The organism is Streptomyces sp. NPDC033136 (assembly GCF_055578235.1).
Genome location: NZ_JBVIPD010000011.1, coordinates 75085 through 189845, shown reverse-complemented (window position 1 = coordinate 189845; position 114761 = coordinate 75085). Strand labels below are relative to the sequence as shown.

Sequence of the window (114761 nt, the reverse complement as noted above, 5' to 3'; positions counted from 1 at the left end):
TCGTCGGTGAGGCGGGGCCGGGTGGCCGGACTGTAGAGCGTGGCGCCCAGAGCCGCCGAGAGCAGCCGGCCCGGTGAGTCCGGGCCGAACGTGCACGGCTCGCGATGGAAGAGACGCTTCCGCACCTCAGGGGCGATATGCCCGAAATGACGCATGGAACTCCCCCGTGGTGGTGGTGCGGCCTGCGAATCGACGAAAGCTGGCCGGTAATAGTACGTAAAAGTCCATGTCGCAGGTTCCCGTCAGGCATGAATATCAGGTAACGCGGGCAAGCACAGCCGGGCCCGGCCATGACGACGGTAGTCCGCGACGGCCGTCGGCGCCGCTCGTGGCGCCGCGGCCCCCCGCGTTGTCGTGAGCAGGACCGAGAAGGCAGGATGACCGCATGACGCACGCGATGCTGAAGGGGTCGAACGTCCCGCTGGAAGCCACCACGGTACGCGCCGTGCTGCGCTGGACACCCGGGCAGGGGGTTCCGGATGTCGACGCCTCCGCGCTGCTCCTCGGCCCCGACGGTCGTGTGCGCTCCGACGAGGACTTCGTCTTCTACAATCAGCCCCGGCACCCTTCCGGGACGGTGTGGCGGCTCGGCAAGAAGCGGGTCGCCGAGGGCCTGACCGACACGGTCCAGACAGACCTCACCGGAGTCGAGCCGGAAGTCGGCCGGATTCTGGTGGTGGCATCGGCGGACGGCGTCACGTTCGACCGCGTACAGTCGCTGCGCATTCTGCTGTACGACGCGGTGGACCCGGGCGCGGAGGCGCTGGCGTACTTCGACGTGAAGCCGGAGACGGGCGAGGAGACCGCACTGATCTGCGGCGAGCTGTACCGGCGCGGGGAGGGCTGGAAGTTCCGGGCCCTGGGCGAGGGCTACTCGAACGGGCTGAAGGGCCTGGCCACCGACTTCGGCATCTCGGTGGACGAGTCGGAGGCGGCGGCGGAGGAAGCGGCGAAGGAGGAGCCGACCACGTCGGTCCCCACCCCGCCCACCACGACCGCACCCGCGCAGCCCACGACCGCCGGTCCCGCCCGGCAGGCCTCCCCCGAGGCATCCCCTCCGCTGCCCCCGGAGCAGCCGGCCGGGGTGCCGTCGCAGCCCGGCTACGGGTATCCGGTCCAGCAGCCCCCGCCGACGCAGCCGGCGTACGGCTACCCGCACCCCACGAGCCGGCCCGCGTACGGCTACCCCCAGGCCCCGGCCGCGGCGGGCGCCCCGGCCGCGCAGTCCGGCTACGCCTACCCGCCGCCGGCCGGCCCGGCCCTCGACCCGGACTTCCGTCTGCCGCCGCAGGGGCCGCAGTTCATCGGCCGCTGAGACGCCGCGGCCGCGACGGTCTCAGCGGTCGACCTTCGTCTTGTAGCCCCTCCCCCACTGCAGCCCCCAGCCGTACAGGCGGTCCAGTTCGGCCTGGAAGCCGTAGACGAACTTCACCTCGCGGCGGACCACGATCTCGTTCTTGACCTTCTCGATCATGACGACGGCGCAGGAGCGGGCCTGCGGCTGGCGTTCGTCGAGGTGGATCTCGATGCGCGGTCCGCTGCTCGGGTAGAGGGTGACGATCGCCTGGGTGCGGTCGAAGGCGGGCGTCTGGTCGTAGATGTAGACGAAGATCAGCAGCCGCTTGATGTCGTCACGGTGGTCGAGGTTGATGTACATCGTCTCGCCGGACCCGGAGCCGAAGCGGTCATCGCCGCTGAGCTTGACGTAGGGCGGGGCGTTGACGTCGCCGAAGTAGCCGCCGAGGGGCTGGACGACGCCCTTGGTGCCGTCCTGGAGTTCGTAGAGACAGCCCAGGTCGAGGTCGACGTTGACCATGCTCTGGCTGTGGCCCATGACCTCGGGCGGTTTGAGGGCCCGGAAGGGGTGCCGCAGCAGGCTCTCGCGCTGGGAGCCGCCGATGTCGGACGTGCGCATCCGCCAGCTCAGGTTGACGCGTAGATGGCCGTTGGCCGCGTCCTGTTTGGTGAGTGATATCTGCGCGCGCCGCTTGGTCAGTTCGATCGCGTTGGTAGTCCCGTTGCCCGAGTCGAACTGCGCTTCGCCCCGCCGGAGTCCGTCGAACAGGCCCATTCCGCCCCCACGTTCACTTGGAGACCGCGGGTCATCGCCGTACCCGCGGCCCTTGACGACCGACGGGGCGGCCGCCGAGGAGTCGCCTCGGTGGCCGCCCCGCACAGAGCGTTCCTCACCCGGAGGGGTGTCACACCCCGGACGAGACCTGAGTCTTCTCGTCCGAGCCGCTCTCTCCCCCGACCGTCGCGATGGCCTTGTTGCGGCGCACGGAGGACCAGAAGGAGGCGGCGATCAGGACGACGCCGATGAGGCCGGTGATGATCTCGTTGATCTCGTACTGGATGGTGACGAGCAGGATCATGGCGAGGGCACCGATCGCGTAGTGCGCGCCGTGCTCCAGGTAGACGTAGTCGTCGAGGGTGCCCTGGCGGACCAGGTAGACCGTCAGCGACCGGACGTACATGGCGCCGACGCCGAGGCCGAGGGCCATCAGGACGATGTCGTTGGTGATGGCGAAGGCACCGATCACGCCGTCGAAGGAGAAGGACGCGTCCAGGACCTCCAGGTAGAGGAACATGAAGAACGCGGCCTTGCCGGCCAGCGCGATCGCCGACTTGGGCCTGCCCTCGCGCTCGGCCTTCTCCTCGGCCTCGTGTTCGCGCTCCTCCCCCTCTTCGAGCTTGCCCTCGAAGTAGCCGGAGAGTCCGCCGACGAGCATGTAGGTGATCAGGCCGGCGATACCGGACAGCAGGACGGTCTCCGCCTTGTCGGCATGGGTGCCGCCGTGCTGGTGGGCGTGGGCTCCGAAGGTGATGGCGGAGACCAGCAGGATGATCAGGGCGATGCAGACCGACAGCATGTCGACCTTGCCGAGCTTGGCCAGCGGGCGCTCCAGCCAGCCGAGCCACTTGATGTCCCGGTCCTCGAAGATGAAGTCGAGGAAGATCATCAGCAGGAACATGCCACCGAAGGCGGCGATCGACGGGTGGGCGTCGGTCACCAGCTCCTGGTAGCGGTCCCTGTCCGTGAGCGCGAGGTCGACGGCCTCGATCGGGCCCAGCTGGGCGCTGACCGCGACGATCACGACGGGGAAGACCAGCCGCATACCGAAGACGGCGATCAGGATGCCGATGGTGAGGAAGATCTTCTGCCAGAAGGCATTCATCTTCTTCAGGATTCCGGCGTTGACCACCGCGTTGTCGAAGGACAGCGAGATCTCGAGGATGGACAGGATCGCAACGATGCCGAACGCGGTCCACCCTCCGTAGAAGATCGCTGCGACCAGGCCGAGCGCGGTGACCGCGAACGACCACCCGAAGGTTTTCAGAACCACTGGCTACCCAATCGTGTGTGTACGGGGCTCCCCCGCGCCGTACCCGGCTTTACGAAACTTTTGAAGCCGCAGTCTAGTCGGGGCCCCTCCTCACCCCACGGGGCCCAGGATTTTGCTCATATCGCGTTATGAAACGTTGACTCCGAAGTCCATGGCGATGCCATGCAGCCCCGACGCGTACCCCTGCCCGACGGCCCTGAACTTCCACTCGCCCTGGTGGCGATAGACCTCGCCGAAGATCATCGCGGTCTCCGTGGAGGCGTCCTCACTGAGGTCGTAGCGGGCGAGTTCCTGGCCGTCGGCCTGGTTCACGACGCGGATGAACGCGTTGCTGACCTGGCCGAAGGCCTGGCCGCGCTCGTCGGCCAGGTGGATGGAGACGGGGAACACGATCTTGTCGCACTGCGGCGGCACCTTGGAGAGGTCGATCAGGAGCGACTCGTCGTCGCCGTCACCCTCGCCGGTGAGGTTGTCACCTGTGTGCTCGACCGAACCGTCCGGGCTCTTGAGCTGGTTGTAGAAGACGAACCACTCGTCCCCGAGCACGCGCCCGCCGGCGCACATCAGGGCGCTGGCGTCGAGGTCGAAGGGCGCTCCGGTGGTGGAGCGCGCGTCCCAGCCGAGCCCGATCATCACCTGCGTGAGGTTCGGTGCGGCCTTGGACAGGGAGACATTGCCCCCTTTGGCAAGCGTGACGCCCATCTGATGTCCCTCCCCGGGTCGTTGTACTGAGGTGCTCTTGCACGTCCGGCGCCGCACGTAAACCGTGCGGCGCCGGACGGGAAGACCTGGGGGCCCTGTCGTCGGGGCCCGTCAGGTGGCTCAGACGTTCACGCCGAAGTCCTGCGCGATGCCGCGCAGGCCCGAGGCGTAGCCCTGGCCGATGGCGCGGAACTTCCACTCCGCGCCGTGCCGGTAGAGCTCACCGAAGACCATGGCGGTCTCGGTGGAGGCGTCCTCGCTGAGGTCGTACCGGGCGATCTCCGCGCCGCCGGCCTGGTTCACCACGCGGATGAACGCGTTGCGCACCTGGCCGAAGGACTGCTGGCGGGTCTCGGCGTCGTAGATCGAGACCGGGAAGACGATCTTTTCCACGTCGGCCGGGACGGTGGTGAGATTGACCTTGATCTGCTCGTCGTCACCCTCGCCCTCACCGGTGAGGTTGTCACCGGTGTGCTCGACGGAGCCGTCCGGGGTCTTGAGGTTGTTGAAGAAGATGAAGTGCTGGTCGTTGCCGACCTTGCCGGAGTTGTTCAGCAGCAGCGCGCTGGCGTCCAGGTCGAAGTCGGTGCCGGTCGTGGTGCGGATGTCCCACCCCAGACCGATGATGACCGCGGTCAGACCGGGCGCCTCCTTGCTCAGCGATACGTTGCCGCCCTTGCTGAGGCTGACTCCCACGAGTCCTCCATTGGTGTCCAGGGGCGGATGCCCCGTTGTGCTCGGATGTCGGATCAACGAGTCGATCCTAGTGACGGGTTCCCGCCCCTCGCAGGCCCTGAAGCCGACATTTCAGCGGGTGTCGAGCGCATGACGCCCGACCGGCGTCACAGGGAGTCGAGCGCCTTCACGTAGTCGTTCAGGTCGCGCGCGTCCGGCAGGCCGTTGACGACGGTCCACCGCACGACGCCCTCCTTGTCGATGACGAAGGTGCCGCGCACGGCGCAGCCCTTGTCCTCGTCGAAGACGCCGTAGGCCCGCGAGACGTTGCCGTGCGGCCAGAAGTCGGACAGCAGCGGGTACTCCAGGCCCTCCTGCTCGGCGAAGACGCGCAGGGTGTGGATGGAGTCGTTGGAGACGGCGAGCAGCTGGGTGTCGCGGTCGGAGAACTGCGGGAGGTGGTCGCGCAGCTCGCACAGCTCGCCGGTGCACACGCCGGTGAAGGCGAAGGGGTAGAAGAGCAGGACGACGTTCTTGGAACCACGGAAGTCGGACAGCTGCACCGTCGCGCCGTGGTTGTCCTTGAGCTCGAAGTCGGGGGCCTTCTCGCCGACCTGGATGGCCATCGCTGTGGGTGTCCCTTCCTGGGGTTTCTCGGACAGGACCACCCTACGCAGGCACCGGCGAAGGCCGGTGGGCGGGCCGACGGCGTCGGCCCGCCCCGCCTGCGGCTAACGCTTGGACTTGGCGGCCTTGGGCGTAGCCAGGCGGCTGCCGCTCCAGTCCTTGCCGACGCTGACGCTCTTGGACGCCGTCAGACCCGCCGTCGTGGCGGCTTCCGAGATCTCGCTCGGCTCCACATAGCCCGAACGGCCGGTCTTCGGCGTGAGGAGCAGGATCGCACCGCCCTCTTCGATGTACGTGGTGGCATCGACCAGCGCATCCGTCAGGTCGCCGTCGTCGTCACGGAACCACAGCACAACGGCGTCGGCCACGTCGTCGTAGTCCTCGTCCACCAGGTCGCCCTCGATGACTTCCTCGATGGTCTTGCGGAGCTCCTGGTCCACGTCGTCGTCGTAGCCGATCTCCTGGACCACCTGCCCGGGCTGGAACCCCAGCCTGGCGGCAGGGTTCGTCCGCTCCTCCGCGTGGTCCGCGGTCGCGCTCACGGGTTGCCTCCTGATCATGTTTTGGGAATAACTCAGCCACGCGCGTGCGCGAAGCATTGGCCGTAGTCCACACGGGCGGGACGGATCGCGCAAGTACCCGGCCGTTCAGACCGCCGAAACGGTGACGATCCTGGCGGTGTCACCGCAACTCCAGGCACACCATCATGACCCCAGGTGACGCACACCACACCTTTCTGCCCCGTTTGGGCGTTTGGGAATCGTCTGTGGGTACGAGACTCGAAGGTATTCGCCCCCTACGTCACGGAGCCGATCCCACGCACGGGTTACCGCTCGGTAGAGATGACGTTTCACGGCACCTGGGTGGACCATGGGGATCGGCGCAGCCCCCAGCGACGACGCCCAGCGACGACAGCGAAACAGCGGCCCTCGCACGGCCCTCTGACAGGTAAGGAACAGCGTGGCTTCCGCATCCGATCGCAACCCGATCATCATTGGCGGCCTTCCGAGTCAGGTTCCTGACTTCGATCCCGAAGAGACCCAGGAGTGGCTCGACTCCCTCGACGCCGCCGTCGACGAGCGCGGCCGGGAGCGCGCCCGCTACCTGATGCTGCGGCTGATCGAGCGGGCCCGCGAGAAGCGCGTGGCCGTGCCGGAGATGCGCAGCACGGACTACGTCAACACCATCCCCACCAAGAGCGAGCCGTTCTTCCCCGGGAACGAGGACATCGAGCGCAAGATCCTCAACGCCACCCGCTGGAACGCGGCGGTCATGGTCTCCCGGGCCCAGCGCCCCGGCATCGGCGTCGGCGGCCACATCGCCACGTTCGCGTCCTCCGCCTCCCTCTACGACGTCGGCTTCAACCACTTCTTCCGCGGCAAGGACGAGGGCGACGGCGGCGACCAGGTCTTCTTCCAGGGGCACGCCTCGCCGGGCATCTACGCCCGCGCGTTCCTGCTGGACCGGCTGAGCGAGCAGCACCTGGACGGGTTCCGCCAGGAGAAGTCGAAGGCGCCGTACGGGCTGTCGTCGTACCCGCACCCGCGCCTGATGCCGGACTTCTGGGAGTTCCCGACGGTGTCGATGGGCCTCGGCCCGATCGGCGCCATCTACCAGGCGCGCATGAACCGCTACATGCACGCGCGCGGGATCGCGGACACCTCGAAGTCGCAGGTGTGGGCGTTCCTCGGCGACGGCGAGATGGACGAGCCGGAGTCGCTGGGCCAGTTGTCCATCGCCGCCCGCGAGGGCCTGGACAACCTCACGTTCGTCGTCAACTGCAACCTGCAGCGCCTCGACGGCCCGGTGCGCGGCAACGGAAAGATCATCCAGGAGCTGGAGTCGATCTTCCGCGGCGCCGGCTGGAACGTGATCAAGCTGGTCTGGGACCGCACCTGGGACCCGCTGCTCGCCCAGGACCGCGACGGTGTGCTGGTCAACAAGATGAACACCACGCCGGACGGACAGTTCCAGACGTACGCGACGGAGACCGGCGCGTACATCCGCGACCACTTCTTCGGCGACGACCACCGGCTGCGCGCGATGGTCGAGGGCATGACCGACGACCAGATCCTGCACTTGGGGCGCGGCGGTCACGACCACCGGAAGATCTTCGCGGCGTACAAGGCGGCCGCGGAGCACAAGGGCCAGCCGACGGTGATCCTCGCCAAGACGATCAAGGGCTGGACGCTGGGCCCGAACTTCGAGGGCCGCAACGCCACGCACCAGATGAAGAAGCTCACGGTCGACGACCTCAAGCGCTTCCGCGACCGTCTGCACCTGCCTATCCCGGACAAGGAGCTGGAGTCCGGCGCCCCGCCGTACTACCACCCGGGCCGGGACTCGGAGGAGATCCAGTACATGCACGACCGCCGCAAGGGTCTCGGCGGTTACGTCCCCACACGCGTGGTCCGCTCCAAGCCGCTGGCGCTGCCCGAGGAGAAGACGTACGCGACCGTGAAGAAGGGGTCGGGCCAGCAGTCCATCGCGACGACGATGGCCTTCGTGCGGCTCCTGAAGGACCTCATGCGGGACAAGGAGATCGGCAAGCGGTTCGTACTGATCGCGCCGGACGAGTACCGCACGTTCGGGATGGACTCCTTCTTCCCGAGCGCGAAGATCTACAACCCGCTCGGGCAGCAGTACGAGTCGGTCGACCGCGACCTGCTGCTCGCCTACAAGGAGTCGCCGAACGGCCAGATGCTCCACGACGGCATCTCGGAGGCCGGCTGTACGGCGTCCCTGATCGCGGCCGGGTCGGCGTACGCGACGCACGGCGAGCCGCTCATCCCGGTCTACGTCTTCTACTCGATGTTCGGTTTCCAGCGCACCGGCGACCAGTTCTGGCAGATGGCGGACCAGCTGGCCCGCGGCTTCGTCCTGGGCGCGACCGCCGGGCGTACGACCCTGACCGGTGAGGGTCTCCAGCACGCGGACGGCCACTCGCAGCTGCTGGCCTCCACGAACCCGGGCTGCGTGGCGTACGACCCGGCGTTCGGCTTCGAGATCGCGCACATCGTGAAGGACGGCCTGCGCCGGATGTACGGAGGCTCCGAGGAGCACCCGCACGGCGAGGACGTCTTCTACTACCTGACCGTCTACAACGAGCCCATCCAGCACCCGGCCGAGCCCGAGAACGTGGACGTCGACGGCATCCTCAAGGGCCTCTACCGCTTCAGCGAGGGCACGGCCGGCACGATCCCGGCGCAGATCATGGCGTCGGGTGTCGCGGTGCCGTGGGCGGTCGAGGCGCAGAAGATCCTCGCGGAGGACTGGAACGTCAAGGCCGACGTCTGGTCGGCGACCTCCTGGAACGAGCTGCGGCGCGAGGCTGTGGACTGCGAGGAGCACAACCTGCTGCGCCCCGAGGAGGAGCAGCGGGTGCCGTACGTGACGCGGAAGCTGGCCGACGCGCAGGGACCGGTCGTGGCCGTGTCCGACTGGATGCGGTCGGTTCCGGACCAGATCGCGCGCTGGGTGCCGCAGACGTACCAGTCGCTCGGCGCCGACGGCTTCGGCTTCGCCGACACCCGGGGCGCCGCCCGCCGCTTCTTCCACATCGACGCGCAGTCGATCGTGGTGGGAGTGCTGACCGAACTGGCCCGTGCGGGCAAGGTCGACCGCTCCGTGCTCAAGCAGGCCATCGACCGGTACCAGCTGCTCGACGTGTCGGCGGCGGACCCGGGAGCCGCGGGGGGCGACGCGTAAGACGCCGGGATCGCACACCATTCCTTGGGGCGGCACCCTCACCGGTGCCGCCCCCGCGTTTCCTACCATGCTCCCCATGACGCTCCCGATGACAGAACCGTCCGCCCTGTCCCGTTGGGAGCGGCGTACCCAAGGCCCCCTGCTGGCTCTGGCCGTGCTCTTCGCGGTCGCCTACGCCTTCCCGATCGTGGCTCCCGACGCCCGGGAGGGGCTGCTCACCGCGTGCCACGTCACCAACTGGGCGGTGTGGGCCGCCTTCGCCGTCGACTACCTGGTCCGGCTGCTGCTGGCCGAGGACCGGATGCGGTTCGTGCGCGGAAACCCGCTGGCGCTGCTGGCCGTGGTGCTGCCGCTGGCGCAGCCGCTGCGGCTGCTGAAACTGGTGTCGATGCTGTTCCTCGCCGGGCAGCGGACGCGGACGGCGTCGCAGGTACGGGTCACCACGTATGTGGCGGGGTCGTGTCTGGGACTGCTCGTCTTCGGCGCGCTGGCCGTCCTGGAAGTGGAACGGGACAGTCCCGGGGCCTCCATCCGGACGCTCGGGGACGCGGTCTGGTGGGCGTTCACCACGATGACCACCGTGGGGTACGGGGACATGGCACCGACCACGGGGCTCGGGCGGATCCTCGCTGTCGGGCTGATGCTGTCCGGGATCGCGCTGCTGGGTGTGGTGACGGCGAACATCGCGGCCTGGTTCATCGCGCGGTTCGAGAAGGAGGACGTGGAGGGGCGCCGGCAGACGGAGGCGATACAGGAGCTGACGGAGGAGGTCCGGGCGCTGCGGGGGGAGCTGGCGACGCTGAAGGGAACGCCCGTCGAGTAACGCGGCGCACAGAGGCGGACCCCCGGCGCAGCCGCCGGAGGCCCTTCCCTCACTGCGTCCGGGTCAGAACACGCCCATGCCCGGTGTGGCCGCTCCGGACAGCCAGATGATGGCCAGGAGCGTGTCGATGGCGCCCAGCACGAGGGCGACCACGGCCGTGGTGGGGCGGGAGCCCGACCACGTGCGCCCCATGGCGAGCCAGCCGCAGACGATCGCGGCGGGGCCGAGGATGATCCCCAGCACGAAGAAGCCGGCGACCGCGCAGATGACTCCGATGATTCCGAGCGTCGCGCGATCCGTCCCGGTCCGTGACCACGTCCGGCCACGTGAGCGGGGGTGCCTGCGCGTACCGTGTCCGAAGCTCGCCATCATCAACTCCCGTAAACCCTCGGTCGGTTGGGTTCGGTTCGGGTACGACATGGCGAGTACCCCGGATACGGTCTTCCATCCCGCTGCCTGCGCGCTGCCCCCCTCCAGCAGCGCGCCGCAGCGTCCGCCCTCCATGCCCTGCGGAGGACGTGACCCACTGTGACCTGCGATGCGTGCCGGAGGGGAGAGTTCGACGGCTGTGTTCACCCTGATAGGCGAACGCCCCCGGGGACTACCCTCCGGGGGCGTTGCCGAAAAGCCGTCAGATGTGGGCGGCGCCCGCTCCCCCGCCCGCGTTCTGCCCGCGCTTCGTCAGGAACGCCACCAGCACCGCCACCACGGCGACGCCCGCGGCGACGAGCGAGGCCGCGCTCATGCCCGAGATGAACGTGTCGTGCGCGACGCCCGTGATCTTCGCGGCGATCGCGTCCGGCGTGCCCGGGGCCAGCGGCGGGACGCCGACCTGCACCGCCTCGGACGCCTGGTGCTCCTGCTCCGGCGTGAGCGGCGGGAGCCCGGCCTTCTCCCAGTTGCCCGCGAGGTCGCTGTCCACCTTGGAGGCCATCACGGCGCCCAGCACGGCCGTGCCGAGGCTGCCGCCGATCTGCATGGCGGCCTGCTGGAGACCACCGGCGACTCCGGACAGCTCCATCGGCGCGTTGCCGACGATGACCTCCGTGGCGCCGACCATGACCGGCGCCAGACCGAGGCCCAGCAGGGCGAACCAGAGCGACATCAGACCGCTGCCCGTGTCGGTCTGCAGCGTGGACATGCCGTACATGGCGGTCGCGGTGAGCGTCATGCCGCCCGCGAGCGGGATCCGCGGGCCGACCTTGGTGATCATCGCGCCGGCGAGCGGCGAGCCGACGATCATCATGCCGGTGAGCGGGAGCAGGTGCAGACCGGCGTCGATCGGGCTCATGCCGTGCACGTTCTGCAGGTAGAACGTCACGAAGAACAGCCCGCCCATGAAGGCGATGGCCATCAGGATCATCAGCACGACACCCGCGGACAGCGGGACGGAACGGAACAGCCCCAGCGGGATCAGCGGCTCCCTGACCTTCGTCTCCCAGAAGGCGAACAGCGCGAAGCCCACGACCGACGCGACTATGAAGGCCCACGTCCTGCCGTCGCCCCAGCCCCACTCCGGAGCCTTGATCAGGGCCCAGACCAGGCAGAACATCGCGGCGGAGAGCAGGGCGATGCCCAGCAGGTCGAAGGAGCGCGGGGCGTTCTCGGCACGGTGGTCGAGGAGGATCAGCACGCCGAGGACGACCGCGAGGACACCGACCGGCACGTTGATGAAGAACACCGACTGCCAGTTGACGTGCTCGACGAGCACGCCGCCGAGGATCGGGCCGCCGGCGGTGGACGCGCCGATGACCATGCCCCAGATGCCGATCGCCATGTTCAGCTTCTCGGCCGGGAAGGTGGCCCGTAGCAGGCCGAGCGCGGCCGGCATCAGCAGCGCGCCGAACAGGCCCTGCAGCACGCGGAAGGTGACGACCAGCGGGATGCTGTCGGACAGGCCGATGGCGCCCGAGGCGGCGGCGAAGCCGACGACGCCGATGAGGAAGGTCTGGCGGTGGCCGAAGCGGTCGCCGAGCTTGCCGGCGGTGATCAGGGAGACCGCGAGGGCGAGGAAGTACCCGTTGGTGATCCACTGCACCTCGGCGAAGGTGGCGCCGAGGTCCTTCTGGATCGCCGGGTTGGCTATGGCCACGATGGTGCCGTCGAGGGCCACCATCATGACCCCCACAGCGACGGTGATGAGGGTGAGCCAGGGGTGCCCTCGCAGCCCCTTGCCCGGCGGCGCGTCCGACGGCGTCGCCGGTGCCTTGCCCCCCGACCCCGTCGTGTCGATGGTGGTCTGACTAGTCATGCGCCGAGGCTAATGACAGCGGCTGACAATTGACAAACCAATTCACTAGCCGGTATCTGACACGACACTTCCCCTATAGCCTGAACTGGGCAGACCCTCCACAGAAAGGCACCTCTTGAACCTGCGCGAACGCAAGAAGCGGCGCACCCGGGACGCGCTGCTGCGCGCCGCCATGGAACTGTTCGCCACGCGCGGGTACGAGGAGACGACCGTCGACGACATCGCCGCGGCCGTGGACGTCTCGCAGCGCACCTTCTTCCGCTACTTCGCCGGCAAGGAGGAGACGGCGTTCTTCGTGCCGCGCCTCGCCGAGACGCTGGTCGTCGAGGCCCTGCGGGCGCGCCCGCCCGGCGAGGCCCCGCTGGAGGCGCTGCGCCGGGCCGTACTGGAGAGCTGGGACGCGATCTACGAGGCCGTCGAGGAGATCGTGCCGGTCGAGCTCCACATGCGCGTCTACCGGGTGATCGAGTCCACGCCCGCGCTCCTCGCCGCCCATCTGCGGCGGGCGGCGGAACTGGAGGAGCAGCTCGCCGGCATCATCGCCGAGCGCGAGGGGCTCGACGTGGACGCGGATCCGCGGCCGAGGATCGTCGTCGCCCTCTTCGGCGGGGTGATTCGTGTCACCGAGCGGCTGTGGTCCGCGGGGGACGACCTCACCCCGGAGGGGATGCGCGAACTCACCGCCGCCTACCTCGATCAGGTGGGCCCCGCGCTGGCCGGGAACTGGCGTGCGTAGCCTTCTCCTTAAGGCACACACCGAAACGTGATACCGGTCACTTGGTTAACGCGAGACCCTCTCGTTCTCCTAGTGTGTCCTTTCAGTGACTTCCTTCGACACCCCCCCGCAACCGAACGTCCGGCGCGTACTGCTCGCTCTGGCCGTCGTGTTCGTCATGCTGGCGACCACCGGCTGGACGGCCCTGCGGAATCAGAGGGGCGACACGCCGCTCCGGGCGTCTCTCTCCGCCTGGGAGGACGGCCGGATCGGCGGTCACCGGCTGCCGGACCCGCAGTCCGAGCCGACGAAGCTGACCCGCTTCTTCGCCTCGCTCACCGAGCGGGAACGTGCGGGCCTGGCCCGCACGTACTCACTCGCGGTCGGCAACATGAACGGCGCCCCCGTCGAACTGCGCTACCGCGCCAACCGGGTCGCGCTCGCCGAGGCGCGCGAGGTCGAGCGGGAACGCATGCACGACCAGCGCCTCACCCCGGCCGGCCAGCACGAGGCCGCCCGCAGGATGCACCGGTTCGACGACCTCCTGGAGAAGGGCCGCCACATCCTCGCCTTCGACCCGGAGGGCTCGGGCCGGGTGGCGGAGGTCTTCGGCGACCTGCGCACGGCGGAGCGGGTCTCGGTCGTCGTGCCCGGCGTGGACACCGACCTGCTCACCTTCCAGCGCACCCACCGCAAGTACTCGGCACCCGTGGGCATGGCCAAGTCCCTGTACGCGGCCGAGAAGCAGGTGAGCCCCTCGACCCGGACGGCCGTGATCGCCTGGGCCGACTACACGGCCCCCAGCGGACTCGGCATCGACTCGGCCACGGCGATGCGCGCCGAGGAGGGCGCCGTACGACTGAACGCGCTGGTGCAGGCGCTGCCGGGCGGCTCGCCCGTCTCGCTGTTCTGCCACAGCTACGGCTCCGTGGTGTGCGGGGTCGCCGCGCACACGCTGCCGGGCCGGGTGTCCGACATCGCGGTGGCCGGCAGCCCCGGCATGCGCGTCGAGAAGGCCGCCCAGCTGCGCACCAGCGCCCGGGTGTGGGCGATGCGGGACGCCGACGACTGGATCCAGGACGTGCCGTACCTGGAGCTCGGTGGGCTGGGCCACGGGGCCGATCCGGTGTCCGCCGGGTTCGGGGCGCGGGTGCTGTCGGCGGCGGGGGCGAAGGGTCACGCCGGCTACTTCGAGCCGGGAACGGCAAGTCTGTTCAATTTCGCAGAGATCGGCGTTGGCGCATACCGCTCGGTGCACTGCGCGCACGAAGAGGGCGTCTGCCGTACCGGTTTGTCCGGCACGGCGGCGGCCTGACGCGCGTAGAGGCGAAGGAATTGCGGTCTGCTCAGGAGGGGGACGGAGGAGCGCGTGCCGCATACGATGAGCCGCATGGGTGACGTACTGGCCGGATTTCATGCCGCCTGGGAGTTCGAGTCCGACTCCGTGCTCATCCGTTACGAACGGGGGATTCGAACACCCAAGCTCTTCCAGGCGCTCGGGGAACGCCGAGTGCCCCTGGATGCGATCGCCGGGGTGACGCTGACGCGCGGGAAACGCGGCACGGTCGTCCTGCGGGTCGAGCCGCGGCCCGGGGCTGACCCTTTGATGGAGGCGGCCGCGGGGCAGTTGAAGGAGAACGGCGATCCGTACCGGCTGGTGCTGCCGGCCGAGCGGGAGGTGCTCGCGGAGTACTACGCCGACGAGTTGCGGGGGCTGCTGACCGAGTCCGGCCCGGCGGAGCGGTTCCTGGTGGAGCCGCCCAAGGGGCCGTCGTCCTTCAAGGCGTACGACGGCAAGGCGACCTTCGACGGGCGGACCGTGAACTTCCGGTGGTTCTGGACGGGGGCGTCGTCGGCGAAGTGGAAGGCCGGGGACCAGAGCTTCTCCGTCGGCGAGCTGAACGGGGTGGAGTGGCGGTCGCCGGAGGTGTTCGAAGGGCATCTGCGGTTGCTGCGGCGGGACGCCGGGGAGCCTGCCGCCCAGGCGGATCAGGATCCGGCCGCGGTGGTGTTCGGACTGGGGTACGGGCCGGTGCACGAGTCACTGCCGTTCGCCGCGGCGGTGCTGGCCGCGGTGCGGACGTCCGCACCGGTGGCGGCCGTGTCCGGCGCCGGACCGCGCCGGGACCCCGCGGACATCGCCGAACGGATCCGGCATCTCGGGGAGTTGCATCAGGCCGGGTTGGTGACCGATGAGGAGTTCTCGGTCAAGAAGGCCGAGTTGCTGGCGGAGCTCTAGGCACCCCCTGGCGTCTCCCGGGATCTCGCCGTGAGCTGGCGCGGGTTGTGCGTGATTGTTCGCGCACACGGCACAGCCCCGCGCCCCTTGAGGCGCTCCCCTCTACTCCCTGCCTGCCGAGGTGAACGCCATGTCCGCGTAGCGGTTGCCCGCCACCTGGGCCGCGATGCCGTCCAGCAGGTCCAGTTGCTCGTCCGTCAGGACGATCCTGGTCGCCGCGGTGTTCTCCTCCACCCTCGCCGGCTTGCGGGTGCCCGGGATCGGGATGACCGGGAGGCCGTGAACCGTCGCCTGCTGCTGGGCCCAGGCCAGGGCGATCTGGCCCAGGGAGGCGTCGTGGGCCTTGGCCACCGAGCGGATCGGTTCCAGCAGGGCCGCGTTCACCGTCGCGTTCTCGCCCGTGAAGCGGGGCTGATGGCGGCGGAAGTCGTCGGGGGTCAGGTCCTGTTCGGCGTTGGTGAAGGAGCCGGTCAGGAAGCCGCGGCCGAGCGGGGAGTACGGAACGAGGGCCACTCCCAGGTCACGGGCCGCGGGGACGACCTTCGGCTCGATGTCCCGACTGAACAGCGACCATTCGGACTGCACGGCCGCGATCGGGTGCACCGCGTGCGCGGCGCGCAGTTCGTCCGCCGTCACCTCGCTCAGGCCGAGGTGCTTGACCTTGCCCTCGCGGACCAGGTCGGCCATCGTGCCGACGCTCTCCTCGATCGGCACGTTCACATCGCGCCGGTGCATGTAGTAGAGGTCGATCACGTCGACGTCCAGGCGCCGCAGACTGGCCTCGACGGCCTGGCGGATGTAGGGCGGGTCGTTGCGGATGACGCGGCGCGTCGGATCGTCCGGGGGGATCGACAGGGCGAACTTGGTCGCGATGACGACGTCGTCGCGGTGTGCCTTGAAGAACGGCGACAGGAACCGCTCGTTCTCGCCGGCGCCGTACGCGTCGGCCGTGTCGTAGAAGGTGACGCCCAGTTCGAGGGCCCTGTCCAGGGTGGCCCGGGACGCGTCCGCGTCCGCGGGGCCGTAGGCGAAGCTCATGCCCATGCAGCCGAGGCCCTGCACGCCCACCTCCGGGCCGTGGTCGCCGAGCCTCGCCGTCGTGATCCTGCTGTCCGTCATCGGGACCCCTCCGACGCCAGGGCTTGCCCGGCGTCCGCGTAGAAACTGATCTTCCGGTCGAGCACGGCGAGCGTGCCCCGGAGTTCGTCGATCCGGGCCAGCACGTCCTCACGGGTCGTCTTCAGCAGCTCGAAGCGCTCGCCGTAGGTGTGGTCGCCCTCGCGCACCAGTTCCGCGTACCGGACCATGTCGGCGACCGGCATGCCCGTCAGGCGGAGCTTGCCGACCAGGTCGAGCCAGTCGAGGTCACGGTTGGTGTAGCGGCGCTGGCCGGTGTGGGACCGGTCGATGTGCGGCATCAGGCCGATGCGCTCGTACCAGCGCAGGGTGTGGGCCGTCAGGCCGGTGAAGGCGACGACCTCGCTGATCGTGTAGCGGTCCTCGCCGTCCGGGCGCCGGTTCTGCCGCGGCGGCGCGGCGCAGGTGTCGGCCCTGGTACCCGTGGTCTCCATCACCGTCATGCCCCCAACGCTAGAACCCTGGAGTGCGCTCCAAGCAAGCGCCGACGGTAAGAAATCGGCAGGACATCTCTCGAACCGGCTGGTTAGCGTACGGAGTCATGAGTGCCGTACGCCGTGCCCGGCCCGAGGACGCCGGGGAAGTCCTGCGCCTGCGCCAGATCATGATCGACTCGCTGTTCGGTGACCCCGCCACCGCCTGGCACGGGGAGTCCCTCCCCACCCTGAGGGCCAGACTGGGCGAGCCGGACGGGGACTTCGCGGCGTTCGTCGTGGACCACCCGGAGCGGCCGGGGGCGCTGGCGTCCCTGGTGGCCGGGACGATCGACTACCGCATCGGCAAGCCGGACGACCCGCGGGGCAGGGTGGGCTTCGTCTTCAGCGTCGCCACCGACCCGGACGCCCGGCGCCGGGGATACGCGCGCGCGTGCATGACCACGCTGCTGGGCTGGTTCCGCGAGCGCGGCGCCCGGCGCGTGCAGCTCACCGCCTCTCCGGAGGCGGAGCCGCTGTACGTCTCCCTCGGTTTCCGGCCCAAGCCCGACCCCTTGCTGGAGCTGACGCTCTGAGCGCATAGGCTCCAACGCATGTCGCTGAAGAGCCTCGCGCTGATCGAGAACTGGCCGGTTCCCACCGCTGCGGCGGGTGTCGTACGGGCGGACGGCACGATCCTCGGCACCCACGGCCCGGCCGGGCAGCGGTTCCCGCTCGCGTCGGTGACCAAGCCGCTGGCCGCCTACGCGGTGCTCGTCGCGTACGAGGAGGGGGCGATCGAGTTCGACGAGCCCGCCGGTCCCGACGGGTCGACGGTCCGGCACCTGCTCGCGCACACCTCAGGCCTCGCCTTCGACGAGCACAAGGTCACGGCCCCGCCCGGGGAGCGGCGGCTGTACTCCAACGCCGGCTTCGAGCAGTTGGGCGACCACGTCGCGAGGGCGACCGACATCCCGTTCGGGGAGTACTTGCGCCAGGCCGTGCTGGAGCCGCTGGGGATGGCCTCCACGACCCTCGACGGCTCTCCGGCCAAGGACGGCGTGTCCACGGCCGAGGACCTGCTGCGGTTCGCCGCCGAGGTGCAGGCCCCGCGGCTGCTGGACCCCCGTACGGTCGCCGGGGCGATGACCGTGCACTACCCGGGCACGAAGGGCGTCCTGCCGGGGTACGGCCACCAGAACCCCAACGACTGGGGACTCGGCTTCGAGATCCGCGACTCCAAGTCGCCGCACTGGACGGGCTCTTCGTCCTCGCCCCGCACGTTCGGGCATTTCGGCCAGTCGGGTACGTTCCTGTGGATCGACCCCGACGCGGGCGCCGCGTGTGTGGCGCTGACGGACCGCGCGTTCGGGCCGTGGGCGATCGAGGCGTGGCCGGCGTTCACGGACGCGGTGCTCGGGGAGCTTTAGAAGGACCCGGGCCCGGCCTTCAGCCCATCTCCCAGATCAGCAGCTCCGCCCCGGTCACGCCCTCGGCCTCCAGGTCCTTGGCGTCGGTGACGCGGGCCGCGTCGCCGGGGCCCAGGTCCTCGCCGTCCAGGCGCACCTCGCCGCGGACGACGTGCACGTACGCGTACGCCCCGTCAGGTACCGCCGTCCGCTCCCCCGCCTCCAAGCGCCGTACGTGCAGCAGCGCGCCGGCTTCCGGGAGGGCGTAGGGCGTGGCGTCGGCGATGCCGTGGACGACCTCGTAGGAGGGGTCGCCGCCCGGCCGGAGCGGGGCCAGCCACATCTGCAGGAAGACCAGGGGCCCCGGGCCGTCGTTGCGCTCCACGTGCCGCACCCCGCCCGCCGAGCTGAGCCGCTGCACGTCCCCCTGGCGTACGACCGACTCGTGCCCGGTGGAGTCCCGGTGCGTCAGCTCGCCCTCCACGACCCACGTCACGATCTCGGTGTGGCTGTGGGGGTGCTCGTCGAAGCCGGCGCCGGGCGCCAGACGCTCCTCGTTGCACGCGAGCAACGCGCCGAAGCGGAGGTTGTCCGGGTCGTAGTGGGGCCCGAAGGAGAACGCGTGCCAGGTCTCGATTCCGGCCGCCGGGTCGCCGCCCCGATAGCGCTGCTCAGCGCGCCGCATGTCCATCACGGGGTCCACCGTAGACCCGGCGGCGCACCCTCCCGTCCGGATAAGGCAGTCTTGTCCCCGTGCCCGAACCCGAAACCAGCAAGAACGAAGCCGCAGCCCACGACGTCCACCCGCACGCCGCCACGCTGAAGCGACTGGAGAAGTCGTCCGGATCGCTCGCCGCGCAGGCCATCACGCGGATGGACGAGACGCTGCCCTGGTACCGGGCCATGCCCCCCGAGAACCGTTCCTGGATCGGGCTGGTCGCGCAGGCGGGCATCGCCGCGTTCACCGAGTGGTTCCGGCGTCCGGACGCCCCGCAGGCCATCTCCACCGACGTGTTCGGCACGGCACCGCGCGAACTGACCCGGGCGATCACGCTGCGCCAGACCGTGGAGATGGTGCGCACCACGATCGAGGTCATGGAGTCCGCGATCGACGAGGTCGCGGCCCCGGGCGACGAGAGCGTGCTGCGCGAGGCGCTGCTCGTGTACGCCCGGGAGATCGCGTTCGCCACCGCCCAGGTGTACGCGCAGGCCGCCGAGGCACGCGGCGCCTGGGACGCCCGGCTGGAGTCCCTGGTCGTGAACGCCGTGCTCAGCGGCGAGGCCGACGAGGGGGCCGTCTCGCGGGCCGCCGCCCTCGGCTGGAACTCGCCCGAGCACGTCTGCGTGGTGCTGGGGACCGCCCCCGACGGGGACAGCGAGCTGACCGTCGAGGCCATACGGCGCGCGGCCCGGCACGCCAAGCTCCAGGTGCTCACGGGGGTGCTCGGCGACCGGCTGGTCGTCATCGCGGGCGGCAGCGACAACCCGCTGGCCGTCGCCAAGTCGCTCATCGGCCCGTTCGCCGCCGGGCCGGTCGTGGCGGGCCCGGTGGTGCCCGACCTGCTGGCCGCGACCCGGTCCGCGCAGGCCGCCGCAGCGGGCCTCAAGGCGTGTTCCGCCTGGCAGGACGCCCCGCGCCCGGTCCTGGCCGACGACCTGCTCCCCGAGCGGGCGATGGCCGGTGACCCCTCGGCCCGCGAGCAACTGGTGGAGGAGATCTACAGGCCGCTGGAGGAGGCCGGCGCGGCCCTCCTGGAGACCCTCAGCGTCTATCTGGAGCAGGCGAGCAGTCTCGAAGGCGCCGCCCGGATGCTGTTCGTGCATCCCAACACTGTTCGCTACCGGCTGCGACGTGTGACTGACGTCACCGGTTGGTCACCCTCCGATGTACGCTCTGCCTTCACGCTACGGATAGCGCTGATCCTGGGGCGTCTGGTCGATGGAGATCTCCAGCCCTAAGGTTTTGTCGAAGCTCGACAAAACCCCCTCGTGTTCTTCGTCCCTGTCCCCACGGGCGGCCGTGCCCGTACCCAAGAGAGAGTGTGAGAGTGCTCGTACTCGTCGCTCCCGGCCAGGGCGCCCAGACGCCCGGCTTCCTGACTGCATGGCTCGATTTCCCCGGTGTTCGCGGTGCCCTCGAGGCCTGGTCCGACGCCGCGGGACTCGACCTGATCCGTTACGGCACCGAGGCCGGCGCGGAGGAGATCCGCGACACCGCGGTGGCGCAGCCGCTGCTGGTCGCGGCCGGAATGGCGTCCGCGTCCATGCTGTTCGACGACCCGGCCGACCTCCCTCGCAAGGTCGGGGCCATCGCGGGGCACAGCGTCGGTGAGATCACCGCGGCCTCGCTCGCCGGAGTGCTCCCCCACGAGGAGGCGCTCCGCCTGGTCCGCACCCGCGGGCTCGCCATGGCCGAGGCCGCCGCCGTCACCGAGACGGGCATGTCCGCGCTGCTGGGCGGGGACCCCGCCGTGACGGTTCCGCACCTGGAGAAGCTGGGCCTGACGCCGGCGAACGTCAACGGTGCCGGCCAGATCGTCGCGGCCGGCACCAAGGAGCAGCTCGCCGCGCTGGAGGCGGACAAGCCCGAGGGCGTGCGCAAGGTCGTCGCGCTGAAGGTCGCGGGCGCGTTCCACACGCACCACATGGCCCCCGCGGTCGACGCGCTCGCGAAGGCCGCCGAGGCCCTGACGCCGGGCGACCCGGAGGTCACCTACGTCTCCAACAAGGACGGTCGGACCGTCGCCGCCGGAACCGAGGTGCTGGACCGTCTGGTCGGCCAGGTCGCCAACCCGGTCCGCTGGGACCTGTGCATGGAGACCTTCAAGGAGCTCGGCGTCACGGCCCTCATCGAGGTGTGCCCCGGCGGCACCCTCACCGGCCTCGCCAAGCGGGCCCTGCCCGGGGTGAAGACGCTGGCCCTGAAGTCCCCCGCCGACCTCGAAGCGGCTCGCGAGCTCATCGCCGAGGCGCCGGCACCCGCCGCTGACGCGGCGGGTGCCTGACAAGGAGCCCGAGAGCATGGCGAAGATCAAGCCCAGCAAGGGCGCCCCGTACGCGCGCGTCCTCGGGGTCGGCGGCTACCGCCCGACCCGGGTCGTGCCGAACGAGGTGATCCTGGAGACGATCGAGTCGTCCGACGAGTGGATCCGCTCGCGCTCCGGCATCGAGACCCGGCACTGGGCCTCCGACGAGGAGACCGTCGCCGCGATGTCGGTCGAGGCGTCCGGCAAGGCCATCGCGGACGCGGGCATCTCCGTCGAGCAGATCGGCGGCGTGATCGTCTCGACCGTCTCGCACTTCAAGCAGACCCCGGCCGTCGCCACCGAGATCGCCGACAAGCTGGGCACCGACAAGGCCGCCGCCTTCGACATCTCGGCGGGCTGCGCGGGCTTCGGCTACGGCCTCACCCTCGCCAAGGGCATGATCGTCGAGGGCTCGGCGGAGTACGTCCTGGTGATCGGTGTCGAGCGGCTGAGTGACCTGACGGACCTGGAGGACCGCGCGACGGCCTTCCTGTTCGGCGACGGGGCCGGCGCGGTCGTGGTCGGCCCGTCCCAGGAGCCCGCGATCGGCCCGACCGTGTGGGGCTCCGAGGGTGACAAGTCCGACACCATCAAGCAGACCGTGCCGTGGACGGACTACCGCGACGGGACGGTCGAGAAGTTCCCCGCGATCACCCAGGAAGGCCAGGCGGTGTTCCGCTGGGCCGTGTTCGAGATGGCGAAGGTCGCCCAGCAGGCGCTGGACGCGTCCGGGATCACCGTGGACGACCTGGACGTCTTCATCCCGCACCAGGCCAACGTGCGGATCATCGACTCGATGGTGAAGACACTGAAACTGCCGGAGCACGTCACGGTCGCGCGTGACATCCGCACCACCGGCAACACTTCGGCCGCCTCGATCCCGCTCGCGATGGAGCGGCTCCTGGCGACCGGCGAGGCGAAGAGCGGCGACACCGCGCTCGTCATCGGCTTCGGGGCGGGTCTCGTCTACGCCGCGACTGTCGTTACCCTCCCCTAGGCACTCCGTGCCGGATCATGCGGTCCGGGACGGGAAGAACCACCCGCCACACCCTCTGAATATCTACGAAGGAGCGCCGACATGGCCGCCACTCAGGAAGAGATCGTCGCCGGTCTCGCCGAGATCGTGAACGAGATCGCCGGCATCCCGGTTGAGGACGTCCAGCTGGACAAGTCCTTCACCGACGACCTGGACGTCGACTCGCTGTCCATGGTCGAGGTCGTCGTCGCCGCCGAAGAGCGCTTCGACGTCAAGATCCCCGACGAGGACGTCAAGAACCTCAAGACCGTCGGCGACGCGACCGACTACATCCTCAAGCACCAGGGCTGATCGACCGATCAAGGCCTTCGGGCCGACTGCCCCGCCACCCGGCGGTGGCGCCGCTTAATCCTCGGATCCGTTGGAGAAAGAATTCCCGTGAGCTCGACCAATCGCACCGTGGTCGTCACCGGTATCGGCGCAACCACACCGCTGGGTGGCGACGCAGCCTCTACCTGGGAGGGCCTGATCGCCGGACGTTCCGGCGTCAAGCCCCTGGAGCAGGAGTGGGCGGCCGACCAGGCCGTCAAGATCGCGGCCCCCGTGGCCGTGGAGCCGACCGAGGTCATTCCCCGGCCGCAGGCCCGCCGACTGGACCGCTCGGCGCAGTTCGCGCTGGTCGCGGCCCAGGAGGCCTGGGCCGACGCCGGTTTCGAGGCGAAGGCCGGCGAGGACCCGGCCGTCGACCCCGACCGGCTCGGGGCGGTCATCGCCTCCGGCATCGGCGGCGTGACGACCCTGCTCGACCAGTACGACGTGCTGAAGGAGAAGGGCGTCCGCCGCGTCTCCCCGCACACCGTGCCCATGCTGATGCCCAACAGCCCGTCGGCCAACGTGGGGCTGGCCGTGGGGGCCCGGGCGGGCGTGCACACGCCGGTCTCCGCCTGCGCCTCGGGCGCCGAGGCCATCGGCTACGCCATCGAGATGATCCGCACCGGCCGCGCCGACGTCGTCGTCGCGGGTGGCACGGAGGCGGCGATCCACCCGCTGCCCATCGCCGCGTTCGGCAACATGATGGCGATGTCCAAGAACAACGACGACCCGCAGGGCGCGTCGCGCCCCTACGACACCGCCCGTGACGGGTTCGTCCTCGGTGAGGGCGCCGGTGTCGTCGTCCTGGAGTCCGCCGAGCACGCCGCGAAGCGCGGGGCCCGGGTGTACGCCGAAGCGGTCGGGCAGGGCATCTCCGCCGACAGCCATGACATCGTGCAGCCGGAACCGGAGGGGCGGGGCATCTCGCACGCCCTGCAGAACCTGCTGGAGCGGACCGACCTGGACCCGGCGGAGATCGTGCACGTCAACGCGCACGCCACGTCGACGCCGGCCGGTGACATCGCCGAGCTGAAGGCGCTGCGGAAGGTGTTCGGCGACGACGCCGACCACTTCGCGGTGTCCGCGACGAAGTCGATGACCGGGCATCTGCTCGGTGGTGCCGGTGGTGTGGAGTCCGTCGCGACGGTGCTCGCGCTGTACCACCGGGTGGCTCCGCCGACGATCAACGTGGAGAACCTGGACCCGGAGGCCGAGGCGAACGCGGACGTGGTCCGCGGTGAGGCCCGCAAGCTGCCGGTCGAGGGCCGTATCGCCGCACTGAACGACTCGTTCGGGTTCGGCGGGCACAACGTGGTGCTGGCGTTCCGGACCGTCTGAGAAGACCGGCTCCCCACACGTACCACGTGAAGGGCCCCACCTTTCGGTGGGGCCCTTTCGTCTGTGCGGAGCGGAGATCAGACCACCTGGTGGAGCCAGCGGACCGGGGCGCCCTCGCCTGCGTGGCGGAAGGGCTCCAGCTCGTCGTCCCAGGGCTTGCCCAGGAGTTTGTTCAGCTCGGCTTCCAGGTCGGTCTCCCCGCGCCGGCTGCGTTGCAGCGCCGCGCGCAGGCGGTCCTCGGGAATGAGGATGTCGCCGTGGATGCCGGTGACGGCGTGGAAGATGCCCAGGCCAGGGGTGCAGCTGTAGCGTTCGCCCTCGGCGGTGGAGCAGGGTTCCGAGGTGACCTCGAAGCGCAGCAGGTGCCAGCCGCGGAGCGCGGAGGCAAGCTGGGACGCCGTACCCGCCCGGCCCTGCCAGGAGAACTCCGAGCGCCAGGTGCCCGGGGAGGCGGGCTGGCGGATCCAGTCCAGGCTGACGCGCGTGCCGAGCACCCCGGCGACGGCCCACTCGACGTGCGGGCACAGCGCGCGCGGCGCGGAGTGCACGTACAGAACTCCACGTGTCGTCACCGGAACCTCCGGGCAGAGCGGGACATCTTGGAAACGGGCGGAACGGCTGTGACCGGGCGGGTCACGTTGATGGCGAGGCTACCGTGCGGGGGCGCAAGGAGTGTGACGTACGGTCGGTCCAGGTGCCGGGAAACGCCCGCCATTCACCCAGGGGGACGCTTGTACGGGTGTGAGCCGTTGCACCTGATCGGCCGGGAACCCTCATGCGTTGTTATCGGTTGGGGATACAGGCACGGCGCGGCGAGGGGACGGACCAGGAATGCGGATGCGAGGCCACCGCTCACGGGGCGTGCTCGCCGTGTTGGCAGCGGCCGTGCTGGGCGCTGCCGGGTGCGATGCCGTGGGCGGCGACTCCCCCGCCCCGTCCGGGAGTGCCAAGCCGTCTGCGAAGCCCACGCCCCTGTGGGACCGCAGCCCCAGCTCCGTCGCCGCCGTCGGTGACTCCATCACGCGCGGGTTCGACGCGTGTGACGTGCTGTCGGACTGCCCGGAGGCGTCCTGGGCTACCGGTGCCAGCCCCGAGGTCGACTCGCTCGCTGTGCGGCTGCTGGGGCGGACCGGCGCCGCCGAGCGGAGCTGGAACTACGCCGTGACCGGGGCGCGGATGGCCGATCTGCCCGGGCAGATCGCCCGGGCCGTGCGACGGAAACCGCAGCTGGTGACGGTGTTGGTCGGGGCCAACGACGCCTGCCGGTCCACGCCCTCGGCGATGACCCCGGTCTCCGCCTTCCGAGCCGACTTCGAGGACTCGCTGCGCTCCCTGCGCAAGGCCCTGCCCAAGGCACAGGTGTTCGTGGCGAGTGTGCCGGACCTGAAGCGGCTGTGGTCCGAGGGCCGCACCAGCCCGATGGCCAAGCAGGTGTGGCAGCTGGGCATCTGCCCGTCGATGCTGGGTGACCCGGACGCCCTGGGCTCGGCGGCGAAGCTGCGGCGGGACACGGTGCAGAAGCGGGTGGAGGACTACAACAAGGTTCTCAAGGAGGTCTGCGCCGAGGACAAGCGGTGCCGCCACGACGAGGGCGCGGTGTACGACTACCGCTTCGGCACGGCCCAGTTGAGCCGCTGGGACTACTTCCACCCCAGCGTGAACGGACAGGCCCGGCTGGCGGAGATCGCCTACCGCACCGTCACCGCGAAGACCCCCTGACCAAGCACTACTAGAGTTCCGCACATGAACGAACTCTTCGGCACACTTTCCGACGGGTCCCCGGTGCACCGCTGGACCCTGGAGCGGGCGGGCGTACGGGTGCGTGTCCTGTCGTACGGCGGGATCGTGCAGTCCGTGGAGGTGCCGGACCGGCACAGGGTGGCCGCGGGCGTGGTGCTGGGGTTCCCGGATCTCGACGGGTATCTCGCCCATCCGGAGCCGTATCTCGGCGCCCTTGTCGGGCGGTACGCCAACCGGATCGCCGGCGGCCGCTTCCCGCTGGACGGGCGGACGTACGCACTGGAGCCGAACAACGGGCCGAACTCGCTGCACGGCGGGGCGTGCGGCTTCGACAAGCGAGTGTGGGACGCGACGCCGGTCGAGCACGGGGTGCGGCTGTCGCGGATCAGTCCGCACGGCGAGGAGGGCTTCCCCGGGCGGCTGGAGGTCTCGGCGACGTACACGCTCCGGGAGAGCGGCGCGCTGGGCATCGTGTACGAGGCGGTGACGGACGCGCCGACCGTGGTGAACCTGACGAACCACAGCTACTTCAACCTGGCCGGTTCCGGCGACGCGGGCGGCCATGAGCTGCGGCTGGCCGCCTCCCGGTACACGCCGGTCGACGCGGACCTGATCCCGAGCGGCGGCCCGGAGGATGTGGCCGGCACCCGCTTCGACTTCCGCGAGGCCCGCAAGGCCGGCTCCGGATACGACCACAACTTCGTGCTCGACAAGGGCGTGACGGACACCGCGGTCGAGGTCGCCGAGTTGTACGACCCGGCGTCCGGGCGGGTGCTGACGGTGGCGACCACCGAGCCCGGTCTCCAGCTGTACACCGCCGACCATCTGGGCGAGCCCTTCGCGCCCGGCGCCGGCATCGCGCTGGAGACCCAGCACTTCCCCGACTCGCCGAACCGGCCGGAGTTCCCGACGACCGTGCTGCGGCCGGGTGAGGTGTTCCGCTCGGAGACGGTGTACGGGTTCGGCGTGCGCTGACCGTGGCGACCCACGAGCCCCGGTCCAGGGGTCAGGTCCCGGACCGGGGCTGCTCGGTGGGGAACTTGTCCCGTATCAGACGTTAATCATCGCGGTCATCCTGCGGTCCGCGATCGACCGCCCGACCTGGATCTCGTACGAACCCTTCACAAACGACCACGGCTTGGTCGCCCCGTCCCAGATCTCGAAGGCCCGGCGCGGCAGTTCGACGGTCGCCTCGGTGCTCTCGCCCGGTCCGCCTCGACGCCCGCGAAGCCGGCCGGCGCGCGGGCCGGGTCCGCTCCGCCGGGGGCGAGGGAGAGCTGGACGGCCTCGCGTCCTGGGCGGTCACGAGGGCCCCGCCCATGGCGTCGGCCGCGTCCGTCACGCGATACTGCGGCCGTCCGGCACCACGCCACCGCACCCCCCCTACCCCCCAACCGTGACGGAAGGTCCGAACACCCTTGACTTCCCTGCGCGTTCGCCTCGGCGTCCTCGGCCTCGCCCTGCTGACCGGTCTGACCACTCCCACGACCGCGAGCGCCGCGGAGAGCGCGGCCTCCCCCACCGTCGAGGAGCGGCGGCTCGACCGGGCCGTCCCTCAGGAGATCCTGCGTCGCTCCGGATTCGACACCGTCGCCCCGCGGTTGGCCCGGACGCTCGACGCGTCCCGCTCCTACGGGGAGGCCCGCCGGGCCGTCACCCGGGCGGGAACGGCGCTGTGGCGGCGGGCCGTCGACCGGGCGCAGGGACGCGGGCCTGCCGGGGGAGACATCAGCCGGGACGACGACCGGCCGCTGTACTGGGCGCGGCTCGGCATGACGCGTGAGGTGCGGACCTGGGAGCCGGAGTTCGGTCTGACGGACCGGCGGCGGGCGGCGCTGCTGGACGAACTGGAACGCACCTCGCGCGGCCAGACCACCATTCTCCCGCACGGCAAGGGCGTGAAGCGGATCCTGCTCACCGGCTTCGACCCGTTCACCCTGGACCGGGACATCCGCATCTCCAATCCGTCCGGTGCCACGGCGCTCGCCCTCGACGGCACGGTCCTCCAGACGGCGGACGGCCCGGCCCGGATCGAGACGGCCGTGTTCCCGGTGCGCTGGCAGGACTTCACGGAGGGGACGGTGGAGCGCACGCTCCGTCCCCACCTGCCGAAGGTCGACCTGTTCACGACCGTGAGCCAGGGCCGGGTCGGGCGGTTCGACATCGAACGGACCAACGGGGCCTGGCGGGGCGGCTTCGGGGACAACCTCACCGTCGGCCGCACCGGGACCGTCCCCGTCACCGACCCGGCCTCGCAGCCGCAGTGGACCACGACCACGCTGCCGTACCGGGAGATCGTCGCCGCGGACACCGGCCGTTTCCCGGTGTACGACAACACGAGCGTCACCGAGATCCCCGCCGGCGGCACCGAGCCCGTCGTACGCCCGGAGGGCCCGACTCCCGGGTCGACCGCTCGCGCGGGCGGCGGCGGGGACTACCTGTCCAACGAGATCGCCTACCGCGCGACGCTGCTGCGGGACCGGCTGGGGCTGCGCGACAGGCTGCCGGGCGGGCATGTGCACACGCCCGTGCTGCAGTTCGGCGCCGGGAACACCACGCAGGTCACGGACCCGGAGTTCGAGCGGAACCGGCTGGACATCATCACGCAGGTGAGGACGATCCTGAAGGTGGCTTCAGAAGAGTCTTGACGGGCTGGCCGTCCTCCTCGCCGCCCTCCCGGATCTCCTCGCCCAGCAGGTCACGGGCCATGAGGGTGGCGCCGGCGACCGCGCCCGGCATCAGGAACACCGCGACGAACGGCACCAGGAAGGCCACGGCCAGCGGCGTGCCGAAGCCCCAGACCAGGGTCTTGCGGGAGCGCAGCAGGGTGAGGCGGGTGCGCAGTTCGACGCTGCGGCGCTGGAGGGCGACGGCGGTCAGTTCCTCGGTGAGGAAGAACCCGGTGACGAGGAACCCGATCACCGGGACGGCCGTCTGCCCGACGACCGGGATGAAGCCGCACGCGAACAGCAGCACGCCCCACAGGGCGGCCCGCAGGACGATCCGGAGGCTGTCACGGGCGGAGATCCACAGTTCGCGCCAGAGCGGCAGGCCCGACTCGGGGGCGTGGCCGTCCGGGGACACGTCGTGGTCGACCTTCTCGGAGAGGTTCTCGTAGAAGGGCTGCCCGACCAGCAGGGTCACCGCGGTGAACGTCACGACGGCGAGGAGCAGGGCGAGGGCGAACAGCACGGCGGTCAGGAAGCCGCGGAAGAGGCCGGGCCACGGGCTCGGCCAGTCGTCGGCGAACGGCGTCGCCCAGCCCACGGCGTCCTCTCCCCACAGCGCCAGCGCCACCAGCGCCGCCGCGTACAGGACGAGGGTGATCAGGCCCGGGAGCAGCCCGAAGCCGTACTGCTTGCCGTGCCGGGCCACCCATCGCTGGCCCTTCAGCAGGTACCGGAAACCCACCCCGAGATCGCGCATGGAAGCACCTTATCGGGGCAGGTGCCGGACTCTTGAACGCGCTCCGGTCACACCGGTTTCACAGCCACGGACCTGTCCGGCCCGGCGGGCCGCCCGCTCGGGAGGGGGTCATCCGGGTCAGCGGTGACACCAACGCGCTCATGCTGCCGTTGAGTCGAACCGGTACACCTCACCGTACCGATCTCAGGAAGCCTCTCAGGAGGTACGTCAGGAGGTACGCGTGCGCACCAGGAGAGCCGTTCCTGCGAGACCTGCACTGTTCGTCGCCCTTGCCCTCGCCACGGCGGGTTCGCTCCCGCTCGCCCCCGGCCCGGAGAACCGCGGTGACACGTGCGGTTACGAACTCGGGTGACGTCACGCGTGACGCACCGAACCACTCTTCCGGGGCCACCCGGGGGAGAATTCGCCAGGTGGCGGGGGCATTGTTCACAGTGGCACACAGCGGTTCAGTTGAGGAGAGCGGATGACGCAGGAGATCCACGGCACCGTGGCGGACGGCTTCGAGGCGGTGCGCGAGGAGTTCGCCGCGTTCGTGGCCGGGGAACGAGCCGACTACGAGGGGCAGCTGTGCGCCTACGTCCACGGCCGGAAGGTCGTCGACCTGTGGGCGGGGACCGAAGCGGACGCCCTTTACGGCGTGTTCTCGTCCACGAAGGGCGCGGCCTCCCTGGTCGCGGCCCTCCTCGTCCAGGACGGCACACTCGAACTGGACCGCAAGGTGACCTACTACTGGCCGGAGTTCGCGGCTGAGGGCAAGGGCGCGCTGACCCTGCGCGATCTGCTCGCGCACCGGGCGGGGGTGGTCGGCACGGACACCGGCTTCACCCTCGCGGAGCTGGCCGACGACCGCCAGGTCGCCGAACGCCTCGCCGACCAGCGGCCGTTCTGGCGCCCCGGCACGGCCTTCGGCTATCACGCGCTGGTCATCGGCGCGTTGGTGGGCGAGGTCGTCCGCCGGGCCACGGGCCGCACGCTCCAGGAGGTCTACCAGGAGCGGGTCAGGGCCCCGTACGCCCTGGACTTCCACCTCGGCCTGCCCGCGCCCGAGGAGGCACGCTTCCGCGATACCCAGCCGATGGCCCCGACCGCCGCACAGCAGGCCGTCCTCGACGCCACGCCCACCGGTCCGCACACGCTCGCCTCGATCGCCTTCAACCGCCACGGTGTGGAACCGACCGACCTCGCCTCGCTCCCGAACATGCCGCTGATCCGCGCGAAGGGCCCGGCCTCGGTGGGCGGGGTGGCGTCCGCGCGGGGCCTGGCCGGGATGTACGCGGCGGCGATCAGCGAGGTGGACGGGCAGGCGCCGCTGCTGAAGCCGGACACCGTCGCGGAGTTCGGCCAGTTGCACTCGGTCGGCTACGAGCTGGTGTCACGTGCCCACAAGTCGTTCGGTCTGGGCTTCCAGACCACGGCAGACGCGTCGCACCCGTTCCTCGGTGCCGGGACGATCGGGCACAGCGGCGCGAGCGGTTCCCAGGCCTTCGCGGACCCGTGGAGCGGCCTGGCGTACGGCTACACGCGCCGCCGGTTCGCCTACCCGGGCGGCGCGGCCCCCGAGAACGACCGCCTGGCGCGGGCGGTCCACACGGCGGCGCTCGCTGCCTGACCGGGCACGGACGGAGGCCGCACCCCACGTCCAAGGGTGCGGCCTCCGCGTACACAACGACCGGCGTTGCACGAGCGTCACGGTGCTGTTCCCGCGGGCCGCCCGCGCGTAGAGGGCGTCAGAGCTTGACGATCATCTTCCCGGTGTTGTCACCGCGCAGCACGCCCAGGAACGCCTCCAGGTTGTTCTCGATGCCCTCGACGACGGTCTCCCGGTACTTCAGCTCGCCGGAGGCGACCCAGGGGGCGACCTCCCGCACGAACTGCGGCTGCAGGTCGTAGTGATCCCCGACCAGGAAGCCCTCGATACGGCCGCGGGTCTGGATCAAACGGGCGAGGTTCTTCGGGCCCGGGGCGGGCTCGGTGTTGTTGTAGACGGAGATCATGCCGCAGACGGCGATCCGGCCGCCCTCGTTGAGGGAGCCGATGGCCGCCTCCAGGTGGTCACCGCCGACGTTGTCGAAGTAGACGTCGATCCCGTCGGGAGCGGCGGCGCGAAGCTGCTCGCTCACGGGCCCGTCCTTGTAGTTGAAGGCGGCGTCGAAGCCGTACTCCTCGACGAGGAGCTTCACCTTCTCGGCCGACCCGGCGGACCCCACGACCCGCGAGGCGCCCTTCAGCTTGGCGATCTGCCCGACCTGGCCGCCCACGGCACCGGCGGCACCGGAGACGAAGACGGTGTCGCCCTCCTTGAAGGCGGCGGTGCGCAGCAGCCCCGCGTACGCGGTGAGGCCGGTCATGCCCAGCACACCGAGGTACGTCGACAGCGGCGCGGTCTCCGGGTCCACCTTGACGGCGTTCTTCCCCGCCACGACGGCGTACTCGCGCCACCCGAAGAAGTGCAGCACGTGGTCCCCGACGGACAGCCCCTCGGCGTTCGAGGCCACGACCTCGCCGACGGCGCCACCCTGCATGACCTTGCCCAGCTCGAACGGGGCCACGTAGGACTTCGCGGCACTCATCCGGCCGCGCATGTACGGGTCCACGGAGAGGTGCTTGTTCCGGACGAGGACCTGTCCCTCACCGGGCTGCGGGACCTCCGCCTCGACCAGGGCGAAGTCCTCGGGCTTCGGCCAGCCGACCGGGCGGCTGAGCAGGTGCCACTCGCGACTGACGGCGGGGAGGGCGGGGGTGTCGGTCATGATGCGCCTTACCTCACTGACTCGATACGGATGTTTCAGTACCTGAAACAACCATGCTCCTGAAAATTTCAGGTTGTCAAATAACCGGGTACCCTGGTGGGCATGGCCTCTACCACACCGATCCCTCAAAGGGTGACGAACCGCCCTGATCCACTGACCCTCGAGGTCGTCGAGCTGATCGGGGAGGTCGTGGCGCGGTTCCACGAGGACTACGAGTCCGCGGCGGCGGAACACGCCCTGACGGGCGCGCAGGCGCGGCTGCTGAGCCTGCTGTGCCTCGAACCGCTGCCCATGCGGAGGCTGGCGCAGCGGCTGAAGTGCGAGCCGTCCAACGTCACGGGCATCGTGGACCGGCTGGAGGCGCGGGGGCTGGTGGAGCGGCAGCCGGACCCCACGGACCGCCGGGTGAAGGTCGCGGCCGCGACGGCGGAGGGACGCCGGGTGGCCCGGAGCCTGCGGGAGTCGCTGCGGTTCGCCCGGGAGCCGCTGGCCGGGCTGTCGGAGGGCGAGCGGGTGGCGCTGCGGGACACCCTGCGGGGCATGCTGGGCTGACGCCCGGCGCGCCGTCAGGAGGCCCCGCGGACGCGCTCGTCCCGCCGGCCCGTGCCGTGCGTGCTCCCGATGAGGGGTGGCCACGGGCGGCCCTCCTCGAGCTTCAGCCCGAGGTGCAAGTCAAGTGCACCACCACAGGAACCGCTCGCACGACTCCGACGGGGACGGTTCCGGTTCCGGGGCCTTGGTGGTCGGGTCGGACGTCGGAGTCGGCGCGGGGGCCGGTGGAGCGGCCGTGGGACCCGACGCCGGGTCGCTGGGGGAACCCCCTGCCGTGGCCGACTGGGAGTCCTTCGTCGGCCCGTCGTCCGTCGGGGACGGTGACGCCCCGTCATCCGGGGATTCCGAGGCCGACGGGGAACCGGACGCCCCCGGAGATGGCGAGTCCGATGCCCTCTCAGTTCCCGCGCCTCCGCCGGTAGTCGGGCCCGGCTTGCCCGCCTCCGTCGACGCGTCCCCGTCGGGCGACTCGCCTCCGGCCGACGCCGGCTTCGGTGTCGGCCGGGGCGCGTCCATACCCAGTTCGGCCAGGCTCAGCCCGCCCGCCGCCAGTACGAATCCCGCGGCCACGAACAGGGTCCGGCGCCGCCTGCGACGGTGCGCCGCGGCCTTCCGGTCCCGGCGACTGGCCCCACCCGGGCCGTCGGCAGCCGGACCGCGTCCGCGTCCGCGCCGCCGTGCGGCACGGCCTGACGGTGCGTCCTCGTCGTGCTCGCCGTCCTCGCCGTCCTCGCCGTGTTCGTCGTGTTCGTCGTGTTCGCTGTGCTCGTCGTATTCGCCGTGCTCGTCGTGTTCGCCGTACGCGCCCTGCTCGCGGTACTCGCCGTACTTGTCATCCAGGCCGCCCGGGGCATCGCCGCCCGGGGCATCCAGACCGTCCGGACCCTCCGAGCCCACCAGGCCGTCGAGTCCCTCCGAGCCGCCCGGCTCCCCAGGCCTCTGCGGTGCGCCGCCGGCGCTCCCGGACGCGGGGGTGCCGTACACGCCGTGCTCCGGCTCGCGCCAGCGCAGCGATTCGGCTGAGGTGCCACACCCGGGGCAGGCCAGCGCGCCGTTGAGGTGCCGTCGGCACGGGTCGCAGTAGTCCATGACGCGGGCAGGTTAAGTTCCGCGCCGGTCAGGTTCCTAGATCCAGCTGTGAAGGTTCTGTAGGGACACACCCCGACCCTGGTTTCGAAACTGTCGAAACCGTTATTGGCGCGACCCATTGACACTCCCACCGCCGCATCCTTACTGTCACGCCAGCATTTCGAACGTGTGCCGAAATCTCGAACACAGCCTGCGGCACACCGACGGAACACTGACGGAACTGAGCCGACGAAGCTGCGAGGACAACCGCCGTGCGCATCACCGGAATCAGCACACACGTGGTCGGGACGCCGTGGCGCAACCTGACGTACGTCCAGGTGCACACCGACGAGGGGATCACCGGAGTCGGCGAGACCCGGATGCTGGGACACACCGACGCCCTGCTCGGTTACCTGAGAGAGGCTGAGGCCAACCACATTCTCGGCTCCGACCCGTTCGCTGTCGAGGACCTCGTCAAGCGGATGAAGTACGGCGACTACGGCCGCGCGGGCGAGATCGTGATGTCCGGTATCGCCGTGATCGAGATGGCCTGCTGGGACATCAAGGGCAAGGCCCTGGGCGTCCCCGTCTGGCAGCTGCTGGGCGGCAAGGTCACCGACAAGGTCAAGGCGTACGCCAACGGCTGGTACACCACCGAGCGGACCCCGGAGGCCTACCACAAGGCCGCCCAGGGCGTGATGGAGCGCGGATACCGGGCGCTCAAGATCGACCCCTTCGGCACCGGCCACTTCGAGCTGGACCACCAGCAGACCCTGTACGCCGTCTCCCTGATCGAGGCGGTCCGGGACGCCATCGGCCCCGACGCCGAGCTGATGCTGGAGATGCACGGCCGTTTCTCCCCCGCCACGGCCGTGCGCCTGGCCAAGGAACTGGCGCCGTTCAAGCCCGCGTGGCTGGAGGAGCCGGTTCCGCCGGAGAACCTGAAGGCCCTGGAGAAGGTCGCCGCCAAGGTCGACATGCCGGTGGCCACGGGCGAGCGCATCCACGACCGGATCGAGTTCCGGGAGCTGTTCGAGAGCCAGGCCGTCGACATCATCCAGCCGGACGTCGGCCATATCGGTGGAATCTGGGAGACCAGGAAGCTCGCCGCGACCGCCGAGACCCACTACATGCTGGTGGCTCCCCACAACGTGGGCGGCCCGGTCCTGACCGCCGCCTCCCTCCAGGTCGGCTTCACCTCCCCGAACTTCAAGATCCTTGAGCACTTCAACGACTTCGCCGACGCGGAGATCAAGAAGGTGGTCAAGGGCGCCCCGCAGGTGAACCCGGAGGACGGCTGCTTCCACCTCTCCGACGCCCCCGGCCTCGGTGTGGAGCTGGACGTCGACGCCGCCGCCGAGTTCCCGCAGCAGCAGGCCCGCTTCGACCTCTGGGCGGAGGGCTGGGAACAGCGCAAGCCGAAGGGCACCCAGTGACCGTCCGGCCGCCGGAAACCCACCAGCGGCGACCGAAACCTTCGAAACCCGGAGGAGCCACGTGAGTACCGCGGTAGTGATCGACGCCCCGGGCGAGCACCGCCTCGTCCCGCACGAGCCCCGGCGGCCCGGGGCCGGCGAGGCGCTGGTGCGCGTCCACGCCTCCGGGATCTGCGGCAGCGACCGCGAGGTCTACCAGGGCAACCGCCCCGAGGGCTACGTGCGCTACCCGCTCACCCCGGGCCACGAGTGGTCCGGGACGGTGGAGGCCGTGGGCGCCGGTGTTCCCGAGTCCCTCGTCGGCCGCAAGGTCGTCGGAGAGGGCTTCCGCAACTGCCAGGTCTGCGACCGCTGCCACGCGGGCGACACGACACTGTGCACGGCCGGGTACGAGGAGACCGGGTTCACACAGCCGGGCGCGATGGCGGCCACGCTGACGCTCCCGGCCCGCCTCCTGCACGCCCTACCGGACGACTGCGACCTCACGGCCGCGGCCCTCCTGGAGCCCGCCGCGTGCATCGCGGCCGCCGCGCTGAAGGGCAACGCACAGCCCGGCGAGCGCGTCGCCGTGGTCGGCACCGGCACCCTCGGCATGTTCGCCGTGCAGTTCCTCAAGGCGAACTCGCCGGCCGAGCTGCTGGTCGTCGGCACCCGCCGGGACCGTGAGGCGCTGTCGCGGCAGTACGGCGCTACGGACTTCCGGACGAAGGACGAGGAGCTCCCGGACGACTTCGACGTGGTGATCGAGACGGCCGGGTCGGCGGACGCCGCCCGGATCTCCGCCGCCCTGCTCAGACGCGGTGGCCGGCTGGTCCTCACCGGCATCCCGGCGCCGGGCGCCGACGGCCTCGACCCGACCGACCTCGTCGTACGGCAGCTGGAGGTGCACACCGTCTTCGGTGCGCCGCCGGACGCCTGGGCACACACGGTGCGGGTATTCGCCGCCGGGCTGCTCGACCCGCTGCCGCTGGTGACGCACGAGCTGCCGCTCGCCGAGTTCTCGCAGGCCATCGAGTTGGTGGGAGCCGGTGATCCGAAGGTGGGCAAGGTGCTGCTCCGCCCCTAGACGTACGCCGGTGCGGGGGCAACCTGACGGCTCCCGTGCCGGCGTACACCCAGCCTTGCCGTAAGGCCCTGGCGCCACATTCCCGTCTGCCTGACGGTGCCTGGCCCGCCCTCCGGGCGGACGAGGGGAATGTGACGCCAGGACCTACCCAGAGCCGCGAACCTCGTCCGAAATATCGAACCAAAGGACATTCCCGTGACCGACGCTTCCGCCCCGGCCGCCCGCAGGCCCGGTGAGCAGGCACTCACCGCCCTGGGCCTGAACGCCCCCGCCCTCGACCCCGCCGACACCTCGCCGCACTCCTTCCCCGGCGGCGGCCGCTGGCGCACCGAGATCCCCTCGTGCGAGGGTCCCGAGGCGCTGGCCGTGGTCCTCAAGGAAGCCTCGCGGCTGGACGTGCCGATCCACCGGATCAGCCAGGGCAGCGGCGTGTGGATGCTGACCGACGCCGAGATCACCGAGATGGCCGAAGCGACGGCCGAACGCGACATCGAGCTCTGCCTGTTCACCGGCCCGCGCGGCACGTGGGACATCGGCGGGTCCACGCGCACCGACTCGCGGGGGGCCGGACTGCGCGCCCGTGGCCACGACGCCGTCGCCGGCTGCGTCGAAGACGCCGTCAGGGCGACGGAGCTGGGCGTCAAGTGCCTGCTCGTCGCCGACGAGGGCGTGCTGTGGACCCTGCACCGGGCGAGAGCCGCCGGGATCATCCCGGCCGACACGACGCTGAAGGTCTCGGCGCTCATCGGCCCCGTCAACCCGGCCGCCTACGCGGTCTACGAGCGTCTCGGCGCCGACTCGGTCAACGTGCCGAGCGACCTGACGCTCGATCACCTCACCGAGATACGCCGGGTTTCCGGCGCTCCGATGGACATGTACATCGAGGCCCCCGACGACCTCGGCGGCTACGTCCGGATGTACGAGGTCGCCGAGCTGATCCGGCGCGGCGCACCGCTCTACCTGAAGTTCGGCCTGTCCAAGGCGCCCGGGATCTACCCCTACGGACACCACATGCGGGAGCTGACCCTGGCCACCGCCAAGGAACGCGTGCGGCGCGGCCGGCTCGCCCTGGATCTCCTGGCCCGCCACGGTGCCGACGGCGACATGGCGCCGCTCGGTTCGAGGCTGCCCGGCGATCTGCAACGCTTCGAAATCTCGTCATAACGTTCCGGCTACTCGGCTTCACAGAAGAAGACACAGCCGCGCACAATCCGACACATCTCTTCTCGGTCTTTCCGGCACGACCACCCGGAGCGACTTCGCGCCTCGCGCCTCCCGGACCGAGCCCTGCACACAGATCAAGGATGATCATCATGCGTAACCGCAGAGCCGCTCTCGCCGCCATAGCCGCAGCCGCCTCCCTCTCCCTCACCCTCTCCGCCTGCGGCCAGAACAGCGAGGGCGGCAGCAACGAGGGCGACGGCGACACCAAGGGCGGCACCATCGGCATCGCGATGCCGACCAAGTCCTCCGAGCGCTGGATCGCCGACGGCAACAACGTCAAGAAGGACCTGGAGTCCAAGGGCTACAAGACCCAGCTGGTCTACGGCGAGGACGACCCGGACCAGCAGGTCTCACAGATCGAGAACCTGATCACCCAGGGTGTGAAGGCGCTGATCGTCGCCGCCATCGACAACAAGTCGATGAACAACGTGCTTCAGCAGGCCAAGGAAGCCGACATCCCGGTCATCTCCTACGACCGCCTGATCCTCGGCACGGAGAACGTCGACTACTACGCGTCGTTCGACAACGAGAAGGTCGGCGAGCTCCAGGGCACCTACATCGTCGAGAAGCTCGGCCTGAAGGACGGCTCCAAGAAGGGCCCCTTCAACATCGAGCTGTTCGCCGGCTCCAACGACGACAACAACACCCGCTACTTCTTCCAGGGCGCGATGAACGTCCTGCAGCCCTACATCGACAAGAAGCAGCTCGTCGTCCGCTCCGGCCAGACCGAGCTGACCCAGGTCACCACCCTGCGCTGGGACGGCGGCACCGCCCAGAAGCGCATGGACGACATCCTGACCTCGTCCTACAAGCGCGAGCGGGTCGACGCGGTCCTCTCCCCCTACGACGGCATCTCCATCGGCATCCTGTCGGCGCTGAAGTCCGACGACTACGGCTCCAAGAACAAGCCGCTGCCGGTCGTCACCGGCCAGGACGCCGAGCTCGCCTCCGTGAAGTCGATCATCGCCGACCAGCAGTCGATGACCGTCTACAAGGACACCCGTGAGCTCGCCAAGGTCGCCTCGAACATGGTCGACGCGCTGCTGAACGACAAGAAGCCCGAGGTCAACGACACCAAGACCTACGACAACGGCTCGAAGGTCGTCCCCGCCTACCTGCTGGAGCCCGTCGCGGTCGACAAGTCGAACTACCAGAAGGAGGTCGTCGACTCCGGCTACATCAAGGCGAGCGACCTCAAGTAGTCCCCGCCACCGACCGACGATTCACCACTGATTGGAAGGCACGACCATGGCGGGACCCGTCCTGGAAATGCGCTCGATCGTCAAGACCTTTCCCGGCGTCAAGGCGCTCTCGGACGTCACGCTGACCGTCCGGCAGGGCGAGGTCCATGCCATCTGCGGGGAGAACGGCGCCGGCAAGTCGACCTTGATGAAGGTCCTCTCCGGCGTCCACCCGCACGGCACCTACGAGGGCGACATCCTCTTCGAGGGAGACGTCTGCCAGTTCAAGGACATCCGGGCCAGCGAAGAGCGCGGCATCGTGATCATCCACCAGGAACTGGCCCTGGTGCCCTACCTCTCCCTCGCGGAGAACATCTTCCTCGGCAACGAGCACGCCACCCGGGGGATCATCAGCTGGACCGAGACCCTGCGGCACGCCACCGAACTGCTGCGCCGGGTCGGTCTCTCCGACCACCCGGACACCCGCGTCGCCGACATCGGCGTGGGCAAGCAGCAGCTCGTGGAGATCGCGAAGGCCCTGTCGAAGAAGGTGAAGCTGCTCATCCTGGATGAGCCGACCGCCGCGCTGAACGACGAGGACAGCGGCAAGCTCCTGGACCTGATCCTGGAGCTGAAGAAGCAGGGCATCACCGCGATCATCATCTCCCACAAGCTCAACGAGATCCGCAAGGTCGCCGACTCGGTGACGATCCTCCGCGACGGCCAGACCATCGAGACCCTCGATGTGAAAGCCCCGGAGACCACCGAGGACCGGATCATCAGCGGCATGGTCGGCCGCGACCTGGAGCACCGCTTCCCGGAGCGGTCGCCGCACGAGCCCGAGGAGGGGGCGGCGCCCGCCCTGGAGATCCGCAACTGGACCGTGCACCACCCGATCGACCAGCAGCGCAAGGTCGTCGACGACGTGTCCCTCCAGGTGCGCCGCGGTGAGATCGTCGGCATCGCGGGCCTGATGGGCGCCGGCCGCACCGAGCTCGCGATGAGCGTCTTCGGCCGGACGTACGGCCGGTACGCGGGCGGCACGGTCCTCAAGGACGGCACGGAGATCCGCACGAAGTCCGTCCCCGAGGCGGTCAAGCACGGCATCGCGTACGTCACCGAGGACCGCAAGCACTACGGCCTCAACCTCATCGACACCATCAACCGGAACATCTCGCTGAGCGCCCTGGGCAAGGTCGCCAAGCGCGGTGTGGTCGACGAGCACGAGGAGCGGCAGGTCGCCGAGGGCTTCCGCAAGTCCATGAACATCAAGGCGCCGACCGTCTTCGAGCCGGTGGGCAAGCTGTCCGGCGGCAACCAGCAGAAGGTCGTCCTCAGCAAGTGGATCTTCTCGGGTCCGGAGGTGCTGATCCTGGACGAGCCGACGCGCGGTATCGACGTCGGCGCCAAGTACGAGATCTACACGGTCATCGACCAGCTGGCCGCCCAGGGCAAGGCGGTCGTCTTCATCTCCTCCGAGCTGCCCGAACTGCTCGGTATGTGCGACCGCATCTACACGATGGCCGCGGGACGGCTGACGGGTGAGTTCTCGCGGGCCGAGGCCTCCCAGGAATCGCTGATGCGTCAGATGACGAAGGACAAAGAGGTAACCCGATGAGCACGGACGTGACCGCCAAGAGCCCGGCCCCCGCGCCGCCGGGCAAGGGCGGAGGGACCGCGGGCGGCGGCCTGCTGCAGCTGGTGATGGACGGCATGCGCCGCAACATGCGGCAGTACGGCATGCTGATCGCCCTGGGCCTGATCGTGGCCCTGTTCGCCGTGTGGACCGACGGCGACCTGCTGCTGCCGCGCAACGTCTCCAACCTGGTGCTGCAGAACAGCTACATCCTCATCCTCGCGATGGGCATGATGCTGGTGATCATCGCCGGCCACATCGACCTGTCGGTCGGATCACTGACGGCGTTCATCGGCTCGATGGCGGCCGTGTTCATGGTCAGGAACGATCTGCCCTGGCCGGTCGCGGTGATCCTGTGTCTGGCGGTGGGCGCGCTCGCGGGCGCCATCCAAGGGTTCTTCATCGCCTACGGCGGCATACCATCGTTCATCGTGACCCTCGCGGGCATGCTGATCTGGCGCGGCCTGACGGAGATCTTCCTGGAGGGCCAGACGCTCGGCCCGTTCCCGCGGGGCCTGCAGAAGATGGCCAACGGCTTCCTGCCCGAAGTCGGCCCGGACACCAACTACCACAACCTCACGCTGCTGCTGGGCTTCGCACTGATCGCCTTCGTGGTCTTCCAGGAGATCCGTGACCGCAGGCGGCAGCAGGAGTTCTCGCTCGACGTCCCGCCCACCAGCCTGTTCCTGCTGAAGCTGGTCGCGCTCGGCGCCGCCATCCTCACGCTGACGATGCTGCTGGCCAGCTACAAGGGCACCCCGATCGTGCTGCTCGTCCTGGGCGTGCTGCTCGTCGGCTTCGGCTACGTGATGCGCAACGCGATCATCGGCCGCCACATCTACGCGATCGGCGGCAACCTCCCGGCGGCCAAGCTGTCGGGTGTGAAGGACAAGAAGGTCACCTTCCTTGTCTTCCTGAACATGGGCATGCTCGCGGCCCTGGCGGGTCTGGTCTTCGCCGCCCGCTTCAACGCGGCCTCTCCCAAGGCCGGCCTCAACTTCGAGCTGGAGGCGATCGCGGCCTCGTTCATCGGCGGCGCGTCGATGAGCGGCGGTGTCGGCACCGTGCTCGGCGCGATCATCGGTGGCCTGGTCCTGGGCGTGCTGAACAACGGTATGAATCTCGTCGGTATCGGCACCGACTGGCAGCAGGTCATCAAGGGCATGGTGCTGCTTGCGGCGGTCGGGTTCGACGTGTGGAACAAGCGCAAGGTCGGTTCATAAGTCAGATCGGGGCCCCGCCACCATGCGGGGCCCTCTCCTTATCGGGAGCCGCACACATGGAACTGAACAGACGCACGGTCATCGCGGGAGCGGCGGCTGCGGGCTTAGGCGCCACCACGCTCGGCGGCACGGCACACGCCAGGGGAGGAAGGAAGCCGGTGAAGACGCTCTTCGGCAAGCTCGCCGACGGCACCAAGATATACAGCTGGTCGCTGGAGAACGGCGGCACCCGCCTGAAGGTGCTCTCCTACGGCGGCATCGTCCAGTCGCTGGAGATCCCCGACCGCCGCGGCCGCTACGCCAACGTCTCCGCGGGCTTCGACAACATCGAGGACTACGTCGCCGAGAGCCCGTACTTCGGCGCTCTGATCGGCCGCTACGGCAACCGCATCGGCCAGGGCAAGTTCACCCTCGACGGCAAGAACTACCAGCTCTCCGTCAACGACGGCGAGAACAGCCTGCACGGCGGCGCACAGGGCTTCGACAAGCGCGTGTGGGACATCGAGCCGTTCACCAAGGGCTCCGACGTCGGCCTGCACCTGTACTACACGAGCGTCGACGGCGAGATGGGCTACCCGGGCACGCTCAAGACGAAGGTGACCTACACGCTCACCCGGGACGGCGACTGGCGCGTCGACTACGAGGCCACCACGGACAAGGCCACCGTCGTCAACCTCACCAGCCACGTCTACTTCAACCTCGCCGGCGAGGGCAGCGGCACGATCGAGGACCACGAGCTCCGGATCGCGGCCTCCCGCTACACCCCCACCGACTCGGGTCTGATCCCCACGGGCGAGCTGGCCAAGGTCGCGGGCACCCCCTTCGACTTCCGCCGTGCCAAGCCGATCGGCCGGGACATCCGTGTCTCCCACCCGCAGCTGGTGACCGCCAAGGGCTTCGACCACAACTGGGTCCTCGACAAGGGCATCACCGCCCGCCCCGAGCACGTCGCCACCCTGCGCGACCCGTCCTCCGGCCGCACGATGAAGATGGCCACGAACGAGCCGGGCCTGCAGTTCTACTCCGGCAACTTCCTCGACGGCACGCTGACCGGCCCGTCCGGCCGCACCTACCGGCAGGGCGACGCCCTGTGCCTGGAGACGCAGCACTTCCCGGACTCGCCGAACAAGCCGTCGTTCCCGTCGACGGTGCTGCGGCCCGGGGAGACGTACCGGACGACGACGATCCACACGTTCGGCTGCTGATCGACTGCTGCTCGTCGGCCGCTGCTCGTTGGTCGCTGACAAGCCTTCACAGGCAGGACACAAGTTCCGACCGGTTTTCCGACGGTTGAACGGTGTCCCGGTGGCCTCCGTATCAAAGGGCGGCCCGCGCTCCCCCGCGCGGGCCGCCCTTAAACGTCGGGTCCGGCCGTCCCCAACGGACCCGCCTCAGACGGAGGTTCCATGGCCGACAACGTCACGTCGCTGTTCCGCAGTACCGCGGCCCACAGCCCGTCGATGGCGGCTCTGACACGCGAGGGCGGCGACGAAGCCGGACCCGTGGACTTCTGCATCCCGTGCAACCCCTACTTCCCCACCCCGGCCATGTTCGAGGACATGGCGGGCAAGCTGCGCGACATCATCACGTACTACCCCTCCGGCGCCGACACCATCACGGCCGAGCTGTGCAGCCTGCTCCAGCTGCCCCCGCAGTGCGTGGCCATGGGCAACGGCTCGACCGAGCTCATCACCTGGATCGACCACCTGCTGGTCCGCGAGTCCCTCGCCGTCCCCGTCCCCACGTTCGGCCGCTGGACCGACCAGCCCATGGAGACCGGCAAGCGGGTCGACATGTTCCCGCTCCAGGAGTCCAGCGGCTTCGCCCTCGACCTCGCGCAGTACGCCGAGTTCATCCGCGCCCGGGGCACCCGCGTCGCCGTGATCTGCAACCCGAACAACCCCGACGGCGGCTTCCTCCACAAGCACTCCATCGTGCAGTTCATGGACGCCATGGCCGACCTCGACCTGGTCGTCATCGACGAGTCGTTCCTGGAGTTCGCGGACGCCGAGGCCGAGCCGTCCGTCGTCCAGGAGGCGATGCTGCGGCCCAACGTCGTCGTCCTGCGCAGCCTCGGCAAGAACTTCGGCCTGCACGGCATCCGCTTCGGCTACCTCGTCGCCAACCCGGCCCTCGCGGGCCGGATCCGCTCGATGCTCCCCAAGTGGAACCTCAACTCCTTCGCCGAGCACGTGGTGTTCATGCTGAAGGAGCACGGCGGCGAGTACGCGCAGAGCCTGCAGCAGGTGCGCCGGGACCGGCTCGACATGGCCTCCCAGCTGTCCTCGCTCCCCGGGCTGACGGTCTACCCCTCCCAGGGCAACTTCCTCTTCGTGCGCCTCCCCGTGGGCGCCGAGGGCACCGTGGTCCGGGACCGGATGCTCACCGAGCACCGGATCCTGGTCCGCGAGTGCGGCAACAAGATCGGTTCGTCCAGCCGCTTCCTGCGTCTCGTGGTGCGCCCCCAGGTGGACGTGCGTCGCCTGGTGTCCGGCCTGGAACAGGTGCTCTACGGGACGTCCAGGAGGGGAGCCGCCGTACCCGAGCCGGGCAACGGGACCAGCTACAGCTCGGGGACGGCGGCCGTGGACCGCCTGGTGAGCGAGACGAACGGGGCCGGGATGCGGGGACTGGCGGCGCAGGCCATCAGTACCGGTAGCCCGGGTCCCGCCGCCGCGCCCGCCCCCGCCGCCGTCGGCACCGGCATGCCGCTCCCCGCCGCCGCGTCCGCCGTGCCGGCGGGCCCGGGCGGCGGGATGCCGATGCCGACGGCCCCCCAGCCCGCCCCGCAGCCCGCTCCCCAACCGGTTCCGCAGCCCATGCCGGCACCGGCGCAGCCGCTCGCTCCGGCGGCCCAGGCCCCGGCACCGCCGCTCGCCCCGGCACAGCCCCTCGCTCCGGCACAACCGCTGGCTCCGGCACAGCCCCTCGCTCCGGCGCAACCCCTCGCTCCGGCACAGCCGTTCATGCCGGCGCAGCCGCTCGCCCCGGCCGCCCAGGCTCCGGCCCCGGCCCCGGCCCCGATGACCGCGCCGGCGCCGATGCCGGCGCCGATGCCCACCGGGCCCACCCCGCCCGGTGTTCCCGCCCGGGGCGGGCTCACGGCCGCCCAGGTCCGGGGGACGAACGGGCTCTCGCCGGCGCCGGCCACGGGGTGGCCCGCCGCGCAGAGCTGGCCCAACGCGGCGGGCATGGGGCAGGCGGGGTAGTCGCAGCCCGGCTGCGCTACACCGGGTTCAGCCTCCACTGCTGGCAGTTGTTGTTGAGCCAGGACCACTGGCGTACGTCCGCGCTGTCCGCTGTGGCGCAGTTCGCCACGTCGGCCACCTTGCCGGTGGCCTTGTTGACGATGCGGACGTGGCCGCCGTCCGTGGCTACGAACTGGAAGCGCTGGCAGGTGTTGTCCAGCCAGGACCACTGACGCAGGTCGGCGCCGTCGGCGGAGGAGCAGTCTGCGGTGTCCAGGACCTTGCCGGTGGCGACGTTCACCATGCGGTGGGTGTCGTCACCGAGGTCCTGGAGGCGCCAGCGCTGGTTGGTGCCGCCGTTGCAGGTGTACTGCTGGACGTTGGCACCGTCGGCCGCCGAACCTCCCGCCACCTCGAGACACTTGCCGCTGTTGCGGTTGGTGACGGTGTAGGTCGTCGAGGCGGCGGCCGGCTCACCGGAGGGCCCGGGGAGAGAGGCACCCAGCCGCACCGGCGTCCCGAAGTTCGGCGTGCCGTCGGAGTTCCAGGTGAACTTCTGGGCGCGGGTCGTACGGCCGTTGTCGCAGCCGTCGGACGCGGAGTCGTTGGCGTGGTAGACGATCCAGTTCTCGCGGCCGTCGGGTGAGGTGAAGAAGCCGTTGTGGCCCGGCCCGTACACCCCGTTCGCGTCGCTGCGCTGGAAGACGGGCGTGGACTTCTTCGTCCACGAGGAGGCGGAGAGCGGGTTCGAGCCGGTCAGCTCCAGCTGACCGAGCTTGTAGTCGGGCGTCCAGCAGCCGCTCGCGGAGTAGATCAGGAAGGTCCGGCCGCCCCGCTGCAGCACCTCGGCGCCCTCGTTGACGGTGCCGCCCTGCCGTTCCCAGGCGTACGTCGGTCTGGAGATCGTCGAGTACGCGCCGCTGACGGTGTACGGGTTCGACATCGGCGCGATGACGACGTTCTGCGTCCCGCCGGTGTTGGCGCTGCCCAGCATGTACAGCCTGCCGCCCACGTTCAGCACGCTCGGGTCCAGCATCCACCCGCTGTTGAGCTGCCCCTTGTAGGTGTACGGCCCCATGGGGTCCGAGCCCGCGCTCTCCAGCACATGGCTGCGCTGGGTGGGGTTGTAGTCGGACACGTTCTGCCCGGCGACGTAGTACAGGTACCAGCGGCCGTTGAGGAAGTGCAGCTCGGGCGCCCAGATGTTGCAGCACCGGGAGGCGGCGTCGCCCTTCCACACCTGGACGCTGGGCGCGGTGGAGAGCCCGGCGAGGGTGGCGGACTTGCGGATGGTGATGACGTCGGTCCAGCTCGTCGTCACCAGGTGGTAGTTGCCGTCGTGGTACGAGATCCAGGGGTCGGCCCCCTTGACGGACTTGACCGGGTTGGAGAAGGAGGCGGCGCTCGCGGAGGGCTGGCCGAGGCCGATCGCGAGCAGCAGGGCCGCCAGCAGGGTCAGTAGGCGACGGGCCATCCGCTGCTCCAGTTCAGGAGGTTGATGCCGAGCTTGGGGGTGCCGCCCGCGTTGCGGTCGTAGTAGTGGTAGACGATCAGGTCGCCGTCGCTGTCCTTCAGGATCGACTGCCCGCCCGGGCCGATGACGTTGCCGTGCGACTCGAGCACGGGCGTGCCGCCGTTCCTCATCAGGTCGACGCCGTTCTTGTCGCGGTACGGCCCGGTGATGCTGGAGGCGCGCCCGACCTTGACCTTGTACGTCGAACTGGTGCCGCTGCAGCAGGTGTCGTACGAGGCGAAGAGGTAGTAGTACCCGTTCCGCTTCACGATGAAGGGCGCCTCGACGGCCTTGGTGCCGGTCGGCCGGGAGGCGAGCGAGTACCGCGTGGTGTTGGAGCCGAGCTGCTTCCCGGTGGACGGGTTGATCTGGATCATCTTGATGCCGGTCCACCAACTGCCGAACGACATCCACCACTTGCCGTCGTCGTCCACGAAGAGGTTCGGGTCGATGGCGTTGAAGTCGCTGGAGGAGTTCGACGTGTAGACGGTGCCCTGGTCGGTCCAGCTGCCCGGCCGGCCGGTGCTGGAGGTGGCCAGTCCGATGGCGGAGGTGTTCGAGCCGAACTTCGAGACGGAGTAGTACATCAGGTACTTGCCGCCGTGGTACGAGATGTCCGGCGCCCAGGCCTCGGGGACGGACGAGTAGTTCCGCCACCAGCCCGGCCTGCTGGAGAAGGCGTCAGCGCCGTTCCGGAAGGCGGTGCGGTCACCGGAGGTCTTGCTGGAGATGCCGCCGCCGGTCGCGTAGAGCAGGTACTGGCCGGACGAGGTGCGGAGCATCGACGGGTCGTGGGTGACGACGTCGCCGGTGACGCGGCCGGGGTTGGGGTACGCGGACGCCGTACTCGGTATGAGGGCGAGCAGGGCGGCGGTGGGGAGGGCGAGCAGGGCGGTGCGTTTGCGGAGGGTGGTGCGGCTCATCGGGTCCTCCTTGCGGTGGGGGTGACAGTTCTGGTCGAGGTCTTCGAGGTGACCGAAATACCGAACAGTGCACGCAAGTTCGAACGGAACTTAGAATCGAACCACTTGCGCGTCAATGGTCCGCGCAGCACGAGTCCGCCCCGCCCGTCGCCCGCCGGGCGGCCCACCGCGCGGGTGTGGCCGCCTACAGCACACGTCAGGCCTGGCCGGCGTCCCGTTCGTGCTCGGCCACCTCGGCACGGACGGTCTTGCCGGGCGGCGGCTCCCTGCGGAGAACCTCCCAGCGGTCGGCGAGCGCGTCGACGAGGAGGAGACCGCGGCCGTGCTCGTCGAGCGGGCTCGGGGCCCTGACGCCCTCGGGGCCGGGCGGGCGCGGCGGCCCGGTGCGGGTGTCACCGACCTCGATCCGCACCCCACCGCCCGCGAGCAGGGACAGCCGCAGCTCGAAGTCCCGCCCGGGCACCCGCCCGTGGGTCACCGCGTTGGCAGCCAGTTCGGCGACGATCGTGGCGACCCTGCCGGTGACGTCCGTGCCGTAGGGAACACCCCAGGCGGTGCTTCCATGTGGCCAATTTCCCGCGCCACACGGCTGTTCGGGGGCATCCAGGTCGTCATCGACGCCGGCCGGCGACTACGTCGCCATCGGCCGGCCCACGGTCATCGCCGACGGCGGCTACCGCTCACCGGCCTGGCCGCCCCTCACGGTCCGGATGCGGCCAGGCCGAACTTGCCTGCTGGAGAGGCCCGAGGAGGCGGCTTCTCCCCGATCTCGCAGTCGCGGAGGACGCTCAGTCGAGACAGAACTCGTTGCCCTCGATGTCTTGCATGCAGATGCACGACTCGTTGTCGTCATCGGCGAGCAGCGTTCGCACGTGTACCGCGCCGAGCGCGACCAGTCGTGCGCATTCGGCCTCCAATGTGGCGAGGCGCTCCTCACCCACGAGTCCGGTGCCGACCCGCACGTCGAGATGCACCCGGTTCTTGACGATCTTCCCTTCGGGAACGCGCTGGAAGAGCAGGCGTGGTCCCACACCCGAGGGATCACTGCATGCGAAGTAGATGACCTGATCCTCAGGCGGCAGCGAGCGATGGTAGTCCTCCCAAGTGGAAAACCCCTGGGGGATCGGCGGCACGACGTACCCCAACACCTCGCACCAGAACCCGGCGAGACGCGCAGGTTCCGCGCAGTCGAAGGTGACTTGGAACTGCTTGATCGCTGACATCGGCGCACCATAACAGGGGGCTTTTTCACTCATCTACCGGCGCGGACCCGCAGGTTGGCGGCTTCGGACGAGCCACCGCCTCGCCGGAGTTCGTTCCGGGGGCAAGAGCGGCCCGCACGGTCCGCCCGTAGTGGTCGGCAAGGAGGCCGGCAGGCGATCGAGGCGATCCCCTGAACGGCGCGGAGGGCCGGGTCCCGTTGCGGCCCCCTGCGCGACATCGGACGGAGCGCCCGCTCGTGGTCACCGAGGCCAGCAGGCCGTGGCCAGCACGGAGACGGTGACCAGACCGGGCAGGAAGCGGTCATCGTTCAGGTCCGCACGGCTCACGTGGCGTGCGCCGGAGTCGGGAGTCAGGCCCTGGCAGCACGCAGCGGCCGAACGCGGATGCGCTGCCGGTCACGGTGGCCGCCGCGCCCGTTCGTCACCGTCGCCCGCCGAACTCCCAGGTATGCGCCTCGATATCGTCGTACCTCTCCTGGCTCAGCACCGCACCCGCCGCGTCCGCGTCCGACGCCCGGACCAGGGCCGCCGTACCCACCCACACCGCACCGTCGTCGGACAGCAGCGGCCCGTACGCGATCAGTTCGTCCCGGTCGGCCGGCACGCCGGGGTCGGCGGCGGGCCCCGGGCCGAAGCCGAGCACCAGGTAGCGGTTCCCGCCCGTCCGTCCGCCGGGGAAGTCCCACATGGTCCGCCCGAGCAGGTTGCGCCACCGCCGCAGGAGCACGTCCCGGTACACCCCGGCCTGGTAGTTGGGCTCGTCGAAGGCGAACGCGCGAGCCGCGGCGGAATCCGGGAGGTCGACGATGTGCACGCTGCCGGTGGGCGTTTCCCCGTCACTGCCGAACGTGGGCCCGCGGGCGATCAACTCCGCGGCGTACTGGTCCATGTAGGCCCAGTGCGCTTCCACCAGCCCCTCACGCAACGCCAAGGAGCCGGGGCGGTCGCGGTGATGGCAGAAGAACTCCATGGCGTGTCCGTCCTGGTGGATGATCTCGTCTCTTCCAGCATCGTGACCGCAGGAAAGCAGACTGCGGCCACAACACCATGCCGGACAACCCGGAAGTCTTCGTGAAGGCCACCGCGGCGGCACTCGCGCCCCAAGACCAGGACTGACCGCCCCCCGTCACACCCGCGGAACAGTGCTGCGCCCCCATGACGCGGGGCGCAGCACGTCGCGGGACGGCGTCAGTTGCAGGAGCCCACGGTGAGGAGGTTGTCGACGACGACCCTGCTCCCGGACTTCATGTAGGAGTACGCCTCGCCGCAGTAGCCGCGCTTCTGGTAGACGGGGCCGGCGTAGGAACTGAACGTGCCGAAGTCCTGGGTGTGAGGTGTGTCGGTGTAGTTGTCCTTCAGCCGGATGCCCATGTAGCGCGCGGAGCCGGTGTCGTTGAAGAACACGGCACAGATCGGCTTGTCGTAGTACCGGTCGCCCGTGGTGGTGCCGTTGGTCCACGTGTAGGTGGTGCCGTAGGTGCCGTAGCGGGCGGCGCCGGTCGAGATGGTGTAGCCGGATCCGCACACGTTGGCGGCGGCTGCGGCCACCGAGGCGTTGGCCTCGATGATCTGCCGGGTCTCGGACGAGGCCGTCGTGGCGACCTTCACGCCCTTGACGTCCAAGGTCTCGATCGCCGCGTCGGCCTTGAGGGCGGGCTGGTCGGCCGCCGACGCGGCAGGCGTAATGATCGTCGTGGCCAGCAGGGCGGCACAGACGCCGCCCAGGCGCATCACAGTCTTCACTTTTCCCCCTTGAAGTGACAGTCAGATCATCCTGACGCACAGACCGTAACGCATCGAACGTTCGAGCGGGCAGGCTTTTCGGCCTCCTGGATGGCCAAGGGCCTGACCGGCCGTACGGGGGTCCCGAGCCTGCGAGATCGCCTCATCTCCGCTGCGCCGCAGTGGCGTCCAGGAGGCGGTCTCGATTGTGGCGGTCGATGCCGGCAGTTCCTGCACTGTGCGCATCGGAGTGTCACCTCCCGGGACAGGGGCCCGTCTTTCAACCGTCCCCGTCCTCCTCACCCGCTCGTACAGAAGGGCTGGAAGCGTGACGATGCGCCTGCTGTCGCAGAGCGTCGAGGTGACGACCGTGACGTGCGGGAAGGGAAGCGTGACTGAGCGCCTTCGTGAAGGCGACCGCTGAGGCGCTCGCAGAGCGGTGGGCCGAGCGCGGCCCACCGGTGCGGTGGGCCGCCCCCGTTCACGGTCAGGACTTCCCCGGGCACTCCTTCCACGCCAGGTGGTACACCGTGCTGATGTCCCCGTCCGTCGAGTCCATCGTCATGAAGCTGACCTTGTCGGCAGCCTGCGAACCGGCGTTGACCCGGAGTTCGGTGTTGATGTTGAAGTTGCGCTGGACTCCGCAGGGTGCGTAGACCAGTTGGGCCCAGTCCGTCTCGTCGGTGGCCTGCCAGTTGTCGTTGTACGGGCCGGCGAAGGGGTGACTCTTGGACACCGTGCTGGGCGAGCCCTGGAAGTAGTACGAGGCTCTCTGGGTGGCGCTCGCGCCGCGCTGGAGGGAGGCGAAGCCGCGGTAGTCGGCACTCGCGATGGCGTAGGTGAACCCCCCGGGAACATGGACCTTGAGGCTGAGCTGGCAGTTCTTGCGGAAGGCGGTGGGGGCGGAGCCGCCGCCGGCCTGGGCGAGGTAGTCGCTGTAGGTCACCGTGAAGGCCGTGTTGTCCTCGGAGACGGCGACCGCGGCCGTGCCCTGGGGGCAGCCGGAGCCGTTCACGGTGGCGACCTTGATGACGATCTTGTCCGGGGGCGGGTCGTCGAACCCGGAGGACGGGGATTGCGCGGGAAGTGCACTGGTGAGCAGTGCGGCGATCGCGCCGCTCAGGAACAGGCCACCGGCCATGGTTCTCCCATCCGTGCGTGGGGGGTGGATCACGACAGGGCATGCGCATGTCAAGCTAACTGCGCACACACTCCCGGTCTGTGACGGTTCCATGAAGGAGCCGTGAAGGTCGGGAGCGGTCGCATCGTACGCAGGGCGGGAGGGGTCGGCCAGGGCGCTCTCCGGCCATTCACAGTGGCGGGATCACACCAGGGAAAGGGACGCGGGGCGCGTCCGCGTGGGCCCCGTAGGCACCAGCGGTACCGGCGGCGCATAAGGTGCGTTAGCAGTGCGTCGGACCAGGACACCCCCGAGGACGCGATGAGGCTCACCCACCGGCTCCCCCGCGGACGCGGCCCGTCACGGGCTCTCCCGGTTCGCCTGTCCTGCCGCCGGCCGGTACCCACCGCCCCCGGCCCCACCGTGCCGGGTGTCGACGACACCGCCGCGCCGCAGGTCGCCGAGGGCCCTCTCGGGGACCGCTTGGGGGATGCTCCGCGCGGTGGCGACGGCCTCCGCCCCGGCCTGCCCCGCGTCCTGCCGGACGGCCGGGTCCACGACCCCTCGTACCGCCTGCTCCGCACGTGCCGAGAGCCTCGTACGGCCATGGGCGCGGCCGGCCTGTGGACAATGACGCACCAGCACCACACCAGCACCACGTACGGCACGGCAGCACAACAGGAGGCGCTCCCTTGGAGCTCAGCAGGCGTACCTTCCACGCTCTCGCCGGCACGGCGACGCTCGGCTTCGCGCTGACCGGCAGCGGGTCGCCGACCTCCGCGGGCCCGGCACGGTCCGTGCCCACGGGCCCGCCACCCCCGGTGCCGAGCGCGGACGGCCAGCGGCACAAGGTCGACTTCGACCGGTACTCGCTGCTCGTCGACGGCCGGCGTCTGGTGCTCTGGTCAGGCGAGATGCACCCCTTCCGGCTGCCGAGCCCGTCCCTGTGGCGGGACGTGCTGCAGAAGATGCGTGCCCACGGCTACAACGCCGTGAGTGTGTACGTCGCCTGGAACTACCACTCCCCCGCCCCCGGCCGGTACGACTTCACCGGTGTGCGGGACCTGGACCTGTTCCTGCGGATGGCCGCCGAGACGGGTCTGTACGTGATCCTGCGGCCCGGCCCGTACATCAACGCGGAGGTCGACGCGGGCGGCTTCCCCGGCTGGCTGACCGCGACCGAGGGCACCGCCCGGACCTCCGACCCGACGTATCTGCGGTACGTCGACGAGTGGCTGACCGCCGTCAACGCCATCGTCGCGAAGCGCCTGTTCACCCGGGGCACGGGCACGGTCCTGCTGTACCAGATCGAGAACGAGTACGACGCCCACGCCGGCGAGCCGACCGGGCGCGCCTACATGTCGTACCTGTACGAGAAGGTCCGCGCCGACGGCATCGACGTACCGCTGTTCCACAACGACAAGGGGCGGAACGGGGACTGGGTCCCCGGGTCGTTCGCCACCGGCGGGGAGAAGGGGCGCTGGCTGTACGGGTTCGACGGATACCCGGAGCCGGACCGGGTGCCACCCGACTGGGGGCACTTCGGGACCGGCGGCGCGACGGGCGGCGCCACGGCCAGTCCGCGCACCCCCGGGTTCATGCCCGAGTTCGGCGGGGGCTGGTTCGACCCGTGGGGCGGGTCCTGGTTCGACGGCAAGGGGTACGCCGAGGCGCGCCGTACCCGGGACGCGGCGTACGAGCGGCGCTTCCACCTCACCAACCTCGCCAACGGCATCACGCTGCACAACGTCTACATGACGTACGGCGGCACCTCCTGGGGCTGGCTGCCCGCGCCGGTCGTCTACACCTCGTACGACTACGGGGCCGCGTTCGACGAGGCCCGCAACGCCACCCCGAAGCTCGCCCCCATGCACCAGATGGGGCAGATGCTGCGGCACGTGCCCGACCTCGCCAAGCTGAAGCGGGGGAAGGCCGTACGGGCCGCCGACGAGCGGATCGAGGTCTACCACCTGACCAACCCCGACACCGGCGCCCACTTCTACGTCCTGCGCAACGACACCGACGAGGCGGTCACCTCGACGCTGCCGGACGCCGGGATCGACGTGCCGGTCACGGTCCCGGCGCGGGACGCCAAGCTGATCACCGCGGGGCTGAGGTTCGGGAAGCGGACGCTGGTGCTCTCCACCGTGCAGCCCATGCTGAGCCTGACCGCCGGGCGGCAGAACATCGTCCTGTTCGCGGGCCGACAGGGCGATCTGGCGCAGGTCGTGCTGGACTCCCCGGACGAACCGACGCCCATGCGGCTGGACCCGGAGCCCGCGTGGGCCTACAACCTCGGCAAGCTGTACGTCACCGCTCCGCTCGGCCCCGGTGGGCTGAGCCGGGTGCGGGTCGGGGACGACGGGGTGGACACGCCCATGCTGCTGCTGTTCGCCGACGACGCGACGGCCGTGCGGCTGTGGCCGTACGAGACGCCGTCCGGCTCGGTCCTCGTCTACGGTCCGGCGCTGCTGCGCTCGGCCACCCTGCGCGACTCCACGGTCCACCTCACCGGCGACACCATCGGCGAGACCGGCCTGGAGGTGTGGGGGCCGCGCGGGATCACCCACGTCACGTGGAACGGGCGCCCGGTGCCCGCCCGGATCAGCAACACCGGCAGTCTGCGGGCGCTCCGCCCGCTCCCCGGCGTGACCGCGCCGGCCCTGCCCGCTCTCGACGGCTGGCGGCGGCGGACCGAGAACCCGGAGGCCGAGCCCGGCTTCGACGACTCCGGCTGGACGACGGCCGACAAGCAGACGTCCTTCAGCACGACGCCCGTGCCCGACGGGCAGCCCGTCCTGTTCGCCGACGACTACGGCTTCCACTACGGCGACGTCTGGTACCGGGGCGAGTGGACCGGCGAGGGCGGCGTCGAGTCGGTCTCCCTCGCCTACAGCACTGGCACGCAGGGCCTGCTCATGGCCTGGCTGGACGGCGAGCCGCTGGGCACGCACCGGATGCCGGTACCGGACAAGGACCGGGCACGGCAGGGCACGTGGACCGCCGAGGCCGGCTTCGCCCTGCCGGAGGAACTGCGGAAGAGGTTCCGTGAGGACCGCCGCGGCGATGACGACCGGCATGTCCTGTCCGTGCTCGTCCGGCGGATGCAGCACGACATGGACGGCAAGGCGCTCGACACGCACAAGGCCGCGCGCGGACTGACCTCCGTCACCTTCGAGGGTGCCTCCCCGGAGGTGACCTGGCGCATCCAGGGCACCGCCATGTCCGACCCGGTGCGCGGGCCGATGAACACCGGCGGGCTGTACGGGGAGCGCGAGGGCTGGCATCTGCCGGAGTACGACGACCGGGACTGGAAGGACGCCGAACTGCCGCGTGCCGACCGGCGGCAGGGCGTCACCTGGTACCGGACGGACTTCCGGCTGGACATCGACCCGGATGTCGACGCCTCCGTCGGGCTCGCCCTGGACGACGACCCGGAGCGGGCCTACCGCGTCCAGATCTTCCTCAACGGCTGGAACATGGGCCAGTACATCAACGACGTGGGGCCGCAGCACACGTTCGTGCTGCCGAACGGGATCCTGCGCACACGTGGCGCCAACACACTGGCCTTGGCGGTGCTGTCCAACGGGACCACGCCGTCGGGGCCCGGCGAGGTGCGGCTGACGCTGCTGGGCGCCGCCGCCGGAGGGGTGCCCGTCAAGCCGGTGTGACCTCGCAGTGACCGGATCGAGCCGTCCCCGCGCATTGCCTTCTCCTTCGGGGTGGGCCACGGTGTTGCCCCCGCAAGCCACGCGACAGAGAGGGGAACCTCGTGCGAAGAAGGCGATTCATCAGCGGATTAGCCGGTGCCGGGGCGGGTCTCGGACTCGCCTCGGCAGGCGCCTGGCCGGCGGCCGCCGCGTCCGGCCGGGACGGCGGCGCGACACGCGAGTGGGAGGCGGTCGCCGCCCCGGAGGCCGCCCCGGCAGCCCAGTTGCTCGACGTGGCGGCCGCGGGTCCGGGCCTCGCCTGGGCCGTGGGTGAGGAGGGCCGCGACGGCGGTGTCCGGGGGACGGCGCTGGCCCTCGTGTGGGACGGCACCGCCTGGCAGCGCACCGGCCCCGGCTTCAGCGGCTACCTCCGCTCCGTAGCCGCCACCTCCGACGGCTCCGCCTGGGCCGTCGGTTCCGACACCTCCGGCACCGCCCGGCTCCTCGCCTGGGACGGACCGGCCTGGCGGGAGGCCGACTTCCCCGGGCGTGGGGCGACCGGCACGTCCCTCACTTGGGTCACGACCGGCCCCCGGGGCCACGTCTGGATCTCCGGCCGGAACAGCGACGGTTCGGTGCTGCTGCACGGCCACCGGGGCACGTGGACCTGGCTGCCCGCGCCCCCGGCCACGACCACCACCCCGCCCACCGGCGTCCACCGCGCGCTCTGCGGCGACATCTGGGTCTACGGCAGTGAGCTGGTCGCCCGCTGGGACGGCGAGACCTGGACCGTGCTGCCGACGCCCCTCGGCATCCGCGCCGGCTTCACCGGGCTGCTCCCGGTCGCCCGCGACGACATCTGGCTGACGGGCTACGACTACGGCGTCGGCGGCCCGCCCGGCAAGCCTCCGGGCGTCCGGCTGCTGCACGGCGACGGCGGCACCTGGGAGAGCGTCACGGCACCGTTCGGCGTCGGCATGCTGAGCGACATCGTGGGCGACGCGCGAGGACGGCCCGACCGTATCGCCGGGTGGGACTTCTGGGACCAGACCCGGGCCCACCACCTGCGCTGGGACGGCACGGCCTGGGTGAGCGAGCGGGGGCCGGTGGCCACGACCCCCGTCGTCATGAACGCCCTGACGACCGTGCCGGGTTCGGGGGGCTACTGGGCGGTGGGGACGACGTCGAGCTCGCCGTCCTCGTCCGCCCAGGTGCGCATCGAACGCTGACCGGCCCGCCCGGGCGGTCACGCCAGCCGGATCACGTTCCAGGACAGCGGCTCCAGGACGGCGCTCAGCGTGCCGTCCTGGACCACCGTGCCGTCGACCGGGTGCGGGGCGACGCGCTCGGGGTCGTCGAGGGTGTTGCGGGCGTCGGGGTCGGCGTCCGCGAGGGCGCTGTGCTCGACGACCGACGCCAGGCCGAGGCCGTTCAGGGTGACCTGGAGCGGCAGCGACTCGGTGCGGCTGCGGTTGACGGCGAAGACGGTGACCGTGCCGTCCTCGGCGCGCACGGCGGTGGCGTGCAGCAGGTCGGTCTCGCCGAACTTCTTCGTCGCGTACGTCGGCGAGTCCACCCGGACGTCGAGGACCTGGCCGCGGCCGTACCGGCTGGCCTGCGCGAAGGGGAAGAAGGTCGTCTGCCGCCAGGCCGGGCCGCCGGGCTCGGTCATGATCGGCGCGATGACGTTGACGAGCTGGGCGAGGCAGGCGACGGTGACCCGGTCGGCGTGCCGGAGCAGGGCGATGAGGAGCGAGCCGAAGACGACCGCGTCGGTGACGCTGTAGTTGTCCTCCAGCAGGCGCGGGGCCTCGGGCCAGTCGTCCTGCTCGAAGGTCTTGGCGCGGGCCTCCCACTCGGGCAAGTACCAGACGTTCCACTCGTCGAAGGAGAGGTTGATCCGCTTCTTCGACTTGAGCCGGGCGCCCACGTGGTCGGCGGTCGCGACGACGTTGTCGATGAAGGACTCCATGTCGACGGCGGAGGCGAGGAAGGAGTCGATGTCGCCGTTCTCGGGCCAGTAGTAGGCGTGCAGCGAGATGTAGTCGACGAGGTCGTACGTCTCCTCCAGGACCGTCGCCTCCCACTCGGCGAAGGTCGGCATGGACTGGCTGGAGGAGCCGCAGGCGACGAGTTCGACGCCGGGGTCCATCTGGCGCATGGCCCGGGCCGTCTCGGCGGCGACCCGGCCGTACTCCTCGGCCGTCTTGTGCCCGGTCTGCCAGGGGCCGTCCATCTCGTTGCCGAGGCACCAGAGCCGGATGCCGAAGGGGTCCTTGTCGCCGTGGCTCGCACGGAGGCCGGACAGGGCGGTGCCCTCGGTGTGGTTGGCGTACTCCTGGAGTTCGAGGGCCTCGGCGACCCCGCGGGTGCCGAGGTTGACGGCCATCATCGGCTCGGCCTGGGGGCCGATCTTGCGCAGGAAGTCGATGTACTCGGAGAGGCCGAAGCGGTTGGACTCCGTCGAGTGCCAGGCGAGGTCGAGGCGGCGGGGGCGGTCCTCGGCGGGGCCGACCGAGTCCTCCCACTTGTAGCCGGAGACGAAGTTGCCGCCGGGGTAGCGGACGGCTGTGACGCCGAGTTCGCGGACGAGGTCCAGGACGTCCCGGCGCAGGCCCTTGTCGTCGGCGGTGGGGTGGTCCGGTTCGAAGACGCCGGTGTAGACGCAGCGACCGAGGTGTTCCACGAAGCTGCCGAAGAGACGGGGATTGACCTCGCCGACGGTGAAGGCGGGGTCGAGGGTGAAGCGGGCGGTTCGCATGTTCGCCTTTCGGGGTGCGAGTTCTGTTTCGGTGGCGGCTGCGGGTGTGTGGGGGTTGCTCGCGCAGTTCCCCGCGTCCCTGTCGGGACGATCCTCTACTGCCCTGCCAAGCCGGTGTGGGCGACGCCCGCGACGATCTGACGCTGGAAGAAGACGAAGACGGTGATCAGCGGCAGGCCGGCCATGAGGCCGCCGGCCATGAGCTGCGCCCACTGGATGCCGTAGGAGTTCATGACGGTCGCGATGCCGTTCGGCATGGTCATCAGGTCGGGGTTGTTGGTCACCATGTACGGCCAGAGGAAGTTGTTCCACGAGGCGATGAAGGTGAAGATGCCGACCGCGGCGAGGGAGGGTCGGGAGAGCGGCAGGACGATGGTGAAGAAGACCCGCCAGCGGCCCGCGCCGTCGATGAAGGCGGCCTCCTCCAGCTCGCGCGGGATGCCCTGGAAGAACTTGTAGAGGATGTAGACCATCGCTGCGGGTGCGCACTGCGGCAGGATCATGCCCCAGTAGGTGTCGACCATGCCCATCTGCTGCACGGTGGTGAAGAGCGGCACACCGAGGACGGCGGGCGAGATCATCAGCCCGGCCATGACCAGGCCCATCAGGGGCTTCTTGCCGCGGAACTCGGTGCGGGCGAAGCCGTATCCGGCGAGGGCGCTCACGAGCAGCACCACGGACGTGACGCAGACGGAGACGACCACGGAGTTGACGAACCAGTTGGTGATGTTGCCGGTCTCGAAGAGGGCCGTCCAGGCCTGGCCCGTCCAGTCCTGCGGGAGCCAGTGCGGCGGGACCTCGACGGCCTCGGTCTCGGACTTGAGGGAGGTGAACAGGCCCCAGGCTAAGGGGGCCAGGAAGACGACCGAGACGGCTGCGCCGAGCAGGGTCAGGATGATCTGGCTGGGGGTCCACGGCTTGCGGGCCCTCACCGGTACGGCGGTGGTCATCGGGCGGCCTCCTCACGGTTGCGCAGCAGCCACATCCGGGCGAGGGCGACGGCCGCGATGATCACGAAGAAGATGACGGAGATCGCGGAGGCGTAACCCACGCGGTAGCTGGTGAAGCCCTCTTCGAGGGTGTACTGCACGAACGTGCGGGTCGATCCCTCGGGTCCGGGAAGGAAGTCCATCATCACGACGGCCTGGTCGAAGACCTGGAGCGAGGCGAGGATCTGGAGGGCGACGACGAGGCCGGTGATGTTGCGCAGCATCGGCAGGGTGATGTGGACCATGCGGTGCCAGGCGTTCGCACCGTCCAGCCTGGCGGCCTCGTAGAGGTGGCCGGGAATGCCCTGGAGCGCGGCGAGATAGAGCAGGAAGCTGAAGCCGACCGTCCACCACAGGGTCTGGATGACGATGGCGAGCATCGCGTACGACTTGTCGGCCAGCCACGGCGTCTCGATGCCGAAGACGTGGTTGATCATTCCTGTGCCGGGGTTGAAGAGCCACTGCCACAGGTTGGCCGCGACGGTGGACGGCAGCAGGAAGGGGGCGAAGAAGCACAGCCGCCACAGCCACTTGCCGCGCTCGATGTGGTGGGCGAGCATCGCGAGGAGGAAGGCGAGGACCGTGATGCTCGGGACGACCAGGAGCGTGAAGTACGCGCTGTGCCCGAGTGAGTCCCACATCAACGGGTCGTTGAGGGCCTCGCGGTAGTTGTCGAGGCCGACGAAGCTCGCGCCCTCGCCCGAGATGTTGGCGTCCGTGAAGCTGAGGTAGACGCCGCGCAGCAGCGGCCAGATCACGAAGAGCGTGAACAGGACGAGGAACGGGGCCACGAACCAGCCGCCGTGCTGGAAGCCCTGCCCCCGGCGGGGGGTGGCGCTGTCGGCGGCGGTCCTGGCGCGGGCGGGTGCGGCGATGGTCTGGGCGCTGGTCGCCATCACGCGGCCGCACCTCCTTCTGCGGCTGTTTGGCCGTCCATGGGGTTCTTCATGGCGAGCAGTCGGGTGAGTGCGCCCTCCATCCGGCGGGCGGCGGTCTCCGGCTTGGCGGAGCCCATCGTCGAGGCGGCGACGATGGGGCCGACGCGCTGGGCCAGGATGCCGGTGGAGCCCGCGAACCACACCTTCGGCTCGGTGGCCTGGTGGTCCATGGCGGAGACGTACTCGCTCTGCGGGTTCAGCTCCTTGTACGCGGCCGTGGACAGGGTGGGCGTGTACGCGGGGATGTGGCCGCCGGCGGCCCACTGCTGAGCATGCCGGACGACGTAGGCGGCGAGTCGGTGGGCCGCCTCGTTGGTGGCGCCGCCGCGGTCGGACTGGTGCGGCAGGACGAAGGCGTGCGACTCGGCGTGGGTGGCCGGATTGCCGAAGACGGGCGGCAGCGGGGTGGCGCCGTAGTCGATCTCGGCCCCGGAGTAGACCGGCACCGACCAGTTGCCCTCCCAGACGAAGGGGGAGCCGTTGAGGAACTGTTCGGCGCCGGCGAGGCCCGCGAAGCCAGGGTTGGAGTACCCGTCGGTGATGTGCCGGCGCAGGAACTCCAGGACCTGGGTGGCCTTGCCGGTGTCGAAGGTGACCTCGGTGTTGGCGGCGTTGAACCAGGTGCCGCCGAGCTGGGTGTAGAAGGCGACGAAGAACCACCACTGGAAGTTCTGGTCGTTGGACCACATGCCGATGGTCTGGAGCCCCTTCTTCGTGGCCTGCTTCGCCTGCTTCAGCACGTCGAACCACTCGTCGGCGGAGGTGACGGGCACGATGCGGCCGTCGTCGCCGAGCAGCCCCGCCTTCTTCAGCACGTCCTTGCGGTAGAAGCAGAGCTGGACGTGGATGTCGAGCGGGAGGGCGTAGAGCTTGCCGTCGATGACGGCGCGCTTCCACAGCACCGGGTTGAAATCCGCTTCGTGTACGCCGTACTTGGCGAGCAGGTCCACGTCCCAGGGGTCCAGGAAGCGGCCCGGTGAGAAGCCGGTGACCCGGCCCAGGTGCATGACGCCGAGGTCGGGTGCGCGGTTGCCCGCGGCCGCCATGGCGAGCTTGGTGTAGAAGGGGCTGCCCCACTGGAGGGTGGAGTCCTTCACCGCGATGTCCGGGTTGGCCGCACGGAAGGCGTCCAGCATCGCGATCATGTTGGAGCCGTCGCCGCCGCTGAAGAGGTTCCAGTAGCGCACGCGGGTGTCGGCGTCGGCGGCGAGTGCGTCGGCGCCCGTGCCGAGTGCGGCGAAGCCGAAGCTGCTCGCCACGAAGAGTCCGCCGAGCCCGCCGAGAAGCTGCCTGCGATTCAGGTCAGGTCGTCCCATGCCCTGCCCTTACGATCGATGACCAATATGCGTTCGGTATTTCGAAAGGCGCTCGTTACTTCGAACGGGACCGTAAGTTCGAAGCGCTTGCGCGTCAATGGTCCGGCCCAACTTCGAAGCCCGGCCTTCCGGGCGGGAACGGTCGTTTTCCGTTGAACATCGGACGTCGGATCGCATGACGCGCACACTTTCGGGCGCGTAGTCTCGGATCGCTACCAAGCCGTCACCCGGTGGTGAGAAGGGGGAGCGATGGACATCGCGGGCGCGCGGACGATGGCCGCCCGAGCGACCGCCGCGCTCAGGCGCTCGCGCCGCGGCTCCGCCATGCGCGGCCTGGCCGCCGAGCTCGCCGCCGCGGTCCGGGCGAGACCCGAACCCCCCACCGGCGTACGGTCGTTGTGCCGGGCGCTGTGCGAGGAGATGAGCGCGCGGCGCGGCGGGCGGCCCGTCGAGCTGCGGTTCGAGCCCTTCCCCGACGAGATCGAAGTGACCGGCCTGTGGGTGGAGTTCCAGGACTTCGACCTGGTCATCGTCGAGGAACGGGCCGAGGCGGTGCAGCAGTTGGTCATCCTCGGACACGAGCTGTGGCATCTGCACGCGGGGCACGGCCACCACCATGTCGCCGGCACGGCGGCGGCCCGGGCCCTGCACCGGGAGCCCGGCTGGACGTCGACGGCGCTGACGGTGGCGGCCCGGGACGGATCACGCGAGCGGGACGAGGCCGAGGCCGACGCGTTCGGGCACCGGCTGGCGGCCGGGTGCCGGGCACTGCTGCCGGGCGGGCGCGGCCCGGACGTGCCCCTCGAACCCCTGCAGCGGTCCCTGGGCTACCGGGGCCCGCGAGGAGGTGCGGTCCGGTGACGACGGTGGCCCTGACGCCGGTCGAGTTCGTCAACCAGTTGTATCCGAACTTCTGGTGGATCCCCGCCGGGATCCTGGCCGCCGCCCTGGCCATCAAACTGCCCAGCATCATCCGGCTCTGGAAGGACCCGCTGCTGCGCGCGGTCGGCGGGCTGCTGCTGCTCGCCTGCGCGGTGTTCGTGTTCGTGGCGCCGTCGACGATCGCCCGGGTCAACCGGCTCACGGGAGTGGCGAACTTCTCCGGCCCCTGGGTCTACTCGCTGCTCACCGCGTTCTGCGCCTCCTGTCTGCTGCTGATCATCACCTGGCGCAACGGCCTGTCCGACCGTTCGGACCGCACCCGGCGGGCGATGCGCGGAGTCGTGGTGGTCTACGCGTGTGTGATCGTCGCGATGTGGGTGCTGTTCGCTCTCGCGGACGTGCCGGAGGAGCGGCTGCGCGATCTCGACACGTACTACGCCAACACCCCGTACATGCGCGAGGTGATCGTGCTCTACCTGCTCGCGCACACCGTCGCCGCACTGGTCACCAACGGGCTGATCTGGAACTGGATCCGCACGGACGGGCTGGACTCGCTGCTGCGCTGGGGGCTGAAGTTCCTCGGCGTGGGCTACGCGGCGCAGTTGTTCTTCGACGCCGCCAAACTCACCGCCGTGGCGGCCCGTTGGTCCGGGCGGAACCTGGACTGGCTGAGCACGGCCGTCGCCCCGCCGCTCGCCTGCCTGTCCGCCGTACTCATCGCGGTCGGCTTCATCCTCCCGCACGCCGGGCAGTACCTGCACGGCCGCTGGCACGTCCGGCTCGCCCACCACGAACTGCGACCGCTGTACCAGCTGATGAGGACGGTCAACGGTGACGGTGTCCCGTTCCTGCTGCGCGCCACGCCGGAGCTGCGGCTGGTCCGCCGGGAGACGTTCATCCGCGACGCGCTGCTGCCGCTCGCCCGCTACATCGACGAGGACCGGCGCGAACGGTTCCACGATGCCGCCCTCGCCCTCGGCCACCCGCCCGACCGGGCCAAGGCACTCGCCGCCACCGCGGCGATCCTGGACGCCGTCGAGGCCAGGAACCGGACACGGGAGGACGACGGCATCGGTGCCCGCGACACCACGGACCTGCTGCGCGAGATCGGCTCCGTGTCCCGGGCCCTGCGACGCACGGACGACCTCCGTGCGATCCGTGCCCGGGCGCGTGACCTCAAGGACGGCAAGTCGCTCACCGGCTGACCGCGCCCCGGGGCCGGCGGACCCCGCGGCCACGGCGCCCCGCGCGGCTGTGGCCGGTAACCGTCGCACTCGGCCGCATGGGCCGGTGGGACCTGCGCCAGGAGGGTCGCGAACACGCTACGTGAAGGTACGGTGAGAGCCGTCCGGAACAAGAGTCCGCATGGCTCGAAACCGGTGCCGGCGAACGGCGTTGTGCGCCACACGGCTGTGGCCGAACGCCGCGGAAAGCCCTCAGGGCGGGGGGAGCCTTCATGGCTGAGTGCGAGGAGTCGCATGTCGCGTAGAGCTGTCGTCATCGGTGCTGGTCTGACCGGCATGCTGGCCGCGGCGGCCCTGTCCGCCGTCGCGGACGAGGTGGTCGTGCTCGACCGCGACGATCTGCCCGAGGGGCCGGAGCACCGCAAGGGCCTGCCGCAGGGACGTCACGCGCATCTCCTCCTGGCCGGCGGACTGGCAACGATGGAGGACCTGGTGCCGGGCGTGAGCATGCGCAAGCACCTGCTCGCCGCCGGTGCGCACGAGATTCCGCTCGGCTCGGGCATGGTCGCCCTCACGCCCGAGGGCTGGTTCCGGCGCTGGCGCCACCCCGGCCCGCGGATGCTGACGTGCACCCGGGCGCTGCTCGACTGGGCGGTGCGGGCCGCGGTGCTGGACAACACGGGGGTGGTGATCCGTAAGGCGAACGTGCTGGAGCTGACGGGGTCGCGGCAGCGTGTGACGGGGGTCCGCCTCGCGACTGCCGCCGGGGACGAGGAGCTCGCCGCCGACTTCGTGGTGGACGCCGGCGGCCGTGGCTCGCGGATCGTGACCTGGCTGGCGCGTCTGGGCGTCGACGACGTGCGGGAGAAGACGGTGGACGCCGGCCTGGTCAACGCCACCCGCCTCTACCGCACGCCCGAGGGCGCCGAGCGCTTCCCCCTGACCATGGTGCAGGCCGATCCGTACCGGGGACGGCCCGGCCGCAGCGGCATGGTGCTGCCGATCGAGGGCGGCCGCTGGATGGTGAGCCTCGCCGGCACACGGGGCGGTGGGGAACCCCCGTCCGATCCGGACGCGTTCCTCCGGTACACCCTGGAACTGCCCGACCCCATCGTGGGCCGGCTGATCTCCGGCGCGGAACCGCTCACCGAGGTCCACGTCAGCCGCAGCACCAGCAACCACCGCCGGTACCTGGAGAAGGTCCGCTCCTGGCCCGGCCGCCTCGTCGTCCTCGGCGACGCGCTGGCCACGTTCAACCCCGCCTACGGACAAGGCATGTCGGTGGCCGCGCTGGAAGTCCGGGAGCTGGCCCGCGAACTGCGGCGGGCGGGCCTCGGGGGGCCCGGGCTGGCCCGGCGTGTTCAGCGGCGTGCGGCCGGGCCGGTACAGGCCGCGTGGGCGATGGCGGTGAGCCAGGACGTGTGGTTCCCCGGGACGCGCGGGGGCTCGCCCGGGGTCGCCGACCGTCTGGTCACCGCGTACACGCGCCGCATGATCCGCACGGCGACCGGCTCGTACACCGCGGCGTCGGCGGTCTGGGACGTGATGAGCATGACGACGGGGCCGGCCCGGCTGCTCCGGCCCTCGACGGTGCTGGCGACACTGAGCGGACCGCCGCTGCCGGCAGCGGTGGCAGCGCCGTTGACGGCGGAGGAACGGGCGGTCCTACGCCGGCTGGACCGGACGGGACGCTGAGACGAGGGCACCGCTCCGGCGCCCGCCGACGTTCTCACCTACGGGCGTCACGGGGCCCCGGACGCCGTCGTCCCGCCCCCTCGGTGTTGTCGGTCCGGGCATCGCGGGGTCCCGGCCGCGCTCGCCCCGCCCCGTGCCGTCCCCTTCCCCCGTCAGCCGGCGAACGCGGGCTGGGACAGGCCCTTGCCCGCACCGGGCACCACGAACAACGACCCCGCCAGGGCGGGCGGATCCGTCAGCCCCGTACGTGCTGTCGTCACGTACAGATCACTCAGCCCGGCCCCACCGAACGCACAGGCCGTGACCAGCTGCACCGGCAACTCGATCACCCGGTCCAGCCGCCCCTGCGGCGTGTACCTGCGCACCGCCGCTCCCTGCCACAGGGCCACCCACACGCACCCGTCGGCGTCCACGGTCAGCCCGTCGGGGAACCCGGCACCGTCCTCGATCCCGACGAGGGCCCGGCGCCCGGACACCCGCCCGTCCGTGTGGTCGAAGACGTCGATCCGGCGGGTCGGGGAGTCGATGTAGTACATGAGCCGCCCGTCGGGGCTCCACCCCGTGCCGTTGCTGACGGCCACGTCGTCGAGCACGACGTCGACCGAGCCGTCGCCGGTGACGCGGGACAGCGTCCCGCCCCCCGGTGCCTCGTCGTAGCGCATCGTGCCCGCCCACAGCGCACCGTCGGGCGCGACCGCGGCGTCGTTGGCGCGGCGGCCGGGGACCGGCTCGTGGTGCAGCCACCGGAAGCCGCCGTCCGGGTCGAGGAGACCGATCCCGTCGCGCAGGTTGAGCACCAGTCCGCCCCCGGTACGCGGCTTCACGGCGCCGATGTGCTGTTCCGTGCGGCGCATGGTGCGCCGCCCGGTGGCGGGGTCGTAGGTGTGCAGGCGGGAGCCGAGGATGTCGATCCAGAGGAGCCGGCCTGCCGCCGCGTCCCAGGTCGGCCCCTCGCCGAGCTCGGCCTCGGCGCGGACGGCGACCTCGTACGGCGTCGTCATGCCGGGCTCCGGTGGCCGAGGTGCTCGGACAGCTCGGCGGCGCCCTTCACGGCGAGCTGCTCCAGCTCGGCACGGCGCTCCTCGCTCCAGCGGATCATGGGCACGGAGATCGACAGGGCCGCGACGACCTGCCCGGTGCGGTCGCGGACCGGTGCGGCCACGCAGCTGACGTCCGGGTTGGACTCGCGGTTCTCCACGGCGAGGCCCCGCTCACGGATCTCGGCCAGGGCCTCGCGCAGGGCACCCGGGTCGGCGATGCTGTTGGGGGTCATCGCGACCAGCTCGGCGCTGTCGGGGATCCGCGCGGTGAGCTCGTGCTCGGGAAGGGAGGCCAGCAGCATCTTGCCGACGGAGGTGCAGTGGGCGGGCAGCCTGCGGCCGGCCGCCGACACCATCCGCACGGCGTGCGTGGAGTCGACCTTGGCGATGTAGATGACGTCCGTGTCCTCGAGGATCGCCACGTGCACGGTCTCGTCGCAGGTCTCGGCGACGGACCGGGCGACCATCTGCCCCTCGGCGGCGAGGTCGAGCTGCTCGGCGTAACGTGCTCCGAGCTGGTACGGGCGTACGCCGAGCCGGTAGCGTCCCGGCTGGCCGGGCACGGGGACGATGTACTTCCGGGCGGCGAGCGTGGTCACCAGCTCGTGCACGGTGGTGCGTGGCAGCTGGAGCTTGCGCACGATGTCGGGGGCGGAGAGCGTCCCGTCCCCGTCGAGGAAGAGCTCGAGAATGTCGAGAGCCCGGGTCACGGCTGGTACGAGGCGTCCCACGACCGGCCCCCTCCCTAATGTGTCTCAGCGCCCGCGTTCGATATTTCAACAGGCGATCGGCATGACGAACACAGGCTAGCCATAGAGGTTTGCCCCGGCAATGGGCTGAGGCAGAGCTTGCGGAAACCCACGAGCACCCCACGGGCGCGTTCTGTGCACATCGAAGCGCCGGTGTGCGACACGTCACAGGGCCGGACCGGCCCGGCCGGGAGCGGCGGTGAGCATCGCCGGGTGTGCCGCCCGGCCCGCCCGGCTCACCTCCGCCCCCGCATCACCCCCAGCTCCCCCCGCAACCGCTGGGCCCGCAGCACCAGTTCCAGTTCGAAGCGGCGGTCGGGGTCGTCGATCCCGTCGCCCCACAGTTCGCGGATCTGGCGGAGGCGGTAGCGGACCGTCTGGGGGTGGACGCCCAGGCGGGTGGCGACCTCCGGGGCTCCGCCCCGGGTTTCCAGCCAGGCCAGGAGGGTTTCCGCCAGGCGGCGGCGGTGGGTGGGGCCGCAGTGGGTCAGGGGGGCCAGGCATCTGAGGGCCAGGTCGTCGATCAGCTCCTCGGGCTGGAGGAGGACCAGGGCCTCGGTGTGTTCGGTGCAGTGGAGGACCCCGCCCGCGGGCAGCAGGTCCCGTTCCATCAGGCGTACCGCCGCCTCGGCCCAGCGCAGGGACTTCGCCGCGTCGGCTAGCGGGACGGGCGGGCCGATGGCGCCGGACCAGCCGGTCAGGGCCCGCTGCAGGAGTTCGGGGCGGCCCGCCGCGTCCGGCTCGGGGACGACCATGCGGGGCTGCTCGTACTCCATGTCGAGCAGGACACCCTGCCCGACCGCGGGCGCCATCGCCTCGCGGGCGGGACGCAGCAGGACGCCGACCGCGACCTTCGCCGGCAGGGGCCAGCCGATGCGGGCGGCGCGTTCGGTGAAGGCCTCGGTGGGGTCGCCCCGGTGGTGCTCGGCGAGGAGCAGGTCCAGCAGGCGGCGTTGCAGGCGCAGGCGTTCGCCGGCCTGGCGGGCCGCCGCCTCGGCGTAGCCGCGTACGGACTGGTCGACCAGGCCGTCGAGGTACTCGTAGCCCGCGTCGACGAGTTCGTACATCGCCGGGGGCGGGATCTCCACGCGCTGGCCGATGTCGGCGAAGCGGCGCCAGGCCAGGCGCACGCCCATGCGGTAGATGGCCTGGAGCGAGTCCAGCGAGCGGCCGTTGAGGCCCTCGCCGCGGCCGAAGTCCTGGAAGACGCCCGGCGGGACGGTCGGGCGTCCCTCCGAGTTCTCCAGGTGCTGCACGAAGACCTCGATGGCGCGGCGGATGCCGACCATGGCCATCGGCTCGCCGGAGTCGTCGAGGACGACGGGCAGATGCGGGTACTCGCGCTGGATCTCGCGGAGGATCTCCTCGGCGAGTTCGGGCGCCTCGGCCATGGCGATCGCCGCGAACCGGCGCACCTGAAAACGCGGTACGTCGTGCCAGGCCGAGCGGTTCGTGACGGTTCCGGTGCGGGCGGCCGTCACGCTCAACCTCCCTGACCGGCTCGCTCGTACGTGATCAGGGGCGTGTTCGGCTGGTCGGGTGTGGCTTCGAGCAGCGCGACCACGCCCAGCGCGGCGCCCACGGCGAGGGCGGCGGCGAGCGCGACGGTCAGCGCGGCAGCGCGCAGTCTGGACATCGCAGGGTCAGCCTCTCTGTCCGGATTCGTCCGGAGGTCGTCCGGAGGTTTCCCCACCCCGGCGTCCCGTCCCTGCCTGTCGGGCCCCAGTGTCGACCGGCATTGACACCCAGTCAAGAGGGGCTTACGGTTCCCGGCCCAAACGCACGCGCACATCTCGCCGCCGTGCCGGCCCTCTCGTACGTCAAGCCGTCCCAAGCCACTGGAGTGCCCGGATGCGCCGTACAACCTCTCCGTTTTCCCTGGTCGTGCTGGGTCTCGGCACGTTCCTGCTGGTACTGGCGCCACTGCTCGCCTGGTACGTGCAGCCGCGTGCCGCGGTGAACCCGATCGACATCGACACGACCGCCGTCTACACCGGCCGGGGCAGCGTCTTCGACACTGACCGGATCGAGACGGTGCCCGACCAGAAGATCACCGTGACCCAGCGGGTGCGCGGCAACGTCGCGGACAGCGAAGCCAGCGGCAACGCCGTCTGGGACGTGACGACCACGGTCGACACCGACAAGTCACTGCCGGCCGCCGACCCGCACGACGCGCTGGACTTCGTGCCCCACCGCTGGGTGATGGACCGCCGGACCACGCGGCCCGTGCACTGCTGCGGGGAGAAGCCCTACTTCGAGGGTGAGGCGTACCTGAAGTTCCCCTTCGACGTGCAGAAACGCTCCTACCAGTGGTGGGACAACACCCTCGGCGACACGGTCGTGCTGCGCCACCGGGGCACCGCGAAGGTCCAGGGGTACACGGGCTACAAGTTCACCGGCTCGGTGCCGCCGACGAAGACCGGCACGCGGATGGTGCCCGGCAGCATCGTCGACGCGCCGGGCCGGCCGCAGGTGCTGGCCGAGGAGTGGTACTCCAACCACGGTTTCGAGCTGATCGTCGACCAGGCCACCGGCCGGGTGCTGTACGCGCAGACCGGGCCGAAGCGGACCCTGCGGGTGCCGGGCGGGAAGAAGGACGCGGCCGTGCTGCTGGACAGCGAGAAGCTCTCCTTCACGACCGCGACGCAGAAGGAGGCGGTGCGGCAGGCGAAGCGTGACAGCGGCCAGCTGCGGCTCGTCGGCACGACGTTGCCGATCGGCGCCGGGGTGGCGGGCTTCGTCCTCGCGGTGGTGGGTGGCGTCCTCGTGGCGCGTGGGCGGAAGGAGCCGGAGCAGCCGGTTCCGTCTGAAACGTCCGGTACGCCCCAGCCCACGCTCACGATGTGATGTGACGTCAGTTCTAACAAAGCCGGAAATTGTCACGTCGGTGAGTAGCCGTGGGCGAACGTCCGGGCGAAAACTGTCCAGCCCCACCCCGAGCACAACCCGTCCACACTCCCCTCCCAAGAAGAGCTCAGACGCCCCACAGACAGACCCCCCACAGGCAGAGTCCCGTCAGGGGCACATCCCACTTTCCCACGCTGAGTTCCGCACCCCGAGACGAGTTGGAGCACCAATGCCCCAGCACGTGCCGTCCCCGCTGCGCACCGCGTCCCCCAACGCGCCGCAGCGCCCTCCGGCGCTCCCCCCACATCCGCGCCGGATCGTCTTCCTCGCCCATCGTGATCTGGACAACCCGTCCGCCGGCGGTTCCGAGTTGCTGGTCGACAAGCTCGCCGACGGCCTGACCCGCCTGGGCCACCAGGTGACCCTGCTGTGCGGGGGGCCCGCGGCCTTCCGCGACTACCGGGTCGTGTCGGCGGGCGGCCCCTACGGGCACTATCTGCGCGCCCGCTCGGCCTTCGCCCGCCAGATCGGCGACTGCGACCTCCTGGTCGAGGTGTGCAACGGCATGCCGTACCTGGCGCCGTTGTGGCACCGGGGACCGACGCTGTGCCTGGTCAACCACGTCCATACGGATCTGTGGAAGATGCGCTTCGGCGGGCCGCTGGCCCCGGCGGCGCGGATCGGCCGAAGACTCGAACACTGGGCGCTGACCGGGGCGCAGCAGCGGAACCTGCTCGTCGCCGTGTCCTCCTCGACCGCCCACGCGCTGCGTGCGATCGGCGTCGAGCGGGAGCGGATCCGGGTCGTGCACAACGGCGTCGAGGAGCCCGGCCCGAGAGCCGAGCGCTCGCCGGAGCCGCTGTTCGTCGCCGTCGGGCGGCTCGTCGAGTACAAGCGGATCGATCTGCTGCTGCGGTTGTGGGAGCGGGTGCGTCCGGTGACCGGCGGGCGGTTGGTGATCGTCGGCGACGGCCCCGAGCGGGAGCGGCTGGAGCGGCTCGCCGGGCCCGGTGTGGAGTTCACCGGCTATGTGACGGAAGCCGAGAAGCACCGCCTGCTGTGTGCGGCCTGGTTGCTGCTGCATCCCTCCGCCGTGGAGGGGTGGGGCCTGGTCGTGACGGAGGCCGCGGCTCGGGAGACACCGAGTGTGGCCTTCGATGTGCCCGGACTCAAGGACTCCGTGGTGGACGGTGAGACCGGGATCCTCGCGCGCGGTGAGTCCTCGTTCGCCGCCGCCTGGTGTGCGCTGACCCTGGCCGGACGGCGGCGCGAGGTGATGGGCAAGGCCGCCCGGGAGCGGGCGGCGCAGTTCCGGTGGGACCGTACCGTGCGGCAGTTCCGGGTGGTGGCCGCTGAGGCGGTGAGGGGCTGGGGTCCGTGACGTCGCCGGTACGCCGTGGAGGCACGTGGAGGGATCCCTCGCTCCGGAGATCCCTCGCCCTGTTCCGCGCCTTCCTCCGCGAACAGGACGATCCCGAGGCCTGTTACTCGCTGCTCGCCCGGGACGCCGTCGATCAGGTCGAGGCGTACGACGGGCCCGTCGCCGGGCGTACCGTCCTGGACGTCGGCGGTGGCAGCGGGTACTTCACCGAGGAGTTCCGGCGACGCGGTGCTCAGGCGTTCCTCTTCGAGCCCGATGTGACGGAACTCGGCGGCAAGCCCCCGGAGTCGGCCGTGGTCGCCGACGGGTACCTGCTGCCCCTGCGCGACGGCGTCGCGGACGTCACCTTCTCGTCCAACGTGCTGGAGCACGTGGCCGATCCCGAGACGTTCCTCAGCGAGCTCGCCCGGGTGACACGGCCCGGCGGGCTGATCTACGTGTCGTTCACCAACTGGCTGTCGCCGTGGGGCGGGCACGAGTGGGCCCCGTGGCACTACCTCGGCGCCGAGCGGGCCCGGGCCCGCTACCTGCGGCGGACCGGCAAACCCGCCAAGCACACGCTCGGCGAGAACCTGTACGCGGTGCACATCGGCTCCACCCTGCGGCAGGTGCGTGCCCGCGACGACGTCACGGTCGTCTCGGCCCGCTCCCGCTACTGGCCCTTCCTCGCGGAGACCGTCGTCAAGGCGCCCGGGATCCGCGAGTTCGCCACCTGGAACCTCCTTCTCATTCTGCGGCGGTGCCCCACATGACAACCACGGTCCAGGCTCCTCCACCGGCAGCCGTGCCCACCACCGCGACCGCGGCGGGCCCCCCTGAGGGCCCGCGGTCGCGACGCTGGCTGCTGGGTTTCTGGGCCGTGGTGTTCGTGCTGTTCCTCGCGGTGCAGCCGGGGCGCCAGACCTTCGACACCAAGCTCGGCGTCACGGTCGACCCGGGGCAGTTCCTCGCCGATCTCGGGCAGTTGTGGCACGACCGGGCCGGCTTCGGCGGCATCCAGGACCAGTACGTCGGCTATCTGTGGCCGATGCTGCCGTTCTACTGGGTGTGCGACCTCGTGCGGCTGCCGGTGTGGCTGGCCGAGCGGCTGTGGCTGTCGGTCATCGTGTCCGTCGCCTTCTGGGGGGCGTTGCGGCTGGCCGAGCGGCTGCGGGTGGGGAGCGGGGCCTCCCGGCTGCTGGGCGCGGTGGTGTACGCGCTGTGGCCGGTGTTCACGACCGTCATCGGCTCCACGTCGGCCGCCGCGCTGCCCGGGGCGTTGCTGCCGTGGGTGCTGCTGCCGCTGACGAGCGAGCGGTACGCCGCCCGGGTCGCGGCCCTGCGGTCGGCGCTGCTGGTGCCGTTCATGGGCGGGGTGAACGCCTCGGCGACGCTGGCGTCCCTGCTGCCGGTCGGTCTGTATCTGCTGTCCCGTCCGCCGGGTCCGCGGCAGCGCAAGCTGATCGCCTGGTGGGCGCCGGCCGTGATCGTGGTGACGGCCTGGTGGTGGGTGCCGCTGCTGCTGCTCGGCGTCTACGGCGAGAACTTCCTCCCCTATATAGAGACTTCGCAGACGACCACCGACACCATGTCGGCGACCGAGGCGCTGCGCGGCGCCGGGAACTGGGTCGCCTATCTGCACCTCGGTGAGGCCTGGCTGCCGGCCGGCTGGACCGTGGCCTCCGCCGCCGTCGTGATCGTGTGCTCGGCGCTGGCGGCCGGGCTGGGGCTGGCCGGACTCGCCCGGCGGGACATGCCCGAGCGGCGCTGGCTCGTGCTGACGGTGCTCGTGGCGGCGCTGGTGCTGCTCGCCGGGTACGGCGGGGCGTTCGGCGCGCCGTTCCACGGGGTGGTGCAGGGCTGGCTGGACGGGTGGCTGTCGCCGTTCCGGAACATCTACAAGTTCCAGACGGGCGTGGCCCTGGCACTCGTGCTGGGCCTGGCCCACCTCGTGGGCGTGGCCGCCGAGCGGCGCGGGACCCGGCCGGTGCGCGGCCGGCGTTTCGCCCCGCTGATCGCGGCCGTGCTGATCCTGCCGGGACTGATGTGGCCGTACCTCAACGGCTCGATCCTCAACCCGGGTTCCTTCCAGAAGCTGCCCGCCTACTGGCAGGCCACGGCCGACTGGCTGGAGAAGTACTCCCCCGACTCGCGCGCCCTGGTCGTCCCGGCGACCGCGCACGGCGTCTACACCTGGGGCTCGCCCATCGACCAGCCGCTCGACGTGCTCGCCGAGTCGCGGTGGGCGCAGCGCGACTACGTCCCGTTCGGCACGCCCGGCAACCGGCGCGCCATGGACGCCGTCGAGCAGGCGCTGCTGTCCGGCGCCGAAGTGCCGGGGCTGGCGGACTACTTGAGCCGGGCAGGGCTGTTCTACGTCGTCGTACGCAACGACCTCGACCCCGACCAGGTCGGCTACGTGCCCACCGCGACCGTCAAGCGCACCCTCGAACAGTCGGGGTACGAGCGGGTGACGGGGCTCGGGCCGGTGATGACCGGCGGCCGGATCGCGCAGGACGCGCCGCTGCAGGTCGAGGGGCTGTATGCGCGGCAGCGGGCCGTGGAGATCTACCGGCCGGCCGGGGACGACGTGATCCGGCCCGGGCAGGCCGGGCTCGCCCCGGTCGCCGACACGGCCGTGGTGTCCGGCGGGCCGGAGGCGCTGCTGCCGCTGGCGTCGCGCTTGCGCGGGCGGGCGACCGTCCTGACCGGTGACAACCACCCCGGGCTCGGCACCCCGGCCGTGCAGGTGGTGGGCGACGGGCTGCGGCGGGCCGACACCCGGTTCGGCCTGGTCAACGCCGGTACGTCGTACACGTACACGCGAGACGAACGCAACGCGCCAGACGCCCAGCAGGACCCGGGCGAGAAGCCGCGCCAGATCCTGCCGACCGAGGGCGCCGACCACCAGACGGTCGCCGAACTGCGGGGCGCCCGCTCGGTGTCGGCGTCGTCGTACGGCAACTGGCTCTTCCACCTGCCGCAGTACGACCCGGTGAACGCCTTCGACGGCAACCCGGCCACCGCGTGGGCGGAGGGCGCGCCGGACACGCCGGACGGGCAGTGGCTGCGCATCGGCTTCACCGGCTCCTACGACATGCCGTCCTCCTTCAAGGTCACGCCGCTGCCGCAGGAGAGCGTGCGGGCCGCGGCCACGAAGGTGCGGGTGGAGACCGAGAAGGGCTCGAAGACCAGCTTCCTGCAGCCGAACGGCATGACGCAGCGGATCAAGGCGCCCGAGGGCGCGACGCGCTGGATGAAGCTGACGATCGTGGACTCGGTGGAGCGCCGGGCCGGGCTGACCGGCGCGGGCTTCTCCGAGATCGACCTGCCGGACGTGCAGGTGACCCGTCTGCTGCGGCTGCCGGCGGACGCGGACGAGGCCACGGCGGACGCCACGATCGTCTCCCTGCACCGCGCCTCCGACCCGACCGGCCTGTCCGCGACCGGCACGGAAGCCGGCCTGCACCGCCGCTTCACCACCCCCGCCGCCGGGACGTACCAGGTGAAGGCGAGCGCGGTGCCGGTGCCCGGCGCGGAGCTCGACGAGCTGATGTACGAGATCGCGCCCGAGCAGCAGACCCGGATCGTCGCCACCGCCGACTCCACGGCGCGCCTCGGCGCGGGCCTCACGGCGCGCAACCTCACCGACGGCGACCTGACGACGGCATGGATCGCGGGCGACCGGCCCACGATCCACCTGCGCTGGCAGGGCAAGCAGCCGGTCGGCGAACTGGTCCTGGCCCCGGCGGGCGGTCTGTCCACCCGCGCGTCCGAGGTGCACATCAGCTCCCCGGACGGCGCGGCCATCGCCGGCGTCGACGAGAACGGCTGGGTCCGCTTCCCGCCGATCACCACCGACCGGCTCGACATCACCGTCACCGAGACGGCCCCGCTGACCCTGCACAACCCGGTCGCCGACGAGAACCTGCGCCTCCCGGTGGGCCTCACCGAGGCGTACGTCCCCTCCCTCGACCAGTACCGCACCCCGCAGCCGGACGGCACCCGCAAGTTCTCCCTGCCGTGCGGCAAGGGCCCGGACGTGGCGCTGGACGGTGAGCTGTACCAGACGAGCGCGAAGGGCACCGTACGGGACCTGGTGGAGCGGCGGGGCGTGGAGGTGACGCTCTGCCAGGAGGGCCGGGGCGACGCCGAGGTGCGGCTGTCCTCGGGCGACCACCGTCTGGAGGGCGGTGACGCGGGCCCGCTCGCGCTCACGGACGTGACCCTGACCCGCGGAACGGTCCCCGAGGCCGCCGCGGCCGGGCGTGACCTGCGGATCCGGGACTGGCTGGGCGACCAGCGCCAGGTCACGGTCGGCTCGGGCGCCGCCTCGTATCTCACGACCTACGAGAACTTCAACGAGGGCTGGCGGGCCACGCTCAACGGCGAGGAACTGACCCCGGTACGGTTGGACGGCTGGCAGCAGGGCTGGCGGATCCCGGCCGGGGCGGGCGGCACGGTCAAGCTGTCGTACGAGCCGGCCACGACCTACGACGCGGGGCTGATCGGCAGCGGCGTCGGCATCGCGGTCCTGCTGGGCCTGGCGATCTGGCGGCGCCGCGCCCCCAACCCCGACGCACCCCAGCCCCTGCCGCCGCTGCCCGGCCTGTGGCTCGGCACGGTGGCCCTGACGCTGGTCGGGGTGGTGATCGCCGGGTGGCTCGCGCTGCTGGTCCCCGCGCTGGCGCTGCTCGCCTCGCGGCGGCACGCGCTGCTGGTGCCGGTCGCGTTCGCCGCCCTGGCGGGAGCGGGGATCGCCGCTGCCCTCGGGGCCGGGGAGCCGGTCGGCGCGGGCGAGGGCGCGTTCGGGCACCTGGCCCAACTGCTGGCACTGACCGGCCTGTTCGCGGGGCTGGTGAGCCTGCGCGAGCGGCCGTCCGCCCAGGCGCCGACGCAACGCCTGCCGAGGACGGACCCCGGGGAGGGCAAGCCCGCATGACGGCACCGGTACGCGTCCCGTTCCCGGTGGTGGACGAGGTCTCCCGGCACTGCCTCCAGGAGGAGGAACCGGAGACGGTCCACATCGAGGTCCACCTCCCGGGCCCCCTCGACCCCACGCGCCTGCGCAAGGCGTTCACGGAGGCCCTGCACCGGCATCCGCGCATCCTGATGCGGGAGGCGCGGGGGCCGTGGTACCGGCGGCGCTACGAGTGGGAGCTGACGCCGGAGCCCGATGTGGAGGTGGTGACCTTCACCCCCGGGGGGCCACGTGCGCTGCGGGAGGCCAGGACCCGGGCCCTGACCCAGGCACCGCCGCTGTCGATGTCCCCGCCGATACGGCTCGAAGTGGTGGACTCGGTCCTCGTCCTCACCATCAACCACACCGCTCTGGACGGCCCGGCCTGCCTCCGCGTCCTGGCCACGGCCGCGGAGCTCTACGGCGGTGTGGACAACGCCCCCGCGGCAGGCCCGGTCCGCCCCGCGGAGCCCCGGCGGGAGCCCCCGGACACCCCGGCCGGCTGGTCACCCCCGGCCCGGGTCGCACCGGGCACACCCGACCCCTCCCCCGGCAACGGCATGCTGGTGACCGAACTCCCGCTCCCCCACCGCCCCAAAGGCTCCCCCTACACCGTCAACGACCAGCTCATGGTCACCACGGCCCTGACCATCGCCCACTGGAACAGGGAACACGGCAGCAGCCCGCGCCCCCTGCGCATCACCATGCCCGTGGACGACCGCCCCCGCGACATCACCATGCCGATAGGCAACGGCACCCGCCTGGTCGAAGTCCCCTTCGCACCGGCCGAATTGGATGACCCGGACCTGCCCGCCCTGCTCCGCCGCACCGCGGAACGGACCCGGGCGCTGAAGTCCCTGCCCCGCCCCCAGCTGGGCCACGGCGCCGCCCTCCTCACCGCCCCCTGGGCGCCGGTCGCCGCCCGGGCCGCCCTCACCCGCACCCTGCGCCGGGCCGCCGCGCCCTGGACCTCGACGACCCTGCTCAGCAACATCGGCCGCATCCCCTACCCCCTGGACTTCGGCGCGGAGGCGGGCCGCGCGCACGCGGTCTGGTTCTCGGCGCCGGCCCGCATGCCACGCGGCCTGACCGTGACGACCGCCTCCACGGCCGGCCGTCTCCACCTGGCGCTGCGCTGGTCGAAGGCCCTGCTCGGCGACGGCGACGGCGCCCGCCTCCGCGACCTGTTCGAGCGCTACCTGCACACCACGGAGGTGACCGTGTGACCACGACCACCAGCACCGGGCCCCCGTCCCGCGACCTGCGCGACTTCTACGAGAACCCGGCCGTGCCGGTCGCCTCCGGCACCCCGCGCAGCCTCCGCCAGGCCCGCATGCTGGCCAGGGCCCTCGGTCCGGCGGCCGGCACCCCCCGGACCGTCCTCGACATCGGCTGCGGCGACGGCACGGCCGCCGCCACCGCCGCCCCGCTCCTGCCCGGCCACCGCGTCATCGGCGTCGACTGGTCCCAGGACGCCCTCAGACGCGCCCGCACCCGCATCCCGTACACGGTGCGCGGCGAACTCACCGACGGCGGGCTGCCGTTCGCGTCCGGGTCGGCGGACGCCGTGCTGTTCAGCGAGGTCATCGAGCACCTCGTCGATCCGGACGCGGCGCTGGACGAGATCCGCCGGATCCTGCGCCCCGGTGGCCATCTGATGCTGTCCACCCCGAACCTGGCCGCCTGGTACAACCGGGCCCTGCTGCTGGCCGGTGTGCAGCCCGTCTTCTCGGAGGTCAGCCTGCGCGGCATCCACGGCCGCCCGGGGAAGGAGGTCGTAGGACATCTGCGTCTCTACACCCCCCGCGCGCTGCGGGAGTTCGTCGCCGCGTCCGGGTTCACGGTCGTACGGCTCGAAGGGGCTCCCTTCCACGGGGTACCGCGCCCGCTGCGGCCGCTGGACCGGCTGGCCTGTGCCCGGCCGCAGCTCTCGTCGATCCTGCTGCTGCACGCCAGGAGGACGTAGCCCATGTGGTGGGGAGTGGCCGCGGCCCTGCTGGCGAACACCCTGTACAGCCTGGGCTTCGTGCTGGAGAAGCGGGCGCTCACCTCGCTGCCCGAGGTGACGATCCGGCAGCCGGCCCGGCTGTTGCGCCTCGTCCTCGGCAGCCCCCTGTGGATCGGCGGCTCCCTCTCCCTCGCCGCCGGTTTCGCCGCGCAGCTCGTCGTCTACCGCACCCTCCCGATCGCCGCCGCCCAGGGCATCTTCGTCTCCGGCCTGGTGCTGCTCGTGCTGCTGTCGGCGCGGCTGCTCGGGGAGGAGACGAGCGGCCGGGAGCGGTACGCGCTGGGCGCGATCCTGCTCGCGCTGCTGATGGTGGTGCTGTCGCTGCGCGAGGGCGCGGACACCGTCAGCCAGGACGCGCCCTACCAGCTGATCCTGCTGGTGTGCGTGCCGTCGCTGGCCGTCGGGGTGTGGCTGTACGGCTCCGCCGAACGGCGCACGCGCAACCGGCACCGGCGTCCGACGACCGGCGTCGAGTACGGCGTGGCCGTGGGCCTGCTCTACGGCGTCAGCTCCCTGGCCATCAAGGGCGTCTCCAGCCACCTGACGACCAGCGGGATCGGCGGCGCCGTCCTGGACCTGCTGAGCTCCCCGTATCCGTATCTGCTGCTGTTCACCGGTGTGTTCGGCCTGGTGATGTCGCAGGCGGCGCTGCAGCGCTGCCGGGCCTCGCTGATCGTGCCGGTGTGCACGACGGTGACCTGCCTGTTCACAGCGGTGCTGGGCACGCTGTCGTTCGGCGAGGCCCTGCCGCACGACCCGCTGCGGCTCGCCCTGCGCGTCGCGGGCACGGCCCTGGCGGTCGCCGTCCTGCTGACCATGCCGAAACACGACTCCGCTCCCCAGCCCCCCGCACCAGCCAAGGAGTTGGCATCCCCGTGAAGTCCGACGATCCGCTGCTGAAGATCCTGGCCTGCCCGCTCGACAAGGGCCCGCTGCACCTGCTGGCCGAGGAGGCCGGGCGGGAGGATGCGCTGTACAACCCGCGTCTGCACCGCCGTTACCCGATCGTGGACGGCATCCCGCAGTTGCTGCCCTCCTCGGGCGAGCAGGTGCCGGACGACGAGCACGAGGAACTCCTCAAGAGGATGGCACCGTGACCAGCCTGGCAGCCCGTCTCGCTCCCTTCCTGCCCCCGCGCCTGGTGGCCGCGACGGCCCGGGCGCTCTACCCCCGCTTCGAACCGGAGCTGGCCCGGCTCGCCGAGGTGTGCCCGGCGGACTGCGGCACGGCGGTGGACGTCGGCGGCTGGTACGGGCCCTGGACGCACCGGCTGTCCGGCCGGGCCGAGCACGTCGTGGCGATCGAGCCGGTGCCCCATCTGGCCCGGCTGCTGGCCGCCGCGGCCCCGCCGAACGTGAAGGTGATCCGCGCGGCGGCCTCGGACCACCCGGGCATCGCCCGCCTGTGGCTGCCGTCGGACGACTCCGGCGCCCGGGGCGTGTCCTCGCTGGTCCGGCGCGACATCCACGGCCGGGCACTGGACGTGCCCTGCGTCACCCTGGACGAACTGGGCCTGCGGAACGTCGGGTTCGTCAAGATCGACGTGGACGGCAACGAGGCGGCGGTCCTGCGCGGCGCGACGGGCCTGCTGGCCCGCGACCGGCCGGCGCTGTTCGTGGAGCTGGAGTCCCGCATCCAGCCGATCGCGCCGGTGGTGACGTACCTGGCCCTGCTGGGCTACGACGGCTGGGTCCTGCCCGGCGACACCTGGGTGCCGCTGAGCAGGTTCCCGCTGGAGGACCACCAGGCGAGCGCCTCCTACGTCGTCTCGCACGGCCTGCTCCGGCGCGTCCTGCCCTCGAACCTCCTGCGGGGCCCCCGCTACGTCAACTCCGTGCTGTTCCTGCCCGACGGCCGCCGCCCCGGTACGGCCCCGGTGGGCGACGATGGGTCCCATGCCCTCCGGAAAGCACCCCGCTAACCTCTTCACCCCGCTCGACTTCCAGCTGGTGCTGCTGCGCCGCATGGCCGACCACAACCCCGGCCTGGTGGAGGGCGCCCGCCATGAGCTGGGGGTCTCCCTCGCGGACATGCGCGAGGCCAACAGGCGGTGGCAGGCGATGGTCCGCTCCCCACGCTCCCGCGCGTCCCTGGCCCGCTATCGCGGAGTGCTGGGCGAACCCGAGTCCCGTACGCCGCGCCGCGTCGGCGACCTCGACTGCGAGGCCTGGCTGTGGCCCCTGCCGCTCTGGCCCGGCCTGCGCTTCGAGGTGCTGACCGCCCCGAACCGCGCGGTGTGGAATGAGTGGCTGGTCCGCGCCCCCGGCACCGGGGGCCCCGCGCTGCGCACCCTGGACGATCTCGCCCCCTGGTCCTGCACGGTCGACGAGGCGGCCCGCGCTTTCGCCCCGGCCCGCCCCCTGGAGGGCACGGCTCCGACCCGGTGGGGCCTGGCGTTCACCGCGCCCGACGCCGAGGGCGTCCGGCGGGAGGTCGCCGCCGAGTTCACCTGGGGGCTGCTGCAGCGGGTGGCCGTCACCGGCACTCGGGGCTGAGGGGTCCTTCACCATGCCCGCCCGACGGGGCGGCTCGGGCCGTGATCAGCCGGCGGCGGCCAGCACCGCCCGCACGACCCGCGGCAGGGAGTCCTGGTGCAGCCACAGGAACAGGTTCGGCTCGATCAGCTCCAGCTCCATCACGCACGGCTCCCCGTCCGGCCCGGTGGCCAGGTCCACGCGCGCGTACAGCAGCTCCGGCTGTCCGGGTACGGCGGCCAGGGCCCGCTCGGCGACGGCCAGTTCGGCCACGGTCGGCTCCCAGCGCCGCAGGTCGGGGTGGGCGATCTTGTCCGCGTCGTACGGCGTGCCCGGCGCGAGGACGGCGCCCTTGACGCCGGCGTGCAGCAGGCGCCCGCCGAAGAACTGCAGGGCCCGCTCGCCCTCGGTGTCGATGCTGCTCAGATAGGGCTGCACCATCACGGTGAACCCCTCGGCGTGCATGCGCTCGACCTGCCGCAGGGCGGCGTCCCGCTCCCCGGCCGGGTAGCGGCCGGCGTACCGGGCGCCGGCCCCCGAGGTGGGCTTCACGACGTACTCGTGGCCGGCGGGCAGCTCGACGGGGTCACCGGGCGCGAAGTACCGGGTGGGCACGGCGGGCACTCCGGCCTCCGCGAGCTGTCCGAGATACCTCTTGTCGGCGTTCCACCGCACGACACCGGCCGGGTTTGGCGAGCCGGGTCGCCCGCGCGCACCGCTCGGCCCACGCTGTGAACTCCTCGGCCCGCCAGCTGTAGTCCCAGGTGGAGCGTATGAGGGCGAGATCGAACCCGGCCCAGTCGGCCTTCGGGTCGTCCCAGTGGACGGCGAGGGCCTCGGCCCCTGCCTCCCGCAGTGCCGCCACCAGCACCGGCAGGTCGCGGTCCTTGTGCTCCTCGCCACCGGGGTCGTAGGTGACGAGCGCGATGCGCGGGGTGCCGGCCACGGCGACGCCCTCCTCGTACGGACGATCGGTCTGTTTCCCGCCGCAGGCTAACAACCGTTTCCCAGAGGAACTGCGCGGGAGTGAGTCCTGTTGCCAGGACCCGGGCCGGTCCGAGAGCGTTTCTTCCGGCAGTCGATGGTGTACGGAGAGATCGTGGTGACGGTCGTGGACATGAACATGGACCTGAACACGGACAGTCGGACAGCTAAGGAGACATGACGCGTGACCTCTCTCTTCCCGGCGCTGACCGGGGGCCCTTCCGGCCGGCCCGCCCTGCGGTTCGGTGAGCGCTCGCTGACGTACGGAGAACTCGCCGCCGCGGCCGGAGCGCTCAGGGGCCGCATCGACGGGGCCACGCGGGTCGCCGTGTGGGCGACGCCCACGATGGAGACGGCCGTCGCCGTCGTCGCCGCGCTGCTGGCCGGCGTGCCCGCCGTGCCGCTCAACCCGAAGTCCGGTGAGAAGGAGCTCGGGCACATCCTGTCCGACAGCGCACCCGGCCTGGTGCTCACCGCCCCGGACGACCGGCTCCCCGCACCCTTGCGGCAGCTGACCCGCGTGGACGTCGACGTGCACGGCACCGGCCCCGCCCCCGAAGCGCACGCCGGCGACGACGATCCGGCCCTGATCGTCTACACCTCCGGCACCACCGGCCCGCCCAAGGGCGCCGTCATCCCGCGCCGGGCGATCGCCTCGACCCTGGACGCGCTCGCCGACGCCTGGCAGTGGAGCGGCGACGACGTCCTGGTCCACGGACTGCCGCTGTTCCACGTGCACGGCCTGGTCCTGGGCGTCCTGGGCCCCCTGCGCCGTGGCGGGTCGGTGCGGCACCTGGGCCGGTTCAGCACGCAGGGCGTCGCCCGCGAGCTGAACGGCGGGGCGACCATGCTGTTCGGCGTGCCGACGATGTACCACCGGATCGCGGAGGCCGTGACGAGCGACCCGGAGCTGGTGAAGGCGCTGACCGGGGCGCGGCTGCTGGTCTCGGGGTCCGCCGCGCTGCCCGTGCACGACCACGGCCGGATCGCGACGGCGACCGGGCGGCGGGTGATCGAGCGGTACGGCATGACGGAGACGCTGATGAACACCAGCGTCCGCGCGGACGGCGAGGCCCGCCCGGGCACGGTCGGCGTGCCGCTGCCGGGCGTGGAGCTGCGGCTGGTCGAGGAGGACGGCTCGGAGGTCACCGCGTACGACGGGGAGACCGTCGGCGAGATCCAGGTGCGCGGCCCGAACCTGTTCACCGAGTACCTCAACCGCCCCGACGCCACCGCCGCGGCCTTCACCGCCCACGGCTGGTTCCGCACCGGCGACATGGCGGTGCGCGACCCCGACGGCTACGTCCGGATCGTCGGCCGCAAGGCCACCGACCTGATCAAGAGCGGCGGTTACAAGATCGGGGCCGGCGAGATCGAGAACGCGCTCCTGGAGCATCCGGGCGTGCGGGAGGCGGCCGTCACCGGGGAGCCGGACCCCGACCTGGGCGAGCGGATCGTGGCGTGGGTCGTGCCGGCCGATCCCCAAGCACCCCCCACACTGGCGGAGTTGGCCGACCATGTGGCCACCCGCCTCGCCCCGCACAAGCGCCCCCGGGTCGTCCACCACCTCGACGCCCTGCCGCGCAACGACATGGGGAAGATCATGAAGCGGGCGTTGCCCCATGACTGAGCGCCTCTCCGCCCGCGAGATCGTCACCTCCCTCGCCGACGACTCCACCTTCGCCGAACTCCCCACCCCCATACGGCCATCGAGGCCCGACGGCCCCCTCACCTGGCCCGGCTACGACGCCTCCCGCACCCGTGCCGCCGAGCGCACCGGTGAGCAGGAGTCCGTGGTGTGCGGCACCGCCCGGGTCGGCGGGACCCGGGCCGTGCTGATCGCGTTCGAGTTCGGCTTCCTCGGCGGCTCCCTCGGCGAGCGCACCGGCGACCGGCTGGAGGCGGCGTACACGTACGCCCGTGAGCGGCGTCTGCCGGTCGTGCCGCTGGTCGCCACCGGGGGCAGCCGGATGCAGGAAGGCATGCTCGCCCTGACCCAACTCCAGCGGGTGGCCCGGCAGTCGGTGCTCAACCGGGAGGCCGGGCTCGCCCAGGTCGCCGTCCTGCGCGACCCGACCACCGGGGGCGGCTGGGCCACCCTCGGCGCGGGCGCCGACGTGGTGCTGGCGCTGCCCGGGGCGCAGGTCGGGTTCGCCGGCTCCCGGGTCCGGCCGGCGGACGCGGACCCGGCGGCGTACACGGCGGAGGCGCAGGTCGCGGCGGGCGCGGCGGACGGGGTCGTACGGCCCGAGGAACTGCGCGAGACGCTGGCGCGGTGGCTGCGGCTGCTGACCTGCCCGTCCACCACGCCCGCCCCGCCGCCCGAGCCGCTCGGCGACACCGGGGTCCTGCCCGCCACCGGCTGGGACGCCGTCCGGCGGGCCCGCTCGCCCCGACGGCCGCGCGCCGCCGCCTACTTGGACGCCTACTTCATCCACCGGGTCGCGATCGGCGGCGACCGCTGCGGCGGCACCGACCCGGACGGCATGCAGTGCGGCTTCGGCGAGCACCGGGGCCGTACGGTCGCCTACGCCGCGCAGACCGGGGCCGCGACGCGCCCCGCCGGATATCGCACCGCCGCCCGGCTCATCCGCCTCGCGGACCGGCTGGGCATCCCGGTGCTGACCCTCGTGGACACCCCGGGCGCGGCCAACGACGCGGCGGCGGAACGGCAGGGCGCGGGCGCGGCGATCGCCGACCTGTTCGGCGCGGTGGCGGGCGCCCGTACCCCGGTGACCACGCTGGTGATCGGAGAGGGCGGCTCCGGCGGCGCCCTGGCCTTGGCCGCGCCCGGCAACACCTGGGCCACGCCGGACAGTTACTTCTCGGTGATCGCGCCGGAACTGGCGGCGGCGATCCTCAAACGGCCGCCGCGCGAGGTGGAGACGACGGCGGACCAGCTCCGGATCCGGCCGCAGGATCTGGTGGAGCTGGGGGTGATCCGGGGGACGGTCGGCCCGTGAGTTCCCGACGGCACGGACGCGCCGGTCCCCGTCCACCCCGGCCGGGTCCGCTGCCGGGCCTCCCCGTTCCTCGTCCTGACCATCAGCGGTGATCCGCACACGGCACGCTGACGGCCTCCGCGTCTGCGTGGTCACGGACGCCTGCGCCGAGGCCGTGCACCGCTTCCTGAGGCCCTACGGCACCCTCCCCCTGGCCGGCGTCCACGGCCGCGCAGAGGACCCCGGCCTCCTCACACCCCACCCCGACAGCCTGCTGCGCGCCCTCGGCTCCGGCGGCGGGACCGCCGCCACCGGCCTGGTGATCGGGGCCACGGTCGCCGAGCTCGCGGCCGCCCGGCGGGCCGGGCTGCGCTTCATCGGCCTCGCCCGCAACACCACCACCGGCCGGCAGCCGCGCGAGGCCGGCTGCGACCCCACCGTCACCTCCCTCGCGCCCCTGCTGAGGCCGCGCGCTCCCTGTGAGATCCCGAACCCCCCGTTCGGCGGCACCCCGCCCGGCCCCCTCCGAAAGGCGGCCCGGGGCCCTCCCGCGCACGATGCGAGGGAGGCCCGCCACCCGGCGGCCCCACGTCTGCGAGGTCCGCCACCTGGCGGCCTCCCACGGTCTGTGCTCTCGGGAGGACCTGCCATGACCGCCAGTCTGGAGCAGTTGCGCCGCTGCCACTTCGCCGTCGACCTGGGGGCGGCCCGCACCCGCGTCTACGTCAAGGGCGCCGGTCTCGTCGTCGACCAGCCGTCCGCCGCCGCCGTGAACACCCGCACCGGCGCGCTGATCGCGGTCGGCGAGCTCGCGGAGAAGATGACGGGCCGCACCCCGGACTTCATCCGGGTGGTCCGGCCGGTCTCCGGCGGCACCGTCGTGGACATCGAGATGGCGCAGCGCATGCTGCGGCACCTGCTCGGCGACAAGATGCGCCGCAGCCTGCGCCGCAAGCCGATCCTGCGCGCCGCGGCCTGCACCCCGCACGACGCGGACCCGCTCGCCCAGCGCGCCGCGATCGAGACGCTCGTCGGCCTCGGGGCCCGCCGGGTGGAACTCGTCGACACCCTCATCGCCGCCGCCGTCGGCTGCGGGCTGCCCGTGGAGCAGCCCGAGGCCACGATGATCATGGTGTGCGGAGCGGCGGCCACCCAGGTGGCCGTGCTGTCCCTCGGCGCCATCGTGACCGCCGAGCGCATCCCCGTGGGCGGTGACGCCGTCGACCACGCGATCGTGCAGCACCTGCGTCACGAGCACGAGCTGATGCTGCCGAGCCAGTCGGTACGTCCGCTGCAGCTCGCCCTGTCAGGCAACGGTCTCACCCCGCAGGGTCCGTCCTCGACGGAGATCCACGGCCGGGACGTCGCCACGGGCCTGGCCCGTTCCGTCCAGGTCGACACCGCCGCCGTACGGGACGCCATCCAGGCGCCGCTCACCGCGATCCTCGACGGCATCGGCAAGGTGCTGCGGGCCTGCCCGCCCGACCTGGTCGCCGACCTCGCCGACCGGGGGATCATGATGGTCGGCGGCAGTGCCCTGCTGCCGGGCCTGGACCAGATGCTGCGGCAGGCGACCGGCATGCCGGTGCACATCGCCGAGCGCCCGGGCGTGTGCGCGGTACAGGGCCTCGGCGCCATGCTGGAGGGCAGGATCGAGCCGTTGGCACTGGACCCGCTGGGGACCTGATCAGCACCGCGAGCAGAACCGCGCGGGCAGCACCGCGACCGGCACCGCGAACGGCCTCGCCCGAGCAGAACCGCGAGAGCAGCACGCGAACGCCGCCGCGCCAGCAGAACGTGATCAGCCCCCGTGAGCCCTCGTGATCAGAACCCCGTGGTCCGAACCCCGTGCTCCCTGGCCGAGGCTCCGGCCGGGGCGTCAGCGGGTGAACCAGCAGCGCACGGTCGTCCCGTCGTCGCCCCGGTGCACCCGCACCAGGTCGGCGATCAGGTTGACCAGCAGCAGGCCGCGCCCGCCGCGCTGGTCGCGGGGTACGGGCTGGCGCCCGGCCAGGACGTTCGTGATACGCCCCTCGTCGCGCACCTCGCACACCACGTACCCGTCCTCGGCCCACACCCGCAGCACACCCGAGCCGCCGCCGTGCACCACGCTGTTGGTGGTGAGCTCGGCCGCGGAGAGGGCCAGGTCGTCCAGCTTGACGCCGACGAGGCCGAGCCGCGCGCCCTCCCCGACGGCCACGTGCCGTGCGTGGGAGAGCGAGTCGGAGTCGAAGGGGAACGTCAGCGCGTCCCGTACGGGCGTCAGCGGCTCGTTGTAGCGGGTGACGACACCCTCGGGGGCGTACGCGTCGTTGGCCTGCTGAGCCCGGGAACCGGAGGGGATGACGGTGGGGTGGGTCGCGTAGGCGTCCGCGACCATGTGCTCGGGCAGCCTTCCGACGTCGTACGGACACAGGATGGTCGCCGTGCGACCCCGGAAGGCGGCGTTGATGAGCGCCTCGTGCTGGGCACAGGCGGGGTATTCGAGGTCGGAGCGTCCGGCCCAGACCGGCTCGCCGATGATCCGCACCCGACGGCCGGCCGGCTGGGCGTCGGCGAAGGCGCGCAGCACGCCGGGGATGATCCGCCCCGGGTTGCGTCCGGCCTCGCGCATGTCCAGGAGCCGCACGTCCGCGGCGGCGTCACCGAGTGCGTCCCGGATCAGGACGAGGTTCTTGCCGGGCACGGCGACCGCCACCGGGTCACCGGCCTCCAGTCCGTCGTACACGAAGGGCAGGGTGCCGTCGAGGTACTCCTGCTCGTCCCGGTAGAAGAGCGCCGGGTGGGCGAAGGGGTCGAGGGGCCCGAAGGGTTCGGTCACGGCAACGGTCATGACGACGCCACCTCGATCCCGGCGTGGCCGGGCCACAGCAGGTCCAGCGTCCGGCGCAGGGCCGCCGGCGGCCGGCGCACCACGAACCGCCGGCCGTCGGGAAGCTGCCCGGCGGCCGCCGCGAGCGCCCCGGCACCCGCGACGTCGACGAACGTCACATCGGACAGCTCCAGGTAGTACACGTCCTCACCTTCGCGAACGGCCTGCTCCAGTACGCCTTCCCAGATCGAGCGCGTCGTCAGGCCGACCTCGCCCGCCGCCCGGACGCCCTGCTGCCCGGCCAGCGGGAAAACCGCCAGGCCCGGCTCGGGACCACGGGACCCGGCGGCCGGCAGCTGCTGAGTGTTCACGCCCTCTCCCCACGCTCGTGGCCCACAGCGCTCGTACCCGCACCGGACACGGTCATTCCCTCCAACCGTGTGTAGTAAGCCGTACGGCGGGCAGGCGCACCTCCACACCGACGTCGACGGGGGTGAGTGGCGTCGTGCAGTCCGGCGAGACGAACCCGACCGATGAGGACCGACAAGGCGGTGACATGACCTCAGCGGCATCACCACATCCCACGGGAAGGCTGAACACCCTGGTGATCAGTGGCCGCGTGGACGCGGACCGCGCCGAGCTCACCCCGAGCGGTGAGCTCGTCCACGGTTGCGCGGAGATCCTGGCCAAGACCCTGGCCGACCTGCCGGCCACCGTCACCCGGGTCGATCTGGACATGGGGGGCGTGCACTTCATGGACACGGCCGGCCTGCGGTTCCTGGAGGTGCTGGGCGAGCACGGCCGGCAAGGGGCGCTGGCGGTCACGGCCACGAACTGGAACGGCCAGCCGCGGCGGATCCTGGAGCTGGCGGGTCTGGACACGGCCGACCCGCTGAGCGGCCGGGACATGACCGGCCCGGCCCTGGCGCCGCCGTCGGCTCCCGCTCCCTCGGTGGTCTGCCTGGAACGCGCGGAGCGCATGCACGTCCTCCAGGAGGAGGTCGAGCAGCTGCGTCACGCCATCGCCTCCCGGCCGGTCATCGACCAGGCGCGGGGGATCCTGATGGCGACGCACGGCTGCACGTCCGACGAGGCGTGGCACATTCTGCGGGAGACGTCCCAGCTGTCGAACACGAAGCTGCGGGATGTCGCGGCGGCGGTGACCGCGAGCGCGGAGACGGACGGCCCGGCGCCGTCGGCCGCGCTGCGCTCGGCGTTGCAGAGGGCTGTCGCGAGGCGCCGTCACGGCTGAGGGGCCGTGGGTGACGGTCGCGCCCGGCACCGCCCGCACCCCCTACGACCCGCACCCCCTCCGACCCGCAGCTCAGGCGCTACGCGGGCGTCCGCGGTCGGCGCGGCGTGGACATCGCCCTGGTCTCCTGCTCCTGGCGGCCCGGTGCCACCGCGCGGGCGGTCCTTCCGTGCCCACCGGGGTACACGGCAGCCGACAGCCGCGCGAGGAGACAGACCATGAGCGACCACACCCCGTCCCAGGCCGAAGGCGAGCGCGACGACGACGACCGGGACACGCCCCCCGGCCCACCCCGTCCCAGGCGGAGGGCGAACGCGACGACGACACGGAAGGCACCGCGACCGACGACGCCGGAACGAACGGCTGACGTCCCCCGGGCCGGGACCGCACGCCCGGGGCGCCGGCCACATGGAGGCGGCACGACGGGGCACCCGTGTCTCCCCGACCAGTCAAGGGAGCAGCCCGTGATCGTCGCCGTCGTCATCGCCGGATGTGTCGTCCTGGCCGCGCTGGCCTTCCTCGTCCCCCGTCTGTCCCGTCACCCCGAGCGCGGGACCCAGCGCTCGCTCGGCGCCGGCGCCCGGGCCGGCGGCAAGGCGCCCGGAGTCCTGGGCAGGCTCTTCGCCAAGCCCTTCCACACCGGTTCCCGCGCGGTGAGCCGCAGCGGCTCGGCCGGCCGCCGCACGCGGGGCCGCATGCCCTTCTGACGCGTGACAGACGGAGACCCTCTCGATGGGCACCGCAGCGCACGTCCCGCAGACGCGGGACATGATCGGGGAGGAACTCTCCGGAGACGAGGCGTTCGCCGCGCTGCGGCACTACGGAGGCCGCCGGCTGCTCTTCGACGCGTTCACCCGGTTCCGCTACGCCGACGGCTTCAGCAGCTCCCGATCCCTCGCCTTCCAGGTGGTCCTGGGCATGGTGCCGTTCACAATCGCGCTGGTCGGCGTGGCGACCACCGTGCACACGGAGAGCGTGGGACGGGTCATCGAACTCACCCTCGGCCACATCGTGCCCGGCGCCAGCGCGGAGCTGGTCGAGGACGCCCTGGACGGCACCGCGCGCAGCGCCGGTTCCTCCGTCTGGGGCGCCGTCGCGATGTGGCTGGGCCTGGGCTTCGCCGTCCTCAACCTGGCCTCGGCGATGGCCCAGGTCGAGCGGGGCGCCAACCGCATCTACGGCATCGAGCGCGACCGCCCCTTCCTGGCCAAGTACGGCCGGTCCCTGCTGCTCGCCCTCGCCGCGGGCATGCCGATGGTCCTGGGGTTCCTCGTGCTCGTGGCGGGGGACGCCGTCGGGCGTGCGGTGGTGGAGGCCCTCGGCTGGTCCCGCGCGTGGCTCGGCTGGTGGGGTGCGCTCGACGTGGTGCTCGGCGTGGTGCTCGCGTGGGTCGCCTCGGCGGTGATCTTCCGCTGGGCTCCCCGCCGGATCCAGCCGGGCTACACCTGGCTGGCGTTCGGCTCCGCGGTCCATCTGGTGCTGTGGGTCGGGGCCACCTGGCTGCTGGCGCTCTACGTCGCCGAGAGCGGATCCTTCGGCGCGGTGTACGGGCCGCTGACGGCGTTCGTCGCCCTGTTGCTGTGGGCCAACCTGACCGGTGTGGCGCTGTTCCTCGGCATCGCGTTCGCCGCGCAGCTGGAGGCGGCCCGGGCCGGCATCTCCGAGGCCGTGCGGCCGGACCCGGGCCCGGGGGCGTGAGGTACCCGGGCGGCGGGACGTTCCCGCGGGCGCCCCGGCTCCGCGAGCCCGGGGAGGGGCCGGGACGGATCGCTGACGCGCACCGGTCCCTGCTGATCACCGGGCCGGACCAGGACGTATGGTCCTCGTTGTGAGCGATCCCGCGACCACGGCACCGGCAGACCGACGAGCCACCTCCGACCTGCCGGTGACCGGCGACGACCCGGCACTGCGGGCGGCCTACCGGCTGTGCAGGCGCCGCACGAGACACGAGGATCCGGCGGAGTACGCCCTGATCCAGCTGGTCCCCGCCGCCCTGCGCCCGGCGCTTCACGCCCTGTGGGCCGCGGCCAACGCCCTCGACGACCTGGGCGACGACCGCACCGCCCCCGCCGCCGAACGGGCCGCCCGGGTGGAGGCCTGGATCACCGCCCTGCACCGCGAACTGCCCACCGGGACAAGCGAGGACCCGATCCGCCACGCCCTGGTGGACACCGCGGCCCGCTGGCGCCTGGACCTGTCCGAACTGAGCGGCGCCATGACCCAGGTCCAGGACGACACGCGCGGCAGGCGCTTCACGGACTGGACCGAGTGGCGCACCTGGGGCCGGGACAACCTGCTGCCCTGGTTCAGCCAGGTCCGCGCGGTGTTCGACCGGGCCGGCGTCCCCGTCGCCCTGCGTCTGGACACGCGGGAGAACTACGAGGAGTTCCTCGACGGCGTCCGGCTCACCGACATCCTCACGGACCTGTCCGCCGACCTCGCCCAGGGCGACCTCCTGCTGCCCGCCGAGGCCCTCGACCAGCACCCCGGTTCCGCGGACGACCTGACCCGGCGCCGCTTCAGCCCCGCCGTCTCCGGGCTGATCGCGCACCTGACCGGGCTGGCCCGCCAGTGGGTCACCCAGCCCGCCCTCACCCGCGGCATGCACCCCGGCCCCGCGACCGTCCTGCACACGATGGCCGCGCTGCTGCGCGCCCAGCTCGACGCGATCGACTCGGCCGGCCCGTCCCTCCTGCGCACCCCGCCCCGGCCCTCGCTCCGCGCCCGGGCCCGCGTCCTGGTCCCCGCCCGCACCCGCGCGGCCCTGGCCTGGAGCCTGACGCCCCTGACGGTCCCGCCCCCGCAGCGAGCCACCCCGCGCAGGCCCTTCACGCCCGCGCAGCCGGCGGCCCCTGTGACCTTCCGTCGCCCGCCGCCCCACCCCAGCGGTGAGCAGCCCCCGCCCGTCCCGCCCGGCGGCCTTCCCTCCCACGTCGCCGTGATCATGGACGGCAACGGCCGCTGGGCCCAGCAGCGCGGCCTGCCCCGGCACGAGGGCCACCGGGCCGGCGCCGACGCCGTACGCGAAGTGGTCCACGGCGCCCTGGAACTCGGCCTGCGCCACCTGACGCTCTACACGTTCTCCACCGAGAACTGGAACCGCGACCCCGAAGAGGTCGACGCGATCCTCGGCCTCCTGCGCCGCGACGTGGCCGACAACCCCTTCCGCGATCTCGACGTCCACCTGCGCTGGCACGGCCGCGCCGGGCGCCTGCCCGCCGACCTGGTCGACCTTCTCCACCTGCGGGAGCGCACCACCCGCACCCGCACCGGCCTGACGGTGACGATGTGCATCGACTACGGCGGCCGGGACGAGATCACCCGCACCGCCGCCGCCCTGGCCCGCCGGGCCCGGGCCGGTCATCTGGACCCGGACCTGATCTCCGAGGAGGACTTCGCACGGCACCTGCCCCACCCGGACATGCCGGACGTGGACCTGCTCTGGCGCACCGGGAGCGAACAGCGCGTCTCCAACTTCCTCCCGTGGCACACGGCCTACGCCGAGCTCCACTTCACCCCCGGGCTCTGGCCCGACACCGACCGCCGGGACCTCTGGCGGGCCGTCACCACGTACACCCGCCGCCAACGCCGCCTCGGGGCCACTCCGGCCGCGGCGGGACCTCCGTGACGCGGAAGGCGGGACGCGGAACGCGGGAGGGCTGAGGCGGGAGGCGGGACGCGAGGTGGTGAGCGCTCTGGTCCGCGTGCCTCGGGCCCCGCGACCCGGTGCGCCTGGTCCCCTCCCGGGCGGGAGACAGCACCCCACCGACCGAAGGCATGAGTTTAAGCGTTTGCACTGACGTCCGGGGTCATGACTGAGCGGCAGAGCGATCACTACCAGCGCTGACGGCGCTGAGCGCCGCACATATTGACACGATCATGTCATCGCGGCTAGTAAACGTTTTAAGACCGCCTCAGGCGGAGGGCACCGATGCCCGAACTGTCCCGGCGCACTCGTGGCCGGTGGTGATCACCCGCTCTGCTCCTGCACGGGAGGATCCATGAAACGTTCCATCAAAGCCTCGTTGGCCGGGGCCGCAGCCGTCCTGCTGTCCGCCGCGACTACGACGTTCTCGGTCGACGCCGGTGCCGCGACGCCGGCGGACGGCGTCACGGCGGCGGCCGCCAGGCCGATGGAGAACCTCGGCCGCGGCGTCGTGGCCGTACGGTCGAGCAACACCAGTGTTCTCGTCTCCTGGCGGCTGCTGGGACTCGATCCGGACGGCATCGGGTTCAACGTGTACCGGTCCACAGCCGGAGGCCAGGAGGCCAGGCTCAACTCCGCGGTCCTGACCCAAGGCACCAACTTCACCGACTCGACGGCCGACTTGTCCCGGTCGAACACCTACCGGGTACGGCCCGTGATCAACGGCGTGGAGCAGCCACCGAGCGGCGCCTTCACCCTGACCGCCAACCACGCCGTCGAGCCGGCCGTTCGCATACCGCTGCGCGCCGGTGGCCCGGTGAAGTTCGTCTGGGTCGGCGACCTCGACGGCGACGGTGAGTACGACTTCGTCCTGGACCGCCAGACATCGCCGCAGACACTCGAGGCCTACCGGCGCGACGGGCAGCTCCTCTGGTCGGTCAACATGGGGCCGAACAGCACCAACCAGAACAACATCGAAGGCGGATCGTCCACCATCGACGTCGGCCACAACGACGGCGTGACCGTCTACGACTTCGACAGCGACGGCCGCGCCGAGGTCGCCGTGCGGATCGCCAACGGAGTCCGCTTCGGTAACGGCACCACCTTCACCCACAGCGACAACAACCGCCAGTTCATCGCGATTCTCGACGGCATGACCGGGGCGCCCCGCGCGACCGCTCCCGTGCCGACGGACTACCTGGCGGACGGCCCGATGTACGCCCGGTTCGGTGTGGGTTACCTCGACGGTTCCCGGCCCAGTCTGGTCGCCTTCATGAAGAACCGGAGGGGCAACGGGGCGTTCAACCTCATGATGGGCGCCTGGCAGTTCACCGGCCAGTCCCTGACCCAGCAGTGGAAGTGGCTGCGCGGCAACCAGAACACACCCGACGGGCACAACACCCGCGTCATCGACGTCAACGGCGACGGGACCGACGAGGTCGCCGAGATCGGGTTCGTGCTCAACGGCAACGGCACCCTGCGGTACTCCCTGGGCCCCGCGGGCGTCGTCCACGGCGACCGCTTCCACATCGCCAAGATGGACCCCGACCGCCCGGGACTGCAGGGCTACGGCGTCCAGCAGAACAACCCCAGCGGTCTGCGTGAGTACTACTACGACGCCGCAGGCGGCTCCATGATCTGGCGGCACTCCGCGTCCGGCACCGCCGACGTGGGACGCGGCATGGCCGGCGACATCGACCCGCGGTTCCCCGGCATGGAGGTCTGGTCCTTCTCAGGCCTCTACAACGCACCCGCCAACCGCCTCACCGAACCGAACACCTCGCTGCGTCCCTGGCCGCAGCTGGGCCTGTGGTGGGACGGCGACATCACGATGGAACTGCTCAACGACGGCAAGTTCGAGAAGTGGGACCCGAACAACCCCAAGCCCACCAACAGCCTGGCACGACTGCTCACCACCTCGCGCTACGGAGCGGTCGACGCCAGCCAGAACGTCCAGCCCACCTTCTACGGCGACATCCTCGGCGACTGGCGCGAGGAGGCCGTGTACACCAACGCGAGCCACAACCAGCTGATCATCTTCACCACCGACCACCCGACGAGCACACGGCTGTACACGCTCGCCCACAACCCCGCCTACCGCAACGCCATGACGCTCAAGGGATACATGCAGTCCCACCACGTGGACTACTTCCTCGGTGCCGGCATGACCCGGCCGCCCCGGCCGAACATCACCTACTCAGGGAGGTGACGCTGTGAGAACCGCGAAGTTCGTCACTCCAGTCCTCCTGCTCTCGGTCGTCACGGCGAGTTCCCTCACGATGGCCCCCGCCTCGGCGTCCGCGAGCGACGAGGCGGCCGGAAACACCTACTACGTCGCCCCGAACGGGAACGACGGCGCAGCGGGCACGCAGAACGCTCCGTGGGCATCGATCGCCCGCGCGCAGGCCGTCGCCAAGGCGGGTGACACGGTCTATCTCCGGGGCGGCACCTACGCCTACACCCGCGCGAACAGCGCCTGTTCGAGCCAGACCTCGAGAGTCGACGCGATCACCCTGAACAAGAGCGGCAGTCCGGGCAACCCGATCCGGTACTGGGCCCACCCGGGCGAGAAACCGGTCTTCGACTTCTCGCGGATGACGGACAACTGCCGCATCAAGGGCTTCAACGTCACCGGCAACTGGATCCACCTCAAGGGACTGGAAGTCAAGGGCGTTCCCCAGAACAACAACCGGAACGCCGAGTCCTGGGGCATCTGGATCTCCGGCAGCAACGGCGTCTTCGAGCAGATCGACACCCACCACCACATGGGAACAGGCCTGTTCATCAACGGCGGGAGCGGCAACCTCGTCCTCAACTCGGACTCGCACGACAACTACGACCCGCGCAGCAAGGACGGGCCCGGCGAGAACGCCGACGGGTTCGGTTCGCACTACACGCCGGCCGGCCGCTCGGCGAACGTGTTCCGGGGCTGCCGAGCCTGGTGGAACGCCGATGACGGGTTCGACCTCATCTCCACCTACTCGCCCGTGACCATCGAGAACTCCTGGGCGTGGCGCAACGGGTACATGCCGGGGACGACGACGCCCTCCGGCAACGGAGCCGGCTTCAAGTCGGGCGGCTACGGGGGCGACTACGAAGCCAACGCGCCCAAGCACACCGTCCGCTTCTCGGTGGCGTTCCTCAACAAGGCGGCCGGCTTCTACGCCAACCACCACCCGGTGGCCAACGACTTCTTCAACAACACCGGCTACGGAAACCACCCCAACTTCAACATGCGGGGGATCGACTCCCGCGGCGCCGCCGTCGGCCGGGGCAACCTGCGCAACAACATCGCCTACACCGGCACGCCGACGTCGTACATGACCGGCACGAACGCCGCGTACAACTCCTGGAACCTCGGCGTCCCCCTGTCGGACTCCCAGTTCCGGAGTGTGTCGACGTCCGGCTGGGACGCGCCCCGCCAGACCGACGGGAGCCTGCCCGTACTGCCCCACCTCCGTCTCGCGACGAACAGCGCCCTGATCGACAGGGGCACCGACGTGGGACTGCCCTTCAGCGGAAGCGCGCCGGATCCCGGCGCCTTTGAGAACGATGGAAGGTGACATAGTGAAGCAAAGATCGCGTGTCGTTTCGAAGTACTGGAAGGCAGCTGCCGCCGCCCTGTTGTCCGTGGCGTTAGCGGCACCACTCTCGGCGGGCACCGCTGCGGCGGAGACACCCGCAACGAAGACACCGGCGACGAAGACACCGGCAACGGCGCTCCAGGACCAGGGCGCCGCCGCCGCACCGGTGGTGGATCGCGGCCTCGAGTACCTGGTGTCCGACTACCGGACACGCACTCCGTCGAAGTACACGGCTGACTCCTGGAAGCCCTTCGCCAAGGCGTTGACCGACGCGGCCGATGTCGCCGACGACACCTCGGCCGGCACGTCTGAGGTCGCCGCCGCGAAGACGGCACTGATGACCGCCGCCGCCGACCTGGAGGCCGCCGACGAAGGCACGTTCCAGACCATCACGAACAACACCTTCTGGAACGACACCAGCGGCAACCCCATCTATTCGCAGGGCGGCGGGGTCTTCAAGTTCGGCGACACCTACTACTGGTACGGCGTGCACTACACCGGCGCCGAGCTCTACCGGGCCAATCCGACGAGGAAGTACGACGGCAACGTCAGCTTCGTCTCGATCCCCGTGTACTCGTCCAAGGACCTGGTGAACTGGAAGTTCGAGAACCGGGTCGCGACGCGCTCCACCGGGGTGGGCAGTGGCGCCAACCTGGGTGGTGCGGGCTGGGTCGGGCGGCTCGGCGTCTCGTACAACGAGAACACCGGCAAGTACGTGCTCGCCGTGCAGATGTGGCACACGGGCAGGGGCGGGCACGGCGTTCTGCTGCTGCAGGGCGACTCACCCACCGACACCTTCGACTACGGCTACTTCCAGACGCAGATCACCAACTCGCCCACGACCGGAACCGGAGATCAGACCGTCTTCACCGACGACGACGGCAAGGACTACCTGATCTTCTCCAACCGCGAAGGACGGTCGCGCGGCTTCGTGGCCAAGTTCCGGGAGTCCGACTCGCTGCGGATCGAGCCGGGCGTGCAGATCCGCCGCGGCGACGGTCGCGAGGGCAACGCCATGTTCAAGCTCGACGGCAAGTACTACCACGCGGCGTCGGCCCTGCACGGCTGGAACACCTCGGTCAACTACGTCAATGAGTCGACCAGCAGCAACGTTCAGGGCTCGTACAGCAGCGAGTACGTCCTTGCCGGCACCGAGATGGACTACAGCCACGTGACCCAGACCGGGTTCTTCGTGACGGTCAACGGCACCAAGCAGAACACGGTGATCTACGCCGGCGACCGCTGGGCCGACTTCGCCTGGAACGGCATCGGGTACAACCAGTGGGTGCCGATAACCAAGACCGGCGCGAGGCCGCAGTTCCACTCGGTGAGCCAGTGGCAGTTCAACGTCACGACCGGAGAGTGGCGGGTCGGGCCGGCGAACAACTACATCCTCAACCCGGACATCCAGGCTGACCGCATCATCGTCTCCAGTGTGCGGGGATGGCGGAACCTCGGCGGTTCGGTGACCAACGTCAACGGTGGTGCGAACGGGTCCCGCTTCGCCCTCCAGGTGAGCAACAGCGGCGGCGTCGAGCAGCGGATCGCGTCGGTGCCCGCAGGCACCTACACCCTGTCCCTGCACGCTCGGGGTAGCGCCGGACAGGTCGTGATCACCGGCGCCAACGGCAGCCAACGCACCCTCGGCATCCCGTCGTCGAGCGGCTGGGCCAAGCGCGAGCTCACCGGCATCGCGCTGCCCAGCGGGGCCGCCACCGTCACCGTGCGGGCGTCGGGTTCGGGCGGCGTCACCGTCGACCAACTCTCACTGGTCAAGACCTCTGCCGACGCGCCATCGGGACAGCGATACGAGGCCGAGACCGCGCCGGCGGTGTGCCAGGGCACGGTCGACTCGGATCACGCCGGCTTCTCCGGCGGCGGGTTCTGCAACGGCGATGCCGCTGCGGGGGCCTTCGCACAGTTCACCGTGACACCCGCGACCGCCGGTACGGCGACGGTGTCGGTCCGGTTCGCCAATGGCGCCGACAGCGGTGCGAGGCCGGCGAACCTGGTCGTCAACGGGTCCACGGTGGGAACCGTGTCGTTCGAGTCCACCGGCGCGTGGTCGACGTGGTCGACCAAGACCGTGACCGTCCCGCTGAACGCCGGCAGCAACACCATCCGCCTGGATCCGACCACCGCGGCCGGACTGCCCAACGTCGACTACCTCGACATCGGTGCCGCGACCGGCTGACATCCCTTGCCCCGCCGCCCGGCGACCGAGCGGGCGGCGGGTCCCGGTATCTGGTCGGCCGGGCGGACCGTGGCCGACCAGATACCGGAGCGAGGATCCCTGATCCCGAATGAGAGGGCAGGCCCGCTCCGGGTCGGAGACGCCGTCGACGTTGGTGCCTTCGGCCAGGGCATCCTCCGGGTCGATGCCCGCTTCGGTGACCGTGATGGTGCCGCCGGTCGACTCCACCTCGTATGGAGAGCCCTGGCGCGCCGGTCGTCGGCAGCCTCTCGGCCCGCCCCGGCCACCTCCCCGTCGGATCAGACCGTGAACTCCCGGATCACCACGTTCCGGAACACCGCCTGCCCCTCGATCGTGAAGAGCGCCAGTGCGGTGTCGGACGGGTCGGGGAAGGCCTCGGTCGAGTGCACGTACCGGCCGTCGCCGACGAACATCTCGACGGACGTGCGGTCGACGAGGATCCGCAGGCGGACCGTGCCGGCGGACAGGTCGAACGGCGTGCGGCTCTCCTGCCAGCGGCCGGAGGTGTCGGGGCTCACGGTGTAACCGCGGTTGACGAAGGCGTAGTCACCGTAGACCCCCGCGTCGATGTGCCGCCCACCGTCCGACGACCGCCGCAACTGGAGGCCGGCGCCCAATAGTTGGTCCCACGTGATCTCACAGGTCAGCTCGTACGCGGTACCCGTGTAGTCGAGCGATCGTGTGCCGTCGACCACGATGTCGCCGAGGTCCACCGTGCGCGACACATGGTCGTCCAGGGCCGCCACCGGCTGGGACGCCAGGTAATACGTACCCGCCGCGTGCTTCAGCCGCACCTCGCGGACGATCGAGTCGGTGCCGTTGAAGCCGTCGCACTCCATCGTGGGCGTGGTGTTCGCGTAGTCCCAGTGGTTCATCCAGCCGATCGCGTACCGCGCGTCCAGGTCCAGGACCCCGCTCGCGTCACGTTTGTCGAAGGTGACCGCCGCGTACCAGTCCCAGCCGTGGTCCAGCCACTGGGGATCGGACGCGTCGGCGGTGAAGGCCGTACCGTCGAAGGAACCCGTCCAGTACGCGAACGTGCTCGGCAGCCCCGAGCCCTTGCCGTTGGCACTGACGCCCAGCACCCACTTCCAGGTCCCGTCGTCCGCCCTGATCCGGAACAGGTCGGGGCACTCCAGGACGCCGATGCCGCCCTTGATGAAGCCGCCGACGTACGTCCACGCCTTGAGGTCGGCGGAGTGGTAGAAGCCGACTTTGTCGTTCTCGGCAAGCAGCATCACCCACCGTCCGTGTTCCTCGTCGCGGATCACCTTGGGGTCGCGGAAGTCCCGAACGCCGGGGTTGGGGAGGACCGGAGCGGTGCCGTGGTTCGTGAAGGTGCGGCCGTCGTCCGTCGAGTAGTACAGGTACTGGGCCTGGGTGACCTCGTCCGGCGCCATGGTGGCGAGGACGATCACCGCGCCCGCGCCGAAGCCCGCCGAGCCGTCCGTGTCGACCACCGCCGAGCCGGACCAGACATCGCCACCCGGAGTCGTGTCCTTCGGCACGGCGATGCCCCGGTCGGTGAAGGAGACGAGGTCGGTGCTGGTGGCCAGGCGCCAGGCGGTGCCGGCCGTCGTGCCGCCCGTCGAGTAGTCGGGGTTGTAGAGGTAGTAGTAGTGGTACTCGCCGTCGATCCAGATCGGGCGCTGCGGGTCGTTCATCCACTGGTCGGGGACCGTGAAGTGGTACTCGGCGCGGTAGCTGCCCGTGCACGCGGCCGTCGCCTCGCGGGGCACCGCCACCGCCGGTCTCACGAGGTCCGGCAGCAGAACACCGGCGGCGCCGACGGCCGAGGCCGTCAGCAGCGACCGCCTGGACAGTGTCTCCCCCGGGCCGGGCGAACTCCTCTTCATGTCACGCATCGTGCGGCTCCCTTCCCCGACGTCGTCGTCGGGACGCGGCTCATGTGGACCGGAACCGTATACCTAACTCGTTAAAGGTCAAGCCCTCGCGCACCGGCCGTTCGCAACTTCCCCTCCGCGCACATCCCTTGACAGAGCCGCAGCGGGGTTCTCATCATCGTGGAATCAACTTCGGCTAACACGAGTTAGGCTCGCCGATGACCGACTCGCTCCTCTCCCGACGGGCCCTGATGCGCTACGGCGCGTACGGCGCCGGAGCCGCCGCTCTCGCCGGTGTCGCGGCCGGCTGGGACCGCCTCACCGCCGCCGACATCCCCGGCCGCGACGACGGCTCGCTCGTCATCGCCACCCTGGGCTCCGCCTTCAACCCCGAGGCGCAGCACGCCCTGCGCGACGGATTCCGCGAGGTCCACCCCGACATCAGGATCCGCATCAACCCCGTACAGGCCTACGACTGGTCGGACTTCTTCTCCAAGATCCTCACCCAGATCGCCGCGGGCACGGCACCCGACCTCGTGTACGTCGCCACCGAGGGCGTGCAGCTCTTCGCCCAGCGGCTCGGCGTGCCGCTGGACAGGTGGGCGAAGCGGGACGCGGCCGAGCTGCGCACGTACTTCGCCGACGTCCATCCCTCGCTGGTCGAGTCGATGATGTACGAGGGGAGCCTCCACCAGCTGCCGGTCGAGTTCAACGCGGCCGACATGTACCTCAACAGCCGGGTCCTCGAACGCGCGGGTGCCGGCCTCCCCGACGACGACTGGACCCGTGACGACTTCACCACGCTGCTGCGAGCGATGAAACGCAGCAACGGCCACCGGTTCACCCCGTACTTCTGGACCAACCGGCTGTGGGGCGGAGTGGTCCCCTGGCTCTTCGCCAACGACACCAACCTCCTCACCGAGTCCAAGGCCCCCGGCGGCGACTGGCTCTGGAACTCCTTCTATCCCGAGGCACAGCGGCGCGGCCGGGGCGGCGGCTACCGGTGGACGACACCCCTGGCCGACTCCGACCGCGTCGCGGAGGTCTACGACTACCTCTCCTCCCTCGTCCAGGAGGACCTGTGCACCCGGCCGGAGGGCGGCGACGGCCGCAACCTCGTCGGCGTCTTCTCCACCGGCCGCGTCGGTGTCACGCCCGCGGGCGGCTTCTGGGCGGGCGGCCTGCATCAGGCGGGCATGAAACCGGCCGACTACGACGTGCGGTACTTCCCGCGCTGGCGCACCCGGCGTCACCAGTTCGGCGCCGCCGGGTACGCGATGCTGCGCACGTCGAAGATGCGGGACGAGGCCTGGGAGTTCATCAAGTACACCGCCCGCAAGGACGTGATGACCCAGCTCTTCGCGGCCAATCAGACCACTCCGGCCCGCCGCTCCATGGTCGACGCGGCCCGCTACCGGGAGACCGGCCCGGCCCACTGGCAGGTCTTCTACGACACCCTCGACAAGATCCCCACCACCGGCCCGATTCCGGCCCCGCCGCAGGTCAACGAGGTCGAGCAGCTGCTGATCAAGCACACCGGAACCGCCCTTGCGAGCCCCCGCGCGGTGCGTCCCGCGCTGCGCCGGCTGCAGGGGGACCTGGAGAAGGCCATGGAGCGTGAAGTGTGACGAACACCGAGATCAGGCCGGTGGGGCCGGAGCCCGCCCGCACCCGCAAGAGCCGCGGGAACCGCAGGACCGGTCGGACCCGTAAGGCGTCCGGGTCCACGGCCGCCACCACCATCCGCACCCGGGGCACCCGCCTCCTCGCCGTACTGTTCCTCGCGCCCACCGTCGTCGGCATCGTCGTCTTCACGGTCGTACCGATCGCCGGCTCGGTCGTCCTCAGCCTCTTCCAGTGGGACGTGATCGACGACCCGCGGTGGGCCGGAGCGGCCAACTACCGGGAGATCCTGACCGATTCGACGGTCCTCGTCTCCTTCCGCAACACGCTCGTCTTCATGGTGCTCGCGGTCGCACTGCAGTTGCTGATCGCGCTCGTGCTGGCGATCGCGGTGAACGGCCGGATGCCCCAGTGGCTGCGGTCCGTGTTCCGTTCGGCGTTCTTCTTCCCGCTGGTGCTGTCCGCCGCGTCCATCTCGGTGGTGATGAAGTACCTGTTCAACCAGGACTTCGGCCCCGTGAACTGGCTGCTGGGCACGGTCGGTATCCCCTCGGTCCCCTGGCTGACCTCGGAGAACGGAGCGATGGCGGCCGTGGTCCTGGCGTACGTCTGGCAGCAGTTCGGCTTCTCGTTCCTGCTGTTCGTCGGCGGCCTGAACAACATCCCGAAAGAGGTGCACGAGGCGGCTTCGCTGGACGGCGCGAGCGGAGTGCGCAAACACCTCGCCATCACCCTGCCGCTGCTGTCGCCCACGCTGCTGGTGGCGTCCGTGGTCGGCATCATCAACGCCCTCCAGGTCTTCGAGCAGCCGTACGTCCTCACAGCGGGCGGTCCCGGCGACTCGACGCGCACGGTCGTGATGGTCATCTACGAGACTGCCTTCGAGCAGCTCCGCTTCGGCGAGGCGTCCGCCGTGGGCGTCCTGCTCTTCGCCCTGATCATGGCGGTCACCGCACTCCAGTTCCGGCTCAGCCGGCGTTACGTCCACTACCAGTGATCCGGGTGAGTCAGATGAGTACGAGTTCCCTCTCGGGTTCGTCATCGGGTTCGTCATCGGGTTCGATGCCGGGTCCCCGCACGAGCCCCACCGCATCACGCGTACGGCACGGCCTGGCGCCCTGGGGCCGGATCGCAGGCCTGGCACTGTGCGCCCTGTTGACGCTCGGCCCGGTCATCTGGACGGTGTCGACGTCACTGCGCACGCCGGCGGAGTCCTTCGACCTGCCGCCGGAGATCATCCCCACGGACCCCACCGTCGACGCCTACCGCGGGGTCTTCGAGCAGATCGACGTCTGGCTGTACGCACTGAACTCCACCCTGGTGACCGCGCTGATCGCGGCCGGCCAGATGATCACCGCGGGCCTGGCGGGCTATGCCTTCGCCCGTCTCGAATTCCGCTTCAAGAAACCGCTGTTCGCGCTGGTCCTGGCCACGATGATGGTGCCGTTGCAGGTCACGATGGTCCCGGTCTTCCTGGAACTGAAGACGATGGGTCTGACCGACACCCTGCTCGGCCTCATCGTCCCGGCCTTCCCGACGGCCTTCGGCACCTTCCTGATGCGCCAGTACTTCCTGGGCATGCCGAAGGACCTGGGCGAGGCGGCGATGATCGACGGCGCGGGTCCGTGGCGCGTCTTCCGGTCGGTGTACGCGCCCCTGGCGGCCCCCGGTCTCGCCATCGTCGGCGTGCTGGCCTTCAACTACCACTGGAACGAGTTCTTCCGGCCGCTGATCCTCGAAACCTCCACCGAGAACCTCACGCTGCCCCTGGGTCTGGTCTCCCTCCAGGGCAACCTCGGCACCGGCTCGATCTCCGTCGTCCTCGCCGGAGTCGTCCTCTCCATGATCCCCGCCGTCGTCGTGTTCGTCGTCGGCCAGCGCCCTCTGCGCGAGGGCATCACATCCGCAGGAGTCAATCGTTGAGTTCCGTGAGCCGGTCGACCGACGCCGACAGCCCGCGTTTCAGGGTGCGCCCGCCGGCCAACTGGATGAACGACCCGAACGGCCCGTTCCGCTGGGGCGATCGATACCACCTCTTCTACCAGCACAACCCCGACGCCCCCGTGCACACGAACGTTCACTGGGGCCACGCCTCCAGCCCCGACCTCGCCCACTGGGACGACCACGGGATCGCCCTGCGCCCCACGCCCGACGGCCCGGACGAGGCGGGCTGCTGGTCCGGCTGCGTGGTGGACGACGGTGGTGTACCGACAGCGGTGTACTCCGGGATCGACCACGACCACCAGGGCCTGAGCGCGATCTGTCTCGCCGTGGCCGAGGACGACGGCCTCCGGAAGTGGAAGCAGCTGCCGGTACCGGTGGTCGCCGGCCCACCGCCCGGCCTGGACGTGACGATGTTCCGGGACCCCTTCGTCTTCCGCTTCGCCGGACGCCGCTGGGCGCTGATGGGCGCCGGCCACGCCGACGGCACCCCGTCCGTCCTGGTGTACGACTGTGAGGACCTGTACGACTGGCGGTTCGCCGGGGTCCTGCTGGACGGCCGGGACCCGGCGGCGGCCCGCGCTTTCGGCAAGCGGGCGATCGGCTGGGAGTGCCCGCAGTTGTGGGCGACCCCCGGGGGCGACTGGGTGCTGGCGGTGGCCCTGTGGGACGGCGAGCCGCTCAGCACCGCGTACGTCACGGGCCGAATGGTGGAGCAGGCGGACGGTGGACCGAGGTTCGCGGCCGGTACGGGCGGCGGCCCGCTGGACCTCGGCCGTGACTTCTACGCCCCCTCCGTCCTCCAGGACACGGAGTCCGGCCGCGCCCTGCTCTGGGGCTGGTCCTGGGAGTCACGCCCGCCCGAGGAGGTGGACCGCGCGGGCTGGTCCGGCGTCCTCACGGCACCCCGGGTGATGGACACCCACGAGGACGGCACGCTACGGGTCGTACCGGCTCCGGAGCTCGAACTACTGCGAGCGGCCGTCCCCTTCACGGCCGCACCAGGACCGCACCGGCCACTCCCCCTCGCGTACGACCTGCTGGTGACTGCCCGTTCGGCGGCGACCGTGAGTCTGCTGCGGGCCACGTCCGGGGCCGAACTGACCGTGCGACTCGACCCGGCGTCCGGCACGGTGACCCTGGACCGCACGGCCTGGCCACGCTCCCGCCCGGACGGCACGGCCCCCCTGGTCCTGCCGACCTCGCAGGGCGAGACCCTCACCGTACGGATCCTCGTGGACGGCTCCCTGCTGGAACTGTTCGCGAGCGACCGGGCGACGGCCACGGAACGGGTGTACCGACGGGACGACGACATCGCGGAGCTGACCGTGCAGGGGACGGACGTCGAGGTCACGGGCTGGGAGCTGGTCCCACCGAACCCCGCGTGACGACGGGGCACTCCAGCCGCCGGGTGGTGACCGGCGGCGCGGTCCCGCTGTCGATGGCGTCCAGGAGCAGGCGGACGGCCGTCTCGCCCATCGCGCGATGGGGCAGAGCGACCGTGGTGAGGGGCGGGCTGAGGAAGGCCGCCATGTGTTCCTGGTCGTCATAGCCGACGACGGACAGCTCGGCGGGCACGTCGAGGCCCAGGCGCGCGGCGGCGTGGAGGACGCCCGCGGCGACCCGGTCGTTGTAGCAGACGATCCCCGTGGGCCGCCGGTAGGCGGGAACACCGTCCAGCAGCCGCAGCGCGCCCTGGTACCCGGCGGCGATCTCCCCTCCCGTCCGCAGGATCCAGTCCTTCTCGGCGGTCAGCCCCACCGTCCGCAGCACGTCCCGGAAGCCGCGCAGTCGTTCCGCGGTCGCGATGTCGTCCAGACCGCCCACCAGAGCGACACGGCGGTGGCCCGCGTCGAGAAGGACGCGGGCGGCGCTGCGGCCACCGGCCCGCTCGGCGGGGATGACGGCCGGGAGGGAGCCGTCCTCGGGGAGACAGTTGGCGAGCACGGCGAACGTGCGGTGCAGCCCTTCCGGGACTCGGGAGCGGCGCAACGACAGCGCGGCGTAGATGATCCCGTCGACCCTCCGGTCGAGCAGTTCGGCGACGGCCGCGTCCTCGGCGACCGGGTCCTGCCCGGAGTCGACGGTGAGCACCAGATGCTCACTGCTCCACGCCATGTCCATGGCCCCGCGCAGCAGCCGTCCGGCGAACGGCGAGGTGGCGATCTCGTCCGTGACCAGACCGATCACGGCGGTACGACGCCGGCGCAGGCCACGGGCGACCGCGTTCGGCCGGTAGCCGAGCTGTTCGGCGGCCTTGCGGATCTTCTCCTGCGTCTCGGCGGAGAGGTTGCCCTGGGCACGCCCGTTGAAGACGAAGGACACGGCCGTGTGCGACACCCCGGCAAGCCGGGCGACATCCCGCGAGGTCGCCCGCTCAGCCCCGCCACCCCGCGTCTCCTCGACCCCGCCCATGCCTCGTCCCCGCCCACTTTGCCTGATCAGGCAAAGCCTACCCGCGGGAGATGATGCGGAGCCCGCCGCCGCAGACGGAATGGGACACCGCGGTGGAACAGCCGCCGGACTCCGCACGCCGGGCCCCGCCGATCAGGACCAGGCTGGAGCCCGCCGACTCTTTATACAATGGATCAGGCATACTGATATACGCCGTCGTATATAAAGGGAGTCGCCGTGAGCCGAACTGTCATCGACCTCGACGACGAGGCGCTGGAAGCCGCCGCCAGGGAACTCGGCACCACCACCAAGCGCGACACGATCAACACCGCCCTGCGCGAGGTCACCGCTCGCTACCGGCGCCTGCGCGCACTCGAAGACGCCCGGCAACTGGTGGCCGACGGAGCCCTGGACCTCGACATCCTCCTGAACAAGAGCCAGTACCGGCCGTGACCGTCGCCGACTACCTCATCGACACCTCCGCCCTCGCCCGCGTCCTTCTCGCCCAGAACACGGCCGAGTGGGACGACAGGATCGCTGCCGGCCTCGTCGCGATCTGCGACATCACGGAACTTGAGGTCCTCTGCTCCGCCCGCTCTTCCGCCGACCGCGCACGACTGAAGGCGGCACTCGACGCCCACTACGTGTGGTGTCCGATGCCGGACGGCATCTATCGCCGCTCCCGCGTGGTCCAGGAGCAGCTCACGAAGGGCGAACACCGCAGCGCGGGCCCGGTCGACCTCCTAGTCGCAGCCGCCGCCGAAGAAGCGGGCCTCACCCTGCTCCACTACGACGGCGACTTCGAAACCATCGCCCGGACCACGGGACAGCCGGTACGCACGATCGACCTCAGACAGTGATCCTTTTCCAACCTCACATTGAGGCGCCGTCAGGGACGAGGACGGCCTCCACGATGCCGTGCTCGCGGCCGGCAGCCAGGTCGTGGTACCAGGCAGGGTGGGCGAGGCCCACAGCAGGCGACATGAGCAGCGGATTTCCCCCCGTTGGACCCGAGGCGTTACTCAGGGCCACCGACGATACGTTTCCGCAGGTCAGGGCGCGTACTGGTGGGGCGGGTGGGACTCGAACCCACGGCCGACGCATTATGAGTCCTTCGAGGATCTTGGCGACCCTTGTCAACCGATGCTCATCTTGGCCGTTTTCCCAGGTCAGCGCCGGTATGGCACCTCAACCTTTCTCGGCCCTTGTCGGTCCTTTCTGATCCTTGTGTCCAACCTGCGTCCAGCATGCGTCCCGGATGGGCCATTTCAGCTGCCACAGCCTTCGTCCTTTCGAGCTTGTGTGTGCGTTCCCCGTGTTACGGAAGGTCGTGTTACGCACGGAGCGGGCTGAGTTATGGATGAGTGGCGTCTGTTCTGGACGGTGTTCGGTGGTGACCCGGATGGTGGTCGAAACGATGTGCTGGGCTCCTGGGTCGACTTGGCCAAGCGGGAGCGCGGGCTCGGGATCCGGTCCGGACAGCCGATCCTCCTCGCCCCGGACGGCCGCGTTGATCCCCGGTTGAGCACGGTCTTCCGACATCGGGACTTCGCCCGGAAGGCCGAGGGGACCAAGGAGACGTACGCGCCGGACTACCGGCTGTTTCTCACCTAGTAGGGCTTGGTCAGGTCGGTTGCGGTGGTGCGTGTCCTTCCGGCCTGGTGTGGCGTTGAGAGTGTGTGACTCCGGACGAGATTGCTTTGGTGCGTGGTGAGTTGGAGGCGTTCGCGGCGGAGGTGTTCGAGCCGTTCGCGCGCAAGGACCAGCGCCGGTGGGGGCAGGTCTACCTGCGGGGACTGCTGACCGACGGGCAGCGTAAGTCGGTCGAGCCGATGGCCGCCCGGCTCGGCGAGGACGGCAACCGTCAGGCGCTGGCCAACTTCATCACCACCAGCCCCTGGGATCCGTCGCATATCCGGGCCCAGCTGGCCTGGCGGATGGAGGCGGCGATCCGGCCGAAAGCCGTGGTCTTCGACGACACCGGCTTCCTGAAGGACGGGACCGCCTCGGCGTGTGTGTCGCGGCAGTACACCGGCACCGCGGGCAAGGTCACCAACTGCCAGGTCGGCGTCTCGCTCCACCTCGCCTGCGACCACGCCTCGGCGGCGGTCAACTGGCGGCTGTTCCTGCCCCAGACCTGGGATCCCGCCTCACCGAAGGCCGACGCCGGCAAGGTCGCCCGCCGCACCGCCTGCGGCATCCCGGACGATGTCGGGCACGTGGAGAAGTGGCAGCTGGCCCTGGACATGCTCGACGAGACCCGTTCCTGGGGACTCGACGTGCCGCTGGCCATCGCGGACGCCGGATACGGCGACGCCGCCGCCTTCCGGCACGGACTGCAGGCCCGCGGCCTGAACTACGTGGTGGGAATCTCCACCACCATGTCGGCCCAGCCCGCCGACGCGGTGCCGGTGGCCGAGCCGTACTCCGGGACGGGACGCCCGCCGGTGGCGAAGTACCCCGACAAGCCGCGGCCGGTGAAGGAGCTGGTCATCGCGGCGGGCCGGAAGGCGGCCAGGCCGGTGCAGTGGCGTGAGGGCTCCCGGCCCGGCACCGGCCGCTCCGGGGTCAAGCGGATGTACTCCCGCTTCGTGGCCTTACGGATCCGGCCCGCCGGACGCGAGATCCGCCAGGCCACCGACGGCCCCGAACTGCCCGAGTGCTGGCTGCTGGCCGAATGGCCCGCCCGTGAGAGCGAGCCGGTCCAGTTCTGGCTGTCCGACCTGTCCGCCGACACCCCGCTGACCACCCTGGTCCGCCTCGCCAAACTCCGCTGGCGCATCGAGCACGACTACCGGGAGATGAAGCAGGCCCTGGGTCTGGCCCACTTCGAGGGCCGAACCTGGGGCGGCTGGCACCACCACGTCACCCTCGTCTCCGTCGCGCACGCCTTCTGCACCCTGCAACGACTGGCCCGGACCCCAAAAGACGCGGCGCCGGCCTGAGCCTCTACCAAGTCGTCCGCGAGCTACAGACACTCCTCGCGACCTGGACCGGCGCCTGCCCCACCTGCAACCGCGACATACCCACCCGCACACCGCCCTGACCAAGCACTACTAGTGCTGCGGCAGGCAACGTTCGCCCGTCAAGGAGCGGCGTCCGGTGCGTCCTCTGGGGGTACCCCCTGCTCGAAGAGCTTGGGGGAGTGCCGGCCGGAAGCCTTCGTACTGGATGTACTTGGGCTTTCGGCCGGTGCGGCGAGAGGGCGTGCCGGGCGTCGCGACGGGGCGAACGTTGCCTGTTGCGGCACTAGCTGTGGCGCCGCGGACTTCGTTGGGACGAGGCGATGACGGAAGTGCTGGAGGACTGGGAGGACTGGCGGCTGCGTGGCGAGGGGAACCCGTCTCCGATCGGTGGGGCGAAGTGGGCGCGGGAGTTGGCCGCGCTCGGGTTGCTCTACAAGATCGCCGTCAGGCTGGGCTTCGTGCAGGCATCCCCCGTGCTCACGCACACGGTGACCACGCCGGACGGCGGCACGCTCGAGGTCCCGGACCTGGCGCCGACGGGTGTCCGCAGCTCCCACACGAAGTGGCTCTCCCCACGCGGATACCGGATATGGCGGGACGTGGACCCGGACGGGATGCTACCGAGCGGCATGGAGAACGAGAGCCGGTGGTCCCGGTCGTGCCGTCGTGGACGATCGGCGCCAGGCCGGTAACAGTGTTCAGGCGGTGAAGGAGGTCTCGGCGGGGACCTGGGCCGCCGTTTCCGCGGAGGCTCCGCGCGGGGGCAGGCCGTGGCGCTTGCGGAAGTACGTGGAGAAGTCCTCGTCGAGACGGCGGATACCGTCGGACCGGTCGCGGCGTTCCTGCCGTGTCTGTGCCTCCATCGCCTCCTGGTAGTTGGTCGTGGGATCCGGCAGCAGGGTCTGCTGGATGCGCAGGCCAAGTCCCGTGGTCTTCAGGAGCAGGGCCCGGACAAGTGCGGGGGGCGGGGTCATGCCGTGGACCCGCCAGGTGGTCGGGTGCATCGTCGACGTGGCCAGAGCGCGGGCCAGGCCGTGCAGTGGCCTGGGGAAGTTCCGGTAGGCGAACTGGTCCAGGATGGCCAGCGTGACCCAGCGGCCCTCCTCGTTCTCCGGCCAGGGCCGGTTCTCGAACTCGTCGACGAAGGCCATCAGGGAGTCCCAGTCCTCAGGCATGTCCATGATCGTGTTGCCGTGCTCGTCGGTGAAGAGCTTGGACATCTCGAACCAGAAGCGGTGCGCGGCGATCTTCTGCTTCTCGGTGTACCCGGGCAGCCCCAGTTTGAGGTTGAAGCGATGCAGGGCCGCGGCGCTGAAGCAGAGGGTGTAGACGTAGTCGTCCATGTGGGCGAAGCTGCCCGGATGACGCTTGGCGTGGAAGGCGTGCAGCTTGTTGATGCCCTCCACCGACTTCTGCGTTCTGGGGTGGTGCGGGCCGTAGTGCCACCAGAGGAGATTGTTGCGGACGGTGTCCTCCACGCGCTGCGTAGCGCGCTCGACCACCTTGCCGTCCCCCTTGTTCCACAGCGGCTGAGCCCCGTGCCGGGGGACGTAGAAGTGCGGGAACAGGTGGGTGTAGACCAGGTTCAGTGCGAAGTCCGTCAGGCCGTAGGTGCTCGTCAGGCGCCAGATCTCCACGTAGTCGGTCTCCGGGTCCAGCTGTTCGATCCGCTGGGCGATCCACCTGCGCGGCTGCTTCATGATCGTGTCCTTTCCGGGTCTTTCATTCCCGTGCACGCCACCCTTCCGGCAGCCGGTGCCGCAGGCATCGGCTGCCGGGGCCAAGGTCTGGGCGGGCCCCTGTACGCGGCGTACAGGAGCGCGCGAAGGGGCTGCGTGCGAGGCGTCCGCTGGGCCTCGCACGGCGTTCGCCCCGGGTCGGTCAGAGGTAGACGGTCTGGAGTTGCAGGTATCCGGCAAGCCCTTCGGGGCCGAACTCGCGGCCCATGCCGCTGGCCTTGATGCCGCCGAACGGTCCGGCGGGGTCGGGGAGGTAGTGGTTGACGCCGATGGTGCCGGTGTGGACGCGGCGGGCGACGGCCGCGCCACGCTCGGGGTCGGAGGTCCAGACGGTGCCGCCGAGGCCGTAGTCGGAGTCGTTGGCGATGCTGACGGCGTGATCGACGTCGTCGTAGGCGATGACGGAGAGGACCGGGCCGAAGATCTCCTCGCGGGCGATGGTGGCGTTGTTGTCTACGTCGGCGAAGACGGTCGGCTGGACGAACCAGCCCTTGTCCCGGTCCGCGGGACGTCCGCCGCCGGTCGTGACGCGCCCGCCCTCGGCCTGGCCCTTGGCGATGTAGGACTCCACGCGGTCGCGGTGAAACGCCGTGGCCAGCGGGCCGATCCGGGTGGCCTCCGAGAGCGCGTCGCCGATCGTGAGGGACTCGACGAGCGCGGTGAAGGTGTCCACGACCTCGCTGTAACGGCTGCGCGGGGCGAGGACGCGGGTGCCGAGGAAGCAGGTCTGGCCGTTGTTGAGGAGGGTGGCGGAGAACAGGTCCTGGCCGATCTTCGCCAGGTCCAGGTCCGCGTCGTCCAGGACGATCGCCGCGGACTTGCCGCCGAGCTCCAGGCTGACCGGCCGCAGCAGACGTCCGCAGCTCTCGGCGATGGCGCGGCCGGCGGCAGTGGAGCCGGTGAAGGCCACCTTGTCCACACCGGGGTGGGCTACCAAGTAGGCGCCGACCTCCCGGCCCGCGGGGACGATGTTGAGGACGCCGGCCGGCACCCCGGCCTCCTCCGCGGCCTCGGCCAGCAGGAAGGCGTCGAGCACGGTCTCCGGGGACGGTTTGAGGACGAGTGTGCAGCCGGCCGCCATCGCGGGCGCGATCTTGAGCATGGACAGTGTCTGCGGGAAGTTCCACGGGGCGATGGCCGCCACCACCCCGATCGGGTTCTTGCGGACTTCCACGGATCCGCCGAGCAGCGCCGTGCGCGTCTCGCTCGTCTCCAGGCCGCGCGCCAGCTCTGCGTAGTAGCGCAGGATCGCGACCGGGAAGTCGGCCTCCAACTGCCGTGAGATCACGACCGGCATGCCGTTCTGGCTGCTGACGCGCTCCGCGAAGCCGTCTGCGCGCTGCTCCATCGCATGGGCCAGCCGCTCCATGATCTCGGCACGCCGGTCCGGCTCCCAACTGGCCCAGCCGCCGGGCTCGTCGAACGCGTGGCGGGCGTCGGCCACGGCCGCGTCGATGTCCGCCTCGGCGCCCTCGGGCACGTGGCCCAGGGGTTCCTCGGTGCTGGCGTTGACCGGCACGATCGTGCGGTCCGTGCTGGGCGCGGCCCACGTCCCGCCGATGTAGAGAGTGTCGTAACGCAGGTCCATGATCTGTCTCTTTCGGTGTGAAGGGGTCCGCTCGTGCGGCCACAGCGCGGTGCGCAAAGACGCGGAGCCGTGGGCGAATCGGGGAGGAGAAGCGCCAGGTGCACGGGGGCGTGGAAGCGATGTTTCCGGCGCGCACCTGGAGAACCTCACGATGAGGCGGTGCGACAGCGAGGGGATTGGGCCCGCCATCCAAAGATGGGACGACTCGTTGTACGCCCGGTACAGAATTCTGCCGATCCTTACCCCGCTTTGTTTCCAGGGGTTGACGCGCCTGTCGCATCGACGACCAATAGCCGTAACGGCACGAACTTTCGTGTCACGGACTCGCGACCGTGTCCCGCCGACGACTCACGGCAAGGAGAAGCCCATGTCCCTTACCGCACCCTCACCGCCTCAGGCAAAGGCGGGCGGCGAGCGGATGTGCGTACGCGTGTCGCGGGTCATGGGCGCCGGTGTCACCATCGTCACCGGTACGCGGCCCGACCCTGAACGCCGAACGGAACGGGTGACGACACTGTGACGCGGCAGGGCACCCGGCCTTCCCCGCAGCCGTCCCGCTGCCCTGCCGCAGACCGGGGCGTCGCGGGCGGCGAACAGCGATGGGAGCGGTACGAGGTGGTGCAGAGGTCGGCAGGCACGCTCCCGGACGAGGCGGTCTTCGCCGCGGGCAGCCTGTTGCGCACGGTCCAGCAGGTCCACGACAGGCTCTGGCAGGAGTTGGTGCCCGACGGGTTCACCTCGCCGCAGTTCGCCGTACTGCACCGGCTGCGGATGCGTCCGGGGATCGACCAGCGCACCGTGGGCGAGGCGCTGAGCCTGGACAAGGCCACCGTCGCGGAGCTGGTGGCCCGGATGGAACAGGCGGGCCTGGTCGCCCGCGAGCGCACTGTCGCCGATGCCCGCCGCAATGCCTTGCGGCTCACCGGCGAAGGACAAACCGCGTTCACGCATCTGTCCCCCTGGGTCGCCCAGGTGCAGCTGCGGTTGACCGCGGACCTGAGGCCCGGGGAGACCGGCCGGCTGCTGCATCTGCTGCGAACGGTCGCCGGTGTCGCTCCCGGCGCCTGGACCTCCACAGCGTCCGGCGTGGTGCTGGTCGGTCTGCCCGCCGACCCCGCGCACATCCCCGGCCACCTGATCCGGGCCGCTCAGCAGCGGCACACGCGCTACTGGGCAGAGACTGTGGGGATTCGGCTGACCTCGCCTCAGTACGGCGTGCTCTACCGGCTCGCCCGCGAACCGGGCATCGACCAGACGACCCTCGCCGAACGGGTGGCCCTGGCCAAAGCGCCGGCGGGCGAGATCGTCAAGCGTCTGATCGCCCGCGGTGAGGTACGGCGCGAGCCGGACCCGCAGGACGGCCGTCGCAAGCTGCTCACCCTGACGGACGAAGGACTGCGAGTGCTGTACGAAGTGATGCCCGCTGTCCTGGACGTCCAGCGCAGGCTGACACAGGACCTCACAGACGACGAGCGCGCCGAACTCCTCGCACTGCTCCGCCGGATGGGCGCAGCGTAGAGCGCTCCGTGCGAGGAGCATGCGGCCACTCCAAGCATTTAGTAACTGCACGAACTAGCAGGAACTAAGATTCGCCAAGAAAGGGAGATGCAGACATGGCAACACGTCGGTTCGAAGCGCCCGATGACGCTGCTCTGGATGCCCTGTACGACGACATCGCCCACACGGATCTCCAGCCCTTGTGGGAATTGAGCGGGTTGCTCACCCCGACCCCGAAGGTGAAGGCCGTGCCCCACCGCTGGCGCGGCAAGGAACTGCTTGAGCTCGGCGAGCGGGCCGGAGAGCTGGTGCCGGTCGACCGGGGTGGCGACCGCCGGGTGCTGTCGCTGAGCAACCCGGGCCTGGGAGGTGCCCCCTACGCCACCTCCACGCTGTGGGGCGCCGTGCAGTACCTCGGCCCCGGCGAGACCGCTCCCGCGCACCGCCACACACCGGCCGCGCTGCGGTTCGTACTGGAGGGCGAGGGCGTGTGGACCCTCGTGGACGGCGACCCACTGCACATGTCCGCAGGGGACCTGGTCCTCACGCCGAGCTGGACCTGGCACGAGCACCACAACCCCGGTGACACGTCGATGACGTGGTTCGACGCGCTGGACCTGCCGCTCGTCGAGGCGCTGGACGCGGTGTTCTTCGAGCCGGGCGAGGGGCGTACGGTCCCGTCCGCGACCGCCGCGCGCTCCGCCTCCGAGCGCCGGTTCGGCGGCGGTCCGGGCCTGCTTCCCGGCGGTTCGACCGCGCCGGCCCCCGCACACTCCCCGCTGTTGCGCTACCAGTGGGCGGACACCGACCGTGCCCTCACCGGCCAGCTGGCCGAAGCGGGTTCGAAGGCCGAGCGGACAGGTCACGCTCACGTCCGTTTCGCCGACCCCACCAACGGGCGGGACGTAATGCCCACCATGCGCTGCGAGATGCACCGCTACCTGCCCGGGCACACCGCGCCGGCCGAGCGGCGCACCGGTTCGGCGCTGGTGGCGGTCTTCCGCGGCGCGGGCGCCGTCGAGCTGGACGGCGTCCCGCACGCCCTCGCCCCGGGCGACCTCATCGCCGTCCCGTCCTGGACCTCCGTACGCGTCCTCGCCGACGAGCCCATGGACCTGTTCTCGGTCAACGACGCCCCCGTTCTGGAGGCTCTGTCCCTGTTTCGGGCCGAGACCGACGCCGGCTGAGCCCGCCCCCGTCCCGGCCTGTCACCGACGTCTCACCAACCCAGCCAGGAGATCCTCATGCGCATCGCCCGCTTCGACGATGACCGTATCGGCATCGTCGTCCACGACCGCGTCCTCGACGTCACCGACCAGATCGCCGCTCAGCTCGACGCGTCCCCGTACCGGGCCCCCTACAGCCTCACCCGCCGGCTGATCACCCACTTCACCGCCGTACGGCCGCTTGTGGAGCAGCTGGTGGCCGAGCTCGGCCCGGACGCCGGACGCCCGTTGGAGGACGTGCGGCTGCTGGCCCCTGTGGCCGACCCGACGAAGATCGTCGCGGCGCCGGTCAACTACCACGACCACCAGTCCGAGATGAACGAGGCATTCCACATCAGCTCCCTCGGCTTCTTCCTCAAGTCGCCGTCCTCGATCCTCGACCCCGGCGGCACGGTCCGCCTGCCCTACACCGACCGGCGTTTCGACCACGAGGCCGAGTTCGCGCTCATTGTCGGCCGCCGCGCCAGCCACATCACCCCGGAACAGGCTCTGGCCCATGTCTTTGGCTACACCGGCCTGATGGACATCACTATGCGCGGCGGCGAGGACCGCTCCACCCGTAAGTCCTTCGACACCTTCACCCCCATGGGGCCCTGGATCGTCACCCCGGACGAGCTCGGCTCACCCGAGGACGTGGACCTGGAGCTGACCGTCAACGGTGAGCTCCGGCAGAAGGCCAACACCCGGGACCTGATCTGGTCCGCGGCGCGCTTCCTCGCCTACGCCTCCACCATCACCGTGCTGGAACCCGGTGACGTGGTCACGACGGGCACCCCCGCCGGCGTCGCCCCGATCGAGAACGGCGACAGCGTCGAGCTGACCGTGGACCGCATCGGGCGCCTGTCCGTGGAGGTGTCCGCCGAGGGTGCGGTGCCCTGCCCGACCGGAGGAGCCGGTCGTGGCCCT

101 protein-coding genes and 2 pseudogenes (2 of these 103 only partly in view) are annotated in these 114761 nt (G+C 70.9%); 63 read left to right on the top strand and 40 right to left on the bottom strand.

The genetic code is table 11. The features are described 5' to 3' along the window. On the bottom strand, positions 1-155 hold the 5' portion of the coding sequence (locus ACZ5TL_RS22015) for an HpcH/HpaI aldolase/citrate lyase family protein (protein WP_468591778.1). Its footprint begins 1012 nt before the window's first position; 155 of the gene's 1167 nt are visible here — the first part of the coding sequence; it begins with the start codon at positions 153-155; its stop codon lies off the left edge, out of view. A 230-nt stretch (positions 156-385) separates the two neighbouring features. On the opposite strand from ACZ5TL_RS22015, the gene ACZ5TL_RS22010 reads away from it, so the two are divergent. Next, a complete protein-coding gene (locus ACZ5TL_RS22010) occupies positions 386-1315 on the top strand; it encodes a TerD family protein (RefSeq protein WP_468591776.1) in 930 nt (309 codons plus the stop codon). A 21-nt stretch (positions 1316-1336) separates the two neighbouring features. Here the strand turns inward: ACZ5TL_RS22010 and ACZ5TL_RS22005 are convergent, their stop codons facing one another. The 6 genes from ACZ5TL_RS22005 to ACZ5TL_RS21980 form a co-directional block, all read right to left on the bottom strand. Next, entirely contained in the window at positions 1337-2071 is a 735-nt protein-coding gene (locus ACZ5TL_RS22005; RefSeq protein WP_468591775.1) for a TerD family protein, read from the bottom strand. Between the two features lie 130 nt (positions 2072-2201). Next, complete coding sequence (locus ACZ5TL_RS22000) at positions 2202-3347, bottom strand: DUF475 domain-containing protein (protein WP_468591774.1); 1146 nt, start codon at positions 3345-3347, stop codon at positions 2202-2204. Positions 3348-3473: 126 nt separating this feature from the next. Beyond that, the gene (locus tag ACZ5TL_RS21995; protein WP_468591773.1) at positions 3474-4049 is read right to left on the bottom strand and encodes a TerD family protein; all 576 of its coding nucleotides are present in this window, start codon (positions 4047-4049) and stop codon (positions 3474-3476) included. 120 nt (positions 4050-4169) lie between these two features. Next, complete coding sequence (locus ACZ5TL_RS21990; RefSeq protein WP_468591772.1) at positions 4170-4745, bottom strand: TerD family protein; 576 nt, start codon at positions 4743-4745, stop codon at positions 4170-4172. A 146-nt stretch (positions 4746-4891) separates the two neighbouring features. After that, positions 4892-5350, bottom strand: a complete 459-nt coding sequence (locus tag ACZ5TL_RS21985) for a peroxiredoxin (protein ID WP_468591771.1) — start codon at positions 5348-5350, stop codon at positions 4892-4894. Between the two features lie 105 nt (positions 5351-5455). Then, positions 5456-5893: a DUF3052 domain-containing protein gene (locus ACZ5TL_RS21980; protein WP_468591769.1), complete on the bottom strand. Its 438-nt coding sequence runs from the start codon at positions 5891-5893 to the stop codon at positions 5456-5458. 418 nt (positions 5894-6311) lie between these two features. Between ACZ5TL_RS21980 and aceE the strand changes: the two genes are divergently transcribed. Together aceE and ACZ5TL_RS21970 are read left to right on the top strand one after the other, a co-directional pair. Continuing rightward, positions 6312-9059, top strand: a complete 2748-nt coding sequence (gene aceE, locus ACZ5TL_RS21975; RefSeq protein ID WP_468591768.1) for a pyruvate dehydrogenase (acetyl-transferring), homodimeric type — start codon at positions 6312-6314, stop codon at positions 9057-9059. 76 nt (positions 9060-9135) lie between these two features. Beyond that, on the top strand, positions 9136-9882 hold the full coding sequence (locus tag ACZ5TL_RS21970) for a potassium channel family protein (RefSeq protein ID WP_468591767.1): 747 nt from the start codon (positions 9136-9138) through the stop codon (positions 9880-9882). Positions 9883-9945: 63 nt separating this feature from the next. On the opposite strand, the gene ACZ5TL_RS21965 is transcribed toward ACZ5TL_RS21970, so the two are convergent. Further along, the gene (locus ACZ5TL_RS21965; RefSeq protein WP_468591766.1) at positions 9946-10254 is read right to left on the bottom strand and encodes a small hydrophobic protein; all 309 of its coding nucleotides are present in this window, start codon (positions 10252-10254) and stop codon (positions 9946-9948) included. Positions 10255-10513: 259 nt separating this feature from the next. Next, positions 10514-12001 carry an MFS transporter gene (locus tag ACZ5TL_RS21960; protein ID WP_468591861.1) on the bottom strand — a complete coding sequence of 496 codons (1488 nt, stop codon included), beginning with the start codon at positions 11999-12001 and terminating at the stop codon, positions 10514-10516. Between the two features lie 304 nt (positions 12002-12305). Between ACZ5TL_RS21960 and ACZ5TL_RS21955 the strand changes: the two genes are divergently transcribed. The 3 genes from ACZ5TL_RS21955 (at position 12306) to ACZ5TL_RS21945 (ending at position 15087) form a co-directional block, all read left to right on the top strand. After that, entirely contained in the window at positions 12306-12869 is a 564-nt protein-coding gene (locus ACZ5TL_RS21955) for a TetR family transcriptional regulator (RefSeq protein ID WP_468591860.1), read from the top strand. An 85-nt stretch (positions 12870-12954) separates the two neighbouring features. After that, positions 12955-14163 carry an alpha/beta hydrolase gene (locus ACZ5TL_RS21950; protein ID WP_468591765.1) on the top strand — a complete coding sequence of 403 codons (1209 nt, stop codon included), beginning with the start codon at positions 12955-12957 and terminating at the stop codon, positions 14161-14163. A 66-nt stretch (positions 14164-14229) separates the two neighbouring features. Beyond that, positions 14230-15087, top strand: a complete 858-nt coding sequence (locus ACZ5TL_RS21945; RefSeq protein WP_468591859.1) for a DUF4429 domain-containing protein — start codon at positions 14230-14232, stop codon at positions 15085-15087. Between the two features lie 102 nt (positions 15088-15189). Here ACZ5TL_RS21945 and ACZ5TL_RS21940 read toward each other — a convergent pair whose 3' ends face one another. Both ACZ5TL_RS21940 and ACZ5TL_RS21935 read right to left on the bottom strand, forming a co-directional pair. Beyond that, entirely contained in the window at positions 15190-16206 is a 1017-nt protein-coding gene (locus ACZ5TL_RS21940; RefSeq protein ID WP_468591764.1) for an aldo/keto reductase, read from the bottom strand. Next, a complete protein-coding gene (locus ACZ5TL_RS21935) occupies positions 16203-16667 on the bottom strand; it encodes a MerR family transcriptional regulator (RefSeq protein WP_468591763.1) in 465 nt (154 codons plus the stop codon). Before ACZ5TL_RS21935 ends, ACZ5TL_RS21940 begins: the two co-directional genes overlap by 4 nt. A gap of 98 nt (positions 16668-16765) precedes the next feature. Between ACZ5TL_RS21935 and ACZ5TL_RS21930 the strand changes: the two genes are divergently transcribed. Further along, complete coding sequence (locus ACZ5TL_RS21930) at positions 16766-17233, top strand: GNAT family N-acetyltransferase (protein WP_468591761.1); 468 nt, start codon at positions 16766-16768, stop codon at positions 17231-17233. 18 nt (positions 17234-17251) lie between these two features. Further along, complete coding sequence (locus ACZ5TL_RS21925; RefSeq protein WP_468591760.1) at positions 17252-18067, top strand: serine hydrolase domain-containing protein; 816 nt, start codon at positions 17252-17254, stop codon at positions 18065-18067. A gap of 19 nt (positions 18068-18086) precedes the next feature. On the opposite strand, the gene ACZ5TL_RS21920 is transcribed toward ACZ5TL_RS21925, so the two are convergent. After that, positions 18087-18737: a pirin family protein gene (locus ACZ5TL_RS21920; protein ID WP_468591858.1), complete on the bottom strand. Its 651-nt coding sequence runs from the start codon at positions 18735-18737 to the stop codon at positions 18087-18089. A gap of 62 nt (positions 18738-18799) precedes the next feature. Between ACZ5TL_RS21920 and fasR the strand changes: the two genes are divergently transcribed. The 5 genes from fasR (at position 18800) to fabF (ending at position 23758) form a co-directional block, all read left to right on the top strand. Continuing rightward, positions 18800-20005 carry a fatty acid biosynthesis transcriptional regulator FasR gene (gene fasR / locus ACZ5TL_RS21915; RefSeq protein WP_468591759.1) on the top strand — a complete coding sequence of 402 codons (1206 nt, stop codon included), beginning with the start codon at positions 18800-18802 and terminating at the stop codon, positions 20003-20005. 89 nt (positions 20006-20094) lie between these two features. Continuing rightward, positions 20095-21051 (top strand): ACP S-malonyltransferase, encoded by a 957-nt coding sequence (locus ACZ5TL_RS21910; protein ID WP_468591758.1) that lies wholly within the window; start codon positions 20095-20097, stop codon positions 21049-21051. A 16-nt stretch (positions 21052-21067) separates the two neighbouring features. Further along, complete coding sequence (locus tag ACZ5TL_RS21905; protein ID WP_468591757.1) at positions 21068-22069, top strand: beta-ketoacyl-ACP synthase 3; 1002 nt, start codon at positions 21068-21070, stop codon at positions 22067-22069. 81 nt (positions 22070-22150) lie between these two features. Further along, positions 22151-22399, top strand: coding sequence for an acyl carrier protein (locus tag ACZ5TL_RS21900; protein ID WP_003989952.1), 249 nt, complete (start codon positions 22151-22153; stop codon positions 22397-22399). Between the two features lie 87 nt (positions 22400-22486). Continuing rightward, positions 22487-23758, top strand: coding sequence for a beta-ketoacyl-ACP synthase II (fabF, locus tag ACZ5TL_RS21895; protein WP_468591755.1), 1272 nt, complete (start codon positions 22487-22489; stop codon positions 23756-23758). Positions 23759-23835: 77 nt separating this feature from the next. Here the strand turns inward: fabF and ACZ5TL_RS21890 are convergent, their stop codons facing one another. Further along, positions 23836-24330 carry a DUF3145 domain-containing protein gene (locus tag ACZ5TL_RS21890; protein ID WP_468591753.1) on the bottom strand — a complete coding sequence of 165 codons (495 nt, stop codon included), beginning with the start codon at positions 24328-24330 and terminating at the stop codon, positions 23836-23838. Positions 24331-24589: 259 nt separating this feature from the next. Here ACZ5TL_RS21890 and ACZ5TL_RS21885 point away from each other — a divergent pair, with 259 nt between their 5' ends. Together ACZ5TL_RS21885 and ACZ5TL_RS21880 are read left to right on the top strand one after the other, a co-directional pair. Continuing rightward, positions 24590-25477 (top strand): SGNH/GDSL hydrolase family protein, encoded by an 888-nt coding sequence (locus ACZ5TL_RS21885; protein ID WP_468591751.1) that lies wholly within the window; start codon positions 24590-24592, stop codon positions 25475-25477. A 24-nt stretch (positions 25478-25501) separates the two neighbouring features. Next, positions 25502-26473 carry an aldose epimerase family protein gene (locus ACZ5TL_RS21880; protein ID WP_468591749.1) on the top strand — a complete coding sequence of 324 codons (972 nt, stop codon included), beginning with the start codon at positions 25502-25504 and terminating at the stop codon, positions 26471-26473. Positions 26474-26548: 75 nt separating this feature from the next. Here ACZ5TL_RS21880 and ACZ5TL_RS21875 read toward each other — a convergent pair. Beyond that, a pseudogene (locus ACZ5TL_RS21875) lies at positions 26549-26805 on the bottom strand (fibronectin type III-like domain-contianing protein); the annotation flags it as partial. Positions 26806-26916: 111 nt separating this feature from the next. On the opposite strand from ACZ5TL_RS21875, the gene ACZ5TL_RS21870 reads away from it, so the two are divergent. After that, positions 26917-28146, top strand: coding sequence for a pyroglutamyl-peptidase I (locus ACZ5TL_RS21870; RefSeq protein WP_468591748.1), 1230 nt, complete (start codon positions 26917-26919; stop codon positions 28144-28146). Here ACZ5TL_RS21870 and ACZ5TL_RS21865 read toward each other — a convergent pair. Next, on the bottom strand, positions 28100-28924 hold the full coding sequence (locus ACZ5TL_RS21865) for an EI24 domain-containing protein (RefSeq protein WP_468591747.1): 825 nt from the start codon (positions 28922-28924) through the stop codon (positions 28100-28102). The two genes, ACZ5TL_RS21870 and ACZ5TL_RS21865, sit on opposite strands and share 47 nt — an antisense overlap. 463 nt (positions 28925-29387) lie before the next feature. Here ACZ5TL_RS21865 and ACZ5TL_RS21860 point away from each other — a divergent pair, with 463 nt between their 5' ends. Next, the gene (locus ACZ5TL_RS21860; protein ID WP_468591745.1) at positions 29388-30533 is read left to right on the top strand and encodes a serine hydrolase domain-containing protein; all 1146 of its coding nucleotides are present in this window, start codon (positions 29388-29390) and stop codon (positions 30531-30533) included. A gap of 118 nt (positions 30534-30651) precedes the next feature. Here the strand turns inward: ACZ5TL_RS21860 and ACZ5TL_RS21855 are convergent, their stop codons facing one another. Then, positions 30652-31674, bottom strand: coding sequence for an NADP-dependent oxidoreductase (locus tag ACZ5TL_RS21855; protein WP_468591744.1), 1023 nt, complete (start codon positions 31672-31674; stop codon positions 30652-30654). A gap of 102 nt (positions 31675-31776) precedes the next feature. On the opposite strand from ACZ5TL_RS21855, the gene ACZ5TL_RS21850 reads away from it, so the two are divergent. Continuing rightward, positions 31777-32226: a MarR family winged helix-turn-helix transcriptional regulator gene (locus ACZ5TL_RS21850; protein ID WP_468591742.1), complete on the top strand. Its 450-nt coding sequence runs from the start codon at positions 31777-31779 to the stop codon at positions 32224-32226. Positions 32227-32346: 120 nt separating this feature from the next. Here ACZ5TL_RS21850 and ACZ5TL_RS21845 read toward each other — a convergent pair whose 3' ends face one another. After that, a complete protein-coding gene (locus tag ACZ5TL_RS21845) occupies positions 32347-33315 on the bottom strand; it encodes an SCO2400 family protein (RefSeq protein WP_468591741.1) in 969 nt (322 codons plus the stop codon). A gap of 251 nt (positions 33316-33566) precedes the next feature. On the opposite strand from ACZ5TL_RS21845, the gene ACZ5TL_RS21840 reads away from it, so the two are divergent. The 8 genes from ACZ5TL_RS21840 to ACZ5TL_RS21805 all read left to right on the top strand — a co-directional run bounded on the left by ACZ5TL_RS21840 (position 33567) and on the right by ACZ5TL_RS21805 (position 44269). Further along, complete coding sequence (locus tag ACZ5TL_RS21840) at positions 33567-34730, top strand: mandelate racemase/muconate lactonizing enzyme family protein (RefSeq protein ID WP_468591740.1); 1164 nt, start codon at positions 33567-33569, stop codon at positions 34728-34730. Positions 34731-34791: 61 nt separating this feature from the next. Then, complete coding sequence (locus tag ACZ5TL_RS21835; RefSeq protein ID WP_468591739.1) at positions 34792-35796, top strand: zinc-dependent alcohol dehydrogenase; 1005 nt, start codon at positions 34792-34794, stop codon at positions 35794-35796. A gap of 195 nt (positions 35797-35991) precedes the next feature. Further along, positions 35992-36960, top strand: a complete 969-nt coding sequence (locus ACZ5TL_RS21830) for a hypothetical protein (RefSeq protein ID WP_468591738.1) — start codon at positions 35992-35994, stop codon at positions 36958-36960. Positions 36961-37109: 149 nt separating this feature from the next. Next, positions 37110-38222, top strand: coding sequence for a multiple monosaccharide ABC transporter substrate-binding protein (chvE, locus tag ACZ5TL_RS21825; protein WP_468591737.1), 1113 nt, complete (start codon positions 37110-37112; stop codon positions 38220-38222). Positions 38223-38268: 46 nt separating this feature from the next. Then, positions 38269-39819, top strand: coding sequence for a multiple monosaccharide ABC transporter ATP-binding protein (gene mmsA, locus ACZ5TL_RS21820; protein ID WP_468591735.1), 1551 nt, complete (start codon positions 38269-38271; stop codon positions 39817-39819). Further along, positions 39816-41060, top strand: coding sequence for a multiple monosaccharide ABC transporter permease (gene mmsB, locus ACZ5TL_RS21815; RefSeq protein ID WP_468591734.1), 1245 nt, complete (start codon positions 39816-39818; stop codon positions 41058-41060). Before mmsA ends, mmsB begins: the two co-directional genes overlap by 4 nt. Before the next feature lie 56 nt (positions 41061-41116). Then, on the top strand, positions 41117-42265 hold the full coding sequence (locus tag ACZ5TL_RS21810; RefSeq protein WP_468591733.1) for an aldose epimerase family protein: 1149 nt from the start codon (positions 41117-41119) through the stop codon (positions 42263-42265). Between the two features lie 201 nt (positions 42266-42466). Then, the gene (locus ACZ5TL_RS21805) at positions 42467-44269 is read left to right on the top strand and encodes a pyridoxal phosphate-dependent aminotransferase (RefSeq protein WP_468591731.1); all 1803 of its coding nucleotides are present in this window, start codon (positions 42467-42469) and stop codon (positions 44267-44269) included. 16 nt (positions 44270-44285) lie between these two features. Here ACZ5TL_RS21805 and ACZ5TL_RS21800 read toward each other — a convergent pair whose 3' ends face one another. From ACZ5TL_RS21800 to ACZ5TL_RS21765, 8 genes are all read right to left on the bottom strand, one after another. Continuing rightward, on the bottom strand, positions 44286-45722 hold the full coding sequence (locus ACZ5TL_RS21800) for a family 43 glycosylhydrolase (RefSeq protein WP_468591729.1): 1437 nt from the start codon (positions 45720-45722) through the stop codon (positions 44286-44288). After that, positions 45704-46684: an arabinan endo-1,5-alpha-L-arabinosidase gene (locus tag ACZ5TL_RS21795; protein WP_468591727.1), complete on the bottom strand. Its 981-nt coding sequence runs from the start codon at positions 46682-46684 to the stop codon at positions 45704-45706. Before ACZ5TL_RS21795 ends, ACZ5TL_RS21800 begins: the two co-directional genes overlap by 19 nt. 196 nt (positions 46685-46880) lie before the next feature. After that, positions 46881-47291, bottom strand: coding sequence for an ATP-binding protein (locus tag ACZ5TL_RS21790; RefSeq protein ID WP_468591857.1), 411 nt, complete (start codon positions 47289-47291; stop codon positions 46881-46883). Positions 47292-47472: 181 nt separating this feature from the next. Then, a complete protein-coding gene (locus ACZ5TL_RS21785; RefSeq protein WP_468591725.1) occupies positions 47473-47907 on the bottom strand; it encodes a VOC family protein in 435 nt (144 codons plus the stop codon). Positions 47908-48328: 421 nt separating this feature from the next. After that, positions 48329-48877 carry a YciI family protein gene (locus ACZ5TL_RS21780; protein WP_468591724.1) on the bottom strand — a complete coding sequence of 183 codons (549 nt, stop codon included), beginning with the start codon at positions 48875-48877 and terminating at the stop codon, positions 48329-48331. Between the two features lie 218 nt (positions 48878-49095). After that, on the bottom strand, positions 49096-49650 hold the full coding sequence (locus ACZ5TL_RS21775) for a hypothetical protein (RefSeq protein WP_468591723.1): 555 nt from the start codon (positions 49648-49650) through the stop codon (positions 49096-49098). Between the two features lie 466 nt (positions 49651-50116). After that, on the bottom strand, positions 50117-50770 hold the full coding sequence (locus ACZ5TL_RS21770; RefSeq protein WP_468591722.1) for a DUF4360 domain-containing protein: 654 nt from the start codon (positions 50768-50770) through the stop codon (positions 50117-50119). A 339-nt stretch (positions 50771-51109) separates the two neighbouring features. After that, positions 51110-51307: a hypothetical protein gene (locus ACZ5TL_RS21765; protein WP_468591721.1), complete on the bottom strand. Its 198-nt coding sequence runs from the start codon at positions 51305-51307 to the stop codon at positions 51110-51112. A gap of 134 nt (positions 51308-51441) precedes the next feature. Here ACZ5TL_RS21765 and ACZ5TL_RS21760 point away from each other — a divergent pair, with 134 nt between their 5' ends. Beyond that, on the top strand, positions 51442-54420 hold the full coding sequence (locus tag ACZ5TL_RS21760; protein WP_468591720.1) for a glycoside hydrolase family 35 protein: 2979 nt from the start codon (positions 51442-51444) through the stop codon (positions 54418-54420). Between the two features lie 101 nt (positions 54421-54521). After that, positions 54522-55628, top strand: a complete 1107-nt coding sequence (locus tag ACZ5TL_RS21755; protein WP_468591719.1) for a hypothetical protein — start codon at positions 54522-54524, stop codon at positions 55626-55628. Positions 55629-55645: 17 nt separating this feature from the next. On the opposite strand, the gene arfA is transcribed toward ACZ5TL_RS21755, so the two are convergent. The 4 genes from arfA to ACZ5TL_RS21735 all read right to left on the bottom strand — a co-directional run bounded on the left by arfA (position 55646) and on the right by ACZ5TL_RS21735 (position 60403). After that, positions 55646-57160: an arabinosylfuranosidase ArfA gene (gene arfA / locus ACZ5TL_RS21750; RefSeq protein ID WP_468591718.1), complete on the bottom strand. Its 1515-nt coding sequence runs from the start codon at positions 57158-57160 to the stop codon at positions 55646-55648. Positions 57161-57255: 95 nt separating this feature from the next. Next, the gene (locus ACZ5TL_RS21745) at positions 57256-58110 is read right to left on the bottom strand and encodes a carbohydrate ABC transporter permease (protein ID WP_468591717.1); all 855 of its coding nucleotides are present in this window, start codon (positions 58108-58110) and stop codon (positions 57256-57258) included. Next, the gene (locus ACZ5TL_RS21740) at positions 58107-59045 is read right to left on the bottom strand and encodes a carbohydrate ABC transporter permease (RefSeq protein WP_468591856.1); all 939 of its coding nucleotides are present in this window, start codon (positions 59043-59045) and stop codon (positions 58107-58109) included. The genes ACZ5TL_RS21745 and ACZ5TL_RS21740 overlap by 4 nt, the downstream gene beginning before the upstream one ends. Then, positions 59045-60403 (bottom strand): extracellular solute-binding protein, encoded by a 1359-nt coding sequence (locus ACZ5TL_RS21735; protein ID WP_468591716.1) that lies wholly within the window; start codon positions 60401-60403, stop codon positions 59045-59047. Before ACZ5TL_RS21735 ends, ACZ5TL_RS21740 begins: the two co-directional genes overlap by 1 nt. A 249-nt stretch (positions 60404-60652) precedes the next feature. Between ACZ5TL_RS21735 and ACZ5TL_RS21730 the strand changes: the two genes are divergently transcribed. From ACZ5TL_RS21730 to ACZ5TL_RS21720, 3 genes are all read left to right on the top strand, one after another. Further along, a complete protein-coding gene (locus ACZ5TL_RS21730) occupies positions 60653-61264 on the top strand; it encodes a toxin-antitoxin system, toxin component family protein (RefSeq protein ID WP_468591715.1) in 612 nt (203 codons plus the stop codon). After that, the gene (locus tag ACZ5TL_RS21725; protein ID WP_468591714.1) at positions 61261-62490 is read left to right on the top strand and encodes an MAB_1171c family putative transporter; all 1230 of its coding nucleotides are present in this window, start codon (positions 61261-61263) and stop codon (positions 62488-62490) included. The genes ACZ5TL_RS21730 and ACZ5TL_RS21725 overlap by 4 nt, the downstream gene beginning before the upstream one ends. Before the next feature lie 273 nt (positions 62491-62763). Further along, the gene (locus tag ACZ5TL_RS21720; protein WP_468591713.1) at positions 62764-64164 is read left to right on the top strand and encodes an FAD-dependent oxidoreductase; all 1401 of its coding nucleotides are present in this window, start codon (positions 62764-62766) and stop codon (positions 64162-64164) included. Between the two features lie 152 nt (positions 64165-64316). Here the strand turns inward: ACZ5TL_RS21720 and ACZ5TL_RS21715 are convergent, their stop codons facing one another. The 4 genes from ACZ5TL_RS21715 to ACZ5TL_RS21700 form a co-directional block, all read right to left on the bottom strand. After that, complete coding sequence (locus ACZ5TL_RS21715; protein ID WP_468591712.1) at positions 64317-65165, bottom strand: SMP-30/gluconolactonase/LRE family protein; 849 nt, start codon at positions 65163-65165, stop codon at positions 64317-64319. Continuing rightward, positions 65162-65935 (bottom strand): IclR family transcriptional regulator, encoded by a 774-nt coding sequence (locus ACZ5TL_RS21710; RefSeq protein ID WP_468591711.1) that lies wholly within the window; start codon positions 65933-65935, stop codon positions 65162-65164. The genes ACZ5TL_RS21715 and ACZ5TL_RS21710 overlap by 4 nt, the downstream gene beginning before the upstream one ends. Before the next feature lie 254 nt (positions 65936-66189). After that, positions 66190-67434, bottom strand: a complete 1245-nt coding sequence (locus ACZ5TL_RS21705; protein ID WP_468591710.1) for a PucR-like N-terminal domain-containing protein — start codon at positions 67432-67434, stop codon at positions 66190-66192. Between the two features lie 2 nt (positions 67435-67436). After that, positions 67437-67589, bottom strand: a complete 153-nt coding sequence (locus ACZ5TL_RS21700) for a hypothetical protein (RefSeq protein ID WP_468591709.1) — start codon at positions 67587-67589, stop codon at positions 67437-67439. A gap of 215 nt (positions 67590-67804) precedes the next feature. Between ACZ5TL_RS21700 and pgfA the strand changes: the two genes are divergently transcribed. From pgfA to ACZ5TL_RS21650, 10 genes are all read left to right on the top strand, one after another. Further along, positions 67805-68800 (top strand): cell envelope lipid trafficking protein PgfA, encoded by a 996-nt coding sequence (gene pgfA, locus ACZ5TL_RS21695; RefSeq protein ID WP_468591708.1) that lies wholly within the window; start codon positions 67805-67807, stop codon positions 68798-68800. 229 nt (positions 68801-69029) lie between these two features. Further along, positions 69030-70181: a glycosyltransferase family 4 protein gene (locus tag ACZ5TL_RS21690; protein WP_468591707.1), complete on the top strand. Its 1152-nt coding sequence runs from the start codon at positions 69030-69032 to the stop codon at positions 70179-70181. After that, complete coding sequence (locus ACZ5TL_RS21685; RefSeq protein WP_468591706.1) at positions 70178-70933, top strand: class I SAM-dependent methyltransferase; 756 nt, start codon at positions 70178-70180, stop codon at positions 70931-70933. The genes ACZ5TL_RS21690 and ACZ5TL_RS21685 overlap by 4 nt, the downstream gene beginning before the upstream one ends. Then, a complete protein-coding gene (locus tag ACZ5TL_RS21680) occupies positions 70930-75102 on the top strand; it encodes a DUF3367 domain-containing protein (RefSeq protein ID WP_468591705.1) in 4173 nt (1390 codons plus the stop codon). The genes ACZ5TL_RS21685 and ACZ5TL_RS21680 overlap by 4 nt, the downstream gene beginning before the upstream one ends. Further along, positions 75099-76346, top strand: a complete 1248-nt coding sequence (locus tag ACZ5TL_RS21675; RefSeq protein ID WP_468591703.1) for a condensation protein — start codon at positions 75099-75101, stop codon at positions 76344-76346. The genes ACZ5TL_RS21680 and ACZ5TL_RS21675 overlap by 4 nt, the downstream gene beginning before the upstream one ends. Beyond that, positions 76343-77086, top strand: a complete 744-nt coding sequence (locus ACZ5TL_RS21670; protein WP_468591702.1) for a class I SAM-dependent methyltransferase — start codon at positions 76343-76345, stop codon at positions 77084-77086. The genes ACZ5TL_RS21675 and ACZ5TL_RS21670 overlap by 4 nt, the downstream gene beginning before the upstream one ends. Before the next feature lie 15 nt (positions 77087-77101). Then, positions 77102-78007 (top strand): hypothetical protein, encoded by a 906-nt coding sequence (locus ACZ5TL_RS21665; RefSeq protein ID WP_468591855.1) that lies wholly within the window; start codon positions 77102-77104, stop codon positions 78005-78007. Next, the gene (locus ACZ5TL_RS21660) at positions 78004-78225 is read left to right on the top strand and encodes a Trm112 family protein (protein WP_468591701.1); all 222 of its coding nucleotides are present in this window, start codon (positions 78004-78006) and stop codon (positions 78223-78225) included. Before ACZ5TL_RS21665 ends, ACZ5TL_RS21660 begins: the two co-directional genes overlap by 4 nt. Continuing rightward, positions 78222-79049 (top strand): FkbM family methyltransferase, encoded by an 828-nt coding sequence (locus ACZ5TL_RS21655; protein WP_468591700.1) that lies wholly within the window; start codon positions 78222-78224, stop codon positions 79047-79049. Before ACZ5TL_RS21660 ends, ACZ5TL_RS21655 begins: the two co-directional genes overlap by 4 nt. Then, positions 79015-79623 (top strand): hypothetical protein, encoded by a 609-nt coding sequence (locus tag ACZ5TL_RS21650; RefSeq protein ID WP_468591699.1) that lies wholly within the window; start codon positions 79015-79017, stop codon positions 79621-79623. The genes ACZ5TL_RS21655 and ACZ5TL_RS21650 overlap by 35 nt, the downstream gene beginning before the upstream one ends. Before the next feature lie 45 nt (positions 79624-79668). On the opposite strand, the pseudogene ACZ5TL_RS21645 reads toward ACZ5TL_RS21650, so the two are convergent. Continuing rightward, positions 79669-80548, bottom strand: a pseudogene (locus ACZ5TL_RS21645) (ATP-grasp domain-containing protein). A gap of 222 nt (positions 80549-80770) precedes the next feature. Between ACZ5TL_RS21645 and ACZ5TL_RS21640 the strand changes: the two are divergent. From ACZ5TL_RS21640 to ACZ5TL_RS21630, 3 genes are all read left to right on the top strand, one after another. After that, on the top strand, positions 80771-82216 hold the full coding sequence (locus tag ACZ5TL_RS21640) for an acyl-CoA synthetase (protein WP_468591698.1): 1446 nt from the start codon (positions 80771-80773) through the stop codon (positions 82214-82216). Further along, positions 82209-83549 (top strand): carboxyl transferase domain-containing protein, encoded by a 1341-nt coding sequence (locus tag ACZ5TL_RS21635; protein WP_468591697.1) that lies wholly within the window; start codon positions 82209-82211, stop codon positions 83547-83549. Before ACZ5TL_RS21640 ends, ACZ5TL_RS21635 begins: the two co-directional genes overlap by 8 nt. A gap of 628 nt (positions 83550-84177) precedes the next feature. Further along, positions 84178-85215 (top strand): rod shape-determining protein, encoded by a 1038-nt coding sequence (locus tag ACZ5TL_RS21630; protein ID WP_468591853.1) that lies wholly within the window; start codon positions 84178-84180, stop codon positions 85213-85215. A gap of 192 nt (positions 85216-85407) precedes the next feature. On the opposite strand, the gene ACZ5TL_RS21625 is transcribed toward ACZ5TL_RS21630, so the two are convergent. Together ACZ5TL_RS21625 and ACZ5TL_RS21620 are read right to left on the bottom strand one after the other, a co-directional pair. Continuing rightward, positions 85408-86361: an anti-sigma factor RsbA family regulatory protein gene (locus ACZ5TL_RS21625; protein ID WP_468591695.1), complete on the bottom strand. Its 954-nt coding sequence runs from the start codon at positions 86359-86361 to the stop codon at positions 85408-85410. Then, positions 86358-86711, bottom strand: coding sequence for an STAS domain-containing protein (locus tag ACZ5TL_RS21620; RefSeq protein WP_468591694.1), 354 nt, complete (start codon positions 86709-86711; stop codon positions 86358-86360). Before ACZ5TL_RS21620 ends, ACZ5TL_RS21625 begins: the two co-directional genes overlap by 4 nt. 185 nt (positions 86712-86896) lie before the next feature. On the opposite strand from ACZ5TL_RS21620, the gene ACZ5TL_RS21615 reads away from it, so the two are divergent. The 7 genes from ACZ5TL_RS21615 (at position 86897) to ACZ5TL_RS21585 (ending at position 97016) form a co-directional block, all read left to right on the top strand. Next, entirely contained in the window at positions 86897-87592 is a 696-nt protein-coding gene (locus ACZ5TL_RS21615) for an ANTAR domain-containing response regulator (RefSeq protein ID WP_468591692.1), read from the top strand. Positions 87593-88056: 464 nt separating this feature from the next. Continuing rightward, on the top strand, positions 88057-88299 hold the full coding sequence (locus ACZ5TL_RS21610) for a DUF6411 family protein (protein WP_468591691.1): 243 nt from the start codon (positions 88057-88059) through the stop codon (positions 88297-88299). A 25-nt stretch (positions 88300-88324) separates the two neighbouring features. Continuing rightward, the gene (locus ACZ5TL_RS21605; protein WP_468591690.1) at positions 88325-89290 is read left to right on the top strand and encodes a YihY/virulence factor BrkB family protein; all 966 of its coding nucleotides are present in this window, start codon (positions 88325-88327) and stop codon (positions 89288-89290) included. Between the two features lie 130 nt (positions 89291-89420). After that, positions 89421-91220: a polyprenyl diphosphate synthase gene (gene uppS / locus ACZ5TL_RS21600; protein WP_468591688.1), complete on the top strand. Its 1800-nt coding sequence runs from the start codon at positions 89421-89423 to the stop codon at positions 91218-91220. A gap of 373 nt (positions 91221-91593) precedes the next feature. Continuing rightward, the gene (locus ACZ5TL_RS21595; protein ID WP_468591687.1) at positions 91594-93447 is read left to right on the top strand and encodes a rhamnogalacturonan lyase family protein; all 1854 of its coding nucleotides are present in this window, start codon (positions 91594-91596) and stop codon (positions 93445-93447) included. Between the two features lie 4 nt (positions 93448-93451). Continuing rightward, on the top strand, positions 93452-94801 hold the full coding sequence (locus tag ACZ5TL_RS21590; RefSeq protein WP_468591685.1) for a right-handed parallel beta-helix repeat-containing protein: 1350 nt from the start codon (positions 93452-93454) through the stop codon (positions 94799-94801). A 4-nt stretch (positions 94802-94805) separates the two neighbouring features. Then, positions 94806-97016, top strand: coding sequence for a family 43 glycosylhydrolase (locus ACZ5TL_RS21585; protein WP_468591684.1), 2211 nt, complete (start codon positions 94806-94808; stop codon positions 97014-97016). Between the two features lie 299 nt (positions 97017-97315). Here ACZ5TL_RS21585 and ACZ5TL_RS21580 read toward each other — a convergent pair whose 3' ends face one another. Then, positions 97316-98902, bottom strand: coding sequence for a glycoside hydrolase family 32 protein (locus ACZ5TL_RS21580; protein ID WP_468591682.1), 1587 nt, complete (start codon positions 98900-98902; stop codon positions 97316-97318). 197 nt (positions 98903-99099) lie between these two features. On the opposite strand from ACZ5TL_RS21580, the gene ACZ5TL_RS21575 reads away from it, so the two are divergent. The 4 genes from ACZ5TL_RS21575 (at position 99100) to ACZ5TL_RS21560 (ending at position 103833) form a co-directional block, all read left to right on the top strand. Further along, positions 99100-100509, top strand: coding sequence for an extracellular solute-binding protein (locus ACZ5TL_RS21575; protein ID WP_468591681.1), 1410 nt, complete (start codon positions 99100-99102; stop codon positions 100507-100509). Continuing rightward, entirely contained in the window at positions 100506-101501 is a 996-nt protein-coding gene (locus ACZ5TL_RS21570; RefSeq protein ID WP_468591680.1) for a carbohydrate ABC transporter permease, read from the top strand. Before ACZ5TL_RS21575 ends, ACZ5TL_RS21570 begins: the two co-directional genes overlap by 4 nt. Positions 101502-101566: 65 nt before the next feature. Beyond that, positions 101567-102427 carry a carbohydrate ABC transporter permease gene (locus tag ACZ5TL_RS21565; protein WP_468591678.1) on the top strand — a complete coding sequence of 287 codons (861 nt, stop codon included), beginning with the start codon at positions 101567-101569 and terminating at the stop codon, positions 102425-102427. Next, positions 102424-103833, top strand: a complete 1410-nt coding sequence (locus ACZ5TL_RS21560) for a glycoside hydrolase family 32 protein (protein ID WP_468591677.1) — start codon at positions 102424-102426, stop codon at positions 103831-103833. The genes ACZ5TL_RS21565 and ACZ5TL_RS21560 overlap by 4 nt, the downstream gene beginning before the upstream one ends. Here the strand turns inward: ACZ5TL_RS21560 and ACZ5TL_RS21555 are convergent. Further along, positions 103796-104860, bottom strand: a complete 1065-nt coding sequence (locus ACZ5TL_RS21555) for a LacI family DNA-binding transcriptional regulator (protein WP_468591676.1) — start codon at positions 104858-104860, stop codon at positions 103796-103798. The genes ACZ5TL_RS21560 and ACZ5TL_RS21555 overlap by 38 nt on opposite strands. A gap of 216 nt (positions 104861-105076) precedes the next feature. Here ACZ5TL_RS21555 and ACZ5TL_RS21550 point away from each other — a divergent pair, with 216 nt between their 5' ends. From ACZ5TL_RS21550 to ACZ5TL_RS21530, 5 genes are all read left to right on the top strand, one after another. Continuing rightward, positions 105077-105292 (top strand): type II toxin-antitoxin system VapB family antitoxin, encoded by a 216-nt coding sequence (locus tag ACZ5TL_RS21550; protein ID WP_468591675.1) that lies wholly within the window; start codon positions 105077-105079, stop codon positions 105290-105292. After that, positions 105289-105699, top strand: coding sequence for a PIN domain-containing protein (locus ACZ5TL_RS21545; RefSeq protein WP_468591674.1), 411 nt, complete (start codon positions 105289-105291; stop codon positions 105697-105699). The genes ACZ5TL_RS21550 and ACZ5TL_RS21545 overlap by 4 nt, the downstream gene beginning before the upstream one ends. Positions 105700-106195: 496 nt before the next feature. Further along, on the top strand, positions 106196-106453 hold the full coding sequence (locus tag ACZ5TL_RS21540; protein ID WP_468591673.1) for a hypothetical protein: 258 nt from the start codon (positions 106196-106198) through the stop codon (positions 106451-106453). Positions 106454-106518: 65 nt separating this feature from the next. After that, positions 106519-107784 (top strand): IS701 family transposase, encoded by a 1266-nt coding sequence (locus ACZ5TL_RS21535; protein WP_468591672.1) that lies wholly within the window; start codon positions 106519-106521, stop codon positions 107782-107784. 341 nt (positions 107785-108125) lie between these two features. Next, positions 108126-108497: a hypothetical protein gene (locus ACZ5TL_RS21530; RefSeq protein WP_468591671.1), complete on the top strand. Its 372-nt coding sequence runs from the start codon at positions 108126-108128 to the stop codon at positions 108495-108497. 6 nt (positions 108498-108503) lie between these two features. On the opposite strand, the gene ACZ5TL_RS21525 is transcribed toward ACZ5TL_RS21530, so the two are convergent. Continuing rightward, a complete protein-coding gene (locus ACZ5TL_RS21525) occupies positions 108504-109505 on the bottom strand; it encodes a hypothetical protein (RefSeq protein ID WP_468591670.1) in 1002 nt (333 codons plus the stop codon). A 181-nt stretch (positions 109506-109686) separates the two neighbouring features. Then, positions 109687-111132, bottom strand: coding sequence for an aldehyde dehydrogenase (locus ACZ5TL_RS21520; RefSeq protein WP_468591669.1), 1446 nt, complete (start codon positions 111130-111132; stop codon positions 109687-109689). A 618-nt stretch (positions 111133-111750) separates the two neighbouring features. On the opposite strand from ACZ5TL_RS21520, the gene ACZ5TL_RS21515 reads away from it, so the two are divergent. The 3 genes from ACZ5TL_RS21515 to ACZ5TL_RS21505 form a co-directional block, all read left to right on the top strand. Next, positions 111751-112650, top strand: coding sequence for a MarR family winged helix-turn-helix transcriptional regulator (locus tag ACZ5TL_RS21515; protein ID WP_468591668.1), 900 nt, complete (start codon positions 111751-111753; stop codon positions 112648-112650). Between the two features lie 95 nt (positions 112651-112745). Beyond that, positions 112746-113816, top strand: a complete 1071-nt coding sequence (locus tag ACZ5TL_RS21510) for a cupin domain-containing protein (protein WP_468591667.1) — start codon at positions 112746-112748, stop codon at positions 113814-113816. 57 nt (positions 113817-113873) lie between these two features. Continuing rightward, positions 113874-114761 carry the 5' portion of a fumarylacetoacetate hydrolase family protein gene (locus ACZ5TL_RS21505; RefSeq protein WP_468591666.1) on the top strand. Its footprint extends 33 nt past the window's final position, so only the first 888 of its 921 coding nucleotides appear in the window; the start codon lies at positions 113874-113876; the stop codon falls past the right edge of the window.

Excerpts from the sequence above, each read along its gene's own strand:
- ACZ5TL_RS22010 (WP_468591776.1), top strand. The coding sequence starts at position 386 with ATGACGCACGCGATGCTGAAGGGGTCGAACGTCCCGCTGGAAGCCACC.
- ACZ5TL_RS22005 (WP_468591775.1), bottom strand. The coding sequence starts at position 2,071 with ATGGGCCTGTTCGACGGACTCCGGCGGGGCGAAGCGCAGTTCGACTCG.
- ACZ5TL_RS21995 (WP_468591773.1), bottom strand. The coding sequence starts at position 4,049 with ATGGGCGTCACGCTTGCCAAAGGGGGCAATGTCTCCCTGTCCAAGGCC.
- ACZ5TL_RS21985 (WP_468591771.1), bottom strand. The coding sequence starts at position 5,350 with ATGGCCATCCAGGTCGGCGAGAAGGCCCCCGACTTCGAGCTCAAGGAC.
- ACZ5TL_RS21970 (WP_468591767.1), top strand. The coding sequence starts at position 9,136 with ATGACGCTCCCGATGACAGAACCGTCCGCCCTGTCCCGTTGGGAGCGG.
- ACZ5TL_RS21965 (WP_468591766.1), bottom strand. The coding sequence starts at position 10,254 with ATGATGGCGAGCTTCGGACACGGTACGCGCAGGCACCCCCGCTCACGT.
- ACZ5TL_RS21960 (WP_468591861.1), bottom strand. The coding sequence starts at position 12,001 with ATGATGGTGGCCCTCGACGGCACCATCGTGGCCATAGCCAACCCGGCG.
- ACZ5TL_RS21955 (WP_468591860.1), top strand. The coding sequence starts at position 12,306 with ATGGAACTGTTCGCCACGCGCGGGTACGAGGAGACGACCGTCGACGAC.
- ACZ5TL_RS21945 (WP_468591859.1), top strand. The coding sequence starts at position 14,230 with ATGAGCCGCATGGGTGACGTACTGGCCGGATTTCATGCCGCCTGGGAG.
- ACZ5TL_RS21940 (WP_468591764.1), bottom strand. The coding sequence starts at position 16,206 with ATGACGGACAGCAGGATCACGACGGCGAGGCTCGGCGACCACGGCCCG.
- ACZ5TL_RS21935 (WP_468591763.1), bottom strand. The coding sequence starts at position 16,667 with ATGACGGTGATGGAGACCACGGGTACCAGGGCCGACACCTGCGCCGCG.
- ACZ5TL_RS21930 (WP_468591761.1), top strand. The coding sequence starts at position 16,766 with ATGAGTGCCGTACGCCGTGCCCGGCCCGAGGACGCCGGGGAAGTCCTG.
- ACZ5TL_RS21925 (WP_468591760.1), top strand. The coding sequence starts at position 17,252 with ATGTCGCTGAAGAGCCTCGCGCTGATCGAGAACTGGCCGGTTCCCACC.
- ACZ5TL_RS21920 (WP_468591858.1), bottom strand. The coding sequence starts at position 18,737 with ATGGACATGCGGCGCGCTGAGCAGCGCTATCGGGGCGGCGACCCGGCG.
- ACZ5TL_RS21905 (WP_468591757.1), top strand. The coding sequence starts at position 21,068 with ATGGCGAAGATCAAGCCCAGCAAGGGCGCCCCGTACGCGCGCGTCCTC.
- ACZ5TL_RS21900 (WP_003989952.1), top strand. The coding sequence starts at position 22,151 with ATGGCCGCCACTCAGGAAGAGATCGTCGCCGGTCTCGCCGAGATCGTG.
- ACZ5TL_RS21885 (WP_468591751.1), top strand. The coding sequence starts at position 24,590 with ATGCGGATGCGAGGCCACCGCTCACGGGGCGTGCTCGCCGTGTTGGCA.
- ACZ5TL_RS21880 (WP_468591749.1), top strand. The coding sequence starts at position 25,502 with ATGAACGAACTCTTCGGCACACTTTCCGACGGGTCCCCGGTGCACCGC.
- ACZ5TL_RS21865 (WP_468591747.1), bottom strand. The coding sequence starts at position 28,924 with ATGCGCGATCTCGGGGTGGGTTTCCGGTACCTGCTGAAGGGCCAGCGA.
- ACZ5TL_RS21860 (WP_468591745.1), top strand. The coding sequence starts at position 29,388 with ATGACGCAGGAGATCCACGGCACCGTGGCGGACGGCTTCGAGGCGGTG.
- ACZ5TL_RS21855 (WP_468591744.1), bottom strand. The coding sequence starts at position 31,674 with ATGACCGACACCCCCGCCCTCCCCGCCGTCAGTCGCGAGTGGCACCTG.
- ACZ5TL_RS21850 (WP_468591742.1), top strand. The coding sequence starts at position 31,777 with ATGGCCTCTACCACACCGATCCCTCAAAGGGTGACGAACCGCCCTGAT.
- ACZ5TL_RS21845 (WP_468591741.1), bottom strand. The coding sequence starts at position 33,315 with ATGGACTACTGCGACCCGTGCCGACGGCACCTCAACGGCGCGCTGGCC.
- chvE (WP_468591737.1), top strand. The coding sequence starts at position 37,110 with ATGCGTAACCGCAGAGCCGCTCTCGCCGCCATAGCCGCAGCCGCCTCC.
- mmsA (WP_468591735.1), top strand. The coding sequence starts at position 38,269 with ATGGCGGGACCCGTCCTGGAAATGCGCTCGATCGTCAAGACCTTTCCC.
- mmsB (WP_468591734.1), top strand. The coding sequence starts at position 39,816 with ATGAGCACGGACGTGACCGCCAAGAGCCCGGCCCCCGCGCCGCCGGGC.
- ACZ5TL_RS21810 (WP_468591733.1), top strand. The coding sequence starts at position 41,117 with ATGGAACTGAACAGACGCACGGTCATCGCGGGAGCGGCGGCTGCGGGC.
- ACZ5TL_RS21805 (WP_468591731.1), top strand. The coding sequence starts at position 42,467 with ATGGCCGACAACGTCACGTCGCTGTTCCGCAGTACCGCGGCCCACAGC.
- ACZ5TL_RS21800 (WP_468591729.1), bottom strand. The coding sequence starts at position 45,722 with ATGGCCCGTCGCCTACTGACCCTGCTGGCGGCCCTGCTGCTCGCGATC.
- ACZ5TL_RS21795 (WP_468591727.1), bottom strand. The coding sequence starts at position 46,684 with ATGAGCCGCACCACCCTCCGCAAACGCACCGCCCTGCTCGCCCTCCCC.
- ACZ5TL_RS21785 (WP_468591725.1), bottom strand. The coding sequence starts at position 47,907 with ATGTCAGCGATCAAGCAGTTCCAAGTCACCTTCGACTGCGCGGAACCT.
- ACZ5TL_RS21780 (WP_468591724.1), bottom strand. The coding sequence starts at position 48,877 with ATGGAGTTCTTCTGCCATCACCGCGACCGCCCCGGCTCCTTGGCGTTG.
- ACZ5TL_RS21770 (WP_468591722.1), bottom strand. The coding sequence starts at position 50,770 with ATGGCCGGTGGCCTGTTCCTGAGCGGCGCGATCGCCGCACTGCTCACC.
- arfA (WP_468591718.1), bottom strand. The coding sequence starts at position 57,160 with ATGCGAACCGCCCGCTTCACCCTCGACCCCGCCTTCACCGTCGGCGAG.
- ACZ5TL_RS21745 (WP_468591717.1), bottom strand. The coding sequence starts at position 58,110 with ATGACCACCGCCGTACCGGTGAGGGCCCGCAAGCCGTGGACCCCCAGC.
- ACZ5TL_RS21740 (WP_468591856.1), bottom strand. The coding sequence starts at position 59,045 with ATGGCGACCAGCGCCCAGACCATCGCCGCACCCGCCCGCGCCAGGACC.
- ACZ5TL_RS21735 (WP_468591716.1), bottom strand. The coding sequence starts at position 60,403 with ATGGGACGACCTGACCTGAATCGCAGGCAGCTTCTCGGCGGGCTCGGC.
- ACZ5TL_RS21730 (WP_468591715.1), top strand. The coding sequence starts at position 60,653 with ATGGACATCGCGGGCGCGCGGACGATGGCCGCCCGAGCGACCGCCGCG.
- ACZ5TL_RS21720 (WP_468591713.1), top strand. The coding sequence starts at position 62,764 with ATGTCGCGTAGAGCTGTCGTCATCGGTGCTGGTCTGACCGGCATGCTG.
- ACZ5TL_RS21715 (WP_468591712.1), bottom strand. The coding sequence starts at position 65,165 with ATGACGACGCCGTACGAGGTCGCCGTCCGCGCCGAGGCCGAGCTCGGC.
- ACZ5TL_RS21700 (WP_468591709.1), bottom strand. The coding sequence starts at position 67,589 with ATGTCCAGACTGCGCGCTGCCGCGCTGACCGTCGCGCTCGCCGCCGCC.
- pgfA (WP_468591708.1), top strand. The coding sequence starts at position 67,805 with ATGCGCCGTACAACCTCTCCGTTTTCCCTGGTCGTGCTGGGTCTCGGC.
- ACZ5TL_RS21690 (WP_468591707.1), top strand. The coding sequence starts at position 69,030 with ATGCCCCAGCACGTGCCGTCCCCGCTGCGCACCGCGTCCCCCAACGCG.
- ACZ5TL_RS21680 (WP_468591705.1), top strand. The coding sequence starts at position 70,930 with ATGACAACCACGGTCCAGGCTCCTCCACCGGCAGCCGTGCCCACCACC.
- ACZ5TL_RS21675 (WP_468591703.1), top strand. The coding sequence starts at position 75,099 with ATGACGGCACCGGTACGCGTCCCGTTCCCGGTGGTGGACGAGGTCTCC.
- ACZ5TL_RS21650 (WP_468591699.1), top strand. The coding sequence starts at position 79,015 with ATGGGTCCCATGCCCTCCGGAAAGCACCCCGCTAACCTCTTCACCCCG.
- ACZ5TL_RS21635 (WP_468591697.1), top strand. The coding sequence starts at position 82,209 with ATGACTGAGCGCCTCTCCGCCCGCGAGATCGTCACCTCCCTCGCCGAC.
- ACZ5TL_RS21630 (WP_468591853.1), top strand. The coding sequence starts at position 84,178 with ATGACCGCCAGTCTGGAGCAGTTGCGCCGCTGCCACTTCGCCGTCGAC.
- ACZ5TL_RS21625 (WP_468591695.1), bottom strand. The coding sequence starts at position 86,361 with ATGACCGTTGCCGTGACCGAACCCTTCGGGCCCCTCGACCCCTTCGCC.
- ACZ5TL_RS21615 (WP_468591692.1), top strand. The coding sequence starts at position 86,897 with ATGACCTCAGCGGCATCACCACATCCCACGGGAAGGCTGAACACCCTG.
- ACZ5TL_RS21605 (WP_468591690.1), top strand. The coding sequence starts at position 88,325 with ATGGGCACCGCAGCGCACGTCCCGCAGACGCGGGACATGATCGGGGAG.
- ACZ5TL_RS21595 (WP_468591687.1), top strand. The coding sequence starts at position 91,594 with ATGAAACGTTCCATCAAAGCCTCGTTGGCCGGGGCCGCAGCCGTCCTG.
- ACZ5TL_RS21580 (WP_468591682.1), bottom strand. The coding sequence starts at position 98,902 with ATGCGTGACATGAAGAGGAGTTCGCCCGGCCCGGGGGAGACACTGTCC.
- ACZ5TL_RS21575 (WP_468591681.1), top strand. The coding sequence starts at position 99,100 with ATGACCGACTCGCTCCTCTCCCGACGGGCCCTGATGCGCTACGGCGCG.
- ACZ5TL_RS21565 (WP_468591678.1), top strand. The coding sequence starts at position 101,567 with ATGCCGGGTCCCCGCACGAGCCCCACCGCATCACGCGTACGGCACGGC.
- ACZ5TL_RS21555 (WP_468591676.1), bottom strand. The coding sequence starts at position 104,860 with ATGGGCGGGGTCGAGGAGACGCGGGGTGGCGGGGCTGAGCGGGCGACC.
- ACZ5TL_RS21540 (WP_468591673.1), top strand. The coding sequence starts at position 106,196 with ATGGATGAGTGGCGTCTGTTCTGGACGGTGTTCGGTGGTGACCCGGAT.
- ACZ5TL_RS21530 (WP_468591671.1), top strand. The coding sequence starts at position 108,126 with ATGACGGAAGTGCTGGAGGACTGGGAGGACTGGCGGCTGCGTGGCGAG.
- ACZ5TL_RS21525 (WP_468591670.1), bottom strand. The coding sequence starts at position 109,505 with ATGAAGCAGCCGCGCAGGTGGATCGCCCAGCGGATCGAACAGCTGGAC.
- ACZ5TL_RS21520 (WP_468591669.1), bottom strand. The coding sequence starts at position 111,132 with ATGGACCTGCGTTACGACACTCTCTACATCGGCGGGACGTGGGCCGCG.
- ACZ5TL_RS21510 (WP_468591667.1), top strand. The coding sequence starts at position 112,746 with ATGGCAACACGTCGGTTCGAAGCGCCCGATGACGCTGCTCTGGATGCC.